This window comes from Peribacillus sp. SRI_006 (genome assembly GCF_057586375.1).
On sequence record NZ_JBYCZT010000014.1, the window covers coordinates 57,672 to 173,014 of the forward strand.

106 protein-coding genes, 4 pseudogenes and 1 riboswitch (2 of these 111 cut by a window edge) are annotated in these 115,343 nt (G+C 38.8%); of the genes and pseudogenes, 86 read left to right on the forward strand and 24 right to left on the reverse strand.

Going from position 1 to position 115,343, the window contains the following annotated elements; genetic code table 11:
* Nucleotides 1-845 carry the 5' portion of an aldehyde dehydrogenase family protein gene (locus AC2YHV_RS20120; RefSeq protein ID WP_487373929.1) on the reverse strand. 637 nt of this gene lie to the left of the window's left edge, so the window shows 845 of its 1,482 coding nt (coding positions 1-845); the start codon lies at nt 843-845; the stop codon falls past the left edge of the window.
* Nucleotides 846-1,337: 492 nt separating this feature from the next.
* On the opposite strand from AC2YHV_RS20120, the gene AC2YHV_RS20125 reads away from it, so the two are divergent.
* From AC2YHV_RS20125 to AC2YHV_RS20160, 8 genes are all read left to right on the forward strand, one after another.
* Nucleotides 1,338-3,170 (forward strand): sigma-54-dependent Fis family transcriptional regulator, encoded by a 1,833-nt coding sequence (locus AC2YHV_RS20125; protein ID WP_487373930.1) that lies wholly within the window; start codon nt 1,338-1,340, stop codon nt 3,168-3,170.
* 242 nt (nt 3,171-3,412) lie between these two features.
* A complete protein-coding gene (locus AC2YHV_RS20130) occupies nt 3,413-4,558 on the forward strand; it encodes a histidine kinase N-terminal domain-containing protein (protein WP_487373931.1) in 1,146 nt (381 codons plus the stop codon).
* An 802-nt stretch (nt 4,559-5,360) separates the two neighbouring features.
* A complete protein-coding gene (locus AC2YHV_RS20135; protein WP_141489663.1) occupies nt 5,361-6,779 on the forward strand; it encodes an amino acid permease in 1,419 nt (472 codons plus the stop codon).
* A 510-nt stretch (nt 6,780-7,289) separates the two neighbouring features.
* Nucleotides 7,290-8,042 carry a hypothetical protein gene (locus tag AC2YHV_RS20140; RefSeq protein ID WP_082854619.1) on the forward strand — a complete coding sequence of 251 codons (753 nt, stop codon included), beginning with the start codon at nt 7,290-7,292 and terminating at the stop codon, nt 8,040-8,042.
* A gap of 267 nt (nt 8,043-8,309) precedes the next feature.
* Nucleotides 8,310-9,305 (forward strand): cation diffusion facilitator family transporter, encoded by a 996-nt coding sequence (locus AC2YHV_RS20145; RefSeq protein WP_063576112.1) that lies wholly within the window; start codon nt 8,310-8,312, stop codon nt 9,303-9,305.
* 166 nt (nt 9,306-9,471) lie between these two features.
* Entirely contained in the window at nt 9,472-10,215 is a 744-nt protein-coding gene (locus AC2YHV_RS20150) for a Cof-type HAD-IIB family hydrolase (protein WP_176526331.1), read from the forward strand.
* A gap of 172 nt (nt 10,216-10,387) precedes the next feature.
* A complete protein-coding gene (locus AC2YHV_RS20155; RefSeq protein WP_487373932.1) occupies nt 10,388-11,386 on the forward strand; it encodes an NAD(P)H-dependent flavin oxidoreductase in 999 nt (332 codons plus the stop codon).
* Nucleotides 11,387-11,795: 409 nt separating this feature from the next.
* Nucleotides 11,796-14,192, forward strand: coding sequence for a YhgE/Pip family protein (locus AC2YHV_RS20160; protein ID WP_487373933.1), 2,397 nt, complete (start codon nt 11,796-11,798; stop codon nt 14,190-14,192).
* 766 nt (nt 14,193-14,958) lie between these two features.
* Here the strand turns inward: AC2YHV_RS20160 and AC2YHV_RS20165 are convergent.
* From AC2YHV_RS20165 to AC2YHV_RS20175, 3 genes are all read right to left on the reverse strand, one after another.
* Nucleotides 14,959-15,558, reverse strand: coding sequence for an exonuclease domain-containing protein (locus tag AC2YHV_RS20165; RefSeq protein WP_048679624.1), 600 nt, complete (start codon nt 15,556-15,558; stop codon nt 14,959-14,961).
* A gap of 159 nt (nt 15,559-15,717) precedes the next feature.
* Nucleotides 15,718-16,608, reverse strand: a complete 891-nt coding sequence (locus tag AC2YHV_RS20170) for a helix-turn-helix domain-containing protein (RefSeq protein ID WP_487373934.1) — start codon at nt 16,606-16,608, stop codon at nt 15,718-15,720.
* Between the two features lie 274 nt (nt 16,609-16,882).
* Complete coding sequence (locus tag AC2YHV_RS20175; RefSeq protein ID WP_034307058.1) at nt 16,883-17,512, reverse strand: CAP domain-containing protein; 630 nt, start codon at nt 17,510-17,512, stop codon at nt 16,883-16,885.
* A 633-nt stretch (nt 17,513-18,145) separates the two neighbouring features.
* Between AC2YHV_RS20175 and AC2YHV_RS20180 the strand changes: the two are divergent.
* The 9 genes and pseudogenes from AC2YHV_RS20180 to AC2YHV_RS20220 all read left to right on the forward strand — a co-directional run.
* Nucleotides 18,146-18,736: pseudogene (locus AC2YHV_RS20180) on the forward strand (FAD-dependent oxidoreductase); the annotation flags it as partial.
* A gap of 218 nt (nt 18,737-18,954) precedes the next feature.
* Nucleotides 18,955-19,533 carry a GNAT family N-acetyltransferase gene (locus AC2YHV_RS20185; protein WP_057277520.1) on the forward strand — a complete coding sequence of 193 codons (579 nt, stop codon included), beginning with the start codon at nt 18,955-18,957 and terminating at the stop codon, nt 19,531-19,533.
* Between the two features lie 155 nt (nt 19,534-19,688).
* Nucleotides 19,689-20,123, forward strand: coding sequence for a DMT family transporter (locus AC2YHV_RS20190; RefSeq protein WP_487373935.1), 435 nt, complete (start codon nt 19,689-19,691; stop codon nt 20,121-20,123).
* Nucleotides 20,124-20,808: 685 nt separating this feature from the next.
* Nucleotides 20,809-22,443 carry a peptide ABC transporter substrate-binding protein gene (locus AC2YHV_RS20195; RefSeq protein ID WP_487373936.1) on the forward strand — a complete coding sequence of 545 codons (1,635 nt, stop codon included), beginning with the start codon at nt 20,809-20,811 and terminating at the stop codon, nt 22,441-22,443.
* Between the two features lie 133 nt (nt 22,444-22,576).
* Complete coding sequence (locus AC2YHV_RS20200) at nt 22,577-23,506, forward strand: ABC transporter permease (RefSeq protein ID WP_034311122.1); 930 nt, start codon at nt 22,577-22,579, stop codon at nt 23,504-23,506.
* Complete coding sequence (locus AC2YHV_RS20205; protein ID WP_098185390.1) at nt 23,506-24,435, forward strand: ABC transporter permease; 930 nt, start codon at nt 23,506-23,508, stop codon at nt 24,433-24,435. The genes AC2YHV_RS20200 and AC2YHV_RS20205 overlap by 1 nt, the downstream gene beginning before the upstream one ends.
* A 49-nt stretch (nt 24,436-24,484) precedes the next feature.
* Nucleotides 24,485-25,498: an ABC transporter ATP-binding protein gene (locus AC2YHV_RS20210; protein WP_487373937.1), complete on the forward strand. Its 1,014-nt coding sequence runs from the start codon at nt 24,485-24,487 to the stop codon at nt 25,496-25,498.
* Between the two features lie 13 nt (nt 25,499-25,511).
* A complete protein-coding gene (locus tag AC2YHV_RS20215) occupies nt 25,512-26,504 on the forward strand; it encodes an ABC transporter ATP-binding protein (RefSeq protein WP_048679436.1) in 993 nt (330 codons plus the stop codon).
* Between the two features lie 205 nt (nt 26,505-26,709).
* Entirely contained in the window at nt 26,710-27,564 is an 855-nt protein-coding gene (locus tag AC2YHV_RS20220) for a crotonase/enoyl-CoA hydratase family protein (protein ID WP_197281826.1), read from the forward strand.
* Between the two features lie 217 nt (nt 27,565-27,781).
* On the opposite strand, the gene AC2YHV_RS20225 is transcribed toward AC2YHV_RS20220, so the two are convergent.
* Nucleotides 27,782-27,982 carry a cold-shock protein gene (locus AC2YHV_RS20225; RefSeq protein ID WP_029714163.1) on the reverse strand — a complete coding sequence of 67 codons (201 nt, stop codon included), beginning with the start codon at nt 27,980-27,982 and terminating at the stop codon, nt 27,782-27,784.
* A 184-nt stretch (nt 27,983-28,166) separates the two neighbouring features.
* Nucleotides 28,167-29,123, reverse strand: a complete 957-nt coding sequence (locus AC2YHV_RS20230) for a D-2-hydroxyacid dehydrogenase (protein ID WP_487373938.1) — start codon at nt 29,121-29,123, stop codon at nt 28,167-28,169.
* 122 nt (nt 29,124-29,245) lie between these two features.
* On the opposite strand from AC2YHV_RS20230, the gene AC2YHV_RS20235 reads away from it, so the two are divergent.
* The 5 genes from AC2YHV_RS20235 (at nt 29,246) to AC2YHV_RS20255 (ending at nt 34,672) form a co-directional block, all read left to right on the forward strand.
* Nucleotides 29,246-29,794 carry a GNAT family N-acetyltransferase gene (locus AC2YHV_RS20235; protein WP_048687106.1) on the forward strand — a complete coding sequence of 183 codons (549 nt, stop codon included), beginning with the start codon at nt 29,246-29,248 and terminating at the stop codon, nt 29,792-29,794.
* A 214-nt stretch (nt 29,795-30,008) separates the two neighbouring features.
* Nucleotides 30,009-31,466, forward strand: coding sequence for a CoA-acylating methylmalonate-semialdehyde dehydrogenase (locus AC2YHV_RS20240; RefSeq protein WP_048687107.1), 1,458 nt, complete (start codon nt 30,009-30,011; stop codon nt 31,464-31,466).
* A gap of 71 nt (nt 31,467-31,537) precedes the next feature.
* Nucleotides 31,538-32,878 carry an aminotransferase gene (locus AC2YHV_RS20245; protein WP_487373939.1) on the forward strand — a complete coding sequence of 447 codons (1,341 nt, stop codon included), beginning with the start codon at nt 31,538-31,540 and terminating at the stop codon, nt 32,876-32,878.
* A gap of 287 nt (nt 32,879-33,165) precedes the next feature.
* The gene (locus AC2YHV_RS20250) at nt 33,166-33,780 is read left to right on the forward strand and encodes an NUDIX hydrolase (RefSeq protein ID WP_487373940.1); all 615 of its coding nucleotides are present in this window, start codon (nt 33,166-33,168) and stop codon (nt 33,778-33,780) included.
* A gap of 94 nt (nt 33,781-33,874) precedes the next feature.
* Nucleotides 33,875-34,672: an endonuclease I family protein gene (locus AC2YHV_RS20255; RefSeq protein ID WP_487373941.1), complete on the forward strand. Its 798-nt coding sequence runs from the start codon at nt 33,875-33,877 to the stop codon at nt 34,670-34,672.
* A gap of 62 nt (nt 34,673-34,734) precedes the next feature.
* Here the strand turns inward: AC2YHV_RS20255 and AC2YHV_RS20260 are convergent, their stop codons facing one another.
* The 3 genes from AC2YHV_RS20260 to AC2YHV_RS20270 all read right to left on the reverse strand — a co-directional run bounded on the left by AC2YHV_RS20260 (nt 34,735) and on the right by AC2YHV_RS20270 (nt 38,210).
* A complete protein-coding gene (locus AC2YHV_RS20260) occupies nt 34,735-35,793 on the reverse strand; it encodes a lactonase family protein (RefSeq protein WP_487373942.1) in 1,059 nt (352 codons plus the stop codon).
* Nucleotides 35,794-35,936: 143 nt separating this feature from the next.
* A complete protein-coding gene (gene ade / locus AC2YHV_RS20265) occupies nt 35,937-37,700 on the reverse strand; it encodes an adenine deaminase (RefSeq protein ID WP_487373943.1) in 1,764 nt (587 codons plus the stop codon).
* 24 nt (nt 37,701-37,724) lie between these two features.
* Nucleotides 37,725-38,210, reverse strand: a complete 486-nt coding sequence (locus AC2YHV_RS20270; protein WP_487373944.1) for a nucleoside deaminase — start codon at nt 38,208-38,210, stop codon at nt 37,725-37,727.
* A gap of 214 nt (nt 38,211-38,424) precedes the next feature.
* On the opposite strand from AC2YHV_RS20270, the gene AC2YHV_RS20275 reads away from it, so the two are divergent.
* From AC2YHV_RS20275 to AC2YHV_RS20325, 11 genes are all read left to right on the forward strand, one after another.
* The gene (locus AC2YHV_RS20275) at nt 38,425-39,327 is read left to right on the forward strand and encodes an AEC family transporter (protein WP_057277531.1); all 903 of its coding nucleotides are present in this window, start codon (nt 38,425-38,427) and stop codon (nt 39,325-39,327) included.
* A 264-nt stretch (nt 39,328-39,591) separates the two neighbouring features.
* Complete coding sequence (locus AC2YHV_RS20280; RefSeq protein ID WP_095679505.1) at nt 39,592-40,002, forward strand: hypothetical protein; 411 nt, start codon at nt 39,592-39,594, stop codon at nt 40,000-40,002.
* 437 nt (nt 40,003-40,439) lie between these two features.
* Entirely contained in the window at nt 40,440-41,168 is a 729-nt protein-coding gene (locus tag AC2YHV_RS20285) for an amino acid ABC transporter ATP-binding protein (protein ID WP_034307008.1), read from the forward strand.
* A 22-nt stretch (nt 41,169-41,190) separates the two neighbouring features.
* Nucleotides 41,191-42,018 carry a transporter substrate-binding domain-containing protein gene (locus AC2YHV_RS20290; protein ID WP_427524783.1) on the forward strand — a complete coding sequence of 276 codons (828 nt, stop codon included), beginning with the start codon at nt 41,191-41,193 and terminating at the stop codon, nt 42,016-42,018.
* A gap of 107 nt (nt 42,019-42,125) precedes the next feature.
* A complete protein-coding gene (locus AC2YHV_RS20295) occupies nt 42,126-42,764 on the forward strand; it encodes an amino acid ABC transporter permease (protein ID WP_034307002.1) in 639 nt (212 codons plus the stop codon).
* Between the two features lie 14 nt (nt 42,765-42,778).
* Nucleotides 42,779-43,429, forward strand: a complete 651-nt coding sequence (locus tag AC2YHV_RS20300; protein ID WP_034307000.1) for an amino acid ABC transporter permease — start codon at nt 42,779-42,781, stop codon at nt 43,427-43,429.
* A 175-nt stretch (nt 43,430-43,604) separates the two neighbouring features.
* The gene (locus tag AC2YHV_RS20305; RefSeq protein ID WP_197483677.1) at nt 43,605-43,796 is read left to right on the forward strand and encodes a hypothetical protein; all 192 of its coding nucleotides are present in this window, start codon (nt 43,605-43,607) and stop codon (nt 43,794-43,796) included.
* 286 nt (nt 43,797-44,082) lie between these two features.
* Entirely contained in the window at nt 44,083-44,364 is a 282-nt protein-coding gene (locus AC2YHV_RS20310) for a DUF4190 domain-containing protein (protein ID WP_063577730.1), read from the forward strand.
* 110 nt (nt 44,365-44,474) lie between these two features.
* On the forward strand, nt 44,475-44,795 hold the full coding sequence (locus tag AC2YHV_RS20315) for a hypothetical protein (protein WP_053535156.1): 321 nt from the start codon (nt 44,475-44,477) through the stop codon (nt 44,793-44,795).
* Nucleotides 44,796-45,097: 302 nt separating this feature from the next.
* Complete coding sequence (locus AC2YHV_RS20320; protein ID WP_223256012.1) at nt 45,098-45,541, forward strand: nucleoside 2-deoxyribosyltransferase; 444 nt, start codon at nt 45,098-45,100, stop codon at nt 45,539-45,541.
* A gap of 110 nt (nt 45,542-45,651) precedes the next feature.
* Nucleotides 45,652-45,780 (forward strand): hypothetical protein, encoded by a 129-nt coding sequence (locus AC2YHV_RS20325; RefSeq protein WP_255256757.1) that lies wholly within the window; start codon nt 45,652-45,654, stop codon nt 45,778-45,780.
* A gap of 621 nt (nt 45,781-46,401) precedes the next feature.
* Here AC2YHV_RS20325 and AC2YHV_RS20330 read toward each other — a convergent pair.
* Nucleotides 46,402-47,145, reverse strand: a complete 744-nt coding sequence (locus tag AC2YHV_RS20330) for a L,D-transpeptidase family protein (protein WP_487373945.1) — start codon at nt 47,143-47,145, stop codon at nt 46,402-46,404.
* A 224-nt stretch (nt 47,146-47,369) separates the two neighbouring features.
* On the opposite strand from AC2YHV_RS20330, the gene AC2YHV_RS20335 reads away from it, so the two are divergent.
* A complete protein-coding gene (locus AC2YHV_RS20335) occupies nt 47,370-47,822 on the forward strand; it encodes a YueI family protein (protein WP_377333721.1) in 453 nt (150 codons plus the stop codon).
* Between the two features lie 231 nt (nt 47,823-48,053).
* Here AC2YHV_RS20335 and AC2YHV_RS20340 read toward each other — a convergent pair whose 3' ends face one another.
* Nucleotides 48,054-49,121, reverse strand: a complete 1,068-nt coding sequence (locus AC2YHV_RS20340; protein ID WP_487373946.1) for an AI-2E family transporter — start codon at nt 49,119-49,121, stop codon at nt 48,054-48,056.
* A 523-nt stretch (nt 49,122-49,644) separates the two neighbouring features.
* A complete protein-coding gene (locus AC2YHV_RS20345) occupies nt 49,645-50,913 on the reverse strand; it encodes an L-lactate MFS transporter (RefSeq protein ID WP_063576132.1) in 1,269 nt (422 codons plus the stop codon).
* A gap of 644 nt (nt 50,914-51,557) precedes the next feature.
* Between AC2YHV_RS20345 and AC2YHV_RS20350 the strand changes: the two genes are divergently transcribed.
* Nucleotides 51,558-52,646, forward strand: coding sequence for a branched-chain amino acid aminotransferase (locus AC2YHV_RS20350; RefSeq protein ID WP_034306982.1), 1,089 nt, complete (start codon nt 51,558-51,560; stop codon nt 52,644-52,646).
* 149 nt (nt 52,647-52,795) lie between these two features.
* Here AC2YHV_RS20350 and AC2YHV_RS20355 read toward each other — a convergent pair whose 3' ends face one another.
* Both AC2YHV_RS20355 and AC2YHV_RS20360 read right to left on the reverse strand, forming a co-directional pair.
* On the reverse strand, nt 52,796-52,933 hold the full coding sequence (locus tag AC2YHV_RS20355; RefSeq protein WP_189337405.1) for a hypothetical protein: 138 nt from the start codon (nt 52,931-52,933) through the stop codon (nt 52,796-52,798).
* A 298-nt stretch (nt 52,934-53,231) separates the two neighbouring features.
* Nucleotides 53,232-53,918, reverse strand: a complete 687-nt coding sequence (locus tag AC2YHV_RS20360) for a response regulator transcription factor (RefSeq protein ID WP_096339780.1) — start codon at nt 53,916-53,918, stop codon at nt 53,232-53,234.
* A gap of 138 nt (nt 53,919-54,056) precedes the next feature.
* Between AC2YHV_RS20360 and AC2YHV_RS20365 the strand changes: the two genes are divergently transcribed.
* Together AC2YHV_RS20365 and AC2YHV_RS20370 are read left to right on the forward strand one after the other, a co-directional pair.
* Nucleotides 54,057-54,944 carry a R2-like ligand-binding oxidase gene (locus AC2YHV_RS20365; RefSeq protein WP_487373947.1) on the forward strand — a complete coding sequence of 296 codons (888 nt, stop codon included), beginning with the start codon at nt 54,057-54,059 and terminating at the stop codon, nt 54,942-54,944.
* Nucleotides 54,945-55,071: 127 nt separating this feature from the next.
* Entirely contained in the window at nt 55,072-56,283 is a 1,212-nt protein-coding gene (locus tag AC2YHV_RS20370; protein WP_063576135.1) for an iron-containing alcohol dehydrogenase, read from the forward strand.
* Nucleotides 56,284-56,406: 123 nt separating this feature from the next.
* Here AC2YHV_RS20370 and AC2YHV_RS20375 read toward each other — a convergent pair whose 3' ends face one another.
* A complete protein-coding gene (locus AC2YHV_RS20375; RefSeq protein ID WP_098864592.1) occupies nt 56,407-56,661 on the reverse strand; it encodes an alpha/beta-type small acid-soluble spore protein in 255 nt (84 codons plus the stop codon).
* A 138-nt stretch (nt 56,662-56,799) separates the two neighbouring features.
* Here AC2YHV_RS20375 and AC2YHV_RS20380 point away from each other — a divergent pair, with 138 nt between their 5' ends.
* The 8 genes from AC2YHV_RS20380 (at nt 56,800) to dsdA (ending at nt 68,394) form a co-directional block, all read left to right on the forward strand.
* Nucleotides 56,800-57,534, forward strand: a complete 735-nt coding sequence (locus AC2YHV_RS20380) for a YqcI/YcgG family protein (protein ID WP_034306969.1) — start codon at nt 56,800-56,802, stop codon at nt 57,532-57,534.
* A gap of 172 nt (nt 57,535-57,706) precedes the next feature.
* Nucleotides 57,707-58,333 (forward strand): FMN-dependent NADH-azoreductase, encoded by a 627-nt coding sequence (locus tag AC2YHV_RS20385; RefSeq protein WP_052137253.1) that lies wholly within the window; start codon nt 57,707-57,709, stop codon nt 58,331-58,333.
* A gap of 117 nt (nt 58,334-58,450) precedes the next feature.
* Complete coding sequence (pepF, locus tag AC2YHV_RS20390; RefSeq protein ID WP_057277923.1) at nt 58,451-60,247, forward strand: oligoendopeptidase F; 1,797 nt, start codon at nt 58,451-58,453, stop codon at nt 60,245-60,247.
* 232 nt (nt 60,248-60,479) lie between these two features.
* A complete protein-coding gene (locus AC2YHV_RS20395; protein WP_487373948.1) occupies nt 60,480-62,726 on the forward strand; it encodes an AAA domain-containing protein in 2,247 nt (748 codons plus the stop codon).
* Between the two features lie 280 nt (nt 62,727-63,006).
* Entirely contained in the window at nt 63,007-64,005 is a 999-nt protein-coding gene (locus AC2YHV_RS20400; RefSeq protein ID WP_487373949.1) for an LLM class flavin-dependent oxidoreductase, read from the forward strand.
* 91 nt (nt 64,006-64,096) lie between these two features.
* A complete protein-coding gene (locus tag AC2YHV_RS20405) occupies nt 64,097-65,119 on the forward strand; it encodes an LLM class flavin-dependent oxidoreductase (RefSeq protein ID WP_057277548.1) in 1,023 nt (340 codons plus the stop codon).
* Nucleotides 65,120-65,212: 93 nt separating this feature from the next.
* A complete protein-coding gene (gene pabB / locus AC2YHV_RS20410) occupies nt 65,213-66,961 on the forward strand; it encodes an aminodeoxychorismate synthase component I (RefSeq protein ID WP_487373950.1) in 1,749 nt (582 codons plus the stop codon).
* 101 nt (nt 66,962-67,062) lie between these two features.
* A complete protein-coding gene (gene dsdA / locus AC2YHV_RS20415) occupies nt 67,063-68,394 on the forward strand; it encodes a D-serine ammonia-lyase (RefSeq protein ID WP_487373978.1) in 1,332 nt (443 codons plus the stop codon).
* Between the two features lie 433 nt (nt 68,395-68,827).
* Here dsdA and AC2YHV_RS20420 read toward each other — a convergent pair.
* Both AC2YHV_RS20420 and pdxR read right to left on the reverse strand, forming a co-directional pair.
* Nucleotides 68,828-69,052: pseudogene (locus tag AC2YHV_RS20420) on the reverse strand (transposase); the annotation flags it as partial.
* A gap of 209 nt (nt 69,053-69,261) precedes the next feature.
* Nucleotides 69,262-70,656: a MocR-like pyridoxine biosynthesis transcription factor PdxR gene (gene pdxR, locus AC2YHV_RS20425; protein WP_063576141.1), complete on the reverse strand. Its 1,395-nt coding sequence runs from the start codon at nt 70,654-70,656 to the stop codon at nt 69,262-69,264.
* Between the two features lie 135 nt (nt 70,657-70,791).
* Here pdxR and pdxS point away from each other — a divergent pair, with 135 nt between their 5' ends.
* The 26 genes and pseudogenes from pdxS (at nt 70,792) to AC2YHV_RS20555 (ending at nt 95,572) form a co-directional block, all read left to right on the forward strand.
* Nucleotides 70,792-71,679 carry a pyridoxal 5'-phosphate synthase lyase subunit PdxS gene (pdxS, locus tag AC2YHV_RS20430; RefSeq protein ID WP_034306956.1) on the forward strand — a complete coding sequence of 296 codons (888 nt, stop codon included), beginning with the start codon at nt 70,792-70,794 and terminating at the stop codon, nt 71,677-71,679.
* Nucleotide 71,680: 1 nt separating this feature from the next.
* The gene (gene pdxT, locus AC2YHV_RS20435) at nt 71,681-72,280 is read left to right on the forward strand and encodes a pyridoxal 5'-phosphate synthase glutaminase subunit PdxT (RefSeq protein ID WP_063576142.1); all 600 of its coding nucleotides are present in this window, start codon (nt 71,681-71,683) and stop codon (nt 72,278-72,280) included.
* Between the two features lie 144 nt (nt 72,281-72,424).
* Nucleotides 72,425-73,058 (forward strand): annotated as a pseudogene (locus tag AC2YHV_RS20440) (SDR family NAD(P)-dependent oxidoreductase).
* 284 nt (nt 73,059-73,342) lie between these two features.
* Nucleotides 73,343-73,930, forward strand: a complete 588-nt coding sequence (locus tag AC2YHV_RS20445) for a TetR/AcrR family transcriptional regulator (protein WP_034306949.1) — start codon at nt 73,343-73,345, stop codon at nt 73,928-73,930.
* A gap of 187 nt (nt 73,931-74,117) precedes the next feature.
* On the forward strand, nt 74,118-74,651 hold the full coding sequence (ssuE, locus tag AC2YHV_RS20450) for an NADPH-dependent FMN reductase (RefSeq protein WP_348965193.1): 534 nt from the start codon (nt 74,118-74,120) through the stop codon (nt 74,649-74,651).
* Between the two features lie 279 nt (nt 74,652-74,930).
* A riboswitch (SAM riboswitch) is annotated at nt 74,931-75,039 on the forward strand.
* 156 nt (nt 75,040-75,195) lie between these two features.
* Nucleotides 75,196-75,339 (forward strand): YezD family protein, encoded by a 144-nt coding sequence (locus AC2YHV_RS20455; protein WP_082609336.1) that lies wholly within the window; start codon nt 75,196-75,198, stop codon nt 75,337-75,339.
* Between the two features lie 169 nt (nt 75,340-75,508).
* Complete coding sequence (locus AC2YHV_RS20460) at nt 75,509-76,225, forward strand: phosphoadenylyl-sulfate reductase (protein WP_098864584.1); 717 nt, start codon at nt 75,509-75,511, stop codon at nt 76,223-76,225.
* Between the two features lie 52 nt (nt 76,226-76,277).
* Complete coding sequence (gene sat, locus AC2YHV_RS20465; protein ID WP_057277555.1) at nt 76,278-77,426, forward strand: sulfate adenylyltransferase; 1,149 nt, start codon at nt 76,278-76,280, stop codon at nt 77,424-77,426.
* 43 nt (nt 77,427-77,469) lie between these two features.
* Nucleotides 77,470-78,069 (forward strand): adenylyl-sulfate kinase, encoded by a 600-nt coding sequence (cysC, locus tag AC2YHV_RS20470; RefSeq protein ID WP_048680807.1) that lies wholly within the window; start codon nt 77,470-77,472, stop codon nt 78,067-78,069.
* Nucleotides 78,070-78,085: 16 nt separating this feature from the next.
* Nucleotides 78,086-79,711: a nitrite/sulfite reductase gene (locus AC2YHV_RS20475; protein WP_487373951.1), complete on the forward strand. Its 1,626-nt coding sequence runs from the start codon at nt 78,086-78,088 to the stop codon at nt 79,709-79,711.
* A gap of 20 nt (nt 79,712-79,731) precedes the next feature.
* Nucleotides 79,732-79,947 (forward strand): DUF3906 family protein, encoded by a 216-nt coding sequence (locus AC2YHV_RS20480; RefSeq protein ID WP_057277557.1) that lies wholly within the window; start codon nt 79,732-79,734, stop codon nt 79,945-79,947.
* Between the two features lie 19 nt (nt 79,948-79,966).
* Entirely contained in the window at nt 79,967-80,743 is a 777-nt protein-coding gene (gene cobA / locus AC2YHV_RS20485; RefSeq protein WP_487373952.1) for a uroporphyrinogen-III C-methyltransferase, read from the forward strand.
* Nucleotides 80,743-81,504, forward strand: coding sequence for a sirohydrochlorin chelatase (locus tag AC2YHV_RS20490; RefSeq protein WP_487373953.1), 762 nt, complete (start codon nt 80,743-80,745; stop codon nt 81,502-81,504). Before cobA ends, AC2YHV_RS20490 begins: the two co-directional genes overlap by 1 nt.
* Entirely contained in the window at nt 81,485-82,117 is a 633-nt protein-coding gene (locus tag AC2YHV_RS20495; protein WP_487373954.1) for an NAD(P)-binding protein, read from the forward strand. The genes AC2YHV_RS20490 and AC2YHV_RS20495 overlap by 20 nt, the downstream gene beginning before the upstream one ends.
* 152 nt (nt 82,118-82,269) lie before the next feature.
* Nucleotides 82,270-83,169, forward strand: a complete 900-nt coding sequence (locus tag AC2YHV_RS20500) for a sulfite exporter TauE/SafE family protein (protein WP_057277561.1) — start codon at nt 82,270-82,272, stop codon at nt 83,167-83,169.
* A gap of 952 nt (nt 83,170-84,121) precedes the next feature.
* Entirely contained in the window at nt 84,122-84,640 is a 519-nt protein-coding gene (locus AC2YHV_RS20505; RefSeq protein WP_487373955.1) for a mismatch-specific DNA-glycosylase, read from the forward strand.
* A 312-nt stretch (nt 84,641-84,952) separates the two neighbouring features.
* Nucleotides 84,953-85,102: a hypothetical protein gene (locus tag AC2YHV_RS20510; RefSeq protein ID WP_487373956.1), complete on the forward strand. Its 150-nt coding sequence runs from the start codon at nt 84,953-84,955 to the stop codon at nt 85,100-85,102.
* Between the two features lie 294 nt (nt 85,103-85,396).
* Nucleotides 85,397-86,410: a glycoside hydrolase family 15 protein gene (locus tag AC2YHV_RS20515; protein WP_034306927.1), complete on the forward strand. Its 1,014-nt coding sequence runs from the start codon at nt 85,397-85,399 to the stop codon at nt 86,408-86,410.
* A gap of 245 nt (nt 86,411-86,655) precedes the next feature.
* Nucleotides 86,656-88,596, forward strand: a complete 1,941-nt coding sequence (glgB, locus tag AC2YHV_RS20520) for a 1,4-alpha-glucan branching protein GlgB (RefSeq protein ID WP_487373957.1) — start codon at nt 86,656-86,658, stop codon at nt 88,594-88,596.
* Nucleotides 88,596-89,762, forward strand: a complete 1,167-nt coding sequence (locus AC2YHV_RS20525; RefSeq protein WP_057277564.1) for a glucose-1-phosphate adenylyltransferase — start codon at nt 88,596-88,598, stop codon at nt 89,760-89,762. The genes glgB and AC2YHV_RS20525 overlap by 1 nt, the downstream gene beginning before the upstream one ends.
* A gap of 17 nt (nt 89,763-89,779) precedes the next feature.
* Nucleotides 89,780-90,886, forward strand: a complete 1,107-nt coding sequence (gene glgD, locus AC2YHV_RS20530) for a glucose-1-phosphate adenylyltransferase subunit GlgD (protein ID WP_057277565.1) — start codon at nt 89,780-89,782, stop codon at nt 90,884-90,886.
* A 23-nt stretch (nt 90,887-90,909) separates the two neighbouring features.
* Complete coding sequence (glgA, locus tag AC2YHV_RS20535) at nt 90,910-92,346, forward strand: glycogen synthase GlgA (protein ID WP_487373958.1); 1,437 nt, start codon at nt 90,910-90,912, stop codon at nt 92,344-92,346.
* A 126-nt stretch (nt 92,347-92,472) separates the two neighbouring features.
* Complete coding sequence (cls, locus tag AC2YHV_RS20540; protein ID WP_278089112.1) at nt 92,473-93,978, forward strand: cardiolipin synthase; 1,506 nt, start codon at nt 92,473-92,475, stop codon at nt 93,976-93,978.
* 75 nt (nt 93,979-94,053) lie between these two features.
* Nucleotides 94,054-94,809, forward strand: coding sequence for an exodeoxyribonuclease III (locus tag AC2YHV_RS20545; RefSeq protein ID WP_053535122.1), 756 nt, complete (start codon nt 94,054-94,056; stop codon nt 94,807-94,809).
* A 63-nt stretch (nt 94,810-94,872) separates the two neighbouring features.
* Nucleotides 94,873-95,277, forward strand: coding sequence for a hypothetical protein (locus tag AC2YHV_RS20550; RefSeq protein ID WP_034306917.1), 405 nt, complete (start codon nt 94,873-94,875; stop codon nt 95,275-95,277).
* A gap of 16 nt (nt 95,278-95,293) precedes the next feature.
* A complete protein-coding gene (locus AC2YHV_RS20555) occupies nt 95,294-95,572 on the forward strand; it encodes an HNH endonuclease (RefSeq protein ID WP_082854622.1) in 279 nt (92 codons plus the stop codon).
* Nucleotides 95,573-95,711: 139 nt separating this feature from the next.
* Here AC2YHV_RS20555 and AC2YHV_RS20560 read toward each other — a convergent pair.
* Nucleotides 95,712-96,610, reverse strand: a pseudogene (locus AC2YHV_RS20560) (transposase); the annotation flags it as partial.
* Nucleotides 96,611-96,971: 361 nt separating this feature from the next.
* Nucleotides 96,972-97,493, reverse strand: coding sequence for a DUF2179 domain-containing protein (locus AC2YHV_RS20565; protein ID WP_034306915.1), 522 nt, complete (start codon nt 97,491-97,493; stop codon nt 96,972-96,974).
* Nucleotides 97,494-97,735: 242 nt separating this feature from the next.
* On the opposite strand from AC2YHV_RS20565, the gene AC2YHV_RS20570 reads away from it, so the two are divergent.
* From AC2YHV_RS20570 to AC2YHV_RS20580, 3 genes are all read left to right on the forward strand, one after another.
* Nucleotides 97,736-98,080: an avidin-fold protein gene (locus tag AC2YHV_RS20570; RefSeq protein WP_063576157.1), complete on the forward strand. Its 345-nt coding sequence runs from the start codon at nt 97,736-97,738 to the stop codon at nt 98,078-98,080.
* Between the two features lie 27 nt (nt 98,081-98,107).
* Nucleotides 98,108-98,677, forward strand: a complete 570-nt coding sequence (locus AC2YHV_RS20575; RefSeq protein WP_487373979.1) for a histidine phosphatase family protein — start codon at nt 98,108-98,110, stop codon at nt 98,675-98,677.
* A 68-nt stretch (nt 98,678-98,745) separates the two neighbouring features.
* A complete protein-coding gene (locus AC2YHV_RS20580) occupies nt 98,746-99,441 on the forward strand; it encodes an NAD(P)H-binding protein (protein ID WP_487373959.1) in 696 nt (231 codons plus the stop codon).
* A gap of 242 nt (nt 99,442-99,683) precedes the next feature.
* On the opposite strand, the gene AC2YHV_RS20585 is transcribed toward AC2YHV_RS20580, so the two are convergent.
* Complete coding sequence (locus AC2YHV_RS20585; RefSeq protein ID WP_487373980.1) at nt 99,684-99,821, reverse strand: DUF4180 domain-containing protein; 138 nt, start codon at nt 99,819-99,821, stop codon at nt 99,684-99,686.
* 492 nt (nt 99,822-100,313) lie between these two features.
* On the opposite strand from AC2YHV_RS20585, the gene AC2YHV_RS20590 reads away from it, so the two are divergent.
* From AC2YHV_RS20590 to AC2YHV_RS20610, 5 genes are all read left to right on the forward strand, one after another.
* Complete coding sequence (locus tag AC2YHV_RS20590; protein ID WP_057277570.1) at nt 100,314-100,730, forward strand: BlaI/MecI/CopY family transcriptional regulator; 417 nt, start codon at nt 100,314-100,316, stop codon at nt 100,728-100,730.
* Complete coding sequence (locus tag AC2YHV_RS20595; RefSeq protein ID WP_487373960.1) at nt 100,730-101,581, forward strand: M56 family metallopeptidase; 852 nt, start codon at nt 100,730-100,732, stop codon at nt 101,579-101,581. The genes AC2YHV_RS20590 and AC2YHV_RS20595 overlap by 1 nt, the downstream gene beginning before the upstream one ends.
* 72 nt (nt 101,582-101,653) lie before the next feature.
* Nucleotides 101,654-102,082, forward strand: a complete 429-nt coding sequence (locus tag AC2YHV_RS20600; RefSeq protein WP_057277572.1) for a DoxX family protein — start codon at nt 101,654-101,656, stop codon at nt 102,080-102,082.
* 385 nt (nt 102,083-102,467) lie between these two features.
* Nucleotides 102,468-102,893 (forward strand): VOC family protein, encoded by a 426-nt coding sequence (locus AC2YHV_RS20605; protein ID WP_487373961.1) that lies wholly within the window; start codon nt 102,468-102,470, stop codon nt 102,891-102,893.
* Between the two features lie 509 nt (nt 102,894-103,402).
* Nucleotides 103,403-104,182 (forward strand): hypothetical protein, encoded by a 780-nt coding sequence (locus tag AC2YHV_RS20610; protein WP_063576160.1) that lies wholly within the window; start codon nt 103,403-103,405, stop codon nt 104,180-104,182.
* A 232-nt stretch (nt 104,183-104,414) separates the two neighbouring features.
* Here AC2YHV_RS20610 and AC2YHV_RS20615 read toward each other — a convergent pair whose 3' ends face one another.
* The gene (locus AC2YHV_RS20615; protein ID WP_487373962.1) at nt 104,415-105,068 is read right to left on the reverse strand and encodes a 2OG-Fe(II) oxygenase; all 654 of its coding nucleotides are present in this window, start codon (nt 105,066-105,068) and stop codon (nt 104,415-104,417) included.
* 509 nt (nt 105,069-105,577) lie between these two features.
* Between AC2YHV_RS20615 and AC2YHV_RS20620 the strand changes: the two genes are divergently transcribed.
* Both AC2YHV_RS20620 and AC2YHV_RS20625 read left to right on the forward strand, forming a co-directional pair.
* The gene (locus AC2YHV_RS20620; RefSeq protein WP_487373963.1) at nt 105,578-105,832 is read left to right on the forward strand and encodes a hypothetical protein; all 255 of its coding nucleotides are present in this window, start codon (nt 105,578-105,580) and stop codon (nt 105,830-105,832) included.
* 57 nt (nt 105,833-105,889) lie between these two features.
* Nucleotides 105,890-106,147: a hypothetical protein gene (locus tag AC2YHV_RS20625; RefSeq protein ID WP_411740210.1), complete on the forward strand. Its 258-nt coding sequence runs from the start codon at nt 105,890-105,892 to the stop codon at nt 106,145-106,147.
* Between the two features lie 62 nt (nt 106,148-106,209).
* Here the strand turns inward: AC2YHV_RS20625 and AC2YHV_RS20630 are convergent, their stop codons facing one another.
* The 3 genes from AC2YHV_RS20630 to AC2YHV_RS20640 all read right to left on the reverse strand — a co-directional run bounded on the left by AC2YHV_RS20630 (nt 106,210) and on the right by AC2YHV_RS20640 (nt 109,205).
* Nucleotides 106,210-106,998: a HipA family kinase gene (locus tag AC2YHV_RS20630; protein ID WP_057277578.1), complete on the reverse strand. Its 789-nt coding sequence runs from the start codon at nt 106,996-106,998 to the stop codon at nt 106,210-106,212.
* A 645-nt stretch (nt 106,999-107,643) separates the two neighbouring features.
* On the reverse strand, nt 107,644-108,732 hold the full coding sequence (locus AC2YHV_RS20635; protein WP_487373964.1) for a glycosyltransferase: 1,089 nt from the start codon (nt 108,730-108,732) through the stop codon (nt 107,644-107,646).
* Entirely contained in the window at nt 108,732-109,205 is a 474-nt protein-coding gene (locus AC2YHV_RS20640) for an NUDIX hydrolase (RefSeq protein ID WP_057277580.1), read from the reverse strand. Before AC2YHV_RS20640 ends, AC2YHV_RS20635 begins: the two co-directional genes overlap by 1 nt.
* Nucleotides 109,206-109,501: 296 nt before the next feature.
* Between AC2YHV_RS20640 and AC2YHV_RS20645 the strand changes: the two genes are divergently transcribed.
* The 5 genes from AC2YHV_RS20645 to AC2YHV_RS20665 all read left to right on the forward strand — a co-directional run.
* Nucleotides 109,502-110,098: a hypothetical protein gene (locus tag AC2YHV_RS20645; RefSeq protein ID WP_052137250.1), complete on the forward strand. Its 597-nt coding sequence runs from the start codon at nt 109,502-109,504 to the stop codon at nt 110,096-110,098.
* 869 nt (nt 110,099-110,967) lie between these two features.
* Nucleotides 110,968-111,585: a hypothetical protein gene (locus AC2YHV_RS20650; RefSeq protein ID WP_487373965.1), complete on the forward strand. Its 618-nt coding sequence runs from the start codon at nt 110,968-110,970 to the stop codon at nt 111,583-111,585.
* Nucleotides 111,586-112,505: 920 nt separating this feature from the next.
* Nucleotides 112,506-113,411, forward strand: coding sequence for a UTP--glucose-1-phosphate uridylyltransferase GalU (gene galU, locus AC2YHV_RS20655; RefSeq protein WP_487373966.1), 906 nt, complete (start codon nt 112,506-112,508; stop codon nt 113,409-113,411).
* 1 nt (nt 113,412) lies between these two features.
* Entirely contained in the window at nt 113,413-114,732 is a 1,320-nt protein-coding gene (locus AC2YHV_RS20660; protein WP_487373967.1) for a UDP-glucose dehydrogenase family protein, read from the forward strand.
* A gap of 373 nt (nt 114,733-115,105) precedes the next feature.
* Nucleotides 115,106-115,343, forward strand: the 5' end (the start) of a protein-coding gene (locus AC2YHV_RS20665; protein WP_487373968.1) for a glycosyltransferase. The gene runs 1,277 nt beyond the window's last position; the window shows 238 of its 1,515 coding nt (coding positions 1-238); it begins with the start codon at nt 115,106-115,108; the stop codon falls past the right edge of the window.

Sequence of the window (115,343 nt, forward strand, 5' to 3'; positions counted from 1 at the left end):
TTGCTCATATCTGCATCCGGTAAAATGATATTAGGTGATTTCCCGCCTAATTCCAACGAGATTTTTTTCACGGTTCCCGAAGCTTGGCGCATGATCATTTTCCCTACTGAGGTTGAACCGGTAAAGGCAATTTTATCGACATCAGGATGATCTACAAGCGGTGACCCTGCTGTTTCACCAAATCCTGGTATGACATTGAGAACGCCTGGAGGAAAACCTGCTTCAAGCGCCAATTGTCCTAAATATAAGGCTGAAAGCGGCGTTTGCTCCGCTGGTTTTAAAACGATCGTACATCCGGTGGCAAGGGCTGCGCCTAATTTCCATGCAGCCATAAGTAGGGGGAAATTCCAAGGGATGATCTGACCTACCACTCCAACCGCTTCATGACGGGTATAATTGAAGTAATTCCCAGCAACAGGTATTGTTTGTCCTACTATCTTAGTGGTCCATCCCGCATAATAACGGAAGTGATCGATTGCAAGGGGGACATCGGCATTAGTGGTTTCGCCAATTGGCTTGCCATTATCCAGGGTATCCAATTGCGCTAACGCCTCTTTATGTTCCTCCATGAGGTCCGCTAATTTATAAATGAGGCGACTGCGTTCAGATGCACTCATTTTTTTCCAAGAACCTTTGTCGAACGCCGTACGTGCTGCTTTGACTGCTTTATCTACATCTTCCGGACCCGCTTCACTCACAACCGCTAAAACCTTGCCGTTTGAAGGATCGAGAGTCTCAAAGGTTTTTCCTGAAGCAGCTTCCACCAATTCCCCATTTATCAAAAGCTTTTTGGTGCCCTTCAAGAATTCTTGCACACGTGGATTGAGTTTAATAGTTTGTTCCATGTATAATACCCCTTTTCAATTGGATTATATGTTCGATATTTGTTTGGACAATGGCTCTAAGTAAAAGGATCAGACATACTATTATGTTTTTTTCCAATTCCCTTTGGCAGACTTGCAGCGATTCTGACTATCTTGATTTCTTTCTTACCCCCCTTTATCAAAAGGAATCAATATCTCGACATGTAATTATGCAAGACTGATGCCATAACAAAAAACCGATGAAATCAGTTAAAAAGGTGGTGGAGGGAAAAGGGAAGGTGCCTTACTGTTCCATATTGGAACAGGCAGGTGTTCCAATATGGAACAAAAAAGTGTAGTAGTTCACAGAAGCTTGTTTTCATTTTGGTGGATATCTGAATTTTCTGTTATAATTAAATTGAAGGAACGAACCCTGAATGCTCTGAAACTTTGGGTCACTTAGAGTTTCATTAATGAAATTGAATAAAAAACAGAAGCCGATTTACTTGATTATACATACGGGAGGATTATTCAATGTCTGTTAATATAAGCGCGGATAAAGGAACCATACCGGCATTTATTCAAGAATCATGGCAGCGGTGCATTTCGAAGGGACTTCAGCCAAGCATGATGGAAAAGGAAGATATGCTTGGTGCTTTTGAGTTGGCCGAATACCACGATCGATATGCGGAACTTCTGTACCATTCTTCTCCCATTTTAGAAGAAGTTTATCATTCGATTAATGGTTTGGAGTCCATTTTATTACTTGCTGCTCCTGAAGGATATATTATCGAAACAGTTGGGGATCCAGCTTTCATCCGCCATGCAGATAATGTTTCCTTAAGAAAAGGGGCCAATTGGCTAGAGGAATCAAAAGGAACAAATGCAATAGGAACAGCCATAGTGGAGAGGAATCCTGTATTGATTCATGGCAGTCAACACTTTCATCAGGATAACCATTTTCTTACTTGTGCCGCATCACCCATTTATCACCCTGATGGGCACCTGCTTGGTGTTTTGAACTTAAGCAGTCATCAACAGAATTATCATCCTTTTTCCATTAGCTTAGTTCAGAGGGTGGCTGATAGCATCAAACAATCACTCTTGTTGTCCCAAACACAAAAAAGGGAGAAAAACCTTTATTTTATATATGATTCATACCCTGATCCGTTAATTACCCTAGATAAAGAAGGGAAAGTTACAGATCTCAATTCAGCGGCGTCAGATGTTATCGGCACATTGGAAAAACCGGTATCGAATATTGTATCAGGAACTGACCCACTCGTTTTAGAACGGAGGGTTTCCATTAAAGACCAGGAATTCTTGGTTCAAACCCTTGGCAAAAATATAGAACATCAATCATCCGTGATCGTACGGTTAAAAAAACAGAAATTGATTGATGGATTAACAACCAATCGTTATCAATTTACCGATATAATAAGTAATGATCCACAAATGAATCAAACCATATCCATTGCTAAAAGAGCTTCAGCGCTTGATATCAGCTTGCTGATCACTGGAGAAAGCGGAACGGGAAAAGAACTGTTCGCTCAATCCATTCATGGGTATAGCTTAAGAAGCGATAAGCCATTCATCGCCATCAATTGCAGCGCAATTCCAGAAAACTTATTGGAAAGTGAGTTATTTGGGTATGAAAAGGGTGCCTTTACTGGAGCAAAAAGCGGCGGGCATAAGGGGAAGTTCGAAGCTGCAGATGGCGGAACCCTGTTTTTGGATGAAATCGGGGACATGCCGCTTCAAGCTCAAGCGTCTCTGCTCCGTGTGCTTCAGGAACGATGTGTGACGCGTGTCGGCGGACATGCTTCCATTCCAATCGATGTCAGGGTCATTGCTGCCACCAACAAAGACTTACAAAAAGAAATGGAAGCTGGAGAATTCCGTGCAGATTTATTTTTCCGCCTTTGTGGATTATCTTTAAAACTTCCAAATCTGAGGAGTCGTAAAGATTTATTGCTCTTAGCAGAATACATTTTAGCGGATTTACCTTATAAGAGCGAACATACTGAACTGACAGTCGAAGCTAAAACATTCATTTTGGGATATTCGTGGCCAGGAAATTTCCGTGAATTGCAAAACGTTCTCGGACAGGCTGCATTCCTAGCTGATAAGGGCCCGATTACAAGGGACATGCTTGTGGCACTTTGTCCTGTTTCTTCCATTACAAATGAGGAAGGGGCAATTGCCGATCGAGAACCAAGAAACTTTCAAGAACAAGAAACCCAGCTTATCAGGAATGCATTGGAACGAACAGGTGGAAATATCAGTAACGCCGCGAAACAACTCGACATCGGCCGAAATACGCTTTATAGAAAAATGAAAAAATATGGAATCAACTTTCAAAAGTAAGAGTTCCTTAGTATATAAAAAATATGTATGATAATTTTTCTTTTAAAATCTCTCAGATTCCCGACCTGATTTGGTCGGTTCTTGTTATTGCAAGTAACTATATGCGAACATGCATACCTTGTCTCCTTATAAGCTACATTTCACTACTATAAATAATGAAGTGCAGGAAATCAAAATCTCATATAGAATGATGTTATTGATATAGTATCTAAATTTCCGTAAGGGGATGTGTGGTCAATAGTATGAAGTTGTCATCTGAACATAAGAAGTATAAATTTGTATTGATCCAATATTTGGAAGAAAAAGAATCTGAGTTTTTAAATGAATGGAACGAGACTATTAAGATCAATGAAATAGATCCCTACAAAGAAAAGATTAAAGAAAATGGTTATGGAATGTACTCACTGGTGATCCAAACGTTCAAGGAAGTACTATCTGAAGATTTGCTGATTAAATTGGCTTACCAGGTTGCAAAAGAACGTCTTGAAGCGAATATCAACATTGGGGATTTTCTATATAATATCAATTTGGGGAGAAATATCATAATCAGAAATCTTTTTGGGGCAAATATCCCGATTAATTATATGCAGAAATTCATTAATGACATCAACTTGCACTTTGATACGTTCAGCTACCATGCAGTATCGAGATATACGAATCTTACAAATGAAGTGATTGAGGAAAAAAAGTCTTATATAAGTGAAAACCACAAAGATAAATTAGCGGTATTGGGCCAGATATCATCAAGCTTTGTACATGAATTCCGAAATCCTCTTACAGCTATCATGGGGTTCAATAAATTACTGAAGAGGGAGAACCCGGATTTGAAGTATTTGGATATCATTGATTATGAGTTAAATCAGCTGAATTTCAGGATAACCCAATTCCTCCATACCTCTAAATCAGATTTTAATGAGGAACAAAGAGAGGAAATTTCAGTGTTAAAGCTAATTGAAGAAATTCAAGAACTGACTTATGCAAATATTGTGGATGCCAGTGTTAATGTGGAAATAGATATTTATCCAAACTTCGTCATGACAGCGAGCAAGGATGGGTTAAAACAAGTGTTCTTGAATCTTTTTATAAATTCGATTGATGCCTTAAAGGATAAGGAACATCCAAGAATTTTGAGGATAAACTCTTTAATCGAGGCGAATGAGAGAATAATTAGAATTTCAAATAATGGACCGGCCATTGCAAGTGAATTGATTGAATCTATTTTTGAACCCTTTGTCACGACGAAAGAGTTAGGAACGGGAATTGGGTTATACGTATGTAAAAAAATCATTGAAAGTAATGATGGATATATGAATTGTGTCTCCAATGAAAATTTAACCACATTCAGCATCCATTTCCCTAAAGTCCAGAATGAGCTTCAAAGGGTATAATACATATCATATAGTGAATTTTCATAAAGTAAAATAGTATACATATCGATATTTTTCGAAGCATGTACAGATTTTTGATTAATAGGAAAGGCTGTTTCGGAACTGCCGGTATTACATAAAATCATTCTCAAGAAAATAAATATATTTGGAAGATGCAAAATCATAATTTGGTTTTTGGCATCTTCTTTTTATCTCTGTTATTTTTCGGTATGTAAAGGTGTCGAAATCTAAAATGAAATCAGTTAAATTGTCATTTTTAATTCAATTGTGAATCAAAAAGGGTCAATAATTAATATATGAATCAAAAAATGCATTTATGATGCAACAATGAATCGTTTTTAATCCATAAAAGCGTTAAACCCTAATTGAATAACTATCCTTTTTTTGGCATGGATATTGCTTTTATTTTATATAGGTATGAAATTTTAATGAGAGAGGGTGCTTTTATAAAAAAAGAAGATAGAGGAAAGAAAGAATAAGAGCTGGTTATTTTAAATAAAAGAACTTCACTCAACAAAAAGCGAAAGTGAAATATCAACAAGTACCATTGTACGTTCCGTGTAATTCATTGAGGGGCTGATGGTAGTAAAGAGATAGTATAAATAGAAATGCATTACCGGTTAATAGAATATACGCTGTTCAATATACATATAACGATTGTGAATTTGGCCTCATGAAAACGAATGATGAAACGGGTATAGGACTGTTAAAATTGTTTTTTTGAATGAAAGATTTCTACTAGGGTACCCATGAGCAGTGGTCTACTGCTTACAAAACGTTAAATTGACAGTTTTTAAGGATGGTGACAATAGTGGCACTTCAAACAAATGAATTGAAACATGGTCTCAAGACCAGGCATGTCACAATGATTTCTATTGGCGGGGTAATTGGGGCAGGGTTATTTATCGGAAGCGGAACCATAATTGATTCAGCTGGTCCTGGTGCGATTTTATCGTATATAATCGCAGGATTGATGATCGTGCTTATAATGCGTATGCTGGGTGAAATGGCTGTTGTAAATCCTGATAGCGGATCCTTCTCAACATATGCACATCAAGCATTCGGTCCTTGGGCCGGATACACGATCGGCTGGTTATACTGGTTCAACTGGGTTATCATCATTGCTATTGAAACTACGTTATTGGGAACTATGATTCATGATTGGTTTCCTGGTATACCTATATGGGCTGCCAGTCTATCTTTCCCTATATTAATGACGATTACGAATATCTATTCAGTCAAAGCTTATGGGGAATTTGAATACTGGTTAGCTTTCATGAAAGTGGCTGCCATTGTAATATTCCTCTTCCTTGGTGCCGCCATGATTTTTGGATTGGTTCCGGGATTTGATTCACCAGGCCTTTCAAACATAACTGGAGCGGAAGGATTTTTACCAAAAGGTTTTCTGCCTGTCCTTCTTAGTGTGATATTCATCACTTTCTCTTTATCGGGAAGTGAGGTAGCTGCCATTGCTGCAGGAGAGTCTGAAAACCCTGAAAAAAACATTATTAGAGCCATAAACAGTGTCGTATGGCGTCTTCTTCTTTTCTTTGTTGGTTCAGTGACCGTGTTGGTTCTCGTAATCCCCCAAGGTGCTGAAGATTTACTGAAAACCCCCTATGCCAGCGTATTTGACATGGCAGGCCTGCCGGCAGCGGGTCAAATCATGAATATCGTAATCTTCACTTCATTGCTTTCTGTTTTGAATTCAGGCCTATATACTAGCTCTCGTATGTTATATTCTTTATCAAAAAAAGGTGATGCACCGAAAATCCTTTCCCGAGTGAATAAGCGGGGAATCCCGATTTGGGCGTTAATGGCAAGTGTTTTCTTTGCTTATGTGTTCACGACATTTAAATTTGTTTCCCCTGATAAATTGTTTGCTTTTCTCGCAAACAGCTCGGGAGGGGTCACGATGATCATGTATATCTTTATCGCCTTTTCTCATCTATATTTACGGAAAAAGACGGAAAAAGAAAATCCCGGGACACTCAAAGTGAAAATGTGGCTATTCCCTTATTTAACCTATGCGACCATTGCCGTTTTATTTATTATATTCGTTGCTCAGGCGTTTATTGATTCCATGAGATTGCAATTCTTTCTTACAACCCTTCTCACGATTCTAGTTATTGGGTCATACTTTCTGTTTTATCATAAGAAAAACGTAATTGCTGCTGAACAAGAAGGAAAACTAAAAAATATCCACGTTAAGGAAGGGTGAGGAATGTAGTCGCTTTGTCCGATTATAGAGAAAAAAGATTGACTATTCTAATAAAAGACTGCCTTTAGTGGGGAGCTCCGTTGTCGACTATAGGGGTTTCGAAATAGTCTCTACCCAGACCATGATTTTAAAAGAAGACTAAGTTATCCTTCATGTTTTTACTTTTTTACGGGGGTTGTACACTTTGAACGTGAGACCCCCGCAGGCGAAAGCCGAGGGCCGACCGCCCGCGGAAAGCGAGTGCCCTACGTTCCAATCAACGTCCAAATTGTACAAGCCATAAAAATAGACAAACTCGATTTACATCGAGTTTGTCTACAGCCTGGGCTGCCCTTAGTGGGCAGCTTTTTTTCTGGTTCCAAAAATGATTGCATTCATGGCATGGGGGCGTTTATATATAATCGTAACCTTGACTGCCACCCCCTCTGTACAATTATGATACTCATTCATTTGCAACTTTGAAATCCTTTGCTAGAATATAATCTATAGAAAAGATTAGGAGTGGTGACTGTGGCTGAAACTCCAGCTGAAGGTTTGATTCATTATATTGCACCAAAAGGAGAGTATATCCCTTTTTTAGATGATACGGACTATATCGCTAAAGGATTGGAATGGAAATTATTCACTGCCCGTTCGGTTAAAAGAGAACTATTATATAAAAGCGGAAGTTTTCAAGCAAAAGTCAAATTGGCAGGTTATGAACAATATGGCAACGGACTTGACACTATTGTCGTTGAATTTGAAAATGGTAAGCTTAGCTGCATTAACCCTTCCTATTTAAAGGAAATGCAAAGCTCCAGTTTCGGAAAAGAATTGTTGAGTGGCCCGGTTTCCGAAACCGCCGCAGTTTCAAGTGAAATTGAGCAGGTGGATGAAGCACCAATTACGGAAAACGCCGATCAGCCAAGTGCAGAACCAAAAAAGGCAAAAACCAAAACTAAAAAGACTACAGCAAAACCTAAATTGGACTTGCCTGGGGAAAAAGTGCATTTCACCGCGACTATCAAGGAGTTCACGGCAAAAATGAACCATTTCACTGGTGAAGAAGATGAAGTCATACTCTTGGAGAATGTCAAAGTGACAACGGAGCCTGAATTGACTATCGGCGATGCTTGGTGTGGATATAGCAAGACATTAAAAAAAGCTGAGCTCGAAGAAGGAGACGCAATCGAATTTGATGGAAAAGTGGTCGACAAAAAATACAATAAAGAAATACGCTATAAAGTAAATAATCCATCCAAGTTAGTGAAAAAAGAAGGATAAACACTCGAAGTTATTGGATGATATGGAGTAAGCAGCCGCTTACTCCTTTTTTTTATTTGCCGTATTCAGGCATCTAAAGAAATGAATGATTACATGAACTTATTAGAATAGATGCGTCCACCACTGGAATATATTCGTTTGTGGGAGATACACCGTATAACCTTTCTCCAATCGTATTGGTTTTGCGTTTGTGGTTTCATATTTTCCAGTGTTGGGGATAATACATTATGATCATGCATTTATAAAAAAATAAGGGGGGATTTCCATATGAAAGAATTATTTCGATTATTGAAACAAGGTAATAAATCGGCGTTCATTGCTGCCTGTGTGAATAGTATCATCGCAGTGCTAAAGGGGATTGCCTATTTCATGACAGGAAATGTCGCTATGTTTGCTGAAACTTTACATACTTTGGGTGATGCAGCGAATCAGTTTTTCGTCTTCATTGGTTCTGCATTAAGTAAAAAGTCACCAACTGATCGATTCCCTGATGGTTTTGGACGTTTGGTTAACCTTGTATTACTAGGGGCAGTATTGGTTGTCGGGATCATGTCTTATGAAACGATTAAAGAAGGGTTCCATCACATTTTACACCCTTCAGAATCAACTGGTATCCTTATTAACTTGTCAGTCCTTTCGTTAGCGGTTGTGTTGGAATCATATGTATTATTTAAAGCGATGAAAGAAGTGGTTCATGAGACTGGAATCGAAGCTAAAGGGGCAGCCGTCATATTCAAGAGCTTTTCTGGTTTAAAAAGGGCAAAACCAGCGACGAAATTAGTATTTATGGAAGATATGGTAGCGACAGGTGGCGGCGTCCTTGCGATAATTGCCATATTATTAGCAAACTTCACGCCTTTTATCCAAGCGGAAGGAGTTGCTTCCGTCATGATCGGTCTTGGTATGTTCTATGTGGTTGGAAGGGTTTTTCTTGACAATGCTGCTGGTGCTCTTGGGGAAGCCGATATTGAAATGCGGCAAAAAATTGGTGCGATGGTCATGGATGATCTAGACGTAAGGGATATACAGAAACTGGCCGTAATAAAAGAAGGGGAAGATTTTCATGTTGAACTTGAAGTTGAACTGGATCCCCATATTTCAATCGCACAGGCGGACGACATTAAAGATCGTCTGTTTAATCAAATATTAAAGGAAAGAGGGGTAACGGACGTCATTATAGAATTTGATGAAAATGATGGTATCCCAAAATGGGAAGGTCAGATAAAAAAAGAATTGAATGAAATCAAAAAAGACAGCGAGTAGAAATAATGGCAGAATACAAAATGTCATGATCAGGATTATTGTGTGATTATAAATCAAGACACTAATGATAATGCTGTTCAATTCATCACGTACTTTCCTTGGGTATGCATTATAAGCTATCATGGACTTAGTTACATAATGAAGGATTATGGAAGGGTGAATAAGAATGGAGAAACAAAATATTAAGCTAGTTGCACTTGATATGGATGGCACACTTCTCAATAAGGCTGGAGAGATATCTGAAGAAAACCGGAGAGCGATAAAAGAAGCCGAAAATGAAGGGGTTTTTGTGGTATTGAGCACAGGAAGATCCTATGCGACGTGCAGTGATTTTGCAAAGTCAATGGAACTCCAATCATACCTCATTACAGTAAACGGAAGCGAAATTTACGATAACCAAGGAAAACTGGTGGAAAGGAATATCGTCGATAGTGAATCCATACAATGGATGTGGGAATTAAGCCAAAAACATGGTACACATTTTTGGGCCATTAGCTGCGATAATATTTACAGGGCTGAAATGCCTGAGAAAATCCATGATTCGCAATGGCTTAAATTCGGTTTTGATACAAATGATGCAAGCATCCGCCAAATCATCATGGATGAACTGGCATCAAAAGGAACCTTTGAAATAAGCAATTCAAGCCCAACGAATATTGAAGTGAATGCCATGGGCGTCAATAAAGCGAAAGCGATAAAGCTCGTATGTTCACTGCTCGACATTACCATGGAAAATGTAATGGCAGTGGGTGACAGCCTTAATGACCTTGCAATGATTTCTGAAGCAAAAGTGGGTGTGGCAATGGGAAATGCCCAAGAAATTGTGAAAGAAAAAGCAGATTGGATTACAGCGACAAACGAAGAAGATGGTGTAGCTAAGGCCATTCGGAAATGGGTGCTTTCAAATTGAATCGAAACTGTATATGGGGCGTATTCCATATACAGTTTTTTTATTTAAATGACGCTGAATGACAATTAAATTTTAGCTGCTGAATTAATTTCTTGAAAATTGCGTCTTTTAGAAGTATGATAATCTTGTAGTGTTATATTTTGGTAATATATTAATAATGGGAGGTTTAAGGATGACAAGTAGTTTGCCTGAACAGTGGTGGAATCAATTATCTTTACCGGTTATCTCAGCACCTATGTTTTTAATATCAGGTCCTGAGTTAGTGAAAGAATGCTGTTTGAATGGGGTGATCGGCTCTTTTCCAGCACCGAATGCGCGGCCGATAGAGGTACTGGATCGATGGATGGGTGACATAAACGATACATTGATCGCAGCAAAGGATAAAGAACCAGGCTCAAAGATCGCTCCATGGGCAATGAATATGGTTGTTCACCGTACATATAGCCGGCTTGAAGAAGAGTTGGAATTGGTTAAAAAGCATCAGCCTCCCATCGTCATTACATCATTAGGTTCACCAAAACATGTGGTGGATGTCGTACATAGCTATGGCGGGTTGGTCTTTTCGGATGTCAGCTCTGTGGATTTTGCAAAGAAAGCTGCGGAGTCAGGTGTGGACGGATTGATCTTGGTTGCTGCGGGAGCAGGCGGTCATGCTGGTGAGATAAATAGCTTTGCTTTCGTGGACAGCGTAAGGACATTCTGGGATGGAATCATTTTGCTCGCCGGATCGATCAGTACTGGTCACAGTATCTTGGCAGCTCAGGCGGCAGGAGCGGATCTTGCATATATGGGTACACGTTTTATCGTGGCGAAAGAGAGCAGGGCAAATGATGAATATCGTGAAATGCTTGTCGATTCTGACCATGATGACATCATCTTGACCGATGCATTTTCAGGCGTTAATTGTAATATGCTTAAACCGAGCATCAGGAAGGAAGGATTGGACCCAGAACAATTAGCCAAAAAAGAAAAAGTCGATTTTGACAGCATGTCCAAATCGTCTGAATCTAAAGCATGGCGTGATATTTGGTCAGCGGGTCATGGTGTGGGGGCGATTAAAAAAGTAGATACCGCTGCAGGCATCATAAAACAATTAGAAAAAGAATATCAGGAGTCCTTGAAGAAATTGACCGGGCAGGCGGAAAAATTAAAAGGAATTATATCGAAATGATATGAAAGCGCTTTATTTAATTGTGCTTACATGGCAAAAAAGGGTATCCATTATGGGTACCCTTTTTTGCCATGTAATATCAGAGCTAATTCATAATAAAGTATTTTCAGCTTAAAAGGCAATCTAAATGGATTTAAAGATAAAACCAGTAAATATAGGATGTATCGCTGTGAAAAAATATTGATAAAAAGATGGATAAATGTTATATTATTTTTCGTGATAATGACCAAATGAACAATTTAGTCATATATTATTGGTTGTTTAAAAAGTATTATATATTTAAGTGAAAATGAAGAATGTTAAATTAACATTGCAGAAGCATATAACTTAATTTAACATTCTTTCATGCGTTTTCACCGAGATAGATTAAATAAACGGCATATTCGTCGTATAGGAGGGCTTGGTAGGCGTGTTAAAATCTTTAAAGGGTGAATTTTTAGCCATAATAAAACATCCTATGATACTCATTTCCATAATGGGGATCATACTGATTCCTTTATTATATAGCGGCACATTCCTTTGGGCATTTTGGGATCCATATGGTAAGGTGGACCAATTGCCTGTAGCCATTGTCAATTTGGATGAGGGTGCGGAGTTCAATGAAACGGAACTTACAATAGGAAAAGATTTAGTCAAGGAGTTAAAGGAAAAGAAGGATTTCGATTGGCATTTCGTCAGTCAAAAAGAAGCCAATGAAGGCCTGGAAAATCAAGATTATTACATGAAAATAGAAATTCCGAAAAACTTTTCGAAGAATGCAACGACTTTGCAGGAGGACAATCCGAAAAAACTTGATTTAATTTATACGTCCAATGAAGGGTTCAATTATATATCCACTAAAATAGGTGATGCAGCTTCGGAGAGAATCAAAGGGGAGGTTTCGTCAGCGGTTACGAAAACCTATGCGGAGTCAATGTTCGATAATTTGAACGAAGTGGCTGACGGACTCAAAAGTGCCAGTGATGGAGCTGGAGAATTGAAAGACGGAACAGATACAGTGAAAAACGGCTCCAGTGAACTTGGTGAAGGGATTATCTCAGCAAAAGAAGGTTCAAAAAAAGTGGATGAAGGAATTGACTCCCTTCATTCAGGTTCTGTCGAAATCCATGAAAACCTGGAAAAATTAGCTGAAAAATCATTGACCTTTTCGAATGGGGTCGGTTCGGCAGCTGCAGGATCAAAGGAACTTAATCAGGGGTTACAACAGTTCAGCTCTGGTGTTGGGCAAATGAAAGATGGTCAATCCGAGCTTTTGCAAGGGGCCAAGAAATCTGAAGCGGGAACTGGTGAATTGGCTTCTGGATTGCAACAGTCATTAGAGGGCTTCAATCAAATAGATGAAAAGCTGCCTGCTTTAACTGAGGGAGCAAATGGTGTAGCGGCTGGTGCCGCCCAGCTTTCAGGTTCATTGTCTGAATGGAGCGCAGCATCGAACGAAGCAAAAGCGGGGGCATCTGAAGTTTCGGCAGGTTTGGATGAGGTTATTTCCGGATTGGAACAACAATCTGAAGCTACGGATGATCCTGCAGAGAAAGCGCGTTTGGAGGGAGTGATTTCTTCTCTAACACGCATCAGTGAAGGTAGTAAAGGAGTATCTGAAGGAGTGGGAAAACTATCGGCCAGTGCAACCGAAATTGCTAAAGGCTCAAATAGCCTTAGTGATGGAGCCAATCAGTTAAGTGAAGGCACTAGTGCATTAAGCGGCGGTTTCACGCAATTGAAGCAAGCTCAGGATAAACTTGCCAATGGGGCGAATGAATTGAAAAATGGCCAAGGTCAATTGGTGTCTGGTTTGACAACATTTGGCGAAAGTATAGATTCAGCGCAGAGTGGACTTGGACAATTAACTGAAGGCAGCAATAACTTGGTAAGCGGGCTTGATCAGCTTGAAGATGGCTCCAAGCAATTATCAAGTGGAACCTCACAGCTTTCCGAAGGTTCGGAAGGCCTGGTTACAGGAACGGATAGATTGAAGGAGGGTTCAAACAGCCTAACTAGCGGAATGGGAGAACTGGCGAATGGAGCCATTAAGTTACAAGATGGTATCGCCAAACTTTCAGATGGATCTGCAGAATTACATGACGAATTGAATGACGGGGCAAATGAGGCAGGCAAGATCAAATCCAATGAAGAAGTTTATGACATGTTTGCAAGCCCAGTTAAAGTAGATAAATTACCAATTAATAATGTACCGAACTATGGCACCAGTTTTGCACCGTATTTAATTTCATTAAGTTTATTTATCGGGGCTATCGTTCTGACGATCATTTTCCCGCTAAGAGATCCTGCTGTTATACCTGCGAGTGGATTTAGCTGGTTTATTAGTAAATACAGTGTCATGGCACTCATCGGAATCTGTCAAGCCATATTGGTGGACTCGATTTTAATTTTAGGTCTTGGAATCAATGTTACGAGCCTGCCGTTGTTTTTTGCAGTAAGCATTCTTGCTAGCTGCACATTCATGGCAATCATCCAGTTCCTGGGTTCAGCCTTTGACAATCCAGGCCGGTTCATAGCATTATTGATTTTGATTCTCCAACTGACCAGCAGTGGCGGAACATTCCCCAATGAATTAGTACCTGGCTTCTTGCAAGGATTCACACCGTTCCTGCCGATGACTTATTCCATTAATGCTTTTCGTGCTGTCATCTCAACAGGAGATTATAGCTTCATGTGGCACAATCTTGCTATATTGGCGATATTCCTCGTTACGGCATTAATATTATCTCTTCTTTACTTTATTTATAGGTATAAGAAAATGAACGGCACATTGAATGAAAAACAGGAAGAAGCAATTGTACAATGATCAAAAAAACAGCGACCCGTCTAGGTCGCTGTTTCAAACTGTAGACAAATTCGAGGGAAACTAGTTTGTCTACAGTTTTTTTAAAAAAATCCAGTTGATTGAAGAAATCCGCTCCCTTTCCGCCGACTGTCTTCCAAGCCTCCTCGACGCAAGCGTCTGTGGGGTCTCGGCTAGCCAGTTGTTCGGCAGGAGTGTCGCAAATTTCTTCAATCTTGATAGGATTTCACCCCATATAGTAAACAGTAAAAAATTATGGAGTAAAACCAAGTCTCGTTTTAAAATAATGGTAATAATTTCAGATTCGGGATAATGCTGTTTCGGCTCCACTTTTGTCGACAACGGGGTTTCTATCTAAATATTAAAACAAAGTTGATTGGAACTTGCGTTCAAGACTCCTTGGAAAAGCGTGTACAAGGGAGACACTACAGACGTAAAAACCGCCCGCGGAAAGCGAGTGCCCTACGTTCCAATCAATGTTCAAATTTAAACCCCTCAAAATAACGTTCCTGTTGATTTCATCCAGATAAAAAAGTGAAAATACATGAAGGATAACTAAGTATCCTTTTATAATAAACTGAAACAGCGACCCGTCTGGGTCGCTGTTTTTTGATAAATATCAAGTAATAAGTGAAATGCAGGAAAATAAAAGGCTTCCTAAAATAAAAACCACCTTAAAGATATGCATTACTGTTCTCATGGAATGGGCCACGGTTTGTTTGTGACAAAACATTGGTGCACCATGACAATGAAGTAATTATTTATACGGCTATACCCTTGTTTTTTGGGAAGCAGGTGCATATTTCTTCATTGGATTTTTTGCAATGACATCCTTCAAATAAGGATGGCCAGAAGGACCTGGTTTTCTCATAAGCTCCATTAGGTAAGATATATCGTCCATGGCCCTATGTGTTTGAAAATTGGTGATATTATGTGCCTGCAGTAATGTTAAGAGTTTACTATTCTCAAATCCATATTGCTTCCAAGGTACATTACGCATCGTACAGTACCACTTTTGATCATTGATTTCCGGATACATTTGGTAGAGAAAACTTCTATCGAAAGAAGCATTGTGTGCGAAAATCGAATCGGTACGGTCAATGAAGGTTTTAATTTTTTCATCATGAAAACTCTTTCCTTCTACGGAGCTGTATGGAATTCCATGAATTCTGTATGCTTGATCATAATTCCTTCTTGCTCCATAGGAGAGAGGCTCCCTTAAAAATGATTCTTGATCAATAAGATTAATGATTTCCCCTGTTTCACTGCTGTATGTAAAGAGTATAAGGGCAAGCTCGATAATTTCATCTGAAGAGGGACGTAAACCAGTAGTTTCTACATCTAGTACTAAACCTAATCTATTAGTCAATTTTTTTTCCTCCAGTTGGGTTACATTCTTCTATTATAGCTGACATAGAATGGCTATTGAAAGCATTATGATCGTTTTAAAGGATTTGAAATATTGAAGGTAAGGGTGAACTAACGATACTAAAAAAAGATAGAGATTTTTAAGCAATCTCTATCTTTTTTATCCATATTCATATGCAGTGCAAAATGTTTTCCATTTCATGTTCGGCAATTTGTACGAATTCTTCGTTTTTTTGATGACTGAAAATGTTTTTGGATTCTTTATATAGTGCAGTCCTTCTTCAGGTTGTTGCAGATGAACCAGATTCTTCCCAGTTAAAAGATGGAGTTCCGCATATAAATATAATGATTCTATCGAATTACAAATGTTGATCCCTTTAAGAGTATAATTTAATGATTCTTGATAATAATGAAGTTCAGTCAATGTTTGTGCTAATCCATGAATGATCTTCACGATAATGGTACCTTCTTGGTTCACATGGGGAATATCCTCGATAAATTCCAGTGCTTCATTGAAGATGGTGATGGCCTCTTCATAATTCTTCGTTTTAAAATGGATGATCCCGATACTATTTAAAATTTCTATCTCCTGTTGATGAAGAATGACCCGTTTACCCATGGTAATCTGCATGGCCTCATTCAATAATTCTATAGCCCTTTGTTTGTCATTGTACAAATGAAAAAAAGAGATACCTTCATGCCATTTTAAGAATTGATAAAATGATATCGATTTTTCCGGTGCAGTTGCCATTTCTTTTTGGACGATTTCATAAATTGCTTCATAATTACGTGTCCGTTTGTATTTGTTAATCAAAAGTTTAATGGTTTCTATGTAATTATAAATCGGTTCATTTTTGGTAGTGAAGAAATACGGCAGGTCAACTTTAAGTTTATCCGCAAAAAGTGCCAATTCATCAATGGTTGGAGAAGTGATGCTTCTTTCATAATCTGACAGGGCATTAGGTTCACATATATCCTTAGCCAGTTCTTCTCGTGTAAGATTTTGTTTTATTCGTAATTCGTTGATAACAGAGCCAACCTCTATTTTCATTACAATTGCCCCTTTGTACCTATATCTAGAATTCTATTTTAACATAATTTAATTTTTATCAGTAAGATAATTGAAAGATAGTATGATATAACTACTTTACGTGTATTCCTTGGGTATCCATCCAACTAAAAAATAACGAAGAACGTTTTCTTATTGAAGCGATCGAACTGAAATTACGTCTTTTCGATATAAAGTGAGAAAGGTAATAGCAATCATTAGACTTGGAATATAAGAATAAATAAAAAGAGGCGGCAATCTGCCGCCTCTGAAGCTTTTAATTTCCAATGAATTGTTGGGTCCAATAGTGGGCGTATTTCCCTCCAGTTACATGCCCGATTCCAATGTGCGTATAGTTCTTGTTAAGAATATTCGCCTTATGTCCGGGGCTGTTCATCCATGATTTCATGACAGCATCCGCACTAGGTTGACCTGCTGCGATATTTTCCCCTGCGTACTCGTAACTGATCCCAAAGGATTTCATCATATCGAAAGGCGATCCATAACTGGGGCTTGTATGATTGAAATAATTATTATCACGCATATCTTCAGATTTTAGAATGGCTACGTTGGAAATGGCTGTATCCATTTTAAGTGAAGGGAGGCCCGATTTTGCCCGTTCTTCATTAACTAAACTAAGGACCTGCTGTTCAACTGATTGACTTTCTTTGCGATTAACCGTGGTATTGGATGATTCGGGAAGATTTATGATTTGTCCGATTCGAATTTGATTTGCATCGTTTATAGCAGAGTTCGATTTAAGTAATTCGTCAATGCTGACATCATATTCAGAAGCGATTTTCGTTAAGGTATCTCCTTCGGCCACCTCGTATGTATTGGCTCCCAAAGCAACTTTTGGAGATAGAAGTGATAGTGACAGTGCTGATAAAAGGATGATTTTCTTCATTTTAATTCCTCCTAGTAGAATATCTGGATTGGTAATATAGTATCCTATAAAAATAGTTTTGTGTAAAATTAGCTCATTCTCATTCTTTATAGGACTAGGAAAAAGGATAGTATAAGAATATACATAATAAGGGTCCATATAACGTGGCAGATTATATGGTAAATGAAAATCATAGGTCTATTTGATAAATTGGAATGCTGAATTTCTGGAAAAAAAGAATCATTTTACGTTTGCAGGCCATGTTTTTCAGGGAAATAATAAGTACATCAAAACGATATAGTTATATGGAACTAAAAAGGATGAAACTAATTAATTATCCCAAGGGTGGAGCTTGTATGGATTTAAAGGCAGGGAAAGTGTTTTGCAAAGATACATTTGAAGCGAGAAAATATCCCATGTTGGAGGAAGACCTTCCATGTGATGTTTGTATAGAAGGAAGCGGTTCATGCACATTGTGCCTATTTTTTGACAGAGACTGGTCTAATTTTTTTCCTGATCGATAAAAGGGATGCTAGTGAAGGAAGTACGGTTGCGAACACTGGACTTTTACAGTTTTCAAATGAGTAGAAAAAGCTTGTACTATGCATCCAACCCCATGGATGTTTCTTAGCTTAAAGAGAATATAGGAACCTTAAAACCCGAAATTTCCCTGTTGAATATTATACTGAAAAAGAGATTAACCGGAAATTTTCGTTTTCGAAAGCAGGAGCGCTGGTTACAGATAATGATGCTGAGATCAATCCTTATAAACATGTACATTTATTGATTGAAAAGGCAGTTTCGAAAGGCGTACGTGTTTATGCAAAAACAAAAATCAATGGAAAGATACTAAAAGAGAATCAAACCCAGTTATTTATCGAAACGGGTCATACCGTACATGCACAGACGGTCATCTTCGCAACTGGTTATGAAGCCCAAAAAGAAGTGAAAGATAAAAATGCAGTGGTTCTCAGTTCATATGCCATAGCAACAAATCAAATAGCCGATCAAGCTCAATGGCATGATAATATGATGATTTGGGAAACGGCACGGCCATATTTATATGCAAGAAAAACTCCTGGCAATCGAATTATCATTTGTGGCCTTGATGAATCGACCGGTTATCTGGAGGAAAGGGTTCCAATGATTTTGTACAATAGAGATAAATTAATAAAGCAGCTTGTCAATCTGTTTCCAGAATTAGAGAATCGGATCTGGGCTGATTATTATTGGGGAGCTTTGTGAGATCCATGATGGTTTACCGACAATAGGAATGTATCCTGACCATCCTAATTCTACTTCTTATTGGGTTATGGCGGGAATGGGACGTTTTACAGTGTCAACCGTTCCCAAAATAATCAGGGATTAAGGCATTTTTCAAAAAGTATTGTCCATTAAGACAGGTATCTCTTCATCTTGAATAGAATTAAGTAGACAGCTGAATATACGGGAGGGATTCTTCGATGTGGTTTAAAGAATTGGAAACAGAAAGACTGCATTTAATCGAAATAGGTCACCATCATGCCGAGAGTCTGTTTGAAATCCTCTCTAAAGATGAAGTGACCAAATATGATGGGATAGAAAGTTTAACTCTAGTAGAAGATGCCCGCCGCTTAATCGACTCGTTTAAAAGTGCTTATATAAACAAACGAGGGATGCGGTGGGGGGTCATTCTAAAGGATTCAGGCAAGTTCATCGGTACTGTTGGCCTGCATCAATTGAGCCTAGCCAACAAACGCACCGAAATAGGATATGAAATCCATCCTGAATATTGGAGGAAACACTTTACGTCTGAAGCTGTCAACGTAGTATTGCGCTATTGCTTTGAGGAATTGAGACTAAACAGAATCGCCGCTTTAACTTTCAAGGATAATATTGCATCCAGAAACCTTCTGAAGAAATTTGGATTCAAAGAGGAAGGAAGCCTCAGAAGTTATCTATTTCTTCGTGACCAGTACCATGATGCCCTGGTATTTTCCTTGTTGAGTACGGAGTATTGCCAGTTAAGGCAACAAAGTGTTCAGGAATCATATAGATTTTAGTTTGGTATAGAAGATTGCAGCTGGCCCAAAGTGCCAGTTTTTTTATTTGCAGATGATTTTATATCAGTAAAGGACAATATACATATTTTTCATGTTAAAATGGTATGCGAATTCATTAATCAGTCCGGATGGACATAAAAAGGAGCAAAATCACTGTGAAGATATTATTTCCGTTGCTCGCGGTCCTGGGCGGAATCACCATTGCCATACAAGGACAAATCAATGGTGGATTAGGAAAAAAAGTGGGGGTAATTGAAGCTTCCTTCATTTCGTTTGGAATCGGGACTCTCGCTTTATTATTTATTGTTTTGTTTGCGGGAAATGGAAATATTTCTGCCATCGCGTCTGTACCCAAATGGCAATTAACAGGCGGGCTGTTAGGGGCTATTTATGTCATTGTGATCGTATTGGTCGTGCCTCGGATTGGAGTGGCACCGGCATTGGTCGGGGTTATAGCAGGCCAGATAATTATTGGGGCAGTCATTGACCATTTCGGTTTATTTGGAGGCGTTCGCATCTCATTGGATGCGAAAAAGGTGGCAGGAATTTGTTTACTTTTCGTGTCATTATATTTGTTTAATCATAAATGAAGAAGGGGCACTTTTCAATGAAATGACGGGTACATATAGGGGAATATTTCTATTCCCCTATAGTTAATGTCTATTATTTGGAGATTGATTAAAGAGAACTAAATATTTTAATCAAGTAATGCATTATTCTGCTAAAATATATTATTTGAGAGGGGATGGTTTGCTAGGAAAGTTGTCTTAGTAATCAACCTGATGTGAATTATTAGAACATTGAGAAATAAATAGACAAGAGAACCTATATGAATACTGATTTAGAAGGGTTTGTAAAAACACCTGGAAGTCGGAAGTCCTTTTAGGTGATCATTTCTATTTACCTAGTATCTAGATCGAATTGATTAGCAATTAATTACTATATTGTGAAAAAGTACTCACCGGTTTATTGATTTTTTGGTTTATTCGTAATATACTTAAAATTCAACATCTTTAATTCGAGGTATAGTATCCTTGGCGAGGTGAAAAAAAGGTGATTTTATACCTAGTAAACGGCATTAATTGCTTTTTTTAGGTAGAAATTAAGATTTATGCAAACGGTTCGCTAATTGTTTTTGGTGAATTCCTGCAATGAATGCTTCTGCTTTTCCTCGCAATCATTATATGTACTATACGGAAGATTAATAGGTGTTAGAAGGATAATCTCTTAAATGGGAATATTCTAAGAAAGATTAAAGATGAGGGGGAATATTTTTTGAAAAAGTCTAAATTTTCAGTGCTTGCTCTTCTTATGGCCATCATGCTTATGCTTGCGGCATGCAACGGCGGTTCGAAGGAAACTTCGAATGAAAAAGAAGGGGGCTCGGGTGACTCATCCGGATTAAAAGTATTAAACGTAAACAATTCGAGTGAACCTGGTTCGCTTCACCCTGCAAATGCTCAAGGTACTCATGAATCATGGATCCTTGAACATACGTTCGAGGGGCTGACAAAGAAAACAGAGGAAGGCAAAATCGTCCCTGGTTCTGCAGAATCATGGGAAATCAGTGAAGATGGATTAACTTGGACATTCAAATTGAAAGATGGTTTGAAATGGTCAAATGGAGATCCGCTTACAGCCAATGATTTCGAATACGCTTGGAAATATGCTTTGAAACCGGAGACGGCTGCAGATTATGCTTACCAACTTTATTATCTTAAAGGCGGGGAAGCATACAACAGTAAGAAAGGGAAGGAAGAGGACGTAGGGGTTAAAGCGACAGACGAACATACATTAGTCGTTACTTTGGAACAGCCTACACCATATTTCCTTGACTTGACTTCTTTCTATACTTTCTATCCAATCAATAAAAAGGTACAGGAAGAAAATCCAAAATGGGCTTTGGATGCAAAAACTCACGTTTCAAACGGGCCGTTCAAATTAACGGAATGGAAACATAAAGAAAGCCTGAAAATCGAAAAGAATGAAAATTACTACGATAAAGATAAAATCAAATTGGATGCGGTTAACTTTGCTCTAATTGAAGATGAAAATACAGCATGGCAAATGTATCAGAGTGGCGAATTGGACCTCGCTTATCCGCTGCCAGTTGATATTCAAGGTCAAATGGTCAATTCTGATGATAAAGAATTCAAAATGGGCAAAGAACTTGCCGTTTACTATTACAACTTTAATACAGAAGTGAAACCTTTCAATAATGCTAAAGTAAGGAAAGCGCTTTCAATGGCTATCGAGCGTCAAAAAATCACCGAAAATGTTGCTCAAGGCGGACAAAAGCCTGCTTTCGGCGTAGTCCCTCCGGGTATTCCTGATGCATCTGGAGATTTCCAGGAAAATACAGGTAACCTATTTAAGGAAGATGTTAAAGAAGCTAAGAAATTGTTAAAAGAAGGACTTGCTGAAGAAGGCATGAAAGAATTACCTGATTTTTCAATTTTGTATAACACTTTAGATTCACACAAGAAAATTGCTGAAGCGGTTCAAGGAATGTGGCGTGATAACCTGGGTGTTGAAGTGACACTTGAAAATGCGGAATTCCAAGTTAAGCTTGACCGTGAAAAAGCTGGTGACTTTGAAATTTCCCGTGCAGGATGGGTTGGTGACTATGTTGACCCGATGACATTCATGCTTTGGGAAACGGACGGCGCCTATAATGATGCAGGTTGGTCAAACAAAGAATATGATAATTTATTAAAAGAAGCAAAATCTACAATGGATCCAAAAGAACGCATGGATGCTTTGCATAAAGCAGAGAAAGTCATGATTGACGAAATGCCGATCCTTCCGGTTTACTTCTATACAAAACCATATATGGTTAAATCGAATGTTACTGGAGTTTATGCTCCAATTAACGCTTATCCGAACTTTATTTACGCGGATAAAAAATAATAGAAGGATAATAGTGAAATGGGAGGTATGTCCGATTAAGGACATACCCCATTTTTCAATTGCGAATTTGAATATTTCATGCATTCATTTCCGTTTTCAACTTCTTAGAAAATCGATGATTGGGGTGATTACCATGTTGAGATATACATTAAACCGTTTTAAATGGGCGATTATTACTTTATGGGCTGTTATTACATTAACGTTCATCATAATGCATACGATTCCGGGAAATCCATTTGCAAAAGAAGGAGCCATGCCTCCTGCTGTTTATGAAAACCTTCAAGTCCACTATGGATTGGACAAGCCGTTGTTGACCCAATATGGGAATTATTTATTGGAAGTCGTTCAATTTGATTTTGGTCCTTCATTGAAATCTTCATCCATTTCCGTGAATGATTACATTTTGAAGGGGTTTCCGGTGTCCTTGCACTTAGGGGCACAAGCTTTGGTGATTGCCATCTTCTTTGGCCTCATTTTGGGTGTCGTGGCATCACTGAAAAGAAATAAATGGCCCGACTATTTATCAATGATCATTGCCATCGTAGGGATTTCCGTTCCTAACTTTATCCTGGCGACTATTTTAATCAATTACTTTGCAATTAAATGGAATATATTCCCTGTTGCTACATGGGCGACATGGCAGCATACCATTTTACCATCCATTGCCCTTTCCATGATGCCGCTTGCTTTCATCGCGAGACTGATGCGGACAAGCATGCTTGAAGTAATGGGGCAGGATTACATTTTGACAGCAAAAGCCAAAGGATTGAAACGGAGCGGTGTCATAATCAAACATGCGATTCGGAATGCGTTATTGCCGATTATCACGGTTCTGGGCATCCTTACGGCTAATATCGTGACAGGAAGCTTCATCATTGAACGTATTTTTGGTATTCCTGGCATGGGAGATATGTTCGTAAAGGGAATATCCAACAGGGACTACCCGGTGATTCTTGGTTCCACAATTGTGTATAGTGCGGTGCTTATTTTATTGATATTCATCGTTGATATAGCCTATACGTTGATTGATCCTAGAATTAAAGTGACGGGGGAGAAGAAATAATGGCAGATAAAGTGCATTTAACCGAAGATATGTTCCAACCCGCCGAAGGCAACTTTAAGGAAGCTGAAAAAATAGCAAGACCTACAGTTTCATATTGGTCTGACGTCTGGCGTCGATTTAAAGAAAATAAGCTGGCGATGACGGGGTTTATTCTTATAATCCTCTTGGTCTTGATGGCGATTTTTGGTCCGTACATTAACGGATATACTTATTATGGACAAGATTTCGATAAAAAGAATCTTAGCCCAAATAGCGAGCATTGGTTTGGAACGGATTCATCAGGAAGAGATCTATTTACGCGAGCTTGGTACGGTGCAAGGATATCCTTGTTCATTGGATTGATGGCAGCGCTGATCGACTTTTTAATTGGTGTCCTTTATGGCGGGATTTCTGCCATTCGCGGTGGACGCACGGATAATATCATGATGCGTTTCGCTGAGGTGATCTATGCGATTCCATACCTATTGATGGTTATCTTAATGATGGTCGTATTAAAACCTGGTATTCTGCCGATCATCATTGCGATGTCGATTACGGGGTGGATTCCGATGGCGCGACTGGTACGGGGCCAGGTTTTACAACTGAAAGAGAATGAATATATCCATGCTGCAACAATCTCTGGAGCCAATACGAGCTGGACTTTAAGAAAACACATGATTCCAAATACAATGGGACCGATCCTTGTCAATTTAACGTTGACTGTACCTACTGCCATTTTTGCCGAAGCTACACTTAGCTTTTTGGGACTGGGAGTTCCGGCACCTCAGGCAAGCTGGGGAACATTGACAAGTGATGCACTGGGAAGCATTCTGGTAGGGAATTTCTATCAACTGTTAATCCCGGCAATATTGATTTCCTTAACGATGTTCGCGTTCAATGTGGCTGGTGACGGATTGCAGGATGCCTTAGATCCAAAACTACGGAAATAAATGAGTCCTAACATAATGATTTGATATTACTAGAATAGGAGGGACGATGATGGAGAACCTATTAGAAGTCAACGATTTACAAATCACCTTCCATACTTATGCAGGTAAAGTGCAAGCGGTTCGCGGTGTGAACTTTGGCGTGAAAAAGGGGGAAGCCGTTGCGATTGTTGGGGAGTCCGGATGCGGCAAAAGTGTTACAGCGAAATCTATCATGAGATTATTGGAAACACCCCCGGCAGAGTATGGAAAAGGGTCGATAAACTTTGGCGGTAAAGACCTTCTTAAAATGAGTGAAAAGGAAATGCAGAAGATTCGCGGGAATGAAATCAGCATGATTTTCCAGGATCCGATGACTTCGCTCAATCCAACGACAAAAATCGGCAGCCAGATCATGGAAGGCATTTTAAAGCATAATAAAAATATATCCCGAAATGATGCATACGAACGGGCGTTGGAAACACTGAAACTAGTAGGTATTCCACAGCCGGAAAAAAGGATGCAGCAATATCCGCATGAGTTTTCAGGTGGTATGCGCCAAAGGGCAATGATAGCGATGGCCCTTGCTTGTGAACCGAAATTACTGATTGCCGATGAACCTACAACTGCATTGGATGTAACGATACAAGCGCAAATTTTGGAACTGATGAAAGATATCCAACGAAGAATGGATACTTCCATCATTTTAATCACTCATGATTTAGGTGTGGTTGCGGAAACTTGTGAACGGGTAGTCGTCATGTATGCAGGCAAGGTTGTGGAGACGGGTACGGTAGAGGCAATATTTTCAAACCCGCAGCATCCTTATACCAGAGGTTTGCTTAAAACGGTGCCGAGGCTGGATATGGAAAAAACGGCTCCGTTGGTTCCGATTATCGGATCACCACCTGATTTATTGGATCCGCCAAAAGGATGCCCATTTTACCCAAGATGTGAATCAGCAATGAAAGTGTGCAAAGACCATGATCCGGAGCTTGAAGTAGTGGAAGAAGGTCAGACAGCCGCATGCTGGCTGCACCACCCGATGGCCAAGGCAGCACAGGTACAAGCACCGACTAACGTATAAAGGAGGAGAACCAATGGTTTCACTGAAAAATAAGGCCGTAAAAGAAAAGACATACAACGAAAATTCTCCTCTTGTTGAAATAAAGAATCTGAAGAAGCATTTTCCTATCGGTTCTCAATCGCTGAAAGCGGTAGATGGTTTGGATCTCAAAATCTATCCAGGGGAAACTGTCGGTCTTGTTGGGGAAAGCGGTTGCGGTAAGTCGACTGCAGGTCGTACAATCACTCGATTATATGAACCGACAGATGGAGAAGTTCTTTTTCAGGGGAAAAATATTTTCGATTACAAACCTGGGGAAATGTCACATATCCGCCGTGAAATACAAATGATTTTCCAAGATCCTTACGCATCCTTGAACCCAAGGATGAAGGTGGAGGAATTGATTGGGGAACCACTTGCCATTCATGGGATATCAAAAGGTAAAGAGCGAAGAAAACGGGTGGAAGACCTATTAAAGCTGGTTGGTTTAAGTCCGGAACATATCACTCGTTTTCCGCATGAATTCAGTGGAGGACAGCGCCAGCGGATTGGAATTGCAAGGGCATTGGCTTTAAACCCTAAATTCATCGTTTGTGATGAACCAATCTCTGCCTTGGATGTTTCGATACAGGCCCAAGTGGTCAACTTATTAAAAGAACTGCAAAAAGAAATGGGATTGACTTATTTATTCATCGCGCATGATTTATCGATGGTCAAGTATATTTCAGATCGCATTTTAGTCATGTACCTTGGAAGAATGATGGAACTTTCGGATAGTGATTCTTTAACGAAAGATCCGCTACACCCATACACACAGGCCTTGCTATCCGCAGTGCCGATACCAGACCCGACAATTAAACGGGAAAGGATCGTCCTTAAAGGCGATGTACCAAGTCCGATCAATCCGCCGAGCGGCTGTGTATTTCGGACGCGCTGCCCTAAGGCTATGGAGATATGCTCCAGTGCTGTACCTGAATGGAAAGAACAAAAACCAGGGCATTTCGTTGCTTGTCATTTATATTGGTAAACAAAAAAACCAGTTGCATTTGCGACTGGTCTTTTTTTACACATTTATGTAAAATATTTTTAGAATAGAAACGATTATCAAATTATTTATCAGCATGTCAAAATAAAAAACTAGGAATCTGAAATTAAAACATATAAAATGTAATTATATGTAAATATAAAATTCTGTTGAATGTTTCAATTTGTGAGAGAAGGAGGGACTGTTATTGTATTCCACGATAACTAGTGAGATCGTCGATCGTGTCATGATTGTTACTCTTAATCGTCCAGAGAGAATGAATGCTTTCAATGAAAAGATGTGTGAGGAGATGATTCGCGCTTTTAATGAAGCGGATGAAAATGATGACGTAAGAGCCGTCATATTAACTGGCGCTGGGGATGCTTTTTGTGCTGGAATGGATTTGGAAAAAGGTGCAGAAACGTTTATGGATCACACTCCTTTGGTTGAATATCGCGATGCAGGAGGAATGTTGTCATTACGGATTTTTGAGATGAAGAAACCTATGATAGCAGCCATTAATGGAGCGGCAGTCGGGATTGGGATAACAATGACTTTGCCCATGGACATTAGAATTGCTTCAACAGATGCAAAGATGGGTTTTGTATTTGCAAGGCGGGGGATAACGATGGAGGCATGCAGCGGCTGGTTCTTGCCTAGACTTGTCGGAATGGGCAAAGCTTCCGAATGGATTTTTACCGGCAGGATGATTACGGCCAGTGAAGCATATGAGGGAAGGCTGGTGAATAAGATCGTCGAGCCAGAAGAATTGATGTCTGCAGCAATGGAGATTGCGACAGACATTGCGGAAAATACATCTTCCGTCTCTGTGACGCTATCCCGGCAGTTAATGTGGTCCATGCTCGGTGCGAACCATCCTGTTGAATCACACAAAATAGAATCGAAAATGATTCATTGGACCGGAAAACAAGCTGATGCACTAGAAGGAATTGAAGCTTTTCTCGAAAAAAGGAAAGCCGATTTCAAAATGAAAAGCAGCACGGATATGCCTCCGTTTTATCCGTGGGGAACGGATCGAACATATGAAGCGGATAAGAAATGAATGGTAAGGTCGATATCGAGGGCTTCGGAAGTGCTTGATAATTTTTACTTTTCGGATAAATTAGGGTTTCTTTTCTTAGTGTGTTATACTAGGTTTACCATTTACTAAACTTGTTTCATGTTCCCTATTCCCTGTGAATAGGGTTTTTTTATGATTGTTTTTTTGATCAAAAAAAACAGACCCTACAAGTAGGGTCCGTTATATATTGTATTTAAAATTATGCTTTTTGAACGTTAGTAGCTTGGGGTCCACGTTGACCTTGCTCAACTTCAAAAGTAACTTCTTGACCTTCGTCTAATGATTTGAATCCTTCGCTTTGGATAGCTGAGAAATGTACGAATACATCGTCTCCGTTTTCGCGTTCGATGAAGCCAAATCCTTTTTCTGCGTTAAACCATTTTACTTTACCTTGTTCCATTGTTGTTGCCTCCTAGTGTGAATCCACACATTGTGTTACTACCCTTGCTCAATCATTAGACGAAAAGTTTTTCACTTATCAATCTTCCCGAACAAAAATAATTCTTTTTAAATATAACAGATAATGTCGGAATCTGCAAGCTAACAAGGAAAGATTATTAATGTATACAGAAAATGAACAATTCTTAATACCCTTTTTTGTAATCAAGTAAATTTGTTGAAGGTGTTTTACCATTTAGATAGTCCTTTAAATTCGGCATGAAAATATCCTGAATTAGCCTTTGGTCGTAAAATTCCGTATTTCCGGATGTGTGCGGCGTGATGATTACGTTGTTCAACTCCCATAAAGGGCTTTTCTCAGGTAGTGGCTCCGTTTCAAACACATCAAGACCAGCACCTGCAATATCTTTGTCCTTAAGCGCTTGAATCAATTCGTTTTGAATGACCAGGTTTCCCCTTCCTATATTAATGAAAAATGCGGAGCGCTTCATTAACTTGAATTCGTTTTTACCGAACATATTCCTTGTTTCTGGGGTCAATGGTAATGTCACGACAATATAATCACACCTAGGAAGAAGATCAATCAATTGTTTTTGTGTGAACATCTCATCTACGAATTCTTCTGATTTACCGGAATGGCGCATCCCTAATACGGTCATGCCAAAAGCCTTGGCAATTTTTGCGGTTTCCTTTCCGATTTTCCCGACACCGATGATTCCGATGGTCTTTTCATGAATTTCCTGCTTCATATGTGCGTGATGCCAGGTCCTTGTCTGCTGTTGCTTAATATATGTATCTACTTTTCTTGTTAAGGCAAGCATTAACGCGAAAATTGTCTCTGAAATGGGATACGCATGAACGCCGTTTGCAGTTGTAATCTGAACATTCTTTTGTTCTAAATTGTCCAGGGGTAAAGCATTCACTCCTGCACTCCATGTCTGGATCCATTTAACATCGCTTGCAGCAATCGATACAGACATTTCCGCTTTCCAGCCTGCGATGACTTCTGCATCGGCAATATGATCTCTCCATTTTTCCGGGGATCTCCCAGTGATAACAGTCCACTCGGGAATCAATTCTTGGATCTTCTGTAATAAGATTTCATTCAAATTTTGGCTTATTATGAGTTTTCTTTTTGTCATAATTATCCTCCAGGATATTTTTTTCTGAATTATACGTAAGTTTCGATAATATTTCAATTGGGAAGGGCGATTGCTTACCAATCTTGCTATAATACTAATAATCAATGGAATGGGGTGTAATCATGAACGTGAAAGAGATATATGGACAGCTGCCTGCCCTGGAATCAAAACGATTGATCATGAGGAAAGTCACCATGAATGATGCCGAAGACATGTTCGCTTATGCATCCAACAATGAAGTTTCCCGTTACGTCACATGGGAAGCCCATCGTTCCCTAAGTGATACAAAAGATTTTATCCGATTTATACTTCAAAATTATGAGGATAAGAAAATCGCTCCATGGGGCATAGAACACAAGGAAAGCGGTAAGCTGATAGGTACCATTGATTTTGTTTCATGGCAGGTTGACCATCATAGCGCGGAAATAGGGTATGTGCTTGCACCAGAATATTGGGGGAGTGGCTTGATGACGGAGGCAGCCCAAAAGATAATCGCCTTTGGCTTCGAAAATATGAACCTAGTTCGAATACAAGCAAGGTGCTTCGTTGAAAATTCAGGTTCAGAGCGAGTCATGCAAAAGGCTGGTATGTCTTTTGAGGGAATCATCAGAAAAGGAATGTTCGTCAAGGGGAAGCATCAAGATCTAAAGCTATATTCCATTATAAAATGATGGCCGCGTAGTCAGCTGATTAAAGGGATAGTATAAGAAAAATATACATCGTTTGCGAAATCGCAAACTTCTGTTGTTGATTATGGTGGAAAGCCAGAAACAAACAATATGTGCAAATATTGAATCAAAAACTATACAAAACGTCTAATGTAAAAAGTCGTTTTGAAAAATATAATGAAACTATGAAATCGTGTTGAAATGGAGGGTTTATTTAATGACAGTTATCAATGAAGTAGAAACGTTGAAAAATTATATCGGTGGCAAATGGGTTGATTCCACAACTTCGAAACATGAACAAGTGCCTAACCCGGCAACAGGAGAAGCATTGGCAATCGTACCCCTTTCAACAAAGGAAGATGTAAACCAAGCGGTGGAGGTTGCTAAAAAGGCGTATAAAGAATGGAAAAAGGTCGCCGTTCCAAAAAGAGCTCGCTTCTTATTCCGTTACCAGCAATTACTGATTGAACACTGGGATGAGCTTGCAAAGCTGGTCACTATCGAAAACGGAAAAAGCTATACAGAAGCATATGGTGAGGTTCAGCGCGGGATTGAATGCGTGGAGTTCGCAGCAGGTGCCCCTACCTTGATGATGGGAAGTCAGCTTCCTGATATTTCCCCAGGCATTGAATCTGGCATGTATCGTTATCCAATGGGTGTCGTTGCCGGGATTACGCCGTTTAATTTCCCGATGATGGTGCCATGTTGGATGTTCCCGCTGGCAATAGCTTGTGGAAATACGTTTATCTTAAAACCTTCAGAACGGACACCGCTTTTGGCTAACCGTCTCGTGGAATTATTGACAGAAGCCGGTGTTCCGGATGGTGTTGTCAATATTGTCCATGGTGCCCACGATGTCGTGAATGGGATTTTGGAACATGAAGATATTAAAGCGGTATCATTTGTGGGATCCCAGCCTGTCGCAGAGTATGTATACAAAACGGCAGCTGCCAATAAAAAACGTGTCCAGGCTTTGTCGGGTGCGAAAAATCATTCGATCGTCATGCCTGATGCAGATTTGGATAATGCCGTAACGAACATAACGAATGCAGCTTTCGGATCTGCAGGCGAGCGCTGTATGGCTGCGTCAGTGGTTGTTGCGGTGGGAGAAGTGGGAGATACTCTCGTTGAGAAATTAAAGGCTGCAGCGGATAACATCAAGATTGGAAATGGAATGGATAAGGACGTTTTCCTGGGACCTGTAATCCGTGATACTCATAAAAAAAGAACAGAACAATATATTGAAATCGGGGAAAAAGAAGGAGCTGTCCTCCTTCGTGATGGCAGGAATGAAGGCGATCAGGAAAAAGGCTATTACGTTGGACCGACATTATTTGATCATGTAAAAACAAACATGAAAATATGGAGTGATGAAATTTTTGCTCCTGTCTTATCCATAGTACGAGTTAATACTCTTGAAGAAGCAATTGAATTGACCAATCAATCCGAATTTGCCAATGGTGCCTGCCTCTATACGGATAGTGCAAAAGCCATCCGGGAATTTCGCGAAGAAATTGATGCAGGGATGCTTGGCATTAACCTTGGGGTACCCGCGCCAATGGCATTCTTTCCATTTTCCGGATATAAAAGTTCGTTTTATGGGGACCTTCATGCCAATGGGAAAGACGGCGTGGAATTTTACACGAGAAAGAAAATGTTAACGGCAAGATACTGATAGGAAAAAGGGGGTCGGCGCAATTTGTGGTCGGCCTTCCTTTATACATTATTTTAGGAGGAGTGTAGCTTATGCAGGTTGAAAAACAGGGTCAGGATCTTAAAGCGATGGATGGTAAATATGTGTGGCATCATATGAAAGGGGCTGAACCCACCCCTGGTGCAATGGTGATTAAAAACGGGCAAGGAGCATGGATTACGGATGTTGATGGGAATCGCTTCCTGGATGGGATGTCCGGTTTATGGTGTGTCAACGTCGGTTATGGCCGCACGGAACTGGCTGAAGCAGCTTACGAGCAGCTGAAGGAACTTCCATATGCCCCATTAACGAATAGCCACATCCCGGCTATTAAGCTAGCGGAGAAATTAAATAAATGGCTTGGTGGGGATTATGTGATTTTCTTCTCTAACAGCGGTTCAGAAGCCAATGAGGCGGCCTTTAAAATTGCGCGGCAGTATCATCAGCAAAAGGGTGAACATGGACGCTATAAATTCATTTCGCGTTATCGCGGCTATCATGGCAATTCAATGGGAGCCCTGTCAGCTACCGGGCAGGCACAGCGGAAATATAAATACGAACCTCTCGCCCCAGGGTTTCTTCATGTATCACCGCCAGATTCTTACCGAAATCCAGAGGATGAAAGCGGTGAAAAAAGTGCAGCGGAAATTGAAAATACCATTACATGGGAGCTGAGCGAAACGGTGGCTGCGGTCATCATGGAACCAATCATCACCGGGGGCGGAATTTTGATGCCGCCCGATGGCTATATGAAACGTGTCAAAGAAATTTGTGAGAAAAATGGTGTCCTTCTCATTTCGGATGAGGTCATTTGCGGGTTTGGCCGAACTGGTAAGAAATTCGGATTTATGAACTATGATGTAAAACCAGACATCATAACAATGGCTAAAGGAATCACGAGCGCTTATTTGCCATTATCAGCTACAGCCGTCAAACGTGAAATTTATGAAGCGTATATTGGCTCAGACGTTTATGACCGCTTTCGGCATGTAAATACATTTGGCGGCAATCCTGCTGCCTGTGCTGTCGCTTTGAAGAATATTGAAATATATGAAAATGAAAAACTAATTGAACGGTCCAAGGAGTTAGGGCTACGCTTTCTGCAAGAGTTTGAAGAAATCAAATCTCATCCCAATGTTGGGGATGTACGCGGGAAAGGTTTGTTGGTAGGCATCGAACTAGTGGAAGATAAACTGACAAAACAGCCGATCGAACTTTCCAAAATCAATAAAGTCATTGCTTCATGCAAAGAAAAGGGGCTGATCATAGGGAAAAATGGCGATACAGTAGCAGGTTTCAATAATATCCTGACTCTTGCTCCCCCGCTTAGTATAACTGAAGAGGATTTCGCATTCATCATAGCGACGGTAAAGCGAACGTTAGCTGAACTATGAAAATAAAACGAAAAAACTGAATATTCAACAATTTCATGCATGTGCCTGTTGATACACATAACTTGCTTTTAAAATGAGGCTGATACGTCAGTTTAAGCGCCGTTCGGAACTTTGAACGGTGCTTTTGTCTATGATCAAGGAAGAATAAGAGGTAAAGGAATCTAATAGAAATTATAGGCGATATTTTGGAATCGTTTTCCTTGCTTAGTTATAGCGGATGTTCGAAAATGGAATGATAAGGAGTAGTGATAGAATATCTATATTATCCGGCAGAAGAGGTGAGGGACATGAATAATGAAGATATAACAAAAAAATTAACATTACATATCCCTGAAATTTTAGGGAGTGGGAATTTTTCAAAGTATGCTGTATTGGTACCGCTTATAGAGAAAGAAGATGGAATTCATGTTCTTTTCGAAGAGCGTTCGCACAAACTGAGGAGGCAGCCGGGGGATATATGTTTTCCGGGCGGGAAAATAGACAAGCTGGATCAAGATGAACAGGCTGCTGCCCTAAGGGAAACATATGAGGAGCTTAATTTGCGAAAAGAAGATATCGAAAACGTCTTTCCGATCGATTATTTGGTATCTCCATTCGGGATGATTGTCTATCCTTATGCAGGATTTGTTCGTAACCATCAACGGATAGTACCTAATCCAGCTGAGGTAGAAACCATTTTTACGGTCCCGCTTTCCTTTTTCATGGAAAAACCGCCAGAAATTTATCATGTGGAATATAAAGTGGAACCGCATGCAAACTTCCCCCATGATTTAGTCGTTGGCGGGGAGAATTATAAATGGCAGCCAAAACAGATGGAAGAGTATTTTTACTTATATAATGGTCGGGTAATCTGGGGAATGACAGCGAAAATCCTTACCCATTTTATTGAAATTCTTCGTTAGACCCTTCTAAAGCACCTTTTTTTTTCGGTCTATTTCTATTAAGCTTTAATTATGGTAAAAGTTAGGTTTTTAATAGAAGCGGGGGGATGAGTGGATGAAGTATAGTTTTGAAGTACTTGAAAAAGAACGGGAAATGGCAATGGCTGCACTAGCCAACTTCAATGAAAACCGCGAATACTATGATGAAACCAAAGATAAGGAACTTAAGCTAGCATACTACAAAGATGGTTCCTTGGACCGGGAAGGGTTGAAGGACCTACTTGTGGCAACCCATAAAAACCAGCTGAACTACTCACCGCATCGTCATGTTTACCCATGGGTGGACTTACAGGAAAATGGCCAGCTGAAAAGTCTGTATTCCGGTAAAGGGATGGATCCTGCACAAGTGATTGAGGAAGATATTCGTATACTGGAAGTATTGTCAAGAGGTATTGAATCAACAAATTCGGAGAATAATCTCGTTAATTGTGAACATGTAGTACCTCAATCATGGTTCGATAAAAAAGAACCGATGAGGGGGGATTTGCATCATCTGTTTGCCTGTGAACCAACGTGTAATAGCAGCCGGAGTAACTATCCATACCATGATTTTGAGGATTATATCCCTGAAAGATCGGCTGCCGGTATAAAAGCGGGTTGCGGGAAATCAGACGAAAGTAAATTCGAGCCCGAATACGGAAAAGGGATCGTGGCGAGGGCAACTTTGTATTTTTTACTCAGATATGAGGGAATCATCGATAGCGGCAATATCGATCTTTCACTGCTTTTGGAATGGCATCGGCTTTTTCCCGTCAGCACTTATGAAAAACATAGAAACCTCGCTATACATGAAATGCAGGGTAATCGTAACCCGTATATAGATTTTCCCGAAATGGCAGAGAATTGGAATTAAAGTAGGGCATAAAAAAGAGGATTGAAGCTGCAGTGAAAGCTTCAATCCTCTTTTATTATGGATTATAAGAATTTTACGCAAACAGGGAAGGGAACTTGAACATCCTTTTGCAATAATGTTAATTTTCCGTCATGTTCATTCCGGGCATATAGTGTCAAGTTTCCTGATTGTTCATTAGAAGCGATCAGAAATTTTCCGCTAGGGTCCAATGAAAAATCACGCGGCCAATGTCCTTCGGTGGAAACCAGCTGCACGAATGCCAGTTTGCCTGTTTCTTCATTGATTTCGTAAACGGCAATACTATCATGTCCGCGGTTTGCGGCATATATGAATCGCCCGTCATCAGAAATATGAATGGCGCTTCCTTGGTTATTTTCCTTGAAATCTTCCGGGACGGTCCGTACCGTTTGCAATTCAGAAAAACTACCGGTTTGACTATCGAAGCTCAAAACAATCACTTCTGGTACAAGTTCTGCCATGACATACGCAAATTTACCGTTTGGGTGGAAGGTCAGATGCCGTGGTCCGCTGCCGGGAGCAACAGATAAGCTGTTTACTTCTTCCAAAACCCCATTATGTATTTTATAGGTTATTACTTTATCTATTCCGAGGTCGACAACAGCAATGAACCTTTCATCCGGCGTGAAACCAGCGAAGTGAGTGTGTGCTTTTTCCTGACGTTCTTCATTCGGTCCATGCCCTTCATGTTGAACAGTTGATGATACAGGCAAAGGTGTCGCATCGTCATTAAGCGGATATGATTCAATCACGCCTTCTCCATAACTGGAAGTGACCAAAACCTGATTCTTGCTGTCGACACTTATATGGCAGGAAGAGCCATTTGGTGTAAGTTGTTTGCCTAAGAAGGTAAGCTCACCTGAATCTTCATTAATCGAATAGGCTGAAACCCCACCGCTGCCCGCTTCTTTTAAAATGGCGTAGAGATTCTTTTTGTCCTGGCTGATGGCGACATAAGTCGGATCGGTCAATTCTGCTGCAAGTACCGGTGTACTGAGCTTTCCTTCTGCTGTATCTAAAGTAAATCGGTAAATACCTTCGCTGTTTCCTTTTGTGTAAGTGCCTATGTATCCAATGATGTTCTGTTGATCATGTTTTGCCATATTTATCTCCTCCAAGAAAGAATTGTGTTTATTTTTATTTTAACATAGATGATGCGCATATATCCTTTTCCCATTTTATGTTGAGTCGGAACCTTTTCTTTTAGAATTTTTTTGGGTGATATGAAAAAAACCCGCCTAGCGGGTTAATTTAAATCGACTGGCTTTGAAGCTTCGATGGGTATATGCCTAAACTCAGAAACGGAAAATAAACCCTGATCCGTCAGTTTGATTTCAGGGATGACTGGTAGCGCCAAGAAGGCAAGTGTAAGAAAAGGGTTGAAATGCCTGTTAGCACCGAGTTTCAATAAGGTTTCATCGATGTGCTTCAATGAATGGACCACATCCATATAATTGCATTCACTCATCAATCCAGCTATTGGAAGGGGAAGGGAAGCTAGTATTTCCCCATTTTGGATTACAGTCAATCCACCCTGCATTTTTTTGATTTCCTTAGCTGCCAGAAGCATATCCTGGTCATTCGTTCCGGCAATGATCAAATTATGTGAATCATGGGCTACTGTCGTGGCAATGGCTCCTGATTTCAACCCGAGCCCTTTGACGATTCCCAGACCCACTTGTTTGGTCATATGATGCCGTTCAATAACAGCAAGTTTTAGATGATCAACATGTTCGGAGAACTGAAATAGACCATCATGATTAAGTGTGACCGGTTCAATCGAATGCTTTGTAATCAAGCTGTTTGGAGTTATCTCAATAATATTAGCGAACTCATTTTTAAAAGGTATCGCGAAATCATCTCCGGTTATTTCATGAAATTGAACAGAGTGCTTCAACCCGTCGGTAATTACCTGTTTCTCATCAGCTGGATAGTTAAGCAATCGATTATTTTGTACCATAAGCTTTCCATCTTTGAAGACCGAATGGAGGATGACTGAATCAAGATCATCCAGTAGTAGGAAGTCTGCCTTGTATCCAGGTGCAATTGCACCATGTTCCTTTAATCCAAAGCATTCTGCTGCATTAATGGTCGCCATTTGAATGGCGGTAATTGGCGGGACACCTGTTTCTATGGAAAGTCGAACGTTGTGATCGATACTTCCTTCAGAAACTATATCATCTAGGTGCCGGTCATCGGTGACGAATAAACAACGGCGGGAGTTCTTCTCATTAATAACTGGAATCAGGTTAATTAAGTCTTTGGCGACGGTGCCTTCCCTGATCATAAGATACATTCCTTTACGCAGTCTTTCTTTTGCCTCTTCCGCTGTAGTGCATTCATGATCTGTTTTAATGCCTGCACTTAGATAAACATCGAGCTGTTGTTCAGATAATCCAGCTGCATGACCATCGATGCTTTTGCCCAGTCTGTTTGCATCGTATATTTTTTGCAGCATATCTTCATCTGTATGTGAAACGGCAGGGAAATTCATTACTTCGGCTAAACCAAGCACTCTCGGGTTTTGATAAAAGGAAATTAAATCTTCACTTCTTAAGATAGCACCAGAATGTTCAAACTCCGTAGCAGGTACACAAGAGGGCATCATGAAGTAAAAATCAAAAGGAAGTTGATCGGATTGTTCAATCATATATTCCATGCCCTTTTTGCCAGAAACATTGGCAATTTCATGAGGATCTGCAACGATGCAGGTCACACCATGTAAAAGGAGGATTTTTGCAAGTTCATAAGGCCTGACCATCGATGATTCTATATGAACATGGCCATCAATGAAGGAAGGGCATACGAATTTTCCTGAAGCATCGATTTCCGAAGTACCCTCATAATGCCCAATTCCAGCAAAATAACCATCGGAGATCGCAATGTCGCCAGTATAGATATCACCATTGAATACATCTATGATTTGCCCGTTCTTAATGACGCAATCTGCAGGTGTTCTTCCTGATGCAACGTCAATTCTCCTTTTAAGCAAGTTTTTTTTCATATTCATAACCCCTTTGGCCATAAAAACCAGTTAATATTTCACTTTTTCCGTATTGGTTTCCCATGTTCGGAATGGTAAGTCATGGTCATTAAAAGACAATTGTTTCATTTTAATTGTGCGGTTTTCCATTGGCAGGGCAAGTTCTTGGTAGATAAAGTGATCATCAAAGCCAATAACAGCAGCGTCTTCTTTAGTGCATGCGTAATAAATGGCTTTTGGACGTGCCCAATAAATAGCACCGATGCACATGGGGCATGGCTCGCAGCTAGTGTAAATTTCACAATCAGTAAGCTGGAAGCTGTCGAGATTCCTGCATGCATCACGAATCGCCTGTACCTCGGCGTGAGCAGTAGGATCGTTGGCCGTTGTCACATTATTACATCCTCTGCCCACGACTTTGCCATCTTTTACGATTATAGCACCAAAAGGACCTCCGTTCTTAGCCAGTACATTTTCATTTGCAAGCCGAACAGCCATTTCCATGTATTTTACATCCACTAAAAAACACCCCTTCATATATTAATAACCAAAAAGTGTTAATGTTACGTTTTTTAACGTAAATATAATAAACAATATACCATATGTCTGGGGAAACAGAATATCGTTTTCTAAAAATAAAGAAAAGTCAATTTTATGACGTGCAATCGAAAGGATTTAAAAGAATTTTTACAAATAATTATAAAACTGATATTGTTAGAAGAAAATCATTAGAATTATGAAGGTGATATGCATGGGTTTTTTGGGAGTTCTATTACCGATATTCGGTATATTTGTTTTAGGTTTCATTGGTCAGAAAAAGTTTAATCTTGATACAAAATCGATTTCCACGATGGCATTATATTTAATGTCACCTTTTCTCGTGTTCCGGACTTTTTATTCCGCAGAATTTACGATTAATTATTTTTACCTGTTCTTATTCACGATAGTACTTTGCCTTTCTCTCATACTGGTAGTCTACATTATATCTTTTTTTCGCAATTATACAGTCACTGAAACAAGCGGCATGATATTGGCATCGGCATTCATGAATAACGGGAATTACGGTACACCCGTCATTTTCCTGTTATTCGGAGCCGCAGGACTCGATTATGCAATCATCCTTATGGTGGGACAGCAGTTAGTGATGTGCACGATCGGCATTTATTTTGCAGCAAAGGGCAGTCCTGAAGGAAACGGAGTTCAAACAGCAATTAAAGCGGTATGTCGAATGCCAATTGTATATGGAGCTATTGCAGGAACAGCCTTTCAGTTCGTGAACATACCTTTAAGCAATTCGGTTATGGAAGCTATTAATCTTGTTGCAAACGCAGCGATCCCGACAATCATGATTACACTGGGAATGCAGCTGGCCAACATTTCCCTGAAAAAAATTGCCTATCGAAAGCTATCAGTTTCGCTACTCCTTAAACTTGCCGTTTCACCAGCAATTGCCTTCCTGTTATCACTTGCCTTGCCAGTGGGTGAAATGGTCAGGCATATCATGATCATCGTAGCTGCCATGCCAACGGCGGCCAACACTACAATGTATGCGCTCCAATTCAATACGGAGCCTGAATTCGTTTCAAGTGCTACATTCATCAGTACATCATTAAGCCTGATTACGCTTCCCATCATCTTTTTCTTTGTATTATAGAAGATTATGATTCTAATTATGTGGGCAAACTTATTTTAAACACGAATCGGACGTTTCCTATCCAATAAACGAGATCCGGCCTAATTATAGGCATTGCCCTTGATGACCAAATCTTGGGCTGGGTACCCATCGCGGTACATGAACTTATGGCCTTTATTAGGTGTTGATGAAAAAATGATTTCAACAATTTCATTTTAATATTAAAGAGAAGCTTATTAAACGGCGTTTGATATTTTAATGCCAGTATTTGATTGGAGGGGTTTTGTGTTCCAGACTAAAATTAAATTGATTAATCCTGGAAAGATTGATGCCATACTAAAGGAAATCGTCCTGAAAACCTTTGAAGAAGCACTGGAAGAAAAACTTTTGCTATGCATGGAGTGCGGAGATGTCGATTTTTATATCGCTTATTCAAATAATGAGGAACTTCAAGATGCGATTAATGAAAACTTTGAAATTGATGAATGTGGTGAAATCATGAAAATAGATGAACATCAGGAACTTATGGATGATTTATACGATTATTTCTTGATCATACATAAGGAAAGTGATTTGTTTGATTTTTTTCCAGCAGGTCCATATACCCACAATGGGGAAATTCATGAATCAGATACGGATATGCTGGCGCCAAGGGGTTTGTATTCAGCACCATTTGAAGATGCGATAAAGGAATAATACGAAAAGACAGCAAATGCTGTCTTTTTGTATTATTAAAAGCATATTCAGCTTTCGGGAAATAAATGATTTTTTACAAAAAGAGGGAATTTTTTCAAGGGGAAATAAGTTGAAAATTAACATTTATATGGAATATAGCAATAATATAATGAAATATGATAACGTTTTTAACAATTTAAAGTTTATATGGTAATTTTAAGAAATATTATATATAATAAAAAGTGTGAATATTGAATATATTATTTAAATTACTAGTTTAAAATAATAATAAAAATGGTCGCTTCCCTAACACTATCGAAATATTGGGAAATAATATTGGAAGAAAGGATTATACATAAGATATGTTTCGAGTTAAGAGAATGTTATAGTACGCTTTTATAATTCTGATTATTATAAATATTCAGTTTCGAAGATTGAATATGGACGGGGTGCTAATTATGATAGTTTTTGACCGAGTGAATAAGTATTATGGCGATTTCCATGTATTGAAAGAAATTAATCTAACAATCAAGAAAGGGGAAGTGGTAGTGGTCATCGGACCTTCCGGATCAGGAAAAAGTACACTGCTTCGATGCATTAATCGTCTAGAGACCATTTCGCAAGGATCCCTTTCAATAAATGGTTTGAATGTAGCGGATAAAAAGACGGACATAAACAAACTCCGTCGGAATATCGGTATGGTTTTCCAGCATTTTCACCTGTATCCCCATAAAACCGTGCTCGAGAATATCATGCTTGCTCCCAGGAAGGTCTTGGGACAATCCGAAGAGGAAGCAAAAAAAATTGCATTGAAGTATTTGGACAAAGTGGGGATTGGAGATAAAGCAAATTCATTTCCTTCCCAGCTTTCAGGTGGACAGCAGCAACGGGTAGCGATTGCCAGAGGTTTGGCAATGGGACCGGAAATCATGCTTTTTGATGAACCTACCTCAGCCTTGGATCCGGAAATGATTGGCGAGGTACTGGATGTTATGAAAGCACTTGCCCATGAAGGAATGACGATGGTGGTTGTTACGCACGAAATGGGATTTGCCCGTGAAGTGGCGGATCGAATCGTATTCATGGACGAAGGCAGGGTTTTAGAAGAGGCAACTCCGGCTGAGTTTTACGCCAATCCTCGTGAAGAGAGGGCTCGTTTATTCCTTAGCCGTATATTAAATCATTAAATAAAAAACAGGGGTGAATTACATGTTGAAGAAAAAGAAATGGTTAAAATTATCTTTGCTATCATTACTGGCCGTCATTTTATTAGCTGGTTGCGGCGGGGGGAATGATACCGACAAAGCTGAAGAGGGTGGAGGTAAAGGCAAAGAAGAAGATGTTCTAGCACAAGTGAAGGAAAAGGATAAGATCGTTTTTGGGGTGAAAAATGATACAAGGCTATTCGGTTTGAAGAATCCTAGTTCTGGAGAGGTAGAAGGCTTTGATATTGATATTGCCAAAGCTCTTGCAGCAGAAATCCTTGGTGATGAGAATAAAGTTGAATTTAAAGAAGTGACTTCTAAAACTAGGATGGCCTTATTGAATAATGGTGATATCGACGCAATTGTAGCAACTATGACAATCACGGAAGATCGTAAAAAAGAAGTTGACTTCACTGATGTTTACTTCGACGCGGGACAATCTTTGTTAGTCAAAAAGGGCAGCGATATCAAGGGTATTGATAGCTTGAAAGGGAAAAAGGTATTGGCTGTCAAGGGCTCTACTTCTTCCATAAATATCCGTGAAAAAGCTCCTGAAGCACAAGTGCTGGAGTTTGAAAACTATTCTGAAGCGTTCGCTGCACTTAAATCCGGACAAGGGGATGCATTGACAACGGATGATTCCATCCTTTATGGAATGGCAGATGAAGATCCAAGCTATGAGCTTGTTGGCGGTACATTTACCGAAGAGCCATATGGAATTGCCGTAAAAAAAGGGAATACTGAATTTGTGGAAGAGTTGAATAAAGCCCTTAAGTCACTTAAAGATTCAGGCAAGTACGACGAAATCCATGATAAATGGATTAAACACTAAACATTTTAGCAAATGTATATGGGCAGCTGACCTTGAATAACATTTGAACATTTGTCTGTGAGGATGAGCGTATTGCTCATCCTTACTAGTTAAAGGAGTTGTATGCCGTGCTTGATTTCTCCATTTTAACAGAGAATCTGGATATGTATTTATTAGGCTTTAAAAATACGATCATGTCGAGTTTGATCGCGTTGGTATCGAGTTTGATTCTTGGTGTGCTAATTGCCATCATGCGGATTGCGCCAATAAAGCCACTAAACTGGCTTGGTACCGCCTATGTCGAGTTCATTCGGAACATACCGTTATTGATCATTACCTTTTTCTTCTTTCTTGGTCTTAAACTAAGCGGTCTATATGCAGGGACATTAGCCTTGACCATTTACACTTCATCTTTCATAGCTGAGGCAATTCGGGCAGGCATACTCTCCGTGCCTAAGGGTCAAATGGAAGCTGCCCGTTCATCAGGCCTGACATATGGGCAAGCCATGAGGCTCGTCATACTGCCGCAGGCCGTTAAAATCGTCATTCCTCCTTTAGGGAACCAATTTATCAATTTAGTAAAGAATTCTTCCATATTGGCCGTCGTTGCAGGACTCGATCTTATGTACCACGGAGATTTGATTTCTTCAAGGACATTTGTCGTGTTTGATGTGTACATTTTCGTTGCAGCTTTTTACTTAATTCTTACCATTCCTTTAAGCTTTGGCGTTGGTTATTTGGAAAAACGTCTGGCTAAGAGTAATTGAGGGAGGTATAAGATATGGATTTTGCAGGTGCCTATACACCAGATAATCTTAAGTTTTTATTAGAAGGATTTTGGGTAACGCTCCAGGTAGCTTTTATATCCATTATTCTAAGTTTCATTATTGGCGGGCTTGTAGGTATAATCCGATACGCAAAAGTGCCGGTGTTATCACAAATACTAGCTTTGATTGTAGAAACGGTACGTAATTTACCTCTGTTATTAATCATATTTTTTACGTATTTTGCTTTGCCGGAGATACGGATTAAACTGGAAATCATTCCAGCAGCCATAGTTGCCTTGACAATTTTTGAGTCAGCCATGCTTTCTGAAGTCATTAGAAGTGGACTGAAATCCATTGATAAAGGTCAAATGGAAGCTGCCCGTTCATCAGGTTTGAGCTATACACAGGCATTGATACATATTATTCTGCCCCAAGCGCTGCGCCGCATGGTTCCTCCCATTGTCAGCCAATTCATTTCTTTATTAAAGGATACCTCTTTAGCGGTTGTCATCTCTTTGCCGGAGCTGACCCATCATGGTCAAATCATATATGGACAAAGTCAAAAGTATTTAATACCGATTTTGATCCTGGTAGCTCTCATGTATTTCATAGTTAACTATAGCCTTTCTTTGGTAGCCCAGAGACTTGAATTGAAACGCACCTAAAAAAACGGCTCAGAAATGAGTCGTTTTCTATTTGTCTAGGAGATTCGGAAGTGTCTCACCCTTAACCTTATTTTAAAGCTTGTTTATACTCCATGATCCATACAGTCGGCGGAAAGGGAGCGGATTTCTGGAATCACCGGAATGTTATTTTAAGAAGAAACCGTAGGCTGGACTCATGCCAAACACGTTGAAACTAAGTTATCCTTCATGGTTTTATACTGTAATCCTTAATAAATGGAAGAAATTTGCGACACTCCAGCCGAATAACTGGCTAGCCGAGACCCCACAGGCGCTTGTGCCGAGGAGGCTTGGCAGACAGTCGGCGGAAAGGGAGCGGATTTCTGGAATCACCGGAATGTTATTTTAAGAAGAAACCGTAGGCTGGACTCATCCCAAACAAATTGAAACTAGGTTATCCTCTTGATTTTATAACTGTAATCCTTAATAAATGGAAGAAATTTGCGACACTCCAGCCGAATAACTGGCTAGCCGAGACCCCGCAAGCGCTTGTGCCGAGAAGGCATGGCATACAGTCGGCGGAAAGGGAGCGGACTTCTTAATCAAATAGAATAATAATGATGAATGAGTACACAAAAAATGAATCTTTTGCTTTTAATAACCGTATATATAAAGGAAGAAAGAAGGTGGAAAATATGTCGGAAATTAAAAGAAGCAATAGCAAAGCGATTGTATCATTGATCATGGGGGTATTATCCCTGTTTATTCCAATCATCGGCATCATATTAGGTATTTTAGGGTTAATATTTGCATCGAAGAGTAAACAAGAAATGAACCTTACTGGTGAATCTGGAAATGGTTTAGTGACAGCTGGAAAAGTGTGCAGCATTATTGGAATAATCTTGAATGTTCTCATGATTTTGATTTTCATGGTGTTTTTTTATTTCGTAGTCAATACGGATATATCAACCTATTGAATGTAAGTATTAACTTGACAAACAAAGAAAAGTAATTTAAACCTATATAAAATGGAAATTCATGTTATAATTATTATAAATATCTAAATATTGTATGAAGGGATGATATTTTGACCATTCAAATCTTTGAGTACCCAGCCGTATTCTATTATGAAAAGCACCCGTTGATTATCGACTCTTTTTCCGTTCAAGTTTGTTTCCCGGATTTTAGGCGAGAAGGAATTATTTCTTCCGTTAGCGGCAGGAATCGGTTAGATGCCTTAGCTTGTGCTCAAGAACTGTTGGAATCCATGGTCGAACATTTTATACACGATAAAAAAACAATCCCGGATGCAAGCGAAATGGAAAAGGTGAATCTGGATCGGGGAATTAATATATGCGAGGCTGCACCCTTCAGAATTGAAATCGAAAATATCACATATGAAAAATAGAAAAACCTTGCCGGTTAAAGGACAAGGTTTTTATTTTGGATTACTTGAATTTGTAACCCGGAATGTCAGATCAGTACATACTATATTATTTTATTATTTTTTTAGTAAGCTGAAGTCGATGGGGATAATAGTGGCACTCATAAAATATAAAAAACCATCATTACCTGTAAAAGGAATGATGGTTTTTAGTTTCGCTAAAAAATTCCCCATTTAATTATTTTTTATTTTTGGGGAAAGGATATTGCGTTCTTTATAACGAATATGTATAGTATAGGTAACATAGGTAAAAAGTATCAATAGTTATATATTTTGGAGGTGTATGTGTGAAATATTATATAGCATCAGACGAAAAAAATTTGAAGCAAGTAAAATCATTGATTAAGAAATTGACTTCAAAAGGATTTACTTGTGTGAATGACATGAATTTAATTACGAATGATGAGAAAAACCAAATAACGGACGACATTGGAGAATATGAAAAAAAGGGGATAGAGGAAGCCGATTTCATGCTGATCTTCCTAACGGCTGGAAAAGGTAATCTATATGAGCTTGGCTATGCTTTATCTTTAAATAAGAAAATAATTGTGTATTCTCCTGAGAAAGAAAATTATCATATTAATAAAAAATCAATATTTCATAATCTGCCCGAGGTAACGATCTGCAGCGGGACCTTTTATAAGCTGGTTAAATTGATACATACGCTTTCTCCGGAAGGATCTGAAAAAGATTCACTGCCTCTTAAATAAATGTCAAATGTAAAATTTTAAGGAGACCCTCTAATAAAATTTCTTTTGAACGAATTGTTTAAAGTATTAAAAATGAGGGTAAACACCATTAAAAAAGGGAGAGGACTGTTTTGGCCATTATTGATATCGACCAATTATTGTTAGCCACTGAAGCGATAGCAGAAGAGTCAGTTCCATTCCATCTTGATACATTTGACATCGATCAACTTTTAGATAATACGGATAATTGGAATTGGTAAAGAAAAGCATGCCCATAGAGGATATGCTTTTTTTAGGCTGTTTTCACATACTTTGTTGCTATTTACCAGGTAGTGAGTTGTGGTTGATTTCCACTCCAGATGCTCGCTTTCCGCGGGGCGGGCGGTGAGCCTCCTCGGCGTACACGCCTGTGGGGTCTCACCTGTCCCGCAGCTCCCGCAGGAGTCTCGCACTTCCGCTCCAATCACCTTAATAGTTTCGTTTTAAAAACAACAATCTTTACGAAAAGAGCCTTTTTTAAAGAGAAAATAGCCTGATTACCTGTATGAAAATAATACAAGAAACCAGGCAGGTGGAGATATTTTAACGATTGGATAAAGTTAAAACCTGCGTCCTTTTACGAATCCTAAAATCACAAACATTGAAATGGTGCCGATAACAAAAATTGCTTTAATGGAATTCACTAGAATTTCATCGTACATTCGTATTACCTCCTTGTATGTAATGACAGTGCGATTATGATTAGCTGTTGATGTATAAATTATAACATAAAGTCAATATCTGATGGTGGGAAATTAATGACGATATGGGTAATAATGTATAGGTTGTACAGTTAAAATATAAAAAAGATATCCTCTAATCAGTGGATATCATTGAGAAAATTATTTAAGTCCTAGTGCTTTTTTTGTTTTTGGTCCGACGATTCCATCAGAAGTAAGTTTTTTGGACTTTTGGAAGTTCTTTACAGCTATTTCGGTGTTTTTTCCAAATGACCCATCTACTCCTTTAGTGCTGTATCCAAGTTTAGTTAATCTTTTTTGCAGTTCGATAACCTGGGGGCCACTGCTTCCTTTCTTTAGGGTAGAGTTTGTATTTACCGGCAGGCTCACAGATCCGCTCACTTTGAATCCATTTGTGGCAGCTATATTGGCAAATGATTTATTCGAACTGGCAATCAAGACTACAGTGTTCATTCTCACCCTATCGTAAAGCCATTGTACATCATTGTTATACATACGGATACAACCGGCACTTATATATTTCCCGATTGTTGAAGAATCATTATTGCCGTGTATTGCGTACGTATTTCCTGGTGTATTCCTTGCATTGATCCCCAGCCATCTTTTACCTAGAGGGTTTTTTGGGTCTCCGCCTCTAATGTTGCCTTTATAATAGGGACGATTCACAATCTTTGTCACTACTTTAAACTTTCCTTCAGGAGTGTAGGAGGCTTTCTTACCTGTCGCCACGATGAATACCTTCACCAATTTATCATTTTCGTAATAGGCAAGCTGATTATTGGCTTTATTGATGATAATCAGTTGTCTTGCTGCCGCACCTGAAGTATTACTGAACCCCAAAAAACTAAAGGCGAAAATCAATACAAATACAATTAATTTTTTCATGTTTTCCCCGTCCCTCATTTAAGCAACCTACATTTACACATATACTATCCTATGCATGAAGCGAGGCTAAAGTGACAATTTTTTAAAAAAAGGGTAGACTAATTAACTATGGGAAAAGTCAAACTTAGATCCAATTTCACTTTTATGCATATCAAAAGAATGATGGGCACTATTTTTGGCCATATTACATACATTATTGAAGGGAAAGCGGAGGTGGGAAAGAATTGTCACGCCTAAAGGTGGAGGACTATCTAGAACAAGGCATCCATGGTCCAAAAGAAATCAAGGCTGGTGAACGAAGGGAATTTCTGGGCACATTACGGGAACGCGTAGTCATCGTCTTAAAAAGAAGCCAAGTCTTTGAAACGAATGTATACCCGGAGATAGAGCAAATGATGAAGCAGTATCCCCGTTCAAATTTGTTTTTGAATGGTCAGATGGACTATCAATATCTAGGAAAATATATTAAATTGGCAATGAGTCATGATATTCCTTACAAAATCGTCCTAAACAAAGATCATAACTCCGATTTGGGTCTGGTGTTAGCGGAAAGTAACGCCATAAACAAAGAAGAAATTTATATACAGAAGCAAATTCATACCCAGCAAGTCATCAAAAAGAAAAGCTTCACAGCCTTTATTAAACGCTGTGTTAAAAAATTATTAAAAAAACGTTGATGCAACTATCAACGTTTTTAGTTTGGCTACAAAAAGGGGGGGAATGGACTATTCCGAACCATGATAGTAAGAATAGGTTTTCCATAATGGTTTTATGAAATAAACTGGGAATTTATTGAAAGAAAAAACTGTAGGCAAATTCTCTTTCTTAAGAGTTGGTCTACAGTCTGAAACGAGTGCTTTTTATTTTTAATCGTTCTTTTAATTAAGTGTGTAGACAACTTTTCCTGTTTATGTAACCCTATTCCGTAACCTGTAAAACTTCCTGAAATTCCCTATAATCGTTTTTACTACGGAATAGGTAGGGATAGCGATTAAAATGCCAATGAATCCGTATATTGATCCAGCAACAAGCAGCAATAGGATAATGGTAAGCGGGTGAATGTTAAGCCGTTTCCCCATAATATTCGGTGTAACCAAGTGCCCTTCGACCTGTTGAACAACAATAAGGACAATGAGTACTTTCACTGCCAGCCCAATGTCTTGCTGTAAGGCAATGAAAAGGGCGGGGATGATGCTTATTAATGGACCAAGGAATGGTACAACGGTAAAAATCATGGCGAATAAGGCCAATACGAGTGCATAATCGAGACCGATAATAAGGTAGCCAACATACATCAAAGTCCCTATGACAATTGATATGATGAATTGACCAATAATATAAGTTGAAAGGGCTTTATCGACGTCTTTTAAAATTGTGTTCCCCTCTGATTCTACATCGTTCGGTATGTATTTTAATAGAAATGGTCGTAATTTATCTCCATCCTTCAAGAAATAGAATAAAATGAATGGTGTAATGACCAATACTGTTAATACACTAGTTATCGTGGATAAAATGGTATTGACATTCACGATGAGTTTTTCCGAATAATCTTTCAAATGCGTGACCGCTTTTTCTTTCAACTCTTCTATATTTACCATGCCAAAATCATTTTTTTCAATCATGACTTCAGATTCTTTAGAGAATTCCTTGACTTTGCTGGGGAGGTTTTCAGATAATTTTTGAAATTGGTCAACGATTACAGGACTGCCAAAGTAACCTGCCATCCCAATCATACTAAATATAATCAAAAACACGGTGAAGATGCTAGCTGACCTCGGGATAAATTCAGTTAACAAGTTAACGACCGGCCTTAATATATAGTATAAAAGCCCAGCCACAATAATAGGGAAAAACATGGCAGCAATGATTTTTTGCAGCGGCAGGAGAACATAATCAATCTTACCCAGTAAAAAAATAATTAAAATGATCAAAATGATTGCGCAAGCATATTTGAAAAACGGTTTATTGATCCACAAGACAATCCCCCCTAATTCCATCTCTTACTTGATTCCCTGATTTAGCTTAATGTTAAACTAAATAACTTGATTAAATATTCGGTGCAAACTTTTAGATGGATGAACGTTTGTCATTCAGCTTTTATTCGGTTGTGTTTCAATTTTGAATCTAGCTGACCACCTATTATTATTTATTAAATGGAAGTTCGTATTTTTTAAACATTTTTGGAATTCAAATAGCTATAGCCGGAACAAACGAAGTTGATATATGGAAACAAAAACAAGACTTTCACTGTAAAAAGAAGGACCTATTAAAAAAATATATCGGCCATTTTGACTTTAACCTGTCTTTACGTGCATAAGTCGATAATCTGAATTTATGCTCACAACTGCCCCCAGATGAGATGACCTAATCCATATGATATTCCAATGTGCTACAGTTCAAAAAGCACCTATACGGCCATATACATACTAAAAAGGAATCATCAAGGTAAATTCCGGTTATGGAAGTTTACTTGATCATGCCTTTTTAAAGGTTATTAAATTAGGATATCTTACTTAATGTGTTCGTTGCACCTTGTTTCTGTTCTTTTTGCATTTTTTTGATGTCCAGACGCAACCAGATGGAAATGGCGAATGCTATCGCAATTAATGCTGCGAAAACGTAGAATACCGGAATGTAACTGTTCGTACTTTCCCTGATTGCAGTAACCAACATTGGGCCGCAAACCCCGCCTAGAGACCATGTAGTTAAAAGATAACCATGGATGGCACCAATTTCCTTAGTGCCAAATAAATCCCCGGCAAATGCAGGGAGATTAGAAAATCCTCCTCCATAACAACTAACGACCAACAAGATGAGTCCTTGGAACAATAGTGTATTTGTAGTCATTGGAAGTAAAAGGAAGGCACCGATTTGAATGATGAAGAAAATGACGAAAACATTTGGACGGCCCATATAATCAGATGCCGCTGCCCAGCCAAGTCTTCCTCCGCCATTAAAGATTCCCATTATTCCGACTAATGTTGCTGCACCTGCCACTGACAGCCCGACAACGTCTTGAGCCATAGGAGAAGCAACCGAAATCATCATGATCCCTGCACTTGTATTGATCAATTTCATGGACCATAACATCCAGAAGTGTTTAGTTTTAACCGCTTCTTTTGCAGTTAATTGCCTTAGGTCTTTCTTCAGTTCTTTCTTACCGGACTCAATATCTTTCTTCATTCCTTCAGGCAGCCAGTTGGCTTTTGGAGGTGCAATATAGGATGCCCCTAAGAACATCAGTATGAAATAGCCTGCGCCTAAAATATAATATGTAGTATAAATGCCAACGGATTCCATAAGGCTTGCAGCGACTGGGGCTGTAATGAGAGCTCCGGCACCGAAACCTAATACTGCCATTCCTGTTGCCAGTCCCCTGCGATCTGGGAACCATTTGACTAAAGTGGATACTGGTGAAATGTACCCGATCCCCATACCAAGCCCACTTAACACCCCATAAGTCAATAGGTAGAGCGGAAGTGAATCGACCATTACCGCTAAACCGGAACCTGCTTGTCCTAATCCGAATAATACAGCCGCGACCATAGCTGACTTTCGTGGTCCATTTTTTTCTACGAACTTGCCAAAGAAGGCAGCTGAAGTTCCTGCAAGCGCCATCATTATTGTGAATGCTAACGTTACTTCAGTTTCTGACCACCCCATGGTCTCGACTAATGGTTTTTTGTAAACGCTATATGCGTATGCACCGCCAATGGATAGGTGAATGGCGATAGCGGATAAAGCGATTAACCATCTGTTTTTTGTCATGTTGTTACCCCTTTTCGTTAAAGAAGAATTAGAAAGTTGCATGCGTTTTGTCTATAATATATCGTTTTGCATGCGTTTTATCTATCTAGTGGGATAAGTATATAAGAATATTATTTAGTAGTAAACTACTAAATTGAAATTCATGTAAAATTTTCCTCTGGGCTTAGAGTTGGTAAAAAACACTTTATGGATTCGGATTAAAAATGTTATATATTCTAAGGAATTTAATATACATATAAGGTTTGCAGGTATTGCTTTGGTGTATTATTCACGAATCTGCCAAAAGTCTTTTCATTTATCGATTTTCCTGGTTACAAAGGCAAATGATTGAATTTACTCTAAAGGTGCGATGAACCAAAATTATTCTCATTGGCTTTATAGTGATTATTTTGATAAAATTAATCTAATATTCAAGACATATTAGCGTACTACTCGGAATTGATATTTTTAGTGGTTTCAGGAATAATTGATTCTTTTTTCAGGAATCATAGTCTGGAAATCAAAGAAAAACCAATTTATTTTAAAAAATTCCGAAAATTTCGTCTTAAAGGCTTGAACTATGATTCCTTATAGGAGTAAACTAATGAAAGATAGATTTTATGGAAGTCAAATCTTGTAAATTTAATCAACAAGGGGTTTTGGTAATGAAGGAACATGACATGCAAATCACGCTTAGTACAACAAAGAAAGAAAAACCACAAGCGGACCAGCTTGAGTTCGGTAAGCAGTTTACCGATCATATGTTTATTATGGATTACACACAAGGGCAAGGGTGGCATGATCCAAGAATTGTTCCTTATCAACCGCTCTCATTGGAGCCATCAGCTATGATTTTTCACTATGGTCAATCCGTTTTTGAAGGATTGAAGGCATATGCAACACCTGAGGATGAAATTATCTTATTCCGTCCGGAAAAGAATTTCCAACGCTTAAATAGTTCGAATAGCCGATTATGCATACCGGATGTCGACGTTGATTTCGCGTTGAAGGCCTTAAAGACTTTAATTAGCGTTGATAAGGATTGGGTTCCCCAGGCAGAAGGGACATCTTTATATATCAGGCCATTCATAATAGCTACTGAGCCTTATCTTGGAGTATCTCCATCGAATAAGTATCAGTTCATCATCATCATGTCACCAGTGGGATCGTATTATAAAGAAGGCATCCATCCAGTTAAAATTGCAGTGGAGTCAGCTTTTACACGTGCAGTTAATGGAGGTACAGGTGAAGCCAAAACGGGCGGTAATTATGCATCGAGCCTAAAAGCCCAGGAAGTATCCGAAAAGATGGGTTATGCTCAAGTTCTTTGGTTAGACGGAGTGGAGAAAAAATATATCGAAGAAGTTGGAAGCATGAATGTTTTCTTCAAAATTAATGGTGAAATCATCACCCCCGCTTTAAATGGAAGCATCCTTCCGGGTATTACTCGTGATTCCATTATAGAATTGCTGAAACATTGGGGTCTTCCCGTGTCGGAAAGACGCATCTCGATGGAGGAAGTCCATGAAGCCTATAAATTGGGTCACTTGGAAGAGGCCTTTGGAACGGGAACAGCCGCGGTCATATCACCAATTGGTGAATTTTTGTGGAATGGTGAAGAAATGATTGTTCAAAGCGGAGAAACGGGCGAACTTTCCAGAAAGCTTTATGATACACTGACAGGTGTCCAAACAGGTAAAGTCACAGACGAGTTGAGCTGGACTACTAAAGTTGAAGAAAAAGTGACTCAATAATACTTATAAAAACCTTCTTTGAAGGTTTGTTGACAAAAGGGGTTCGGAATTAAAAAATTCTGAACCTCTTTTGAAATTCCCTTTGAATTTTCGCCTAAAGTTAAGAGATTGCGGCTCTACGAGCCCACATGTTAGGCCATTTTTGGACCTCACCATGTCCAATTGGCCATCTTCTTTAAATTAATGGCAGCCTCCATTTTACGAACCAAATGGTTCGATGGCACCAGTTGATCTAAAGTAATCATTTCAAGTTGATCTCGCTGAATAGAATCATGTTTAGAAAGCATCCTCATCACCTTAAGTTTTAATACTTCTATTTTAAAACAAAAATGACTCCAGGCAAAAGTGTTCTATCTAAAAGGTAAGACAAAGTTGATTGGAGCGGGTGTTCGAGACTCCTGCGGGAAAAGCGCGTCTAGGGGAGACCCCGCAGGCGAAAGCCGAGGAGGCTCCCCGACCGCCCGCGGAAAGCGAGTGCCCTACGTTCCAATCAACGTCCCAATTGTACAAGCCTTAAAAAAGACAATCAATTTTCATCGAGTTTGTCTACAGTCTGAAACCTTCTTTGAAGGTTTTTTTTTACTTTTAGATAATCATTTTGTGCCTTATGGCAACTGCGACGGCCTCGGTCCGGTGATTCACTCCCAATTTCCTGATGGCAGAAGAAATATGATCTCTGACAGTAAATTCACTAACGCTCATTTTTGGTGCCATTTGCTTTAATCCCATCCCATTCGCTAAATATTGAAGTACCTCCACTTCACGTTTGCTTAGAAGATAAGTGGGGGGGGCGGAATCGAATGTTGAACTGACAGCCAGCTTCAAATAATGGGAGAGCTTCATTAAATCATTCTTGGTAACGGGCTCGTTGGCGTGAATGGGGTCAACCAACACTAAACCGATGGCCAAGTCATTCACAATTATCGGAATGATTGCCAATGAAGAGATGGAAAATCTTTTAACGTATTTTGCAGGGATGGAGGATTTCGCATGCTGGATGGTTAAGTATATGGGCTTGTTATGGATGACTGCTTGGTGGATCGGGTATATATCATGAATATTTTCCCTAACATTATGTAATGAAAAAGTATCTTCACTTGTACATGCACAAATTCCTTCACCCATTCCTGTTAAACATGAGTAACTGAATAAAGATGCTCGTTGAAATGAAAAAAAATCCACACAGCCCTTTACGATCATTTGTGATTTATTTGCCATATCTTTTTGTTGGGAAATCTTTTTTACATGTTTCATCAGAGTTTCCTCAAGCATTCGACTTAATTCCTCCCTACATTTTCAGTACTAGGATAAATGCTACTAATATATTACAATATAATGAAAAATCTTACAAATTTAAAAATCCTTAGAGATTCAAAAGTTTAAAGTTCATAATTTCAAGGAGGCATTACCATGAAAAGAAAGAGTTTAACGACCACAAGCAGGAGTTTTAGAGAAGATACCCTACCATTTAAACTTTACCAAAAGGCAAAGAAATTCGGTATATGGAATCCTCGGGACATTGATTTCAGCCAGGATAGAGAAGATTGGAAGTCATTTACTGACATTGAAAGGGAAGTGTTATTACGGATCATTTCCCTTTTTCAGGGCGGTGAAGAAGCCGTGACTTTGGATTTGCTGCCGCTCATAATGACAATAGCCAAAGAAGGCCGGATCGAAGAAGAAATGTACTTAACGACATTTCTGTTCGAGGAAGCGAAGCATATGGAGTTCTTTCGCTATACATTAGATCAAATTGGTGAAACGGGTGATTTGACGGTTTATCACTCAGACACTTATAAATCGATTTTTTATGAAATTTTGCCTGAAACGATGGAGAAACTTTTAACCGATCAATCACCAGAAGCCTTGGCAGAAGCAGCCACTGTTTATAATATGTTTACCGAAGGCGTTCTTGCAGAAACTGGATATTTCGGGTTCTATCAGACTCTCGAAGCTAATAAAATGATGCCTGGTTTATTAAAAGGTGTGGGTTTTTTGAAGAAGGACGAATCACGCCATATTGCATATGGGACTTTCCTGCTACAGCGAATCATCAGTGAACATCCACATATCTTTAAACAGGTTGAAAAGAGGATGGAGGAGCTTTCACCACTGGCCATCACGTTAAATACAGAGGGATATGATCGGTTAGGAAATCCCTTTGGTAATGACCAACAAGCTGTATTGAATTTTACCCTGAAACAATTATCAGTGCGGATGGAGATATTAGCCAGGGCAAAAGGGAAAGGGATTGAAGAAATCTATCAAAGCAATGAAAAGGAATATGGGGTGTTATAATGCCGAAATAAGATACAAGCATACTGTTAGTTTACATTCATTAATGGATGGCCATTAGGAACTTGAATGCAGCGTATGAACGATCCTTAACTGCGAATATAGACTATTAATTCCGAGGTGAAACGATATGAAGGTAAATGCTCATTCGAATTTTTGGTTAAGGTCTTCGGTTTACAGTGGCACTAACACTCGTTCACTCATACCGGGCCTATTCAATGGTCTGGGGGCAAGAAGGATTCTGCTCGTGAGCGATGCTGGCTTGGAAAATGCAGGCGTCGTTAAAAAAGTTGCCGAAACTTTTGAGCAGCAGAAATTGGGTGCCAAAGCTGAAATAGTTGGACAGTTTCTGGGTGTAACACAAGACGCAGCGAGTAAATGTGTAAACGAAGCATTGAAATATGCACGCGAAGTTCATGCAGATGCCATCCTTGCCATTGGTGGAGGGAGTGTCATCGATACCGCAAAAGCATTGAAATACGGATTATATAAAGGAATTACGGATATAAATGATTCAATACCAAGCGGTTTTCTATATGAGGGTTTTCCAAAAGCACAATCCATGAATATCCCGCATATATCCGTAGCCACAACAGCAGGAACCGGTTCTGAAGTATCCCCGATCGCAGTCATATATAATGAACATAAAAATGTCAAAATGAATATATACAATGTTTTTTTAAGTTCGGATGTTGCGATTCTAGATCCCGAGTTAACAGTCGGTCTGCCGTCTGACATTACGGCGTTTACTGGTGCCGATGCATTGACACATGCAATTGAAGCGATCATTTCACCTGCTGCGACATCAATAACCGATGCATATGCATATCAGGCCATTCGAGTTATTGAAAGAAATTTACCGAGGGCCGTAAAGGATGGAACGAATATTGAGGCTAGAATGGAAATGCTGCATGGAAGCATGATGGGAATCACTGCATTTTGTAGTGCATTGAATGCGATTCCTGTTCATAACTTTGCCCACGCATATGGGGCGTTATTCCGTATTCCGCATGGACTGGCCAATGCCGTATTGTTACCGGTCGTCATGGAATCAATCCCGGATTTATATCTTCAAAAGGCCCATTTGATAGCTGAAGCCTTTAGTGTGAAAGTACAGGATGAAGATTCAAAAAGGATCTTAGCGAAAGTGGTAGAAAAGCTACGTGTTTTCCTATCTGATCTTGGGCTGCCCTCCGACTTCAGCGCCTATGAAATTAACCAGTCGGATATGGAAAGAATTCTGAAAGCAGTAATGACCGACCCAGCTGCCGCTAATTACCCGATGTCGGAGGAATTAATAATGTCAGTTGTTTCAAGAGTTTCACCCGTAAGAATTAACTGATCTAAAAAAGCCAGCCCGTAAAGGTTGGCTTTTATTGCGTCGTAACGTGTTAAGTCCCGAATTTTACCATTCAAAAGTTCATTTCTTTATCTGATGTCTAAGAACTACAGTGATAGACTCTGGTTAATGTTTTTTTCCTAAGTTTTCCTGTGCCATCTTTATAAGTTCCTTGACCATGCCTCCGCCTAACTTTCCGCCTATTTTTCCATTCTGCTTGGATGTCAGTTCACCGTTATAGTCTTTTTTCAACGGTACGCCCATTTCTTTTGCTACTTCAAACTTTGCCTCTTCGGGATTCTTTGTGCCAGCGATTTTGGCTTTTAAATCATCAAGGCCTTGTCGCGCTTCAGATACTAATATTCTCCTTCTCCTTGCCATTTAGCAATACCTCCTCCTATTTTTTTCTTAGGTTATCCTAATGAAATGAAAATGATAAACCTGATTTCCAATTCGAAGAAGTTTTAGTTTATTTAAAGCGGGTAACATATAATAAAACGACGATTGAAGGAGAAAATGATGCTGACTGCGAATTCAAGTTTGTTAACAAAAGAAGATATGACAAATCCCGATCGAGTGCCGCAATGGCTAATCAAGGAATATCAAACATTCCATGAAACAGTGACCGATAAAACCTTTCCTTGTTATTTTGGTATGAAAGCTGAAAATAAAGGGGAACTTCGTTATGCTTATATCACACAGGAAGATTGGTCCAATCTCCCTAAAGCAGTGGAAAGCTTTCTTGATTTGTTTCAGGAACCACCATATATAAGGCATGGACTTTTCGTTTTTATGGAGCCTGATTCGATAGAGGGTGATATAGAATTTTACCGTAAAAGGTTTTGGGAGATCCTGCAATACCTGCATCAAGCGGATGAAAAACCTTGGCCAATTGAAAAGCCGAAAGATCCGGATCATTATTTATGGGACTATCATTTTGCCGGGGAACCAATCTTTGTCTTTGGTAATGCACCTGCATATAAACAGCGTAAAACTCGCGATTTAGGAAATAGCCTCGTCCTTGGTTTCCAGCCCCGGATGATCTTTGAAGGATTGGAAGGAACGGAAAAAGGCGGAATCATGTCGCGGGAAAAGGTCCGGGAACGGGTGGAGAAATGGGATAATCTCCCGAAGCATCCTGATATCAGTCACTTTGGCGATGTAAATCATAATGAATGGAAACAATTTTTCATAGGGGATGATATAGAACCGATAAAAGGTAAGTGTCCCTTCCATCATAAACAATTAACGTAACCGTGAGCAAATTGCTCTCGGTTTTTTTGCGTTTGAAAATAAAAAACATAATCCTTGCCTTATTGGATTTTCAGTTTTATAATGTGAAAGTAGCAATTGCAGTTAATTCGAGATATATGGATTAAATGCTATTTTTATTAAATATACAAAATCAACAATTGGGGGAACGAAAATGTCTAAAGTATTGTTTGTTAAATCAAATGACCGCCCAGCGGATCAAGCTATCAGTGTCAAAATGTATGAAACGTTTTTGAACGCATATAAGGAAGCAAATAGTAGCGATGAAATAACTGAATTGGATTTATTTGAATTGAATTTGCCTTATTACGGAAATACTGCAATCACTGCCTTATATAAACGCAACCAAGGCATGGAATTGACTGAAGAAGAAGTGGAAATTGCTGATATCGTGCAACAATACTTGAATCAATTCCTTGCTGCCGATAAAGTAGTATTTGCCTTCCCGCTATGGAACGCAACGGTTCCGGCACCATTGGTAACTTATATTTCTTATCTTGCCCAAGCGGGAACAACATTCAAATATACAGCTGAAGGCCCAGTTGGCTTAGCTGGAGATAAAAAAGTGGCCTTACTTAATGCACGCGGATCCGATTATGCATTGCCTGGAATGGAAGCTGGCGAAATGGCCGAGAAATACGTAACGATGAATCTAAACTTATGGGGCATTAAAAACCCAGAAACTGTCGTAATCGAGGGACATAATCAATACCCAGATCGCTCACAGGATATCGTTGCAGAAGGATTGGCGAAAGTTGCTGAAACTGCAGCAAAATTTTAATTTTTTAAAAGGAAAACCAGTATGTATTTTTAGCATACTGGTTTTTCTATGCAGATTTTTCTGAAAGTCGATTATAATAAAGGGTAAGCTATAAGCATGAAAGGAAGTGCAGAGGATATGCAAACGTTTAAATCACGTGACGAATTAAAGATAGAAGAAACTTGGAATTTAAAGGATATTTACGAAGATCAGGCTAATTGGGAAAAAGATTATCAAGAAGTCCTGAAGATGACAGAAAAATTAAAAACTTACGATGGGCATATTCAGTCAGCCCAAGATTTATTCGAGTATTTACGGTTAAGTGAGGAAGTTGGCTACATTTATAACAAGCTATATGTATTTGCCATGCTTCAAGCCGATTTGGATACACGGGTCACCTCATCACAAGCATTGCTGGATCGAGCTGGTAAGTTAGGGCAGAAAATAAGTAATGCTTCTGCATTCTTCATGCCGTTTCTTCTAAGCCTGGAAGAACAAACATTAAAAGGGTACATAAAAGAAGTCGAGGGTTTGAAATATTTTGAAGAGGATTTATTGGATTCCTTCCGCTATAAAGCCCATGTATTAACGAAAGAACAAGAAGAGGTGCTTTCGCAAATAGGCGAAGCCTTTTCAGCTCCACAAAAAACGTTCGGAATGATTAACAATGCGGATATAAAATTTGGGGAAGTTACGAATGAAGACGGCGAAAGGGTAGAGCTGACGCGAGGAATGTATTCCAAATTGATTGAAGATGATGATCGGGATAAAAGAAAAGAGGCTTATTTCGCATATTATCAGCCATATGTACAATTGAAGAATACAATCGCTTCCACACTTGCAACGGCAATCAAAAATAATGTGAATCTTTCAAAGCTGAGAAATTATCCATCTGCCTTGGAAAAATCCTTATTTGGAGATCAAGTTCCAAAAGAAGTTTATGATAATTTGATTATGTCTACTAAGCAAAATATCGGACCCATGCATAAATACATTCATTTAAGAAAAAAATTGCTGGGTGTAGAAGAATTACGTGCTTATGATTTAAGTGTACCATTAGTCGAAGGGGCTAAAGAGGAGATTTCTTACGATGATGGTTTTGCTTTGATGGTGGAGGCACTAAAGCCACTTGGCGAAGAGTATATCACAATCCTTAAAACCTTTAAGGAAAACAGGTATATCGACGTTAGGGAAACACCTGGAAAACGTTCAGGTGCTTACAATTTAGGACTTTATGGTGTTCACCCTTTCATCCTATTAAATCATCGTGATGATTTAGACAGTGTATTTACACTTGCACATGAATCTGGACATGGCATGCATTCATACTATAGCTCAAAATACCAACCGCAAATAAGTGCTGGGTATTCCATTTTTGTCGCTGAGGTTGCTTCCACTGTGAATGAAATCCTTTTGATTCGCCATTTAATTAAGACAACAAAAGACGTACAAAAGAAAAAACATTTACTTAACCATTTCATAGATAGTTTTAAAGGGACATTCTTCACACAAGTGATGTTTGCGGAGTTCGAAAAGATTGTACATGAAAAAGCTGAAAATGAAGAACCTCTAAATGCCGAGGTTTTTAATACAGCCTATGAAACGATATTTCGTGCATATAATGGAGATGAAATAAGTTTCGATGAAGAAGTGAAGTATGGCTGGTCACGCATCCCACACTTTTATCGTCCGTTTTATGTCTACAAATATGCTACTGGTTACGTTTCAGCCATTACGATCGCTGATAAGATCCTTTCTGGGGACAAAAAAACACTTGAAAGTTATTTGTCTTTCTTGAAAAGCGGGAGTTCTGATTTCCCATTGGAGCTGCTTAAGAAAACAGGAGTGGATTTAACGAAACCTGAGCCGATCGAAAATGCAATGAAGATTTTCAGTGATCTCGTCGACCAATTTAGTGAGTTGACAGAAGGCTAATCTAAACCATTTCTTCCAAAAGAGCCCATGGTATGATGTTATAAAAAATGCTATAGTTAAAACATTGGCGTATGAAAGGCCCAATCAATAGATTGGGCCTTATTTTATATGCAAAAGAAACAGGTAATTCGCGAAAAAAGTCATGATGACAGCGTTATTTTCAACATCGGAGCCTAGCCAATGGGCCAGTTTCTTCGTACTACAATGGCATATTTTGTGAGGAAAGTGAAAAATGAATTCGACAGTTAATTATATAAAAGAATGGCAGCAGGCACTTCAACTTGAAATCCTGCATTTGAAAAAATATGGCAGCACAAAATACTTGGTTTCGAACGGCCATCTGCTTTCAAGCGACGGTTCCTTCAACTATTATTTTGAAACAGGTTCATCGGTAAAAATCCCTGTCGGTTCCCTCGTTCGACTTGAATGGGGAGGGATTAAACAGGATGGAAGGATCCTCTCATCGGAGGGGAAAAGTATAATCATTGTTTTTGATCGCTCGTTAGGCGACATCATCAGTGAAGCCTTTTTATACCATGATCCCTGGGAATTGCTGGAGCAATTGATCATCCGCTTGGATGAAATCAAGAGGAGTAAAAGGAAAAGACTTCGAATCAAGCGCCTGATGGATCCGTCCATGCCGCAAAAACATCCTTTAACTGAAAAACAAAGCAGTGTGAAAGAATTATATTCCCGCTCGAAGTTCAATCCTGTCACTTTTGTTTGGGGACCGCCTGGAACAGGAAAAACCTATACTTTGGCTCGTACAGTAGCCAATCATTATTTACAAGCTAAAAAAGTTCTGGTTTTGTCCCATAGCAACCAGGCTGTAGATGTTTTGATGGCTGAAATTTCATCATTCATTAAAAAGAAAGATCGTTTCAAAGAAGGCGATGTGCTTCGCTATGGATCTCAAATCAGTGAATCACTAGCTATCCATGATGATATTGTTACGGGGCAATTATTAGGTAAACATGAACCGACATTAATTAAAGAAAAAGAAGAACTTGGCGAAGAAAAACGTCTTTTAAAATATGATTTGGCAGGTTCCTTCAGTAAAAGGGATACAGATCAGTTAATTGAGATAGAGAAAAAGCTGGCCAAAGTATTGGAGAAAATCCGCCAAAAAGAGATTCAATTCGTAAAAGAAGCAAAAGTAATAGGGACGACCTTAGCTAAAGCCGCAAATGACGAAACGGTTTATCAAAAGGAGTATGATCTGGTCATCTTGGATGAAGCGAGTATGGCTTACGTTCCTCAGGTGGCTTTTGCTGCAGCGTTAGCCAAGCATATTATCGTTTGTGGTGATTTCAAACAATTGCCGCCCATTGCTTCGGCTCGTGATTCCCTCGTGAAACTTTGGCTGAAGGAAGACATATTTCATCGGGCCGGTGTCGCCCAGTCTGTTGAAGAAGGAGAACTCCATCCCCATCTATTCCTATTAAAGGAACAACGCCGCATGCATCCGGATATTTCAGCATTCACTAATCGTGTCGTCTATAACAATTTTGTTGGCGATCATAAAAGTGTTGCGACTAGCAGGGAGGGCATAATGCTGGCGGAACCGTTTGCCAATAGGGCATCGGCACTTCTTGATACTAGCTTAGCAGGGGAATATTGCATCACTGAACGGACATCCCACTCGAGAATGAATTTATGGCAATTGCTTTTATCTTTTCAGTTGATTCATGAAGCTTATGTGGGCGGTTCAAGGTCAATTGGTTATGTCGCACCATATCGGGCTCAGGCAGAATTGATGGAAAAGCTATTGGATGACTTATATGAAAAAGAACGGCAAACTGCGGATATCATCGCTGCAACTGTACATCGTTTCCAGGGAAGTGAACGTGAGATGATGATCTTTGACACAGTAGATAGTTATCCGCAAAACAGGGCTGGAATGTTATTGACAGGGAGAGAAAGTGAAAGGCTGATTAACGTGGCAATAACAAGGACTAAAGGTAAGTTCGTACATGTATGTGACACTTCGTTTGTTAACAAACACGTTTATCGCAGTAAAACACTTCGTCAGCTTGTCGATCATCAAATTCAAAATGATCAGATTGTATCAAAGAAAGACATTGGAAAATGGGTTAACCACCAGCACCCGAAATTACGATGGATGCATGCCCGTAAATTGGGGGACTTTCAGGGAGATATTGAAACAACAAAACATGACATGGTTATCGCTGTACCGGATTTGAACAGTTTGTCAGAAGAATGGCAGCAATATTTAATGAAACGGAACCCTGCAGTGAAATTGACGATCATATCAGCAAAAAGAAATCCTGATATCAACTCGGATCATTTTATTTGTTCACCTATTTCCTTTTCCTTTATCATCTTTGATCATCGAGTTATTTGGCTAGGTTTGCCCGTGGAGTCCAATAATCGGGTTCAGCCCCCATATATAGCGGCTCGTTTGGATTCAAAAATCATGGCAGATGAATTACTATCTCAATTCAAAAAAAGTGAATAGCTTTGGAAAGCCCCTTAAAAGGGCTTTTCTTTTTTACATAAATCCCTAAAAAGACCTCGATAGAATAAATGATGAACATTTGAGCCACTTGCGTCCTTAGTATATTAAACCAAACACCTCGCTAGAATATACAATTCACTTATACTCCCTAATTTGGATTCAACTCCTTATATTTTCTGCTAAAGGCTGCAAACTAAACAACAAAGCAAGCGTTTCAGGCGACTTTCGGCTGGTTATGATTTACGATTAAGTTACGAAAGCCAAGAAAGGAGGTAACAAATTGAAATTGAGCATATTGGATCAATCCCCGATTGCATCCGGGCAATCAGCACAAGAAGCTTTGCAGGCTTCACTTCAACTAGCTCAAGAAGGAGATAGGCTGGGTTATAGCAGAATCTGGTTTACTGAACATCATGATTTGCCTGGCTTGGCCTGTTCCGTTCCAGAGATTTTGATAAGCTATATTGGTTCACAAACAAAAAATATCCGGATTGGATCAGGGGCAGTACTGCTTCCACATTATAAGCCATACCGAATAGCAGAGACATATAATATGCTAGCCACGCTTTTTCCAGGCCGGATTGATATCGGAATGGGACGTGCTCCTGGTGGATCTGCCGAAGCAACGATGGCCTTATCCGATAATTTCCTTCAAAATGTATATAAAATGCCCGAACTTGTTCAAGAACTGTTGAATTTTCTAAGAGATGAATTTCCGAAAGAACATCCGTTTTCAAATGTCTCTGCTGCTCCTATCCCAATGCTATCCCCTGAACCATGGATATTGGGAACAAGCGGGAAAAGTGCAAAACTAGCCGCTGAGAATGGAACTGCATACGCGTTTGGGGAATTCATGAGCGAAAATGATGGCGTGCAGAGTATTAAACAGTATCGTGAGCACTTTCAAACAAAAGGGATACTCAAAGCACCTAAAACGATTATTACGGTATCGGCCATTTGTGCTGAAACGGAAGAATATGCGAAAGAAATCGCCCTCAGCAACACCCTGTGGAAAATTCAAAGTGGACATGGGGAAAGAAAGCAAGTTCCAAGTATAGAAGAAGTAAGGAACCATGAATGGACTGAAAAAGAAAAAACACAGATGGAAACCATGCATAAAAAACTGATTCTTGGTACCCCTTCACAAGTTAAGGATCGCCTATTGACGATTCAGGAGAAATATCAGGCAGATGAAATCATGTTGATAACCATCACTCATAAGTTGGAGGATCGGCTTAATTCGTTTCGATTGATTGCCAGGGAAATTCTTAACAGTTAATCCTTAAGCATTTTATGTGCATTTTTTGTGTATTTTCTATATGATGGCTTTGCGTCCGATTTATCATAATTGAAAGAAAGAAGATGAAGATATGAATGCTGATCAATATGCAAAAAAACTTGGCGACATTTCTTTTTCCGTTCTGGACCTGGCTTCTATTGTTGAAGGTGGTACAGTTTCGGGAGCTTTTAAAAATACAGTAGAATTAGCTAAACATGCAGAGCAATGGAATTACAACCGTTTTTGGGTTGCAGAACATCATAGCATGCCTGGGATTGCAAGTTCTGCAACGTCAGTACTTATAGGCTATGTTGCAGGCAGGACGGAAAGGATTCGGGTAGGTTCTGGAGGCATAATGCTACCGAATCATGCACCGCTGGTTATCGCAGAACAATTTGGAACATTGGAAGCAATGTATCCTGGTAGAATAGATTTAGGACTGGGGCGTGCTCCGGGAAGCGACCAATATACAGCCATGGCACTTCGGGGTGATGTACGTAATAACGGTCAGGATTTTCCTGAACAATTGGCGCAGCTCCGTAGCTATTTAGATGCGGATTCTAAACATAATCGTGTTCGCGCCATTCCTGGAGAAGGGCAGGACATCCCGATTTGGCTGCTTGGTTCAAGTGGGTTCAGTGCAGCATTATCAGCACAGCTGGGATTGCCATTTTCATTTGCAAGCCATTTTTCCCCTGAAAATACTCAACCAGCTTTAGCCCGCTACCGCAATAATTTCCAACCATCCGACGTTCTAGATAAACCTTATGTCATGGTTGGTATCAATGTTTTTGCAGCCGATACTACGGAAGAAGCGCAAAGGATTGCTACTTCATATCAACAGCAGTTCTTGAATTTGATACGGAACACACCCGGTCAACTAGCTCCTCCAGTTGATACGATGGAAGGCCTTTGGACAGAATATGAAAAAGCCATTGTCATGAAGCAGCTGAACGCTTCCATTATAGGTAATCCAAAAGAGGTAAAAGAGCAGTTGCAGGGATTTTTAAATGAAACACAGGCGGATGAAATGATTATAAACTCTGCCATTTATGATCAGGATGCACGCCTTCGTTCTTATGAAATCATTGCAGAGGTTACTGGAATGAAATAATTGTTAAAGAATGAGCTTGCAGATCCCGTGTCTGCAAGCTTTTTTATAAAAATACATACCGATTGGCTTCATAAACATAGTTAGGAGAGAGTAATGAAACGAGAAGATCCTTTATCCTTAATATTTCACTTCACAGATAAACAAGGTGACAGCAGGCCCCTATATTTTGCGAATCCGAAAAAAGTGATCACCGCCCATTCAATTGAGGATGTCCTTCCCCAATTCCAAAAAGTCCAGGAAGCGATCGAACAGGGGAATTATGCAGCGGGATATGTTTCCTATGAAGCGGCACCTGCTTTTGAACAATCCTTTAAAGTAAAAGATGGAGCCAAAATGCCATTATTATGGTTCGGGATTTTTGATAAACCGCAAGCGGAAATACCTGAAAAAGTGACCGGGGCTTTTCATTTAGCTGAATGGCAATCAGAAACGGATTCAAATGCCTATCGTTCTGGATTTCAAAGAATAAAATCGGAAATCAAGAAAGGCAACACATACCAAGTCAATTATACGATGCGTTTGCAATCTCAGTTCGAAGGAGATGACTTCGCTTTTTTTGAACGTTTGAAGAGAGCCCAACGCTCGAACTATAGTGCATATTTGAACGTGGGTTCACATCGAATCCTATCGGCTTCACCCGAGTTGTTTTTTCGTTGGGAAGATGGTCAGCTGATTACTCGGCCCATGAAGGGAACGGTAAAGCGGGGGACGACACTGAAAGGGGATCAGCTCAATGCAGAATGGTTGGCAGCCTCGGAAAAGAATCAAGCTGAAAACTACATGATTGTGGACCTGCTAAGAAATGATTTGGGAATGATTGCGGAACCAGGAAGTGTCGAAGTTCCACAACTTAAGGCAATTGAAAAATATCCGACCGTTTGGCAAATGACATCCACGATTACAGCCGATACGAATCCAGGAACAACAATCATTGATATATTCAAGGCCCTTTTTCCTTGTGGATCGATAACAGGGGCACCTAAAATTAAAACGATGGAAATCATCGCTGATATCGAGAATTCACCGCGTGAAGTTTATTGCGGTGCAATCGGGTTTATCACTCCTGAATCCGAAGCCGTTTTTAATGTGCCGATTCGTACGGTCGTGATTGATAAGGAAACAGGGAAAGCCGAGTATGGGGTTGGCGGGGGGATCACTTGGGATTCCGAGTTATCGGAAGAATATGACGAAGCCTTTTTAAAAGCCAAATTATTAACGGTTGAACGGCCTGCTTACAAACTATTGGAATCGATAAAGCTCAGCGATGGCGAATATTATTTGTTGAATGATCATATCGACAGGATGAAACAATCCGCTGAGTACTTCGATTATCGATTCTCTGAATTGTATCTTAGAGATCGACTCCAAAAGTATGCGGAAATAAACCATGGGACGCTGCAAAAAGTAAGGGTACTACTACATGAAAATGGTGAAATTGAAGTCTTGGGACAAGCAATCAAGCCCCTTGATCCAGAATTCAAGGCCATACTAGCTGAAGCTCCAATATCAAGGGCAAATCCATTTCTATTTCATAAGACCACCAATCGTGATGTCTATGAAGGCTTTCAAATGAATAATCCCGACTTCCAGGATGTTCTGCTTTGGAATGAAGAAGGATACATTACGGAATTCACGAACGGAAATGTAGTGGTAAAGATAAATGGTGACCTCTATACCCCTCCGGTGGAATCAGGTTTGCTTGCAGGAACATTTCGTCAAGAATTGATCAGGAAGAAGGAAATCAAGGTAAAAAACATTTCAAAGGCTGACCTCAATAACGCTGAGGAAATTTGGTTCATTAATAGTGTGCGAGGGAAATTAAAAGTGAATTTAACTTTCTAAGCTGATAATTCGTAAAAAAGTGAAAAGTGTAATCTTTATTACAGTTTGTTGAGTTATAGTAGATGATGAATACTACATTTGGGGGAGGGACTGCTGAGGAGATGCATAAAATCGCAGGATTATCGATTAACGAATGGAAAGCGAAAGATCCTATACTTAATAATGTGATAAAGATGAATGAAGTCTTCTGGAAGAATCCAGATTACGGTAACAAACAAGAAAATCCAATCGTCCAAGCTGAACAAGTTAAATCGGCTGAAGAAAGATTAAATAGATTTGCCAATTATATAATTAAAGCATTTCCAGAAACTGAACCAATGGAGGGGATCATTGAATCACCTCTAGTAGAGATTCCTTTCATGCAAAAAAACTTGGAAAAATCCTATGGAACTAAAATTGCGGGAAAACTTTTGCTGAAATGTGACAGTCATTTACCTATATCAGGTTCAATCAAGGCACGCGGAGGTATTTATGAGGTCTTAAAACGTGCTGAGGAAATAGCAATGAAGCATGGCGGTTTAAAGCGGACTGATAATTATGGAATACTTGCGAGTGATGAATATAAGGAGCTTTTTTCAAAATATTCGATTGCTGTCGGTTCAACCGGCAATTTAGGAATGAGTATTGGAATAATAAGCGCGAAGCTGGGATTTAAAGTAACGGTCCATATGTCTGCAGATGCCAAACAGTGGAAAAAGGATAAATTAACTAGTCTGGGTGTCATTGTAAAGGAATATGATGATGATTATAGTAAAGCTGTAGAAGAAGGCCGTAAAGAAGCATCACTTAATCCCGATTGCCACTTTATTGATGATGAAAATTCCATGGATCTGCTGCTAGGTTATGCGACAGCTGCAACGCGACTGAAGAAACAATTGAAAGATATGTCGATTGCCGTAGATGAAGATCATCCTTTGTTTGTGTACTTACCATGCGGTGTCGGCGGCGGGCCAGGCGGCATAACATATGGGCTCAATTTAGCCTTTGAAGATGATGTACATTGTTTTTTTGCAGAGCCGACACATTCACCATGCATGACGCTCGGATTGATGACAGGACTTCATGACAAAGTTTCGGTTCAGGACTTTGGCATCGATAATAAGACGGAAGCGGATGGTCTTGCAGTAGGAAGGCCTTCAGCATTGGTTTCCAGTATGATGACGACCATGTTAAGCGGGAGCTATACTATAGAGGATAGAAGGTTATTCGAACTACTCAAGGAAATGGCAGAGACCGAAGGCCATTATTTAGAGCCATCTGCCCTAGCAGGAGCATTTGGTCCGATACAACTTTTGTCAGCTAAAGAAGGAAGGGAATATCTTATGGATCAAAAACTGCTGGATAAAATGAACCAGTCGACGCATGTCATCTGGGCTACCGGAGGGAGCATGGTACCAAAAGATATGATGGAACTGTATTTATCTAAAAGTTAAAAAAATCCACAAGAGTGAAATTTTCAGAATGCAGGCAAACTCGTAGAAAAATGAGTTTGCCTGCATTATTTTTATTTGAAAAACCTCTCAGTTGTTTTCAGACGAAGCCGTTTTTCGTCCAAACCGCACTTTATTTGACCGACAACGAATTATTCGAACCCCGGAGCATAAATTTTGCGGTCCGGATGATGATTCCGTTCCCTTAAGGTCGGCGTCCTGCTAAATACTCCTCACCGCAAGCTTCAAGCAGTGGCTGGGCTCCAGACATTCAATCCGAATTTCATCACAAAGAAAAGTCTTGTATTAAAATCAGGGTAATCATCCCGATACAATCGTGAGAGGGAATCAGGATGAGACCATTCCGAACCTCTTTTGACATTTTCATTGAAATATCTCTTAAAGTTAAGAAATTGGGGCTCTATGAGCCACTATGTTATGCCTCTTTTGGACCTAGCCATGTCCAATTGGCCATATTCTTTAAATTAATGGCAGAGAAAGTAAGCATCGCTTGCATCGGCAACTTTTTAAGTCCCCTTAAATCAGTCTTACTCATATCATGCTTCTTTTGCATCTACGAATACACACTCAATCGTTTATTTATGTTTCGCATATATAGGTTTTAGATCTAAAAATGACGCAGATGATCTGCATCTTCCACGATATGCTTGTCAGAAATGCCGTGCCACTACTAAAAGCGCGTCTAGGGGAGACCCCTCAGGTAAAAGCCGAGGGCCGACCGCCGGCGGAAAGCAAGTGCCTGAAGTGGAAATCGACGTTCAATATGTAAAAGCTAAAAAAACTGTAGACAAACTCGAGCGAAAGTTTGTCTACAGTTCGTGAAGTTCATGACAGTGAACTTCTTTATATTTATAACCCCCATGAGTTCAATAAAAGGTGAATGGCTTTTTCCAATTCGGATTCAGGAATCCCTGCAAAGCCCAATATAATTTTTGGAGGATGTTCGTCAATTTTCTCGATTGAATATGTTGATAATCCATAAATTTTAATATGGTCTTCGTTTGCCTTTTGAATAAGTGTCTGTTCATCCATGCCGTTCTTGACGATGAGGACGATATGCAATCCTGATCGCTCTCCAATGATTTTTATTTGTTGATGGGGTTTAAATAGATCAATCACTTTATCCAACTTCCGACGGTACACTTTCCTCATCCGATTTAAATGCTTTTCAAAATCCCCTTCCTTCATGAACTGTGTCAACACGTGCTGATCAATCCGTGAAACGGTTGAATGGTAAAAAGACAATTCCTGTTGATGCATTTGTAACAATGGAGCGGGAAGAACCATATAACTGATCCGAATTGATGGCATCAATGATTTTGAAAATGACCCTAAATATATCACCTTATCACCAGCATCCATACTTTGTAAGGAAGGAATTGTTTTTCCACTATAACGAAATTCACTATCATAATCGTCTTCGATAATATAACGGTTTGCTGCCCCTTGAGCCCAGTTCAACAATCGCGTCCGTCTGTTAACGGATAGGATTGTCCCATTGGGGAAGTGATGTGAGGGAGTGACATACACAACGTCGATGTTTGAATCTTCAATTTGGTTCACCTTTACGCCTTCTTCATCAATTTGCAGTGGATGGACTTCATTTGGGTAGCTGCGTAAAATCCGATGAATCAAGTGATACCCGGGATCTTCAACACCATAGATGGCATTTTTATCGAATAGAAGGACAAGCTGCTGCAATAAAATTTCCATTCCTGCACCAATGATGATCTGTTCTGGGACACATTGAACACCACGTGCATGATACAAATAATGGGCAATTTCACATCGTAATTCATATTCCCCTTGAGAATCCCCAAGTAAAAGAAGATCTTGATGTGATTCATCGATTTTGCTTTTCATGTATTTTCTCCATTTTTCAAATGGGAAATGTTCCGTGTCAATTTGGCTGGGATGAAAATGATATAGCAATTCCCCTTGTTTATGATTGATTTGTTCCACTGATACTTGGTTAGTTTGTGTATACTCTAAATCCTCGAAAGTTTGAATATAGTACCCTTTTCTTGGTATGACTTCAACGTATCCTTCAGCAGTCAATTGTTCATATGCAGTCTCCACGGTATTTTGACTTATTTGAAGGAACTCTGCCAATTTCCTCTTGGAAGGTAGTTTTGTGCCGTAAAGAAGACGGCCTTCAATGATTTCTTTTTTAATATATGAATATAATTGTTCGTACAAAGGTACTTCACTTAACCGATTTAAATCGCAAGAAAGCATATTCATTTTGTTGCCACCTTTTTGATAAATTTTTACTGACCTCATTAAACTTATTAAAACTGACACTTTCAATGTGGTCAACTCTTTTTTATACTAAGCCTAACAAATCTAAAAAATGAAAATATTAGGGGGAAGAAAAAAATGGAAAAATTATTAGGAACTGACACAGTAAAAAGAGGAATGGCACAAATGCAAAAGGGTGGCGTAATCATGGACGTCATTAACGCAGAACAAGCAAAAATCGCAGAAGCATCTGGTGCGGTCGCTGTAATGGCATTGGAAAGGGTACCTTCCGACATCCGTGCGGCTGGCGGCGTAGCAAGAATGGCAGATCCGCGAATTGTCGAGGAAGTAATGAATGCAGTCTCAATCCCGGTCATGGCTAAAGCAAGGATTGGCCATATCGTTGAATCAAGAGTCCTGGAATCCATGGGAGTGGATTATATCGATGAAAGTGAAGTGCTGACTCCTGCAGATGAAGAATACCATATTCTAAAAAGTGATTTCACAGTACCTTTCGTTTGTGGCTGCCGTGATTTAGGCGAAGCTGCGCGCCGTATTGGTGAAGGAGCATCCATGCTTCGTACAAAAGGAGAACCAGGAACAGGTAATATTGTGGAAGCTGTGCGTCATATGAGAAAGGTACAGTCACAAATTCGCAAAGTTAGCATCATGAGTGATGATGAATTAATGACAGAGGCAAAAAATCTTGGAGCCCCATTTGAAATTTTAAGAGAAATCAAACGCACAGGTAAATTGCCTGTAGTTAACTTTGCAGCGGGCGGAATTGCCACTCCAGCAGATGCTGCATTGATGATGGAATTGGGAGCAGATGGCGTTTTCGTTGGGTCTGGTATTTTTAAATCTGAAACTCCAGAAAAATTCGCATCCGCAATCGTTCAAGCGACTACATATTTCACCGATTATGAATTGATTGGCAAGTTGTCAAAAGAATTGGGCAGTGCAATGAAGGGCATTGATATTTCCAAACTAGCTCCGGCAGAACGGATGCAGGAACGTGGATGGTAATATGATAACGATCGGTGTTTTGGGATTACAGGGAGCGGTTGAAGAACACTTGAACCAAATCAAAGCTGCCGGCGAACAAGCGATTATAGTAAAAAAACCGGAACAGTTGCGGGAAATCGATGGCTTGATCATTCCAGGCGGAGAAAGCACGACGATGAGGAAGCTAATGGATCGTTATGGATTTATGGAACCGATCAAAACTTTCTTCGAAGATAAAAAACCAATTTTCGGTACATGTGCTGGGATGGTATTGGCGGCAAATGAATTGACTGGCGATGAGGTGGCCTATCTCGGACTAATGGACATTTCCGTGAAAAGGAACGGATTTGGACGTCAACGGGAAAGTTTCGAGGCTGACCTATCCATCAAAGGAATGGAAGCCCCATATAAGGCAGTATTCATCCGGGCGCCATTTGCTGATGAAGTTGGAGAAGGTGTAGAAGTATTGGCTGTTTATGAAGAGAATGTAGTGGCTGCGAGACAAGACCATGTCCTCGTAAGTGCATTTCATCCAGAATTGACAGGTGATGATCGCTTCCTTCAACTTTTCATTGAAATGGTGAAGACATCCGTAAGTAAGGCCGAATTGAAAACCTGCTAAACAAATGAAGCTGTCCTATTAATAGGACAGCTTTACTTTTGAAAGCTCAAAACTCTATAAAAATACATATTGCTTGAATTTACTATTCTTTACTTTTATAATAAAAAGTAAGTGTTTACTTACTTATTTGGAAGGGGAATGTATATGACAGCAAGAGTTGCAGTTATCACAGGGGGAGCAAGCGGTTTATGCCGAGCCACATGCCTGAAATTTGCAGCAAAAGGGGACAAGGTTTGTTGCGGATTTTAATGAAGAAATGGGTCGGGAAACCGTTGATCAGATAACAGCTAATGGTGGAGTGGCGATTTATGTTAAAACGGATGTTTCTAAGTAGGAAGATGTTGAATCGTTAATCAATAAAGCAGTGGAAACATACGGAAGGCTCGATATCATGTTTAATAATGCCGGCATTGGTGCGGACGGTATGATCCTAGACCAAGATATGGAAGGTTACTACAAAACGATTGGGGTGAACCAGTACGGAGTGGCCATTGGAATCATGGCAGCAGGACGGAAAATGAAGGAACTGGGTAACAAGGGAGTCATTATAAATACCGCTTCCGTGTTTGGCTACTTAGCTTCCCATGGGACTTTTGCCTATCAGGCGACTAAAGGCGCTGTAAGAATGATGACACAGACAGCAGCTTTGGAATTGGGTGCTCATGGCATACGTGTTGTGGGCATTGCGCCGGGCGGGGTCGGCACTCCTATCATACAAGGTTATCCGCTTCCTCTAACGATAATAGATAGACGGCATTTGCAATGGCTTCTGGCTTAATCAATTCACCGCGCATTTGACTTGCATTCAATTTATCGATGATTCCCATGTCTTTATGCGATCAATGGAAGTGTAGTCATGGTCGATGATGGCTATGCATCTTTTAAGTGATTTTCATAAATAGAAAACATCGTCCCAACCAGATGATGTTTTCTATTTATGATATATGGGAATATTGAATTCTAATAGATCAAAGGTAATATTGACCGATTGATACCAGCGATATATCATGGGAAATAGATGGGTGAAACCGGTCTTATCTTTATAAAAGAAGGTTGATATTTTTGAAAAAAGGGCAGCAAACCAAAGAACGAATCATAAATGTAGCCCGGACTCTTTTTGCCACTAAAGGTTTTGACATGACAAGAACGAATGAAATTGCCTCTGCATGCAATGTTTCCGAAGCTACTATTTACAAATACTTTGACAGCAAAAAAGATTTGCTTTTGGCTACAATTACCCCTAATGAAAAAGAGGAATCTGAAGATGGGACTAGCCATCTATCCACGGATGATCTAGTGGAGAATCATGTTACTACCATGATAAAAAAAATTCTTGAAAATAAAGAACAGTTTTCGATATTATTTAGGGAAACACAATTCGATCAAGATATTTCAAAGCAATATGTAGATCAGATTTTCAAGCCAAATGCCAGGCATATTGAAATACAGAAGAGAATAGATAGCGGAGAGATACAATATATCTCTGATATTATTTTATTTAATGTAGGAATCATTTCTTTCACATTGGCTTTATCTACACATTATGAGATCCATCAACAAAAAAAGGAGCCATATTTTACTTCTGAACGAATTAAGAGCATTGCTCAACTTTTGGTATATGGTATTCATGGGAAACAAAATCATACATAATGAAACGGTCATATTTAAGGGCATGAGCATCAAGCCGTAAATATGACCGTTTCTTTTTTCATTAAGAGTAGAAGTCCAGAGTGTAAGATTTGACTTATATTTTTCAGACAATTACGATAAATGTATACTTCACGAAATGCTTTAAGAAAATTATATCTGGAAATCTTGTAACATTGGAGGGTATCAAATGAGCGATATCGTAATTTTATCAGGAAGTCCGGCTATTCCATCAAGAACGGACATTTCACTAAAACATATTCAATCATTAGTCGAAAATGCAGGATTTACTACAGCTTATTTCTCGATTACGGATTTCTCAGCAGATGATTTATTCCAAGGGAAATATAATAGCGAGGATATCTCAAAGCTTTCAGAGCGAATTCAAGCAGCCAGAGGAGTCATTATAGGTTCACCGGTTTATAAGGCTTCTTATACAGGTGTATTGAAAGCATTGATTGATTTGCTGCCAGAAGGTGCTCTTAAGGGTAAGCCGGTGTTGCCAATCATGATTGGTGGAAGTAACAGGCATCTATTGGCGATTGACTATGCGCTTAAACCATTAATTTCAATATTAAAAGGCGAGCCGCTGCAGGGGATTTATTTTGTTGATAAGGAAATAGATAAACAGAATCCAGAAAATCCGATCAATGATTTGCATTTAATTGATCGCGTCCAGAGTCAGGTTCAAGAATTTGTAGAAGCGATACAGTTAAGAAATTAATGACTTCAATAAATTAATTCCTTCTATAAAAAGACTGGAACCTTAGAAATTTTTTTAGAATAACACGCGTCAATAATAGGCCTATTAATGAAAATAGACTCATTTTTTTGGAGATTTTATCTAAAAAGACGAGTCTATTTTCGTATTTATATGAACATAAAATCATAAATTGAATAGTGTGTATAAAAATAACAGTTCATCCATAATATTAAACCAAGTTATTTTATAAGAAAACTCCATTGACAAGGATTAAATATATGTTAATATTTAAAATAATAAAACTTATCCAGAGCGACGGAGGGAATTGGCCCTTTGAAGTCCGGCAACCTGCATGATGGATGCAAGGTGCTAACTCCAACAAAATGTTGATCATTTTGGAAGATAAGGTAAAGATATTTACCTTGCGATCTTTCCATCATGGAAAGATTTTTGTTTTTTGTGAAAATTTTAGGCAGACCATAACAATGTAAGGTTGTATGGAATTATATAAATCTAAAAAATTTAAAATAAAATATTCGCGGGTTTTCTTAAAGGAGGAACTGGTTTGAATAAAGAGAATCAGCTTGAAGAAATTTTTGAACGACTTCAAGAAATGCTTAATTCAATGAAATATGGATCCATTACACTTATTGTCCAGGATGGTAAAATCATTCAAATGGAGAGAAATGAAAAACTAAGAATTAAATAAGGTATCTGCTGACTAGAAAAACTAGAGGCGGGTTTAACTGATATAAAGAGAGTATTGGTTAGATTCGTCTCTTTTTCCTAGATTCAAATAACCCGGGGAAGATTACAACGGGAATTGATCAACAGTTACTCTAACCTGATACAGCAAGTTTTTAGAGGGGGCTACAAAGTTGGCTGCATTAATAAACTATGAAAATTTCAATACAGGGGACTTCCCTGTATTTCCTCAAGACACTGAGACAAAAGGTGCTTTGGAAGTACTGCAATGGGCGAATGACCATTATGGAGACAAACTGATTTATGCTTGCAGTTTTGGTATTGAAGGCATCGTGCTTACGGATTTATTGGCGAAGGTCAATCCTTCGGCAAAAATAGTTTTCCTAGATACAGATGTTCATTTTGAGGAAACTTACCAATTGATCGAGGAAGTGAAGAAGCGATATCCGAAGCTTTTGATCGAAATGAAGAAACCTGACTTGACGCTTGAGGAACAAGCGGCGGAATATGGCGATGAATTATGGCTTAGTGATTCCAATAAGTGCTGTAACATCCGTAAAATTGTTCCGCTTACAGATGTGCTTTCATCGGCAACAGCCTGGCTTTCGGGACTGCGGAGGGAGCAATCCGAAACAAGAGCTAAGACCGAGTATATCAATAAGGATAATAAGTTCAAATCAGTTAAAATATGCCCGCTCATACATTGGACATGGAAAGATGTTTGGCGCTATGCCCACAAAAATGGACTTCCATATAATGTCCTGCATGATAATGGATATCCGAGTATTGGATGTAAAACGTGTACTGCACCTGCCTTCAATGCAGATGATTTACGCTCAGGCCGTTGGCAAGGGGCTCAAAAAACGGAATGCGGATTGCATTTATCTTAAATAAATAGAAATTATAGGCATAAATAAATAGAAACCATAGGGGGAAATTAGCATGACAATCAGTTTACCGCACGGAGGAACATTAATCGATCTTTGGGAACCAAAATATGATTTTAGTAAAATAACGAAGTCAATCGAAATCGATGAAATTGCTTTAAGCGATCTTGAATTGATAGGGACGGGTGCCTACAGCCCGATTAAAGGATTCTTTACAAAAAGTGACTATGAGACAGTGGTAAAGGATATGAGGCTAAGCAGCGGACATGTATGGAGCATCCCGATTACGCTGCCTTTGACCGAAGAAACTGCAGGAAGCCTTACTATAGGTGAAGAAGTAACATTAACCCATGATGGTGAAACATACGGGGTTCTCTCCGTTTCTGATATTTACACTCCAGATAAGCAATTGGAAGCGACATTGGTATATCAAACAGCTGATGAGAAGCATCCTGGAGTAAAAAACTTATATAACCGCGGGGATGTATATGTCGGCGGGGAAATAAAGTTGATCAAGAGAATAGAGCGTCCGCTATTTCAAGCTCATTATTTGGACCCAGTCGAGACAAGGAAGGCTTTCGCTGAAAAAGGATGGGAAACGGTTGTCGGTTTCCAAACGAGGAACCCTGTTCACCGTGCACATGAATATATTCAAAAGACAGCATTGGAGATCGTCGACGGTTTATTCTTAAATCCTCTCGTCGGTGCCACTAAATCAGATGACATTCCGGCAGATGTAAGAATGGAAAGCTATAAAGTTCTGCTTGACAAATATTATCCGAAGGATCGCGTCTCCCTTGCAGTTTTCCCTGCTGCCATGCGTTATGCAGGACCTAGAGAAGCCATTTTCCATGCGATGGTCCGTAAAAATTATGGTTGCACCCATTTTATCGTCGGACGTGATCATGCGGGTGTGGGCGATTATTATGGCACATACGATGCCCAAAAAATCTTCGGGAACTTTAACGCAGATGAGTTAGGAATCACGCTATTATTCTTTGAACATAGTTTTTACTGTAAAGCATGTGGCAATATGGCTTCCGCTAAAACTTGTCCGCATGGCAAGGAAGACCATGTCATCCTGTCTGGAACGAAGGTAAGGGAAATGTTGCGTAATGGAGAAATTCCTCCAGCTACCTTTAGCCGTAAGGAAGTCATCGAGGTGTTGATAGAAGGTCTAAAAAAAAATGAAGTTTATAACTGATTGGACATAAATGGAAGGGTCACATGAAGAGGGGGATTATCAAATGAGTAAAAGTACGAATGTCACATGGCATGAGACGTCATTGACCAAGGAGCACCGACGGAAGCAGAACGGGCATGAAAGCACGGTTCTATGGTTTACAGGACTATCGGGTTCCGGAAAATCAACGATTGCAAACGCGGTCGCTAAAGAATTATACAATCGGAATATTCGAAGTTATGTTTTGGATGGTGATAATATCCGTCATGGCTTAAATAAAGATTTAGGTTTTTCTGAAGAAGATAGAACCGAGAATATTAGGCGGATCGGTGAGGTTTCCAAGTTATTCGTGGACAGTGGGCAGTTCGTATTGACCGCTTTCATATCACCTTTCAGGGCAGATCGGCAGATTGTACGTGATTTACTCGAAGAAGGGGAGTTTATTGAAGTATACATAAAGTGTCCGATTGAAGAGTGCGAAGTGCGTGATCCAAAAGGGCTTTATGACAAGGCCCGTAAAGGCATCATTAAAGATTTTACCGGAATCGACTCTCCATACGAAGAACCTGAACAACCGGAAATCATTTTAGAATCCGACCAATACAGCATTGAAGAGTGCGTTGAACAGGTAATCGGTTATTTAACAGCAAAGAAAGCGATTTAATCAAGGAGGAAAAGTAATGGTTTACGAGAAATTTTGGTCGGAAAATCCACTAATCGCTAAAAATAAAACGGAAATCTGGAAATTGGAAAAAGACGGCTTGAAGATATTTGATGATATTCCACATTACGCAGCAAATGGGTTTGATTCCATCCCTAAAGAGAAATGGGATATGTTCAAGTGGGCAGGTTTATACCTGCAACGGCCAAAAGAAGCTGGTTATTGGATGATGCGAGTCGTTATTCCCGGAGGTATCCTGACTTATGATCAACAAATAACTCTAGCTAACATCGCTAAAGATTACGGGAGGGACGTATATGACATTACAACCCGTCAAGCCATTCAATTCCATTGGCTGACCATTGAACAGGTCCCGGATATATTGAATCGTTTAGAAAAGGTTGGAATGACTACGGCTGGAGCTTGTGGTGATATAACCCGTAATATCATCGGTAATGCATTGGCAGGCATCGATCCTGATGAACTATTTGATACACGCGAGGTACTATATGATGTATTTGAGTATTTCCGCCTTAATGAAGACTATTCGAACCTTCCGAGGAAATATAAAATGTCCATAAGTGCCAATATCCATAATGCTTCAAATGCTGAAATCAACTGTGTTTCATTCAATCCAGCTACTAAAGTAATTAATGGAATAACGGAAGTCGGTTTTCACGTAAAAGTAGGGGGTGGGCTTTCCTCCGTTCCGATGCTGGCAGAAGAACTTGACTTATTCATATTACCTGAAAAAACTGTGGAAGTGGCTGCCGCCATCACGACGATATTCCGTGACTTTGGGTACCGTGAAAAGCGTCATCGCTCACGTTTGAAATTCCTTGTCGCTGACTGGGGTCCTGAACAATTCAAGGAAAAATTGCTGGAATACACCGGTCCGCTTCCTGAAAAGGGAGAAAGTGCGGTGAAGGGATGGAATGCAGGGTATTTCTACGGCATCCATAAACAAAAGCAAGATGGTCTGAACTATGTTGGCGTCAATATACCAGTTGGTCGTCTAAACCCAGACGAAGTGATCGAGTTTGCCGAACTTGCAAAAAAATATGGAAATGGTGAAATCCGCAACTGTAATTCTCAAAATCTAATCATTCCTAATGTGCCGGATGCAAAACTTGAGGAATTAAAGCAGGAATCCATCTTCGAAAGATTTCCATATAAACCAAAGAAATTCATTGGGTACTCCGTTTCGTGTACAGGCATCGAGTATTGCAACCTGGCTCTAGTTGAAACGAAAAACCGAATGAGGACCATTTCTGAATCACTGGACAAGGAAATAGATCTCGATGTGCCTGTAAGGATGCATATGGTCGGCTGTCCGAATAATTGCGGTCAAAGAGCCATCGCCGAAATAGGGCTGCAAGGCATAAAAATGAAAAATCAGGATAAAAAGATGGTCGAGGCTTTTGAGATATACGTTGGAGGAACGCTGAATGAGGGCGGGAAGTTCAATGAAAAGCTTAAAGGAAAAGTGGAAGCTGAAAAGCTCCATCATGTTTTGAAAGAAATGATCCTATTTTTCAAAGAAACTAAACTTCTTTCCGAAACCTTTCTCGACTTTGTGGAAAGGGTAGGGGTAGACGAATTACAAAGTAAACTAGATGATATATTAGCGGAAGTGGCCGTTTAATAGGGGAAGGTAAGCATTCCATGAATCTATACCGTTTTGAAGTCACTATCAAGGAAAAACCAATTCATGTCATCATTGTTGCCGATTCAGATGAAAAGGCGTTTGATCTTGTTGATATCGAGCTGGAAAAGCATTATTTGAAAACGCCTGAAGTGGATGACATCTCATTATATGAAAAAAGGAAAATTAAAAATGGAGCAGGTTTCGTTTTATCGGAATTCGAAACAATTCTCTAAGGGAAGGCAGGATGCAAAAATGGGGAAAGTATATCTAGTAGGAGCCGGTCCCGGAGATCCAGATTTAATTACATTAAAAGGATTAAAATGCATCCAAGAAGCTGATGTCATTTTATATGATCGACTTGTCAATAAAGAACTTTTGAATCATGCAAAAGACGGTGTCGAGCTGATTAATTGCGGTAAACTGCCGGATTATCATTTGTTGCAGCAGGATACCATCAATCGGTTCCTCGTTAAATATGCAAAAAAGGGAAAAATAGTCACCCGTTTGAAAGGCGGCGATCCATTCGTCTTTGGGAGAGGCGGTGAGGAAGCGGAAGCCCTTGCCAAAAGTGGCGTGAGCTTTGAAATCGTACCAGGAATTACAGCTGGAATCGCTGCTACAGCCTATGCGGGAATTCCAGTTACACATAGGGACCATGCTTCATCATTTGCAATTGTTACCGGTCATCGAAAAAAAGATGAAGAGGATAATATCAAGTGGGAATCCCTTGCAAAAGGAATCGATACATTAGCCATTTATATGGGTGTTAAAAACCTGCCATATATTCAAGGAAAACTTTTGGAACATGGAAAAAGCCCAGAGACTCCGGTAGCCCTTATTCATTGGGGTACATTAACAACGCAAAAAACAGCTGTCAGTACGTTGGCTAAAGTAGTGGAAACCGTCAAAAACGAACAAATTTCGAATCCTTGCATGATAGTCGTGGGGGATGTCGTTAATTTACGGGAAAAAATCAAATGGTTTGAAGGAAAACAAACCGAAAATTTGTTGGCGAATGAGGCCTTTTAATGGAAGCCATTTTATATATTTGCCATGGCAGCCGTGTTAAAGAAGCTTCAGCCCAAGCCATTGATTTTATTAAAGTTTGTATGCAAGCACAGCCATATTCCATTCAAGAGTATTGCTTCTTGGAATTGGAAACTCCTACGATTGAAGAGGCCTACGAACGATGCGTCCAAAAAGGTGCGACGAGCATATTGGCCATTCCAGTTCTATTGCTGACAGCTGTACATGCAAAACATGATATTCCAGTCATATTGAATAAAATGAAAGAACGGTACCCCGCTGTTGGCTTGAAATACGGAAGGCCGATTGGTGTCAGCGAGAAAATGGTTGACATTTTAGTGGAACGGTTGGAGGAAACAAATGTAAGTGTTACAGAGGATTCCTTGGTTTTATTGGTTGGAAGGGGCAGCAGTGACCCCGACGTGAAAAGGGATTTATCTCGATTGGCCGTTTTGCTAAGGAACAGGTTTCCAAAAATCCGGGTGCAAGAGTGTTATTTGACAGCTGCCACACCAAGCTTTGGAGAAGCGTTAGAATTTGCAGTGGAATCTCCATCAAACCAAGTATTTATCATTCCTTACTTATTGTTTACAGGTCTCTTAATGCAGTCGATTGAAAATAGTATAAAAAAGATCCAAAAAAAGGGGAAGCAAAGAATCATACTTTGCCGATATTTAGGTTATCACCCAAAGATTGAACAAGCAATATCAGAACGAATTCATGAAGTGAGTGGGGAGGGAGCCTATGTATCCAATTACGCTTAATATCGAGAACAGAAAGTGTGTCATAATCGGCGGTGGTAAAATAGCTTACTTTAAAGCGGGCCCCTTATTGGAAGCTGGTGCTGAAGTTACCGTCGTAAGCCCCGAAATATGCACAGGTTTTCAAGTGTTGGAGAAAGAAGGTAAGATTCGGGTCTTACTTAAAGAAGTGGAAGAAACTGACTATAATGATGCATTTTTAATCATTGTTGCTACCAATTCTACTGAAGTAAATGAACGAGTTTACGAGAATGCATCCGAAAGTCAGTTGGTTAACGTAATCAGCAATCATGAGTTGGGTAATTTTCATATACCGGCCACATTGAATAGAGGCATGCTTTCCATAAGTGTTTCTACCAATGGAGCAAGTCCAACGCTCGCAAAAAAAATACGGAATGACCTAGGTAAAGTATATGATGAATCATATGAAGAATATCTTGAATTCCTTTTTGAAGCAAGAATGATTATAAAGAGTGGGGCATTTTCAAAAGAAGAAAAATCTAAATTATTGAAAGATTCAATAGAGGATATTTATAAATATTCCTTAAAAGAAAGATATCGTTTTTTAGCTAGGCTTTTACCAGTAGAAGCTGAAGAAAATATATCATTGGGCTGATCAGAAAAACTGAAGGCACCTAACCAACATGTCATTTCATTTTGGTTAGGTGCCTCTTTGTGCCTTAAAGGAAATCTAAATGATGTATACAGGCAAACGGTACCATCGGGTCGATGATATAGGTTCTATTTTAGTGAAAAAAGGGGAATGTCATGAAAAAGTTAATCGTTTTGGCCTTTATCGGGTTTTTAGCCCAATTAATCGATGGTTCGCTTGGAATGGGGTATGGAGTGAGTTCCACTTCCTTATTGTTGACATTCGGGATTGCCCCTGCAGTAGCATCAGCATCCGTTCATTTATCGGAAGTAGTGACCACAGCAGTATCCGGAGCCTCACATATAAAGTTTGGGAACGTTGATAAAAATATGGTCTATCGCTTGATCATTCCAGGTTCTGTTGGTGCATTTGTAGGTGCATGTTTCCTGAGTAACCTGCCAGCCGAATTAGCAAAACCGTATATTGCCATATTTTTATTTGGTCTTGGTGTATACGTTTTATTCCGCTTTTTATTTATTTTTAAACCGTCAAAGGAAAATGAAACCGTAAAGCCATTGACAGCAAAACAATCCATTCCGTTAGGCCTTTTTGCAGGCTTTTGTGATGCAACAGGCGGAGGCGGTTGGGGACCCATTGCAACACCCGTTTTATTGTCAAAAAAAGGCATGACGGCGAGAAAAGCTGTAGGAACTGTAGATACGAGCGAATTTGCCATTGCTTTCTTTGGAAGTCTTGGCTTTATCATTTCTCTTGGATGGGAAGCTGTCAATTGGCTTTGGGTCGTAGCGTTGATAATTGGAGGAGTGGTTGCCGCACCAATTGCAGCCTGGCTCGTCAGGATGCTTCCTGCTCAATTAATGGGTGTTTTAGTGGGCGGTTTCATTATCTTAATCAATGTAAGAACATTATTAGCTACATGGATTCCGATTGAAGCCCATATATACATCTATACTGGCATCGTGATAATATGGTTTTCTGGAATTCTCCTTACCATCAATAAAATGGCCAATGCGAGAAAAGATGATCATATCGAACACCGCCAGAATGTTTCCTGATTTCCGAGTTTGAAAGAAGCGAATGTACACAAGTTGCAAATTCCGATGCGTAAATAAACTCGTAGGTATGTATGTGCCTACGAGTAAAGTCGTTTGCCAAATGGAATTGCGACTATAAAGTTGCTGCGGTTTTAATAAAGGATCTTGATCTTATTTAATAGATTCATTACCATTTTTAAGGGTTCCTAAAAATTGAGAGACTTATCACTCCAATGTATAAGAATTCATAGTACCCCTTACTAAAGTAAGCCATCGGAGAGATTTGAATGATTTTAGAACAGAAGCAGAAGCAATAATTTATAGCTCCTACTGTTCAAATGAGTGATTTACACTTTCACATAATATAATAGGAGGAACTATTTCTTTTACTCTATCGAATTTAAATCCCTGCCTGTTTGGATATCAGAATTTGATTGATGGAGGCTAATTCAGCGTCCAAAAATTCCAGTGATTTCCACCAGGAATAACAGGTCTTTCGCTTGTCTTGGTTCCCCCATTAGCCCTCCCCATGCCTACAATTGGTCTTCAATTCACTACTAGTAAATGAATGGGCAAATTGAATGCACTCAGCCATATTCTTAATGTCCTTTAGCTTTCTGTCATTTCCGACGATGAGTACATGAAAAAAAGTCGCGGATATCCTTTAATTTAAATCCCTGCAAGCTTTGAAAAGCATGCAGGTTTTTGCTTTATGCCGGGACATCGGAAAAATCGGTTATCAATTTATTCCTTGGAAAAAAATCTTTACCTCCACTATGGTATCCTATTCATATCAAATGTCTGGCAGTGTGTCCAGTGAAGGAGAACATAATGTTTTAGGAGAAATAGGTCTTCTAAATACAATTTGTCAGGTATGCACCCATACTATGGAGCCGTCACCGTTCAAAAGGTAGTTAAATATTTTTCAGTTTTGTACAATGATTAAATAGCAAATTTGAAAAGGAGTTTTAATATGGAAGGCATCTCTGATCATTTAAAGGGAAATTTGGATATTTTGTTCGTAGGTTTCAATCCAAGCATTCGTTCAGGGGAGACTGGTCATCATTATGCGAATCCAAATAATCGCTTTTGGAAAATCCTCTTCGAGTCCGGGCTGACACCAAGGAAATATGAACCGACTGAAGACTCGTCATTGCTGGATTTAGGTTATGGTTTTACCAATATCGTTTCCAGGCCTACAAAAGGAGCGGACGATATCACTAAAGAAGAGTACATAAAAGGAAGGAAACAATTAAAAAGGAAAATAAAAAAGTATAAACCTAAACTTGTCTGTTTTGTAGGAAAGGGTGTCTATCAGGAATATCGTCAATTACGAAAAATCTCATGGGGGCTGCAAGAAGAAACCACATCCAATGAGACCATGGAATTCGTTGCCCCTTCTTCCAGCGGTTTAGTTAGAATGCCGATAAATGAGATCATCGAAATATATAGTGAGTTGCCCATTCTGCTTCGCCAGCTGAAAAGCAATTGAAGAAACTTATTAAAACAACGGTGAAATTATACGAGTCAGGATAATGCTAAAATGGAAAAGCGGTGGCTTTTCCGAGGTCAATGATGGTGAATTATTGCCAAGGAGTAAAGAATTGTATACCTATTTTATGGGATACCTAAGTATCGGTTTTGCTAACAGGCTCGTTCATACCTAGAATCGGTCTTTTGGCGTTGCTTAGTAATAATGCGCAGATTCCTGAATGGGGCATCGATTGGCTAAAGCATGAGCAAGTAGCCTTAATGGCGGCGCTTTTTGCATATAGAACAGGTCTTTTCACTTTAGGATAATGGGTTGGATTTGGCCGAATCTTTTTACAGCTTTCCTGGCTGCCGTTTTTACGAGAAGACGATTGGCTACGGTTATGATTGGCTTGCTTTCCTTGATGAAATTACTGAATTTCTTTTAATGATTACTAAACATTTTAATGATAGGCCGATATAACCAGTAATGGATTGCCATTACTGGTTTTTCATTTCCCAAGAACATATTTCATAAACCGCACCTTTTTGAGTTCGTTCATTACGGTTAGGCAAATGACGTTTTTTAATGAACATTGGAAGCTTGATTATCAAAATGGCCAGTGATTACATAAACTAGGGTGAATGTACTTCTGAATGGTCGTTTTGGTTAGCAGAAATGAAAGCGCTTCTAATTGAAAATGAAACAACCAACGTTTAGAAAACGGGAGTCTGTCTACAATGGGAATAAGCAAATAACTATGGAGGTGTTCAATTGATGAATGTTAATGGTGCCCTAGAGGTTCTTGATCGCATGCGGCTTCCTAATGGTGCATATACTGCAAGCGTTTCCGATGATTATAATTATGTCTGGATAAGGGATGTCGTTTATACAGTAATACCTTTTATAAATGATCCGTCCAATCGTTACGAAAAAGCATATCATGCTTTATTCGACTTATTTCAAACCTATGAGTGGAAGATAGATATTCATACGGTGCAGAAACCCCAGTTTCTATTTGAACATATCCATGCAAGGTATTCCACTGAGCTAAAAGAACTGCCCGATGAGTGGGGGCATGCCCAAAATGATGCGGTAGGTGCCTTTTTATGGGGTGTCGGTGAAGGATATAGGCATGGTAAAAAGGTGATAAGAAACCAACGTGATTTAGAAATTGTCCAAAAGCTGGTCAATTACTTGGAATGCCTGCAATATTGGCAGTCGGAAGATAACGGGATGTGGGAAGAAAATATAGAAATCCACGCTTCAAGCATAGGTGCATGTGTTGCTGGATTGAATTCAGTCAAAATGCTGGTAAACGTCAAGGAAGAACTGATTAAAAAGGGAGAAGAAACTCTTCGTTTCCTGCTTCCAAGGGAAAGTTATTCAAAAGAGACGGATTTAGCCCTTTTATCGTTGATTTATCCGTATCGGCTGGTAGACCGTGAAATAGCACTTGAAATATTGAAGAATGTCACAGAAAGACTAGAAAGAACAAATGGTTGCATTAGATATGAGAAGGACCTTTATTATAATGACGGTCAAGAAGCGGAATGGTGTTTCGGGCTTCCATGGTTGGGCTTATGCTACCTTGAACTTGGCATGATGAACAAAGTCAATGAATATATAGATAAAACAAAAATGATCATTCCGGAAAATTGGGAAGTTCCTGAGTTATATATTGGAGGCAGTAATATACCAAACGGGAATACTCCTTTGGCATGGTCAGTCTCATTATCCTATTTATTCTTGACGAAGACTTCCATGATTCGAACTGAACAAATAACATGAAGCATTCATACTGGATACCTTAAAGCTCTTCCTAAAAAAAGGGAAGAGTTTTTCTTGGTATAATAATATTTTTACAATAAATGTCTTTTTTCTTTAAAAAAGTGTTTAAATTTACAAAAAAACGGCTATTTATAACAATAACTTCACCTCCATTGAAGGATTAATATCATTTTCATCGAATATATATAATAACTGGGGAAGGATGGGTAAAATACTATCGAGTTAATACTGATGGAGGGGTTTTATTGAGTACAATTATTGACCAGCTACAAGAGATTTATCCAAGCGATTTCGATTTGTATTTGTTTCATGAAGGCACCCTTTATGAAAGCTATAAAATGCTTGGGGCACACATTGTGACAACATTAGGTAATGAAGGAGTACGATTCACCGTTTGGGCCCCCCATGCCAAGCAAGTTTCAGTAGTCGGTAATTTTAATACTTGGGACGGAAAAGATCATGCGATGAAACGGATCGAGCGTTCAGGTATCTGGGTGTTGTTCGTACCAGGATTACAAGAAGGGGAACTCTATAAATATGAAATACATACACCCGGAAATAAACGTATCCTAAAAGCCGATCCATATGCCTTTTATTCGGAGGTCAGACCAAATACTGCTTCGGTCATTAAAAGGCTGGATAATTTTGAATGGCAAGATTCGAAGTGGATAGCCGATAGGAAAAAGGAAAATATTTATCAAAAACCCATGTCCATTTATGAAGTGCACCCAGGAACATGGAAACAGAAAGAAGATGGTGAATTTTATTCGTACCGTGAATTGGCTGATAGATTAGTTGAATATGTGATTGATAATAGTTTTACACATATTGAAATCATGGCCATAATGGAACACCCTTTTGATAAATCTTGGGGATACCAGGTCACGGGTTATTATTCCGTAAACAGTCGGTACGGTTCACCGGAAGATTTTAAATATTTAATTAACCTTTGCCACCAAAAGGGCATAGGAGTAATCCTTGACTGGGTTCCCGCCCATTTTTGTAAAGACGCGCATGGACTTTCCCGTTTTGATGGTACACCTCTCTATGAACCAATTGATTACACGAGAGCAGATCGCCCGTTATGGGGGACATACAACTTTGATTTTACTAAACCAGAAGTAATCAGTTTCCTTATATCAAATGTAATGTTTTGGATGGATGAATACCATATTGATGGGGTCCGTGTCGATGCGGTATCGTCAATGGTTTACTTGAATCATGATAATCCATTGCCGGTCAAGCTGAAAAACCAGTTTGGCGGTGAGGAAAACCTGGAAGCCATACAATTTTTACAAAAACTTAACGAAGTGGTTTTCAAGAAATATCCCAATGCATTAATGATGGCTGAAGAAGCGACAGACCGGCCACTTATCACTTCACCTACCGATATAGGCGGCCTGGGCTTTAATTACAAATGGAATATGGGATGGACTAACGATATCCTTCGTTATATGAAACTTGAAACAAATGAAAGGCCATATCATCATAACCTCTTAACATTTTCATTTTTCTATGCTTTTTCAGAAAATTTTGTCTTGCCCTTTTCACATGATGAAGTGGTTCATGGCAAGAAGTCATTATTGAATAAAATGCCAGGTGACTATTGGCAGAAGTTTGCAAATTTACGGTTACTTTTTGGGTATTTCATGACGCATCCTGGAAAGAAGCTTCTATTTATGGGAGGAGAATTTGGCCAATTCATAGAATGGAAAGATGAGGAACAATTGGATTGGCTGCTTTTGGAATATGAATCCCACGAAAAGATGGCATATTACTTCCGTACCCTTCAGGACTTTTACAGCCAAACTTCCTCCCTTTGGAGACTGGATCATGTCCAGGAGGGTTTTGAATGGATCGATCCGAACAATAGTGAACAAAGTATCATCACCTTTATGAGAAAAGGTAAACGCAAAGGCGATTATTGCATTGTTGTCTGTAATTTTTCTGCACAGGCTCATGCTCACTATCAAATAGGTGTACCATCCCAAGGCAAATATATAGAAGTTTTCAGCAGTGATTCAGCAGCTTTCGGAGGATCGGGTCAGATCAATGAAGAACCCATTAATGTTAAAAAGATACCATGCCATAATCAACCATACAGTATGGAAATAACTGTACCTCCATTAGGCATTTCTATTTTTATGAAGCAAACAAAAAAAAGACGGGGGAGAGTGACCGAATAATGGGAGCGAAAAAATGGATAGCAATGTTATTGGCAGGAGGCCAGGGTTCAAGGTTAGGCGAATTGACGATTGGTTTGGCAAAACCAGCTGTTCCCTTTGGCGGTAAATATAGAATCATCGATTTTCCATTAAGTAACTGCACTCATTCTGGTATAGATACGGTTGGGGTACTGACCCAATACCAGCCATTGATTCTAAATGATTATGTTGGTAATGGCAAAGCTTGGGACCTTGATTTGGATGTTGGCGGAGTTTCCGTACTTCCCCCTTATCAAGGGAAAGAAGGCGGTGAATGGTATAAAGGGACGGCAAATGCTGTTTATCAAAATATCCAATACATTGATAACTATGATCCGGAACATGTACTGATTCTCTCTGGTGACCATATTTATAAGATGGACTACAGTAAGATGCTGGATTATCACATCGAAAAAAATGCAGAGGCAACAATAGCGGTCATTCAAGTGCCGTGGCAGGAAGCAAGTCGTTTCGGAATCATGAATACCAATGATGATGATAAAGTCACACAATTTGACGAAAAACCAAAATACCCAAAAAGTAATCTTGCTTCCATGGGAGTTTACCTTTTCAATTGGAAAACCCTAAGACGGTATTTAATCAATGATGAAAAAGACGAAAATTCTTCCAATGATTTTGGAAGCAACATCATTCCAAAAATGCTTGAAGATCGAAAAAAGCTATATGCCTACCGTTTTAATGATTATTGGAAAGATGTTGGAACGGTCGAAAGTCTTTGGCAGGCACATATGGACTTATTGGAGGATACGCCAAATTTCCAGTTGAATGATCAGCAATGGAAAATTTTTGCCCGCAATGCAAATCATCCACCGCAATATATATCACCGGATGCCGAGGTCAGTCAGTCGCTTATCAATGAAGGATGCATGATACATGGGAACATTGAACATTCGGTTTTATCCTATAATGTACAGGTGGGCTATGGTTCAACCATAAAAGATTCAGTCATCATGCCTAATGTCACGATTGGTAAAAATGTTCATATAGAAAGAAGCATCATAGCCAGTAATTGTGTTATAGAAGATGGTGCCGTAGTTGGCAATTCAGCGGTGACATCCGATATTACCTTAATTGGTGAAAATCAGACCATTATCAATCCAAACAAAAAAAAGATCACTCTTAACTAGAAAAAGGGGAAGATGCTATGGAAAATGTGTTGGGTATTATAAACTTAATCAATGAAAGACAACATTTAAAAGATCTGACTGCTCACCGTAATGTAGCATCTGTGCCATTTGGTGGACGCTACCGTTTGATTGACTTTACTATGTCGAATCTCATTAATGCAGATGTATCAAAAGTAGCCGTTTTCCCAAAAGAAAAGTATCTTTCAGTTATGGATCATCTTGGCTCAGGTAAAGAATGGAACTTGGATCGGCGTTCAGGAGGCTTATACATCTTGCCCCCTATACATCCGGATGAAACGGTAACAGGCGATATGAAGCAATTTTATGATCATCTCAGCTTTTTCGAACGTGCAGAGGCAGATACTGTCATCATTTCCCCAGGAAGCCATGTATGCAAATTGGATTTTAATGAAGTGCTTGATTATCACAAAAAACATAAAGCGGATATCACGGTGGTATATAAGGATTATGTAGGGGAATTGATTGAAAAACCAATCTATCACACCTGCTCGGTAGATTCGGATGAAGACATAACTGACATTAGCTTTTATACAATCCCTAGACCTGGTGACCATGTTTGTCTAGAAACTTTCATCATAAGTAAATCGCTATTGGTGAATTTGATCAAAAGCTGTGTTGCCAGTGGGGAATATGACTTTTTGAAAGACGCTGTGAAAGCAAATCTTCATCGTTTTACCGTAAAAGGCTATAACTTTACAGGTGATATGCCATTCATCCATTCGATTGAAAGCTTTCATGCCAGTAATATGAATTTCCTGAACCCTTCGGTAATCCGTTCTTTCTTCGGGGATACTTGGGATGTTTATACGAAAATCAAACATGAGGCACCGACCAAATATTCAAGTTCTTCGAAGGTTACCAATTCATTGATAGCCAACGGTTGTGATATTGAAGGGATTGTCGAAAACAGTATACTCTTCCGTGGGGTAAAGGTGAAAAAGGGTGCGATAGTAAGAAATAGCATCATCATGCAAAAAGGCGTGATTGAAGAAGGAGCCATCGTTGAAAATATCATAACTGATAAAGAAGTGAGAGTTACTAGTGAAAAATCAGTCATTGGTTTAAAACAGCCTACTGTAATTAAAAAAGCGGAAGTAATTTAAAAGAGGATAGAGGAGGTGCGGCAATGAATGTTGTATTTGCTGCTTCAGAATGCGCCCCTTTTATAAAAACGGGAGGGCTCGGAGACGTTATAGGCGCGCTCCCGAAAGCGCTGAAAAAACAGGGAGTCCATGTAAGTATCATCCTACCTAAATACGGGGATCTTCCTAACCAATTCAAACAGGAATTGGAACATATGACGAGTATTGAAGTTCCTGTTGGCTGGCGCCAGCAATTTTGTGGCATCGAAAAACTTGTAGCTAACGGAATTACATATTATTTTCTAGATAATGAATATTATTTCAAAAGGCATGGTAGTTATGGTTTCTTCGATGATGGCGAAAGGTTCGCCTTCTTTTCCCGTGCAATTTTAGAGGCATTACCATATTTGGAAGAAAAACCGGATGTTATACACTGCCATGATTGGCAAACGGGCCTTGTCAGCGTTTTGATGAAAGCCCATTATCATAACCATCCATTCTATCAGGATATTAAAACGATATTTACGATACATAATTTACGCTATCAAGGAGTTTATCCTAAAGTTGTATTAGCTGAATTACTCGATTTGAGTGAGTTATATTTTAATATCGATGGTCTTGAATTTCATGGGAATGTAAGTTATTTGAAAGCCGGCCTGGCTTTTTCTAACATTGTCACAACGGTAAGCCCAAGTTATGCGGAAGAAATTCAGATACCTTATTTCGGGGAAAATCTGGATGGGTTTTTACGTAAGAGAAAAGGTGAACTTAAAGGTATTATCAACGGAATCGATTATGAGGAATATAATCCTGCAGCAGATGAACATCTTGCTGTTCCATTCGATTCTTATGAGGGTAAGATGGAGAATAAACGTCAGCTACAGGAATCGCTGGGTCTTCCTGTCAATGATGACGTCCCGGTTTTATCAATGGTAACGAGGCTTGTTGATCAAAAAGGAATAGATCTTGTTCTCCATGTTTTTCATGAAATGATGAACCAAGGAGTTCAATTCATTCTTTTAGGTACGGGTGAAGAGCAATATGAATCGGCATTTCGTCATTTAGCTGACCAATATCCAAATCAGGTTTCAGTCCATACATATTTTGATGAGGGGTTAGCAAGAAGGATATATGCAGGTTCTGATTTATTCCTGATGCCATCACAATTCGAACCATGTGGTATCGGCCAACTCTTGGCACTGCGTTATGGTACACTTCCTTTAGTGAGGGAAACTGGCGGACTTCGTGATACGGTCATACCGTATAACCAATTTACTGGTGAAGGCAATGGCTTCAGTTTTACGAATTATAATGCACACGATATGCTCCATACAATTGAGCAATCTGTTGGTCTGTACAAATTCCAGCCGAAAAGATGGAGGAAAATGGCCGAAAATGCAATGAAGTTAGACTTCAGTTGGACATCATCGTCATTAAAGTATATGGAGCTGTATGAAAGTTTGATTCCTGTCATGAAGTGATAACTGGATAGGTAATACACAAAGCACTTGCGAATATGGTTTTCGTAAGTGTTTTGTTTCTTTTACCATCAAATATGGGTATATGATATTTATATATAAAATATTGCTGTGTAGGAGAATGAAAAGATGAAAAGAAGAAGGATGGAAATTGTATTTTTATTTATATTAATTGCTTCAGTTTATATGATCCTGTTCACTTCAGTTAGCTTCGACGTGAAGCTATTTTTTATTGGATTATATATTTTGGTCATGTTTATCACCCTATTTTCACTAATGCTCGAAAATAGATTTGCCCACGAGACACTTTTATGGATGTATGTGCTTTTGTTTTTCCCGGTATTTGGATATGTATTTTATCTATTCTCAGGTCAGCTCTATTTAAAGGGGTATTTATTCCGAAGTAAAAGGAAAAAAGATCGAGAAGAATGGAAGAGTCTTGTTACACGGGTATCCTCTCCAGATTTATCGTTCTTGAATGATCATCAGAAATCATTCGCAGCTTTTGCCAAAAATGCATCTGAGACCACCATTAGTACATCATCGAAAACGGAAGTATTGAAAAATGGCAACGAAACGTTTACAGAAATCATAAAACAATTAAGAAAAGCTGAGAAATTCATCCATATTGAATACTATATTTTTCGTTCCGACAGGCTTGGTACTGAAATTATAGATATCCTTATTGAAAAAGCAAAAAATGGTGTGGAGGTTTTATTCATTTTTGATGCGGCAGGAAGTTTAAGCCTCTCAAATAATGAGGTTAAACGGATGAAAAATGCAGGGGTTAAAGCCTATCCCTTTTCGCCATTGAAACACGGTTTTTTCAATCAAAAATTTAATTTTAGGAATCACCGCAAAATCATCATCATAGATGGGGAAGTTGGCTTTGTAGGAGGTTTAAACGTAGGAGAGGAATATTTAGGCCGAAATAAAAGCATTGGTTTTTGGAGAGATACACATATGATCCTTAAAGGTGAAGCAGTATATATGCTTCATACCGTTTTCCTTTTGGATTGGGAATATGTCAGCGGCGAAGATGTATTGCAAGGACGTCCAGAATTCAAGAATAAAGTGGTACAAGGGGATGGAGCTGTCCAGGTGGTAGCGAGCGGACCTGATACACAACAGGGGATCATGAGTGATTTTTACTATTCACTTATCACGAACGCCACAAAATCAATCTGGATTGCAAGTCCATACTTCGTACCAAATCAAGCGATTAAAGCAGCAATTAAACATGCCGCAATTAAGGGGATACAAGTTAGGGTCATGGTTCCGGCAGTAAATGATGGGTTTTTAACCCAATACGGCAGTCGCTCCTATTTCGGTGAGCTGCTTCAATTCGGCGTAGAGGTATACTCGTACAAAAAAGGTTTTCTACATCAGAAACTTATTATCGTAGATGGTGATATGGCTTCCATAGGAACGGCAAATATGGATATGAGGAGTTTCCACCTGAATTTTGAAGTGAATGTCTTTCTTATGGGCAGCCGTACCATTGAAGATCTCATCACTCATTACAAAGAGGATATGATGGATAGTGACAAACTAGATCCTATCGGGTATAACAATCGTGGTTTACTGGAACGTTCAAAAGAATCATTTGCCAGATTGTTTTCGAATGTACTCTAATGGGAAAAAAAGCAGATAAATAGTATAGTTGAAATGTAAAGAAATTAATTGGCCATAAGGAGAATTTAAGAGAATATGAAATTGGTTTCCTGGAATGTAAATGGAATTAGGGCTTGTGTTAAAAAAGGATTTTTAGATTACTTTAAAGACGTGGATGCAGATATTTTCTGCCTTCAAGAAACTAAGCTTCAAGAAGGGCAGATTTCACTTGAGTTGGAAGGGTACCATCAATATTGGAATTATGCACTGAAAAAAGGATATTCAGGCACAGCCATTTTCACGAAGGAAAAACCGCTTTCAGTGAAATATGGTGTAGGAGAGCTGGATGAGGAGCCGGAAGGCAGGATCATAACACTGGAATTCGAGAGTTTTTATATGGTGAATGTTTATACCCCCAATGCAAAAAGGGATCTATCAAGATTGAATTACCGTCTCGAATGGGAAGATGAGATGATAAAATATCTTAAGGAACTGGACCTGGTGAAGCCGGTTATCTTTTGTGGTGACCTCAATGTCGCACACCAGGAAATCGACTTGAAAAACCCAAAACCCAATATTGGGAATTCCGGTTTTACAAATGAAGAACGTGGAAAGATGACTGAATTACTTGATTCAGGGTTTATCGATACATTTCGCCATTTTTATCCAGACCAGGAAGGCTCTTATACTTGGTGGTCATATATGGCAAAAGTCAGGGAGCGGAATATTGGGTGGAGAATCGATTATTTCATTGTTTCAAAACGTCTGGCGGATTCTTTAATAGAGGCAAACATTCACTGCGATGTCATGGGCAGCGATCATTGCCCGGTCGTTTTAGAAACAAACCTCTAAATGGAATAAATTCGGTTAAATGGGGATACTAATGGTTATCCATATTCAACAGGAGGTTTGATTATGAACACATTTATCGTGGGCTTTCATCAAGAAGATAATGTAGACAGCATGCAAGTGCAAAAATTGACGTCGGCTGAGTTTGAAAAAGCAACATCACGCGGATTTCGCAGATTATTTGAACTGGATACAAATATCGGTTATTTCGTATTTTTTGATGCTGAAGATGATGAGGGTGATTTATCCCATCTAGTTTTACAGTATGAAGAAGATAATCAGGATCCAAGTGATTGTTACTCCTTTACTAAAAATGATTTTTATGAGTTCATGGCACTTTATTTACAAGGGATGGATGAAGTGGAAGTGGAGGATGAAGAAGATGATGACAATGAAGAGTACGGACCAATCCATCATCTTGCCCATTTGATGTTTCATATTGTTGAAGAAGGAAAATCCGTAAAGCCATAATTGGCCGAGTAATGTAATGATAGGTACTTGTGAGCTTTGTGACAGGGATGAGATAGAACTGACCATCCATCATTTAACACCTAGAGAATTTGGCGGAAGCCATTTACCCATAGCCTATCTCTGTAAATCTTGCCACAAACAGATTCACGCACTGTATTCAAACCGAGAACTGGCCATCCGACTAAATACCGTGCTTTTGTTAAAAGATGATGAAGCATTAAAAAAATATTTAAAGTGGATTAAAAAACAACCGGTAACAAGGGCAGTGAAAATAAGAAAATCAAAAACGAAATAAAGCAAAAGGGGTTCGGAATTAAAAATTCCGAACCCCTTTTGAAATTCCCATTGAATTTTCCCCCAATGTTCAGAGATTGGGGCTCTACGAGCCCACTATGTTAGAACATTTTTGGACCTTGCCATGTCCAAATGGCCATCTACTTTAAATTAATGGCAGCCAAAGTAAGCATCGCCTGCATCGACAATTTATTAAGTCCCCTTAAAGAAGTCCAACGGATACCATGCTTTTCTTTTGCATCTGCGAATACACGCTCAATCGTTTCTTTACGTTTCGCATATATAGGTTTTACATCTTGATGATGACGCAGATGATCTGCTTCTTCCACATATGTATGCCAGATATGCCGAGTCACCACTTTTTGACCGTCTTTGCTTTCTGTTCACCGAGATAAAAATGAGCATGTTGCACAGATGTGTTTTGGGGATTTATGCTCGCGATAGCCCTATTTATTTGTTGTTGAGTACTTTAATAGCTCTCCCGAAGGGCAAAGGTAACAATCAATATATTCATCGACATAGTCCTGTTTGCGGAAGTTTGTGCGAGGATGTGTATAATGTAAAGCGGGTATGATTTCTCTCTTAAATAGGTAGCTTGTAATTCCATGGTTTTCACGATCTGGAATGATTTCTTCTTGAAGACGTTTTCTTTTCAAATTTCCGTTTATTCGCACTGGCTTTCACATGTGTGGAATCCACGAAAACTTGTTCAGCACTTATTAACTTTTTATTAGTAGCTGTCATTAAAATGCGATTGAAAATCTGTTCAAACAGGTTCTGTATCTTTAAAGCGTCGCTTATAATTTTTCCCGAACGTGGAGTAGGAGGTACTTTATCATGGAAACCATAACCTAAGAACCAATGGTAAGCCATATTTGTTTCAACTTCTTCAATCATTTTACGCATGGAACGAATACCGAAGGAATATTGAATGAAAGTCAGTTTAATTAAAATAACTGGATCAATAACTTCGGCGTCCTACTGATTACATATCTTTCACCAAGTCATAAATGAAAGTGAAGTCAATGGCAGCCTCTATTCAAGTTGATCTCGCTGAATAGAATCATGTTTAGAAAGCATCCTCATTACCTCAGGTTCTAATACTTCTATTTTAAAACAAAAATGACTCTAGGCAAAAGTGTTCTATCTAAAAGTTAAAACAAAGTTGATTGGAGCGGGTGTTCGAGACTCCTGCGGGAAAAGCGTGTCCAGGGGAGACCCCGCAGGCGAAAGCCGAGGAGGCTCCCGGACCGCCCGCGGAAAGCGAGTGCCTGGAGTGGAAAGCAACGTCCAAATTGTACAAGCCATAAAAAACTGTAGAAAAACTCAACTTTCATCGAGTTTTTCTACAGTCTGAAGCAAAAGCCCATCTTAATAAGATGGGCTTTTGCTTTTCATTTTCAGCTTGCTTTATTTTTCAACCGATCCAATAAAAATCCACCTTTAAAATAACGTGGTTCATATGAAATGATGAAAGCCTTAGGTTCAAACTTTTCAACGGTTGCTATCAATTCTTGTTCCCGATTGCGTTTGGTCAAGATTTCCATACGATAACGGTTGCTATCCCTGCCCTCGCCCGTATAAAGAGTTACACCAAATCCGTTGTTCCTCAATGTATCTACCAAATGTTCATTTTTGGTTTGAGTATTAACGGTTACATTAATAAAACCGATGGCAAGTTTTTGCTCAATTTTCGTACCAAAAATTATTCCGATTCCAAAACCAACTGCATATACAACCATGGCGAGTATGCTTTGGTCACCGCCAAATACGAGGGATAATCCAAAAACGTATATTAACATTTCTGCGATACCCAGTATCGAGGCGAGTATGGTAATATTTTTTACTAAGAAAATGGTTCGCAATGTGTAAATCGGAACATAAATAAGTTGTAATAGTAGAATCAGAAGTATTTCTTTCACTTGAGCACCTCACCAAAATCTTCCAGTTTGATTAGACGTTTCAAATTAGGGATTGTTCATTCCATAAGTAACATCTTCCCTAATATAACCACATCATAATAGGAGAATTCAATGGGGAATATTATGTATTTTTTGTGTCATTTCCATGGACACAGAATTAAAATTCTCATAAGATTTTTCAATATTCTTTTTTTAATAAATTTGGTATCATTATCCTTATTAATTCATATGGGGGAATGATGATGTTTAATTATGATGGTCGGATATTCAAAGCTAAAGTCAATTCTGAAAATGGAGAAGTGTCAGGAAATACTACCTTCCACTATTCACAAGACGGCTCAATTCTTTCAGCAAGTTATCAGGGGGGAGAGATTGTTAAAGGGACTTTAATAGGGCTGGTCAATCTGGATGGAACTCTGGAATTCAGATATAATCATATCAATGAAAAAGGGGAAATTAGAGGAGGCAGCTGCCTTTCCACCCCTGAAATGCTGCCTGATGGAAGGTTGCGCTTGCATGAAAAGTGGAAATGGTCAGATCTCGAACGGACTGAAGGACATTCCATCATTGAAGAAGTGAGAAAATAACAATCTACTTAGAGGGGTTTGAGGACAATTACTACTATTTGTTTAGTGCGGCATGGTCAAACAGATTGGAATGCACTAGGAAAGCTGCAAGGGCAGACTGATATTCCTTTAAATGAACTTGGAAAGATACAGGCACGGCAATGTGGTGAATTTTTGTCAAAAGATGATTGGGATGTAATTATTACAAGCCCCCTGAAGAGGGCAAGGGAGACGGCGGATATCATTTCGCACTATATTGAAGTACCGGTTATTGAAAAAATGGAATTCATAGAAAAGAATTTTGGCGTCGCTGAAGGAATGACTGCAGCGGAAAGGAAGTCTGCATTCAGGGATAAAGATTATCCTGGTCAGGAAAATCAGGAATCTCTACGAAACAGGCTTGTGTATGGGCTCCAGGACATTCAGAAGGAGTATCCTGAGAAGAAAGTTATACTTGTTGCACATGGAGCCGTCATTCATTTTATTTTACGCTTGATGTCAAATGAGTCAATCGTATCCAACGAAATGCGCTTGTTCAATGCATGTTTGAGTACGATTAGATTTGAAGTTGATTCTTGGATAATTGATGATTTCAATCAAGTGAATCATTTATCTTAGTCCTATTAAGCTAGTTTGTTAAAAAGGAAATGGTTGATTGAAAAGCTAATTATAGAAAGAAGGAAATCATGACTAATAAGAAGGCATTGATTTTAGGCGCTACAGGTATGGTAGGCACCCAGTTGGTTAAAGAGCTAGTCAAAAGCAAAATCTATAGTGAAATCCATTTGCTGACAAGAAGGGCACTGAAACTCGCCGATTCCAAATGCATAGGTCATGTTGTGGATTTCGGTAATTTATCCAAGTATGCCGATTTGTTCAAAGTCACCGATGTGTTCATTTGTTTGGGTACAACTATTAAAAAGGCTAAATCGAAGGAAGCATTTTGTAAAGTGGATTATGATTATGTAATTGAAGCAGCTAGATTTGCGAAGACATCCAATGTTGAAAAAATTCTCGTCATTACGGCCATGGGTGCCAATTCCAAATCAAAGTTCTTCTACAGCCGTGTTAAAGGTGATGTGGAAGGTACATTACAACATCTGGCATTGAATACTGTACATATTTTCCGTCCTTCCTTACTTCTTGGAGAACGAAAGGAATTCAGGGCAGGTGAAAAGATTTCTGGGCTGCTAAGTACTTTTGCAAAATTTGTCTTTGTAGGCCCTTTACGTCCATATCGTGCAATAGAAGCAAACAAAGTAGCTGCTGCAATGTACGTTGCGGCACAAACGACGGCAAAAGGATATCATTTTTATGATTCTGCTGAAATAGAGGAACTTGCACAAAGAGTTACGATTAATAGTGATCATCCGGATAAATAGTAAAAAAATAGATACAAGTTTCCGGTAAAAATGAAGGTTTTTAGAAGACCATGCCGACGATATACTGAAAACGGGCCCCAATAGGCTCGTTTTTAAATTCCTGTGTAATAAAGGTGGAGAACCAGAAGGACTTGGTAATAAGCAATGCCAAAGGTTTTTAGTTGTTTCTATAGCTGAGTTAGCTCAATAAGAAAACCGAGTATAAAGATCCAGGTCTTTTTTAGAAATTTTTCTGGTAATGTTTATAGTGCTTTAGACAAGTTATCGATCGCTTCTTGTTCTGATGGGACAAAAAAAACATTGTTCCCTTTATTACACTCATAAATGAAATCTTTCAGTGGCTTACTGGTATAAGATGAAAAATCCCTATGATTGCAAATTCAATATGGAAGTTGGCAAATTTTCGAAGGATCCTCCTACAAGTTTTGTACTTAGCTATAAAAAATCTTCTTAAATTGCTTCTTGTTTAGTACTATTCGACTGCTACCGGTTTTGCTACTAATCGTCATAATTATATCCAATGCACTTTGTGTTCCTTTCAGCTGGTTATCTAAATAATGAAGCCCTAGATAAAATTGACTTCCTTTTTTATAAAGCATTTATAAATTTGAGGAAATGGAGGACAATGGATTACTATTAATTATAAAAACTTGCCTGTAAAAGGCTCGTTTTAGACTGTAGTCAAACTCGAAGAAAAGCCAGTTTACCTACATTTTTTTATTTATAAACGTTTCAGTTGATTGGAACGGAAGGTAAGAGACTCCTGGGGTGAAAGCGAGTACCCGGAGTGGAAATCAACGTTCAAATCTTCCGGATGAAACTTGATTGTAACAGGTATTTCCACTACAATTTGTAGTGGGAGGTGGAAAAGGATGAATATTAAAAATTTTAAATATGATGAAGTTGGACTGAATCGTTTCTTTGGTCCATTGGAAGCAAATATCATGGAATATTTATGGGATAAAGATGAACAAAGCATTAAAGCGGTTCAACAATCATTGGAAGTTGACAAACCTATCAATTTCAACACAGTAATGACCGTCATGAATCGTTTAGTCGAAAAAGGCATTCTTGAAAAAAGGTCTGAAGGAAGGCTTTCATTATTTCGCCCGGTGCAGTCCAAAGAGGAGTTTTTTGAAGAGCAGTCAAAGAAACTGACTGAGAACTTGCTGGATGAATTTGGTGGAGCGGTCATAAGCCATATGCTGGATGCCATGAAAGACGCTGACCAAGGTTTAATTGAAAAATTGGAACAAAAAATTCAATCGTTAAAAAAGGATAAATTATAATGTGGAAGAGAAAGTCTTATTTTGTGATAAGCCTGAGTCTTTTAATTGCCTGTGTGGTATGGTGCCAAATGGGAGCTTTTTTAGTACACATCTTTTTTGGCGTGAATATTAAAGCTAATTTCTTTAAATTTTGTTTTAGTTTATTCAAGGAAGATTCAATATACTACTTTGTGGTCATCACACTGCTCAGTATAATAATATCCTATAGTATATTGAGCACCTTATTCAAAATTGCAGAGCAATATTTCTTATCCAGAAGGTTTAAACAAAAGCTTTTTCTTTCAAAAAACGTTGATATGACAAGGAATGTAAATGAAACATTCAATCGGGTCAACAATGATATCTTAGTTGTGAACGCTGAACAGCCTCTTGCGTTTACGATTGGTTTCAGGCGGCCTTTCATTGTGTTCAGTACTGGTTTAATTCGATTACTGGACTTTGATGAACTAGAAGCGGTAGTGGAGCATGAGGCCTTTCACCAAAAGAAATATGATCCACTGGTCATCTTTATTTTACAGTTGATTTCAAATGCGTTATGGTTTGTCCCATTGACAAAATGGTGTCATAAAAATTACAAAATAATAAGTGAATTATCAGCCGACGAAAATGCGATTCATAAAATGGGGACTGAATTAGGAATAAGTGCCGCTTTATTGAAGTTAATTAAACATGGGTGCACTGATAAATCCTTTCCTATCCTTGTTCATTTCTCGAATGAATCAGTTAACTATAGACTTCAGCAATTAATTGATCCCCATAAAACAATTCCTTTAAGGGCTGAAACTACCACGATTTTTGTTTCCATTTATGTTTTGGTTATCCTTATAGGAATGACTATAGTGATTGTCTGATGACTTTCACTTGATTTTTTTACCACTTTACACTACACTTTGTAGTGTTAAATATAAAAAAGGAGATGTGTCATGAATAAACAAGAAATCGGTACCTTTTTATTAAGGGTTATGTTGGGAATTTCATTTTTCTTGCATGGTTTGTCAAAATTCAAAGGTGGATTGGAAAACACTTCAGGGTGGTTTCAAAGTATAGGCATTCCGGGATTCATGGCCTATGTAGTCGGTATGATTGAATTGGTTGGAGGAATTGCTTTAATAATAGGTCTTGGAACAAGAATAATTTCTGCCCTCCTTGTATTCATCATGGCTGGTGCAATTGTTTATGTGAAATTCCCAGCAGGTTTTATGGGGAATGGGGAAGGCTCAGGGTATGAACTGGATCTCGTTCTTATGATTATTGCCCTTCACCTAGTATTGAATGGAAGCCGCTTCCTATCTATAGACTCTAAGTTACCAAAACTAAAAAAAACACAGGATTCAGAAAGGATAGCAAGTTAATAAGACTAAGCGACATTACAAAAATTCCAACACTTTTTTCTTGAGGCATGATACCGGTAATCTACTAGGGTCATGCCTTTTTCATTTCACCTATTCTTATTTGAAATGCTTCATGATTTGAAAAACCACGAATAAAAGAAGTTTTCCATAACTGCCATAACGTGACATACTTTGTCTATACATCAATAACCTTGGAATTTTCAATTCAACATGTAGAAAATTTGATAGTTTTCTGTAAATTCCCATTGACGAACACATGTTCTGTGTTATAAAATTCAATCATGGTTAATAATGGTATAGTGATTATTGCCATTGACAGTTCAAAAGCAAGCTTGGAAATTTCCAAGCTTAGTAAAAAAATCAAAACAAAAGGAGTCATCTAATTATGACCATGCGATTATCTCCATATTTAATGATGAACGGAAATGCGAAGGAAGCGATTCAATTTTACGAAAAAGCATTGGATGCAAAAGTCCTCTTTAATCAAACTTTTGGAGAAATGCCAGAAAATCCTGAATTTCCTCTGCCAGAAGAAGCAAAGGATCTTGTGGCACACGCAATGTTAAAGGTTGGGGAAACGGACTTCATGTTTTCGGATACGTTTCCAGGTCAAACCAGTCAATCTGGTGATCAAGTCACGATCTGTATTTCAATTTACGAAATTGAAAAATCAAAACGAATCTTTGAAACTTTGTCGCAAGGTGGAGAAGTAAAAATGCCTCTGCAGGAAGCTTTTTTCAGCCCTGCTTATGGGATTGTAACAGACAAATTCGGTGTAACCTTTCAAATTTATACAGAGGGTGAAAAATAATTTGTTAAATAATAACAGCTGTTTTGGTGAATAATTGCAGCTGTAATGTGTGAATAAATAAATCCCGATTTCTCATTAATATTACTGAGAGACCGGGATTTTTAAGTATGACTCTTATCTCTTTTCATAGGGCATCAAAAGATCCCCCACGGAAGCATATAAGATAACATCACGTTTATAGATTAAGTAGGCGTTCATTCTCACTGTCACTGGATTCTAGATTCAATCTGAATGTATATATATAGCTCGTCACTCCACCAATGATATCATGAATACGTAGTTTTCTGGTTCCACAATTTTACTCTGATACATTATCGTTATCTCCCTGTGATATTCGTCATATATTCTTCATCTATCTGTTCTTTGTTTAGAATATGCCTATGCTATTATTTAAAACATTGACATACAAATTAGGCTCCTTCTTTGTAAAAATTTTTCCTTTTAATAAGGTACTATCATATCATTCGAAGTAACCATTCATTGCGTAATAAGGGGAAAGGGGAAACAATGTGAACACAGATCAAGCTTTCGACCTGCTAAAGGATGCAGGAGTATCAGAAAGCAGTAGTATACAAACTGTTAGACGCTGGCTTCGTGAAGGTAAGATTAAATATGAGGGAGGCATCGGGAATAGGAAAACCGGATACATAATGGATGACACAGATCAAGCATTTGAAATGTTAAAAGATGCAGGAGTAACAGAAAGTAATAGTGTACAGACTGTCAGGCGCTGGCTTGGCGAAGGTAAGATTAAATACGCCGGGAACGGAAAGAGGAACACCGGATACATAAGTGATGACACAGCTTCAAAGCTGGCTATAAATGATAGTATAAATCAAAATAAGGACGAAATCATACACCGATTAAAATTAAAAATACAAGCTCAAGAAAAGCATATAGAAGGTATCGAAGAGCTTCATGAGACAGCAAAAAGAATATTGATTCAGCAAAGGGATATGTTCAAAAAGGAAGTTGCCATTCTAAAGAATGAGAAAAGTGAATTACAAAATGAATCAAAGGATTTATTAAAAGAAAATATTGAATTACGTAATGAATTGATAAAATTAAAAGAAAAAATCAGAAACAATTACATGATGGACTCCACTATTCAATCCAATGATTATAGTGAAAAATTAGGGCTTTCTAAAATGGCGAGCGATAAAGAAGTATTGGCAGAATATAAAGGGTTACTAAAAATAACTCATCCAGACCATAATGGTAACGCGAAGGTATTTCATTACATTAAGACTGATTACGATAATTTTAGAAAGAGCAACAAAGGTAAATGAATAGTGAATGCATGTAAAGGTATTTTTACATCAAACCTAAAGAAAAACCTAGGGGAAAAGCGTAATTTGAAACGTCGGAAATAGTTTGATGGGACGAAACAGTGTCAATTTAGACTATTGATCATTATTTTATGTTTGGCGATTTTAAATAGGAGAATTTTAAATGAACGAATAGGTGCCATTGTTCATTAGGCACCTAAAATTGAGGCTTTTAAAGTCTATCGTATACACATCATGAGCGGCTACTCTGTCTCCTCATCCATTGTGTTGCAACCCATTTTTCCCCCGTGATAACGGGCGCCCCACCGTGTAAAGTTAGTTCGTTTAGGTTTTTATCGTTGTAAAAATATTCGAAATACACAGCCATTCCCTTTCCCGGGGATACTGAAAAATTCAATTTAGGAAAAAAAGTTTCCCCTCCATGCTCCACATCATTTAAGTACAAGATGATTGTGCTAATTCTATTATTTTTTGCTGCAATACTTGAAGATGTAAAAAAATCAAAATGAGCTTTATACTCTTGTCCAGGAGTGTATTTAAGAATTTGAATACCCTCTCCATGTTCAACGGGTATATTCATGATTGTTGATATCCTTTTTTCAATTTTGGTAAGGATGTCATATTCATTTTCTTGAAAAAACATACTGCTGCTTGTTCTTATCTCATTTACTTCGTGCGTAACTCCAATTTTGGAACGATTCATTTTGTCTTTTGACATTTCAATAAGTCCGTCACATTCTTCGTCACTCAAAACATTTTCTAAAACTACAATTAGAGGTTCTTCTAATCTAGCAACTATATTTATTTCTCTGTCTTCCGTTTTGATTTTATTTCCAATATGATTAAAAATCGTTTGTTCTTTACTTGTTTTATTATCCACTGTCAACTTTCATCGACTCCCAAAAGAATGAATTTTCAGAACAAAAAGTTTGGATTATTCTGTAAGCGTTTTCCTATGTTAATTATACCATGAACATTGTTATGTATCTGTTACTTATTTCCGTCGACAAGTAAAAATTACTGGATGAACTGGCGCTTGACTATAGCAAACTTTAATCTTTTACATAAAATATAGGAAGCTCACAATATGAACAAGTCTCTTTGCATAGATTTTCATGTGTGTATTTTCACTAAAATCCTTACGTGAATTTTTCCTTCTGTTCAAATAAGAGTAAAAATGATGCTTGCTTGTTCACTTTTGTGAAAGGTATATCATTCCTCTTTTATTATAGAAGGGTTTATATAAACTATTCTCTTAACCCTATCAAAGCCGTTTTCTTTCAGAATGTGCACAATGAAAAGGGGACGGAGGATTTCAAACCAAGAATCTTAGAGAAAAAGAGACAAAGGATAAAAAGTAATAGTACGATAGTGAATGTTAAGGAGTGATTGAAAGTGGAGGACTTTAAATCTATCTGTGTAACTGAAGGAATTAAAAAAGTGGATGTGATAAAAAATCCGACGTCGTTTCCACTAATCGGAAAGGGGGCGCAAGGGGCCGTTTTTAAAATTTCTTCAGATAAATGTGTGAAAATTTGTGCAAAACCAGAATTTGCGGCTAAAGAGGGAAATGTATTAAAAATTGCACAGGAGTCTCCCACTATTCCACGGCTTTATGAGGTGGGGTATAACTATATTATTATGGAATAACTTGAAGGGCCAACTTTATTTCAATATTTAGAATCTGGGGGGATCCTATCCGAAAAATTGATGAGGCAAATTCTTTTTGTTTTAAAAGAAATGAAGCGATTAAAGTTTACCAGATTGGATGCCGATTTGCGCCACATTATTGTAACTAAGGAAGAAGAGTTAAAAGTAATAGATCATTATAGCTCCTTTACACGGATTCGAAACAAACCAGAGTTGATATTCAAAGGCCTAAAAAAGTTAGGTCTATTACCAATGTTCATGGAAGAGTTAAAAGAAATGGCTCCCGAATCCTATATAGAATGGAAAAATTTATAAATAAAAAAAGTAACTCCTTTAAAGCAAATAAGAGTTACTTTTTTCTATGGAAATAACCAGCGTTATTTGGGATTGCTATGATGCTGGATGATACGTTCAACGATTTCAGGCAATTTATTTTTCTGTTCTAAAAGAAACTTGTAGAGAGCATCTCTATCCTTCGTTTTCACATTCCACTCTTTAGGGAGGGATTCGATTACTTGATAGATCGATTTGTTCGGCAATTTCACAATTTTTTCTATAAACGATGTAAGCTCTTTGTGATCATCGAGAAGAGAGAAGGCCCACTTATAAAAAGGCCAATGGTAGTTATATACTGGTGTTTCACTTAATGTTTGAGCAGACCATTGGTAGCGTCCTGGAAAAACTCTGCCATGATCAATCATATGGACATAATATCCGCCATCGCTGAGATTTTCCAAAATGACATTCATCGTACCTCGATCAGAGTTATTCACCCATTGGTCGAATACCGTTATACCGGCAAGCATATCCCGGTTTTTAACATCCGTCTTTGTGGGAGGATTTTCTCTAACATTCTCGAAAACGGTACTGTTTCTAATAAATACACAGCCATATTGGTATCCAGAACTATAGTTGTGTTGAGTGGATTGTAATTCAGGCGTCTTCTTGATGAAATCTTCCGGTATATATACAAGATCAAATGGGATAACGGGAAGTGAAAGGAGCTCTGCCAACTTTCCGATCAGGTATTCATTGACCACTTCCTTTTCTCTGTCTTTCTTAGTATCGAACCACTTCACGACATATTCTTTACCATCGCTGAAAAGAATGACATGTGCGGTTCCGCCCCTTAATGTTTGTACATATTTAACTGGATATTTTGTCATATCACTTTGTCTCCTTTAAAAATATTTGTCTAGCTCTTTTTCATTTTCACCTTATCTTTTTCATTAACATTATTGCTTCTGTATTGATTGATGAAATTCATTATAAGTTTCGGTAAATGACTTTTCTTTTCTAAAAAGAAATTTGTACAGCACTTCACTTTTTTCCTTTGGGAAGGAATACAAATGATGTTAAAACCCATCATTTAGCATAGAGACGGCAATTGGATAAGTTTCTTGGTAACTGATACAGTACCTGAGAACTCATTTTTGCATGCTACGATATCACCCGAATTCTGGGATCAATCATATGGACAAAATTGGCGCCTTCACTAAGTTCTAGTAAAATACTATTCTCGATAAATAAACACGAATAGTGGATCTGAACTAAATTTGTATTTTTGGAATGTAATTTGGGAGTATTTTTATGATTTCGTCATGGGTATAAATTAGTCCGACGGGGACAAAAGGAAGGAACATCGCTAATTTATTGCACACATACTCAATTACTACTATTATTGGTTCTTTTATTTTCAGTGCCATTCATTTAATTACAAACTTTTTACCATCGCTAAAAAGCATGACATGTACCTTTCCACAAATTAATGATTTTACGAGCTCAACAGGTTATTTTGGACTGACTCATGGTTAATTAATTTCGTTGTTTTTTTCTATTAAGCTGTATAGCCTTTGTTGTTCGATGATTTGTTTATTCAAATCGAAATTTTCATCAATTACCTGTCTTGCACTTCTGGTATATCTCTTCCATACTCTTGGATGACTCAGGAAATATTTTAGACCTTGAGCCAATTTTAAATCATCTTTCTCAGGAACAAGGTAACCTGTTTTTTTATGCTCAATCAATTCCGGAATCCCACCGTGAAAGGTGGAGATGACTGGTAAACCACTTGCCATAGCTTCTTTTAGTGCATTTGGAATCCCTTCTACATCACCATCTTCGCCTGTTTCACTGGCAAGGCAAAAGAGGTGGGAATCTCTTAATTCGTTAGAAATTTGGTTTGAATCCATTGGTCCTCTAAGAAAAACGCGCTCGTTTAATTGATTTTCATCAATGAAAATTCTTAACTTCTCTTCATCTTTACCTGTCCCAATGATGTGCAGTGTCGTTCTTGGGTATTCCTGATGAATCCGTTGAAAAGCCTTCAAAAGTGTAAGGAATCCCTTTTTCTCGACAAGTCTGGCTACGGACAAGATTCGGATTTCTCCTTCATTAGGTAGGGAACGTTGGACAAATGGGTATAAATCTAAATCCAGCCCCCCATATAGTACATGTATTTTATCTTCTTTAAATCCTAATTTTTTTAATTCATCTGCAAGAAAATGGCAGACTGAAAAACAAGCAGCTCCATGTTTTACTAAATTTTGATATCGGAGGACATTTTTGCGAAATCTCTTAAATGTTTGAGTGGAAGAATCACGTCCTCGAAAATGTACAACCAAAGGTATATCATACTCTATAGCTGCTGGTAATATATCGATGGAATGTTTCCCCTGATGAGCGTGAATCGCTACGACATTTTGCTCCTTAAAGAAGGCTCCAAGGTCTTGAATTTCGTTCAAATTATAATAGTGTTCAAACTGATATTGAACATTGTCGCATTTTGGGTATGGGCCTATAACAATAGGGCGATATTGATCCAGCATAATGATCTGATTGTACATAAATCCTTGATTGATTTTTATAGGTTCTCTAATGTAAAAAGCGATTGTCTTCACTATTTCAATCCCTTTCTTCTATCTAAAATCAAATTTTCGATAAAACTTTGAAATATTTGGCGATCTCGTTCAGAAAGATCATTCGGAAAAGCGGACCATTTAAAAAATTGTACTTTTTGTATTTCTATATCATCAGGTTTTAAATCTCCGCTGAGTATTTCTTCGGTAACGTAAGCAATGTTGACTGAAAAGTATTGATCACCATTAGGCAGCTTCGTAAAATAGTCCTTCCCTGAAAAAACGCCAATTAATTGAAGGTTTCCGATGTTAATTCCTGTTTCCTCCAAAATTTCACGTCTGCATGCCTCTTCCGCAGATTCTCCTAATTCGATGAAGCCGCCCGGCAATTTCCACATTTTTTCGGATTGTACCATTAGAAAACGGCTGTTCTGATCGATAACCAAAACGGTGACCCCAGTAAGTATCAAAGCTCTAGTTCCAACGAGAGCACGTAAATCTTCAATGTATCCCATCTCAAGTCCCCTTTCTGATATTTTCTGGTTAATCCACTTTTATAGTAAATGCAAAATGGAAAAGATTTGAAACGGACAAGTACATATATTTGTTTGTTTTTTGTAAAATTCTTATTTGTATGTGTATGAGCATAAGAATCTGAAGAAATGCTAGGAAAGGCTTTCCTTAAGAACTCAATAAAAGAAGGTATGACTTAATTTTATGAAAAAGTGTTATTATCCTAAAGCAACTATTCGATGATTTCATAGTATAGATATTATGGTTATTAATAAGCAGCAAAGAGGTGTTAGATCAGATGAATGATTTTAAATTAATTAGGGTTGAAAGAATTGAAAAGAACGGTAAAAAGGAACTTCTTATTCATAATCCAACCACATTAAAACTAATTGGGGCAGGAAGTCAAGGTGCAGTTTTTCAGCTTGATGAAGATATTTGCGTAAAAATCTATGTCAATCCAAATGCAGCAACTAAAGAGGGGAAAGCACTTGAAGCAGCTAAGGATACTCATATTGTTCCGAGGTTATATGAAGTCGGACCAAACTATGTAATTATGGAATATTTAAAAGGTCCTAATCTAAAAGATTTTTTGAAAGGGAAGCAAGATATTCCCGAATCGATTACAGAACAAATCATAATGATTCGAAAGGAACTGAAGAGAGTTGGATTTATTAGAATCAAGACCTCAATCGGACATTTTGTTGTAACAAAGGGAAATGTGCTGAAAGCAATCGATCATTCAGATGGCCTCACAATGAATGATCCATATAATCCAAAGATGTTTCGTGATTTAAAGAAATTGGGGTTATTGGATACTTTCCTGAAACAAGCAAAGAAAATCGATCCTGAATCGTATGAAGAATGGCAAAAAAATATCGACTTCAATGCGATATAGGAAACCAAACCGGTATAAATGAGAATATGCGAAATTTTGGGCTGGCCAGTATCGCTAAAAGTGCCCTACAAAACCAATTATGTTGTACAAGCAGGGAAATTCAACAGAGGAAAGTCGAACCCTAAACATAAAGGAGTTCGACTTTTTAGTTTGGAATTCTCCAGACTCTAAAATTCGCAATATGGGCGGAAATGCATTATTTCTCCCGTTCCTAAAAGTGCACGTTCGGCATTTATTAGGACAAATTACAATATTCGTAAAACCATTTTTACAACCAGATAACGATTTTTCCTTATTAAAGTGGTTTTTTTATTTTTTTTTTTGATGATGTATAAGTTTAACGTCTACACATGACAAACGCTCAGTCATTCAAAGGCGTGTTGAATAACTATAGAAAGAAAGTGATGGTTATTTATCTATGAAAGATCTGTCTATGCAAATAAGAAAATCGGAAACCACATGTATGGTTTCCTAAACTAAAATGAGGTGAATCATTTTCAAACATCCCTAAATTTGATACCAAACATTTAGATTAAGACTGCTTAAACTGTACCATTTTTTGGGCTTCCATTACTCTTGAAGTATAGACCGGAATGATTACGATGGATCAGTTGTTGTCCCGACACAATAAATTACAAGTACATTGCTATCATTATGATCGGCAACGGCAACACAATCATGTCGACAATACTAAGAAATAGTGAAATAGCCTATCTCCGATTGTCCATATACTGATTCTGCAACAAAAGTTATTTGAAACATAAAAAGGTGAAAGTAATTTCAATTGGGAAGACGATTTTTCCAACTACACAATATGTAATACAAATGTGCCTCCATAACCAATAAATAGTGAAAAGGGTGGGAACCTAATGGGTAAAAATGATCAAACAGATAATCACAAGGAAGACAACAGGAAAAAATATAACCATATATTAGAAAATATTCAAGGCCAACTCCAACTCCAAGAACAAAAACAGAAGGATCTTCAGGTTCAACTTCAGAATCAATTAATTAAACAACAAAATGATACTTTAAATAAAATCTTACAAGAAATAACGAAGATTTCACAACCACTGGAAAAAATTCAAGACCAACTCCAACTCCAAGAACAAAAACAGAAGGATCTTCAGGTTCAACTCCAGAATAAATTATCTAAACAACAAGATGAGCATTTAGATAAAGTCTTACACGAAATATCGAAGCGTTCACTGCCACTAGAAAAAATTCAAGACCAACTCCAACACCAAGAAGAACAACAGAAGGAACTTCAGATTCAACTTCAGAATCAGTTAATTAAACAACAAGATCAAACTTCAGATAAAATCTTGCAAGAAATAACGAAGATTGCACAACCACACCCCCCCTTATTAAAATCACCTTTTAGCATAATCGATACCCTTGATTTAGATGTAGAAAAAAAGGCGCAAATTGCGATGTTTATAGCAAATAGCAGTATTGGTAATAAAAATGAAGATGAAACTCAATAAAGAAGAAGAGGCTGTTAAAGCCTCTTCTTCTTTATTTGAAAACAAGTTCATTTCCATCGGATTTCAGTGCACAGTAGTTGCCATACGTCGAAACTAGACGAAGGTTGCAAATGGAGCGAAATGATTCATTAGAATTATATCCAATATGCTAAGTTTTGCTCTTCACGTACCGAGAAAGTAAAAGTGTTGCATTAGCCTCTAAAAGGATGATAAGTGTTGTTGCTTTAGGAGTGAAATTCCTTAACTATATCCATTCAACATAGATCGAATTCTTATTAAAAATGGATGGGGTTAAAAAAACCTCCCCTTTCATTTGAAAATTCCCACCTCAAAATCATGAATACAGTCCGTCATATATTTTAAAATGGCTGTTTTCACATACTTTGTTGCTATTTACCAAGTAGTGAGGTGTGGTTGATTTCCCCTCCAGATGCTCGCTTTCCTTGGTGCGGGCGGTGAGCCCCCTCGGCGTAAACGCCTGTGGGGTCTTCACCTGTCCCGCCACTCCCGCAGGAGTCTCGCACTTCCGCTCCAATCAACCTTAGATAGTTTCGTTTTAAAAACAACAACCTTTACGAAAAGAGCCTTTAAAATTAAACAAAAAACTGATCCTGCGATGGAGTTTTGCAAAGTAAGAGAAAGGGAAATCGGTTAGGCTACTGTACCGGAAAAAGCTCTACAGTAGTTAATCCAAACCGTATATCGATCATTTCAACCTCCATTACATAAAAAGTGTAATGCAGGTTTTAAAGGGCACTAACCGACAGGATGCGGGGCCCGGCCACAGCCAGATTGGAGTTCTTCCATATATAGCCTACTGGCCCCTGTTAAATAAAAATGGACGAATTGGGCTACTAACTAGACCGTAAGTTGTCCTATTGCATATAAAGGATTAATGAATGACAAAAGGGAGGCAGCTTATGAAAATCCGAAAGGCCGTTATTCCGGCCGCAGGTCTAGGGACCCGATTTTTGCCTGCTACAAAAGCTCAGGCTAAGGAAATGCTGCCGATTGTTGATAAACCAACGATTCAATATATTGTTGAAGAAGCAGTAGCTTCGGGCATAGAGGAAATAATTATCATAATCGGTAGAGGAAAAAGATCAATAGAGGATCATTTTGATAAATCCTATGAGTTGGAAGATGCACTTTTAAGAAAAAATCAGCTCGATATTTTAGAGGAAGTTCAGAAAATATCCAGCTTGGCAAATATCTATTATGTCCGCCAAAAGGAACCGATGGGGCTAGGACATGCAATTCTCTGTGCTAAAAGCTTCATTGGAAATGAACCTTTTGCCGTTTTGTTAGGGGATGACATCGTTATGTCTAAAACACCCTGTCTGAAACAAATCATCAGTGTTTTTGAGTATTGCAACAGTTCAGTCGTAGCTGTTCAGAATGTTCCGGAAAAGGATGTCAGTAAATATGGAATTATTAAGCCAAAAGGGACAATGATTGAGCCAAACCTTTTTCATATAGATTCTTTGGTGGAAAAACCGAAAAGGGAAGAGGCGCCTTCCAGATATGCGATAATGGGGCGTTATGTTTTTAGACCCGAGATTTTTGAAACGCTTTCCAAGCTTCCGGTTGGACATGGTAATGAATTACAACTTACTGATGCCATTAATGAGCTAAATAAACAGCAGGCTGTATTAGCATATAACTTTGAGGGAAACCGATATGATATTGGTGATAAAGTTGGATTCATTAAGGCAACAATAGACTTTGCTTTGCGCAGGGATGATATAAGAGACGAGGTACTTTCCTATTTAAGGGATGTAAATAAGAAAGAAAACCTCCAAATTATAAAGAGAGAGCTTGAATGATATGAAAATAGCTGTTTTGGGTACAGGTTATGTCGGGCTGTCCACTGGTGTTTGTTTGTCAGAAATAGGTCATAATGTCATTTGTATCGATACAGATGAACAGAAAATTAAAAGCCTACGTCAAGGGATTTCTCCAATATATGAACCTGGTCTGGAGAATTTGCTTATTCAAAATGCTGCAGCGGGTAGACTGCTATTTACTACATCTCATCGAGAAGCGCTAAATGGTGCCGAGATTATCATCATTGCCGTAGGAACACCGCAAATGGAGGATGGGGGAGCAGATTTATCTTATATTGTGCAGGCCGCGAAGGATATTGCTGCGAACCTGGTACAGAGTTCAGTAGTCGTTATAAAGAGTACTGTGCCTGTTGGTACGAATGATTTTATTAAAAGCATCATTGAAGAACATTGTAACGAAAGTGTCACCTTTAATATGGTATCAAATCCTGAATTTTTAAGACAAGGGTCTGCCGTCATGGATACGATGCAAGCAGATCGAATCATAATCGGTTCTGAAGATGATGAGGCTGCTAAGAAAGTACAAGAAATGTATCGTCCATTAAATGTACCATTTATACTAACAAGCATTCGAAGTGCGGAAATGATTAAGTACGCATCTAATGCCTTTTTGGCGACCAAGATTAGCTTTATCAATGAAGTTGCCAATTTATGCGGAGTAGTGGGGGCAGATGTTAAAGATGTAGCAACGGGAATGGGAAAAGATAAAAGGATCGGAGAAGCTTTTTTACAGCCCGGCATTGGTTATGGAGGATCTTGTTTTCCAAAGGATGTTAAAGCGTTGCTTCATACTGCCAATTTAAATGGAGTACATTTTTCCCTGTTAAAAGAAACAGTAGCGATCAATGATTTTCAGCAGGAGCTCCTTGTAACCAAAGCGATAAATCTCTTAGGAGATTTAAAAGGGAAAAAAGTTGCAATGCTTGGTCTCGCTTTCAAGCCAGAGACAGACGACATGAGGGAAGCTCCATCAATCAAAATTGCGCGTTCATTAACCAAACTTGGAGCAGAAGTGGTAGCTTATGATCCGGTTGCAGTGGATAATGCGAAGAACATATTAGGGGATACAATCAGGTTTGCAAGCACAGTCCGCGAAGCGGCAGTGAATGCGGATGCTGTATTCATTGTTACCGAATGGAAAGAGTTTAGACTTTTAGATTTGAAAACATTGATGACAACAATGAGACGGCCAATCGTTTTTGATGGTAGAAATTGTCTTGAAGAAGATCGAATCAGGGCGTGCAAGAAAATTGAATATTACCCAATAGGAAGACCAGCAATTGTTATTGGAATGACATAAAGCGAAAAAAATTTTCTAACACTTCTTTAACTCAGACATGTTGTAAACGTATATTAGGTTCAAACTGGCAATGCAGCACCTTTGATCGTATCTTGGGTGCTTTTTTATATTCTTAAATATAAGAAAAATCATCATCGACGATTAAAACCTTAGATTAACATCAACTATAACATGTTGTTTTATTATCATTGTTTGTAAATGATCTTGTGTCATGGCACCTACTTAAATCCCCCTTTGTATTAGACAAACGCATACTCTCTGTCATTTAGCTTTACTGTATGTTATTAGTCCATACGTACCTAGGGAGTCCTGCATAATATACTTGAAAAGGTCCAGGAAATTTGCTTACTATGCATGAAAGGAGATCATTTATTTGCACACAGTTATGCATTTGAATTTAAGAGTTGATCCGACCCAATATATCTCACAGATTCGAGAAGTTCCTGATTATGATTATATTCATATGGTACGACAACCTAAGTATATGTTAGATCTTTCCCTTTTAAATGAGAAGGTTCATTATCTCAATGAAGTTTTCTCACCAAAAGAATATGTCAAAAGAAATAATATCTCCCTATTACATGCTCATCATGGCCAATTAGGGATGTTAT

Coding starts and splice junctions, on each gene's coding strand:
- cls (WP_278089112.1), top strand. CDS start 92,473: ATGAAAAGAAGAAGGATGGAAATTGTATTTTTATTTATATTAATTGCT.
- pdxS (WP_034306956.1), top strand. CDS start 70,792: ATGGAAAAATTATTAGGAACTGACACAGTAAAAAGAGGAATGGCACAA.
- AC2YHV_RS20525 (WP_057277564.1), top strand. CDS start 88,596: ATGGGAGCGAAAAAATGGATAGCAATGTTATTGGCAGGAGGCCAGGGT.
- cysC (WP_048680807.1), top strand. CDS start 77,470: ATGAGTAAAAGTACGAATGTCACATGGCATGAGACGTCATTGACCAAG.
- AC2YHV_RS20570 (WP_063576157.1), top strand. CDS start 97,736: ATGTTTAATTATGATGGTCGGATATTCAAAGCTAAAGTCAATTCTGAA.
- AC2YHV_RS20285 (WP_034307008.1), top strand. CDS start 40,440: ATGATAGTTTTTGACCGAGTGAATAAGTATTATGGCGATTTCCATGTA.
- AC2YHV_RS20475 (WP_487373951.1), top strand. CDS start 78,086: ATGGTTTACGAGAAATTTTGGTCGGAAAATCCACTAATCGCTAAAAAT.
- AC2YHV_RS20660 (WP_487373967.1), top strand. CDS start 113,413: ATGAAAATAGCTGTTTTGGGTACAGGTTATGTCGGGCTGTCCACTGGT.
- AC2YHV_RS20350 (WP_034306982.1), top strand. CDS start 51,558: ATGAAGGAACATGACATGCAAATCACGCTTAGTACAACAAAGAAAGAA.
- AC2YHV_RS20345 (WP_063576132.1), bottom strand. CDS start 50,913: ATGACAAAAAACAGATGGTTAATCGCTTTATCCGCTATCGCCATTCAC.
- AC2YHV_RS20310 (WP_063577730.1), top strand. CDS start 44,083: ATGTCGGAAATTAAAAGAAGCAATAGCAAAGCGATTGTATCATTGATC.
- AC2YHV_RS20600 (WP_057277572.1), top strand. CDS start 101,654: ATGAATAAACAAGAAATCGGTACCTTTTTATTAAGGGTTATGTTGGGA.
- AC2YHV_RS20145 (WP_063576112.1), top strand. CDS start 8,310: ATGAAAGAATTATTTCGATTATTGAAACAAGGTAATAAATCGGCGTTC.
- AC2YHV_RS20260 (WP_487373942.1), bottom strand. CDS start 35,793: ATGGCAAAACATGATCAACAGAACATCATTGGATACATAGGCACTTAC.
- AC2YHV_RS20205 (WP_098185390.1), top strand. CDS start 23,506: ATGGCAGATAAAGTGCATTTAACCGAAGATATGTTCCAACCCGCCGAA.
- glgD (WP_057277565.1), top strand. CDS start 89,780: ATGGAAAATGTGTTGGGTATTATAAACTTAATCAATGAAAGACAACAT.
- AC2YHV_RS20300 (WP_034307000.1), top strand. CDS start 42,779: ATGGATTTTGCAGGTGCCTATACACCAGATAATCTTAAGTTTTTATTA.
- AC2YHV_RS20305 (WP_197483677.1), top strand. CDS start 43,605: ATGCCAAACACGTTGAAACTAAGTTATCCTTCATGGTTTTATACTGTA.
- AC2YHV_RS20235 (WP_048687106.1), top strand. CDS start 29,246: ATGAACGTGAAAGAGATATATGGACAGCTGCCTGCCCTGGAATCAAAA.
- AC2YHV_RS20555 (WP_082854622.1), top strand. CDS start 95,294: ATGATAGGTACTTGTGAGCTTTGTGACAGGGATGAGATAGAACTGACC.
- AC2YHV_RS20370 (WP_063576135.1), top strand. CDS start 55,072: ATGAAGGTAAATGCTCATTCGAATTTTTGGTTAAGGTCTTCGGTTTAC.
- AC2YHV_RS20515 (WP_034306927.1), top strand. CDS start 85,397: ATGAATGTTAATGGTGCCCTAGAGGTTCTTGATCGCATGCGGCTTCCT.
- AC2YHV_RS20215 (WP_048679436.1), top strand. CDS start 25,512: ATGGTTTCACTGAAAAATAAGGCCGTAAAAGAAAAGACATACAACGAA.
- AC2YHV_RS20595 (WP_487373960.1), top strand. CDS start 100,730: ATGTGGAAGAGAAAGTCTTATTTTGTGATAAGCCTGAGTCTTTTAATT.
- AC2YHV_RS20505 (WP_487373955.1), top strand. CDS start 84,122: ATGGAAGGCATCTCTGATCATTTAAAGGGAAATTTGGATATTTTGTTC.
- AC2YHV_RS20360 (WP_096339780.1), bottom strand. CDS start 53,918: ATGCTTGAGGAAACTCTGATGAAACATGTAAAAAAGATTTCCCAACAA.
- AC2YHV_RS20650 (WP_487373965.1), top strand. CDS start 110,968: ATGGGTAAAAATGATCAAACAGATAATCACAAGGAAGACAACAGGAAA.
- AC2YHV_RS20365 (WP_487373947.1), top strand. CDS start 54,057: ATGAAAAGAAAGAGTTTAACGACCACAAGCAGGAGTTTTAGAGAAGAT.
- AC2YHV_RS20480 (WP_057277557.1), top strand. CDS start 79,732: ATGAATCTATACCGTTTTGAAGTCACTATCAAGGAAAAACCAATTCAT.
- AC2YHV_RS20175 (WP_034307058.1), bottom strand. CDS start 17,512: ATGAAGAAAATCATCCTTTTATCAGCACTGTCACTATCACTTCTATCT.
- cobA (WP_487373952.1), top strand. CDS start 79,967: ATGGGGAAAGTATATCTAGTAGGAGCCGGTCCCGGAGATCCAGATTTA.
- AC2YHV_RS20270 (WP_487373944.1), bottom strand. CDS start 38,210: ATGAAGGGGTGTTTTTTAGTGGATGTAAAATACATGGAAATGGCTGTT.
- AC2YHV_RS20385 (WP_052137253.1), top strand. CDS start 57,707: ATGTCTAAAGTATTGTTTGTTAAATCAAATGACCGCCCAGCGGATCAA.
- AC2YHV_RS20630 (WP_057277578.1), bottom strand. CDS start 106,998: ATGACAAAATATCCAGTTAAATATGTACAAACATTAAGGGGCGGAACC.
- AC2YHV_RS20375 (WP_098864592.1), bottom strand. CDS start 56,661: ATGGCAAGGAGAAGGAGAATATTAGTATCTGAAGCGCGACAAGGCCTT.
- AC2YHV_RS20290 (WP_427524783.1), top strand. CDS start 41,191: ATGTTGAAGAAAAAGAAATGGTTAAAATTATCTTTGCTATCATTACTG.
- AC2YHV_RS20580 (WP_487373959.1), top strand. CDS start 98,746: ATGACTAATAAGAAGGCATTGATTTTAGGCGCTACAGGTATGGTAGGC.
- AC2YHV_RS20150 (WP_176526331.1), top strand. CDS start 9,472: ATGGAGAAACAAAATATTAAGCTAGTTGCACTTGATATGGATGGCACA.
- AC2YHV_RS20255 (WP_487373941.1), top strand. CDS start 33,875: ATGAAGTATAGTTTTGAAGTACTTGAAAAAGAACGGGAAATGGCAATG.
- AC2YHV_RS20250 (WP_487373940.1), top strand. CDS start 33,166: ATGAATAATGAAGATATAACAAAAAAATTAACATTACATATCCCTGAA.
- AC2YHV_RS20155 (WP_487373932.1), top strand. CDS start 10,388: ATGACAAGTAGTTTGCCTGAACAGTGGTGGAATCAATTATCTTTACCG.
- AC2YHV_RS20210 (WP_487373937.1), top strand. CDS start 24,485: ATGGAGAACCTATTAGAAGTCAACGATTTACAAATCACCTTCCATACT.
- pabB (WP_487373950.1), top strand. CDS start 65,213: ATGAAACGAGAAGATCCTTTATCCTTAATATTTCACTTCACAGATAAA.
- glgA (WP_487373958.1), top strand. CDS start 90,910: ATGAATGTTGTATTTGCTGCTTCAGAATGCGCCCCTTTTATAAAAACG.
- AC2YHV_RS20590 (WP_057277570.1), top strand. CDS start 100,314: ATGAATATTAAAAATTTTAAATATGATGAAGTTGGACTGAATCGTTTC.
- AC2YHV_RS20275 (WP_057277531.1), top strand. CDS start 38,425: ATGGGTTTTTTGGGAGTTCTATTACCGATATTCGGTATATTTGTTTTA.
- AC2YHV_RS20395 (WP_487373948.1), top strand. CDS start 60,480: ATGAATTCGACAGTTAATTATATAAAAGAATGGCAGCAGGCACTTCAA.
- AC2YHV_RS20240 (WP_048687107.1), top strand. CDS start 30,009: ATGACAGTTATCAATGAAGTAGAAACGTTGAAAAATTATATCGGTGGC.
- galU (WP_487373966.1), top strand. CDS start 112,506: ATGAAAATCCGAAAGGCCGTTATTCCGGCCGCAGGTCTAGGGACCCGA.
- AC2YHV_RS20225 (WP_029714163.1), bottom strand. CDS start 27,982: ATGGAACAAGGTAAAGTAAAATGGTTTAACGCAGAAAAAGGATTTGGC.
- pdxR (WP_063576141.1), bottom strand. CDS start 70,656: ATGAATATGCTTTCTTGCGATTTAAATCGGTTAAGTGAAGTACCTTTG.
- ade (WP_487373943.1), bottom strand. CDS start 37,700: ATGAATATGAAAAAAAACTTGCTTAAAAGGAGAATTGACGTTGCATCA.
- AC2YHV_RS20545 (WP_053535122.1), top strand. CDS start 94,054: ATGAAATTGGTTTCCTGGAATGTAAATGGAATTAGGGCTTGTGTTAAA.
- AC2YHV_RS20490 (WP_487373953.1), top strand. CDS start 80,743: ATGGAAGCCATTTTATATATTTGCCATGGCAGCCGTGTTAAAGAAGCT.
- AC2YHV_RS20645 (WP_052137250.1), top strand. CDS start 109,502: ATGAATGATTTTAAATTAATTAGGGTTGAAAGAATTGAAAAGAACGGT.
- AC2YHV_RS20405 (WP_057277548.1), top strand. CDS start 64,097: ATGAATGCTGATCAATATGCAAAAAAACTTGGCGACATTTCTTTTTCC.
- AC2YHV_RS20130 (WP_487373931.1), top strand. CDS start 3,413: ATGAAGTTGTCATCTGAACATAAGAAGTATAAATTTGTATTGATCCAA.
- sat (WP_057277555.1), top strand. CDS start 76,278: ATGACAATCAGTTTACCGCACGGAGGAACATTAATCGATCTTTGGGAA.
- ssuE (WP_348965193.1), top strand. CDS start 74,118: ATGAGCGATATCGTAATTTTATCAGGAAGTCCGGCTATTCCATCAAGA.
- AC2YHV_RS20230 (WP_487373938.1), bottom strand. CDS start 29,123: ATGACAAAAAGAAAACTCATAATAAGCCAAAATTTGAATGAAATCTTA.
- AC2YHV_RS20170 (WP_487373934.1), bottom strand. CDS start 16,608: ATGAAAATAGAGGTTGGCTCTGTTATCAACGAATTACGAATAAAACAA.
- AC2YHV_RS20330 (WP_487373945.1), bottom strand. CDS start 47,145: ATGAAAAAATTAATTGTATTTGTATTGATTTTCGCCTTTAGTTTTTTG.
- AC2YHV_RS20380 (WP_034306969.1), top strand. CDS start 56,800: ATGCTGACTGCGAATTCAAGTTTGTTAACAAAAGAAGATATGACAAAT.
- AC2YHV_RS20605 (WP_487373961.1), top strand. CDS start 102,468: ATGACCATGCGATTATCTCCATATTTAATGATGAACGGAAATGCGAAG.
- AC2YHV_RS20550 (WP_034306917.1), top strand. CDS start 94,873: ATGAACACATTTATCGTGGGCTTTCATCAAGAAGATAATGTAGACAGC.
- AC2YHV_RS20245 (WP_487373939.1), top strand. CDS start 31,538: ATGCAGGTTGAAAAACAGGGTCAGGATCTTAAAGCGATGGATGGTAAA.
- dsdA (WP_487373978.1), top strand. CDS start 67,063: ATGCATAAAATCGCAGGATTATCGATTAACGAATGGAAAGCGAAAGAT.
- AC2YHV_RS20125 (WP_487373930.1), top strand. CDS start 1,338: ATGTCTGTTAATATAAGCGCGGATAAAGGAACCATACCGGCATTTATT.
- AC2YHV_RS20640 (WP_057277580.1), bottom strand. CDS start 109,205: ATGGGATACATTGAAGATTTACGTGCTCTCGTTGGAACTAGAGCTTTG.
- pdxT (WP_063576142.1), top strand. CDS start 71,681: ATGATAACGATCGGTGTTTTGGGATTACAGGGAGCGGTTGAAGAACAC.
- pepF (WP_057277923.1), top strand. CDS start 58,451: ATGCAAACGTTTAAATCACGTGACGAATTAAAGATAGAAGAAACTTGG.
- AC2YHV_RS20495 (WP_487373954.1), top strand. CDS start 81,485: ATGTATCCAATTACGCTTAATATCGAGAACAGAAAGTGTGTCATAATC.
- AC2YHV_RS20185 (WP_057277520.1), top strand. CDS start 18,955: ATGTGGTTTAAAGAATTGGAAACAGAAAGACTGCATTTAATCGAAATA.
- AC2YHV_RS20355 (WP_189337405.1), bottom strand. CDS start 52,933: ATGCTTTCTAAACATGATTCTATTCAGCGAGATCAACTTGAAATGATT.
- AC2YHV_RS20200 (WP_034311122.1), top strand. CDS start 22,577: ATGTTGAGATATACATTAAACCGTTTTAAATGGGCGATTATTACTTTA.
- AC2YHV_RS20500 (WP_057277561.1), top strand. CDS start 82,270: ATGAAAAAGTTAATCGTTTTGGCCTTTATCGGGTTTTTAGCCCAATTA.